This is a genomic window from uncultured Microbacterium sp. (genome assembly GCF_947489255.1).
Classification (GTDB): Bacteria; Actinomycetota; Actinomycetes; order Actinomycetales; family Microbacteriaceae; genus Microbacterium; species Microbacterium phycohabitans.
Genome location: NZ_CANLCY010000003.1, coordinates 1 through 113,413, shown reverse-complemented (window position 1 = coordinate 113,413; position 113,413 = coordinate 1). Strand labels below are relative to the sequence as shown.

At 70.6% G+C, this 113,413-nt stretch carries 103 protein-coding genes, 1 tRNA gene and 1 pseudogene (1 of these 105 cut by a window edge); 57 read left to right on the top strand and 48 right to left on the bottom strand.

The window, feature by feature from the left end; translation table 11 throughout:
• The 7 genes from paaA to Q0818_RS07810 all read left to right on the top strand — a co-directional run.
• Positions 1-826: the 3' portion of a 1,2-phenylacetyl-CoA epoxidase subunit PaaA gene (paaA, locus tag Q0818_RS07840; protein WP_298873354.1), read on the top strand. Its footprint begins 149 nt before the window's first position; the window shows 826 of its 975 coding nt (coding positions 150-975); its start codon lies off the left edge, out of view; it ends in the stop codon at positions 824-826.
• Complete coding sequence (paaB, locus tag Q0818_RS07835) at positions 826-1,131, top strand: 1,2-phenylacetyl-CoA epoxidase subunit PaaB (RefSeq protein ID WP_055838158.1); 306 nt, start codon at positions 826-828, stop codon at positions 1,129-1,131. The genes paaA and paaB overlap by 1 nt, the downstream gene beginning before the upstream one ends.
• A 68-nt stretch (positions 1,132-1,199) precedes the next feature.
• Positions 1,200-2,072, top strand: coding sequence for a 1,2-phenylacetyl-CoA epoxidase subunit PaaC (gene paaC, locus Q0818_RS07830; protein ID WP_298873351.1), 873 nt, complete (start codon positions 1,200-1,202; stop codon positions 2,070-2,072).
• Positions 2,066-2,551, top strand: a complete 486-nt coding sequence (gene paaD, locus Q0818_RS07825; RefSeq protein ID WP_298873349.1) for a 1,2-phenylacetyl-CoA epoxidase subunit PaaD — start codon at positions 2,066-2,068, stop codon at positions 2,549-2,551. Before paaC ends, paaD begins: the two co-directional genes overlap by 7 nt.
• Positions 2,551-3,714: a 1,2-phenylacetyl-CoA epoxidase subunit PaaE gene (gene paaE, locus Q0818_RS07820; RefSeq protein ID WP_298873347.1), complete on the top strand. Its 1,164-nt coding sequence runs from the start codon at positions 2,551-2,553 to the stop codon at positions 3,712-3,714. Before paaD ends, paaE begins: the two co-directional genes overlap by 1 nt.
• 9 nt (positions 3,715-3,723) lie before the next feature.
• Entirely contained in the window at positions 3,724-4,494 is a 771-nt protein-coding gene (locus Q0818_RS07815) for an enoyl-CoA hydratase-related protein (RefSeq protein ID WP_298873345.1), read from the top strand.
• Between the two features lie 124 nt (positions 4,495-4,618).
• A complete protein-coding gene (locus Q0818_RS07810) occupies positions 4,619-5,476 on the top strand; it encodes a hypothetical protein (RefSeq protein ID WP_298873343.1) in 858 nt (285 codons plus the stop codon).
• Positions 5,477-5,595: 119 nt separating this feature from the next.
• Here the strand turns inward: Q0818_RS07810 and Q0818_RS07805 are convergent, their stop codons facing one another.
• Entirely contained in the window at positions 5,596-5,880 is a 285-nt protein-coding gene (locus Q0818_RS07805) for a Fe-S cluster assembly protein HesB (RefSeq protein ID WP_298873340.1), read from the bottom strand.
• 113 nt (positions 5,881-5,993) lie between these two features.
• Positions 5,994-6,806 (bottom strand): LuxR C-terminal-related transcriptional regulator, encoded by an 813-nt coding sequence (locus tag Q0818_RS07800; protein ID WP_298873338.1) that lies wholly within the window; start codon positions 6,804-6,806, stop codon positions 5,994-5,996.
• A gap of 180 nt (positions 6,807-6,986) precedes the next feature.
• Here Q0818_RS07800 and Q0818_RS07795 point away from each other — a divergent pair, with 180 nt between their 5' ends.
• Positions 6,987-7,340: a DUF485 domain-containing protein gene (locus Q0818_RS07795; RefSeq protein ID WP_298873336.1), complete on the top strand. Its 354-nt coding sequence runs from the start codon at positions 6,987-6,989 to the stop codon at positions 7,338-7,340.
• On the top strand, positions 7,337-8,953 hold the full coding sequence (locus tag Q0818_RS07790; protein WP_298873334.1) for a sodium/solute symporter: 1,617 nt from the start codon (positions 7,337-7,339) through the stop codon (positions 8,951-8,953). The genes Q0818_RS07795 and Q0818_RS07790 overlap by 4 nt, the downstream gene beginning before the upstream one ends.
• 104 nt (positions 8,954-9,057) lie before the next feature.
• Here the strand turns inward: Q0818_RS07790 and Q0818_RS07785 are convergent, their stop codons facing one another.
• Positions 9,058-9,591, bottom strand: a complete 534-nt coding sequence (locus tag Q0818_RS07785) for a methylated-DNA--[protein]-cysteine S-methyltransferase (RefSeq protein ID WP_298873332.1) — start codon at positions 9,589-9,591, stop codon at positions 9,058-9,060.
• A gap of 226 nt (positions 9,592-9,817) precedes the next feature.
• Here Q0818_RS07785 and Q0818_RS07780 point away from each other — a divergent pair, with 226 nt between their 5' ends.
• Together Q0818_RS07780 and Q0818_RS07775 are read left to right on the top strand one after the other, a co-directional pair.
• A complete protein-coding gene (locus tag Q0818_RS07780; RefSeq protein WP_298873330.1) occupies positions 9,818-13,498 on the top strand; it encodes an AAA family ATPase in 3,681 nt (1,226 codons plus the stop codon).
• 269 nt (positions 13,499-13,767) lie between these two features.
• Positions 13,768-13,980, top strand: coding sequence for a hypothetical protein (locus tag Q0818_RS07775; protein WP_298873328.1), 213 nt, complete (start codon positions 13,768-13,770; stop codon positions 13,978-13,980).
• Positions 13,981-14,050: 70 nt separating this feature from the next.
• Here Q0818_RS07775 and mscL read toward each other — a convergent pair whose 3' ends face one another.
• The 3 genes from mscL to Q0818_RS07760 are packed head-to-tail and all read right to left on the bottom strand — an operon-like array spanning position 14,051 to position 15,389.
• Positions 14,051-14,470 carry a large conductance mechanosensitive channel protein MscL gene (gene mscL, locus Q0818_RS07770; RefSeq protein ID WP_298873326.1) on the bottom strand — a complete coding sequence of 140 codons (420 nt, stop codon included), beginning with the start codon at positions 14,468-14,470 and terminating at the stop codon, positions 14,051-14,053.
• Between the two features lie 34 nt (positions 14,471-14,504).
• Positions 14,505-14,774, bottom strand: a complete 270-nt coding sequence (locus Q0818_RS07765) for an FmdB family zinc ribbon protein (RefSeq protein WP_298873324.1) — start codon at positions 14,772-14,774, stop codon at positions 14,505-14,507.
• Between the two features lie 18 nt (positions 14,775-14,792).
• Positions 14,793-15,389: a 5-formyltetrahydrofolate cyclo-ligase gene (locus Q0818_RS07760; protein ID WP_298873322.1), complete on the bottom strand. Its 597-nt coding sequence runs from the start codon at positions 15,387-15,389 to the stop codon at positions 14,793-14,795.
• A 63-nt stretch (positions 15,390-15,452) separates the two neighbouring features.
• On the opposite strand from Q0818_RS07760, the gene galU reads away from it, so the two are divergent.
• The 9 genes from galU to Q0818_RS07715 all read left to right on the top strand — a co-directional run bounded on the left by galU (position 15,453) and on the right by Q0818_RS07715 (position 23,792).
• On the top strand, positions 15,453-16,343 hold the full coding sequence (galU, locus tag Q0818_RS07755; RefSeq protein WP_298873321.1) for a UTP--glucose-1-phosphate uridylyltransferase GalU: 891 nt from the start codon (positions 15,453-15,455) through the stop codon (positions 16,341-16,343).
• A gap of 14 nt (positions 16,344-16,357) precedes the next feature.
• Positions 16,358-16,981, top strand: coding sequence for a GNAT family protein (locus Q0818_RS07750; RefSeq protein ID WP_298873320.1), 624 nt, complete (start codon positions 16,358-16,360; stop codon positions 16,979-16,981).
• A gap of 81 nt (positions 16,982-17,062) precedes the next feature.
• A complete protein-coding gene (locus Q0818_RS07745) occupies positions 17,063-18,136 on the top strand; it encodes a large exoprotein (protein ID WP_298873319.1) in 1,074 nt (357 codons plus the stop codon).
• 169 nt (positions 18,137-18,305) lie between these two features.
• Positions 18,306-18,378, top strand: a tRNA-Ala gene (locus Q0818_RS07740).
• 818 nt (positions 18,379-19,196) lie between these two features.
• Complete coding sequence (locus Q0818_RS07735; RefSeq protein ID WP_298873318.1) at positions 19,197-19,325, top strand: hypothetical protein; 129 nt, start codon at positions 19,197-19,199, stop codon at positions 19,323-19,325.
• Between the two features lie 132 nt (positions 19,326-19,457).
• Positions 19,458-19,730, top strand: a complete 273-nt coding sequence (locus tag Q0818_RS07730) for a hypothetical protein (RefSeq protein ID WP_298873317.1) — start codon at positions 19,458-19,460, stop codon at positions 19,728-19,730.
• Positions 19,730-20,353, top strand: coding sequence for a hypothetical protein (locus tag Q0818_RS07725; protein ID WP_298873316.1), 624 nt, complete (start codon positions 19,730-19,732; stop codon positions 20,351-20,353). Before Q0818_RS07730 ends, Q0818_RS07725 begins: the two co-directional genes overlap by 1 nt.
• A 207-nt stretch (positions 20,354-20,560) precedes the next feature.
• On the top strand, positions 20,561-21,823 hold the full coding sequence (locus Q0818_RS07720; RefSeq protein WP_298873315.1) for an SIR2 family protein: 1,263 nt from the start codon (positions 20,561-20,563) through the stop codon (positions 21,821-21,823).
• Positions 21,816-23,792 carry a DUF87 domain-containing protein gene (locus Q0818_RS07715; protein ID WP_298873313.1) on the top strand — a complete coding sequence of 659 codons (1,977 nt, stop codon included), beginning with the start codon at positions 21,816-21,818 and terminating at the stop codon, positions 23,790-23,792. Before Q0818_RS07720 ends, Q0818_RS07715 begins: the two co-directional genes overlap by 8 nt.
• Before the next feature lie 316 nt (positions 23,793-24,108).
• Here the strand turns inward: Q0818_RS07715 and Q0818_RS07710 are convergent, their stop codons facing one another.
• The gene (locus tag Q0818_RS07710; RefSeq protein WP_298873310.1) at positions 24,109-27,171 is read right to left on the bottom strand and encodes a hypothetical protein; all 3,063 of its coding nucleotides are present in this window, start codon (positions 27,169-27,171) and stop codon (positions 24,109-24,111) included.
• A gap of 727 nt (positions 27,172-27,898) precedes the next feature.
• Here Q0818_RS07710 and Q0818_RS07705 point away from each other — a divergent pair.
• Positions 27,899-28,654, top strand: a complete 756-nt coding sequence (locus Q0818_RS07705; protein WP_298873309.1) for an alpha/beta hydrolase — start codon at positions 27,899-27,901, stop codon at positions 28,652-28,654.
• An 85-nt stretch (positions 28,655-28,739) separates the two neighbouring features.
• On the opposite strand, the gene Q0818_RS07700 is transcribed toward Q0818_RS07705, so the two are convergent.
• From Q0818_RS07700 to Q0818_RS07670, 7 genes are all read right to left on the bottom strand, one after another.
• Entirely contained in the window at positions 28,740-29,177 is a 438-nt protein-coding gene (locus Q0818_RS07700) for a VOC family protein (protein ID WP_298873308.1), read from the bottom strand.
• Between the two features lie 73 nt (positions 29,178-29,250).
• Complete coding sequence (locus Q0818_RS07695; protein ID WP_298873307.1) at positions 29,251-30,837, bottom strand: hypothetical protein; 1,587 nt, start codon at positions 30,835-30,837, stop codon at positions 29,251-29,253.
• Positions 30,819-31,562 carry an ABC transporter ATP-binding protein gene (locus Q0818_RS07690; protein ID WP_298874214.1) on the bottom strand — a complete coding sequence of 248 codons (744 nt, stop codon included), beginning with the start codon at positions 31,560-31,562 and terminating at the stop codon, positions 30,819-30,821. Before Q0818_RS07690 ends, Q0818_RS07695 begins: the two co-directional genes overlap by 19 nt.
• A 174-nt stretch (positions 31,563-31,736) precedes the next feature.
• A complete protein-coding gene (locus Q0818_RS07685; RefSeq protein WP_298873306.1) occupies positions 31,737-33,029 on the bottom strand; it encodes an ABC transporter permease in 1,293 nt (430 codons plus the stop codon).
• Positions 33,029-33,925, bottom strand: a complete 897-nt coding sequence (locus tag Q0818_RS07680) for an ABC transporter ATP-binding protein (protein ID WP_298873304.1) — start codon at positions 33,923-33,925, stop codon at positions 33,029-33,031. Before Q0818_RS07680 ends, Q0818_RS07685 begins: the two co-directional genes overlap by 1 nt.
• Positions 33,922-34,980 carry a hypothetical protein gene (locus Q0818_RS07675; protein WP_298873302.1) on the bottom strand — a complete coding sequence of 353 codons (1,059 nt, stop codon included), beginning with the start codon at positions 34,978-34,980 and terminating at the stop codon, positions 33,922-33,924. The genes Q0818_RS07680 and Q0818_RS07675 overlap by 4 nt, the downstream gene beginning before the upstream one ends.
• A gap of 213 nt (positions 34,981-35,193) precedes the next feature.
• Positions 35,194-36,693 (bottom strand): amino acid permease, encoded by a 1,500-nt coding sequence (locus Q0818_RS07670; RefSeq protein WP_298873300.1) that lies wholly within the window; start codon positions 36,691-36,693, stop codon positions 35,194-35,196.
• Positions 36,694-36,862: 169 nt separating this feature from the next.
• Between Q0818_RS07670 and Q0818_RS07665 the strand changes: the two genes are divergently transcribed.
• The 3 genes from Q0818_RS07665 to Q0818_RS07655 all read left to right on the top strand — a co-directional run bounded on the left by Q0818_RS07665 (position 36,863) and on the right by Q0818_RS07655 (position 38,392).
• Positions 36,863-37,210, top strand: a complete 348-nt coding sequence (locus tag Q0818_RS07665) for an Lsr2 family protein (protein ID WP_298873298.1) — start codon at positions 36,863-36,865, stop codon at positions 37,208-37,210.
• A gap of 70 nt (positions 37,211-37,280) precedes the next feature.
• On the top strand, positions 37,281-37,985 hold the full coding sequence (locus Q0818_RS07660; protein ID WP_298873296.1) for an acetolactate decarboxylase: 705 nt from the start codon (positions 37,281-37,283) through the stop codon (positions 37,983-37,985).
• Positions 37,986-38,053: 68 nt separating this feature from the next.
• On the top strand, positions 38,054-38,392 hold the full coding sequence (locus tag Q0818_RS07655) for an Lsr2 family protein (RefSeq protein WP_298873294.1): 339 nt from the start codon (positions 38,054-38,056) through the stop codon (positions 38,390-38,392).
• A 62-nt stretch (positions 38,393-38,454) separates the two neighbouring features.
• Here the strand turns inward: Q0818_RS07655 and Q0818_RS07650 are convergent, their stop codons facing one another.
• Positions 38,455-39,528 (bottom strand): Glu/Leu/Phe/Val dehydrogenase family protein, encoded by a 1,074-nt coding sequence (locus tag Q0818_RS07650; protein WP_298873292.1) that lies wholly within the window; start codon positions 39,526-39,528, stop codon positions 38,455-38,457.
• Between the two features lie 250 nt (positions 39,529-39,778).
• Between Q0818_RS07650 and Q0818_RS07645 the strand changes: the two genes are divergently transcribed.
• Positions 39,779-40,255 (top strand): YbaK/EbsC family protein, encoded by a 477-nt coding sequence (locus tag Q0818_RS07645; protein ID WP_298873290.1) that lies wholly within the window; start codon positions 39,779-39,781, stop codon positions 40,253-40,255.
• A 166-nt stretch (positions 40,256-40,421) separates the two neighbouring features.
• Here Q0818_RS07645 and Q0818_RS07640 read toward each other — a convergent pair whose 3' ends face one another.
• Genes Q0818_RS07640 through Q0818_RS07625 form a run of 4 tightly spaced genes read right to left on the bottom strand, consistent with a single transcriptional unit; the run spans position 40,422 to position 45,638 of the window.
• On the bottom strand, positions 40,422-42,374 hold the full coding sequence (locus Q0818_RS07640) for a glycogen debranching N-terminal domain-containing protein (protein WP_298873288.1): 1,953 nt from the start codon (positions 42,372-42,374) through the stop codon (positions 40,422-40,424).
• Positions 42,371-43,285 carry a carbohydrate ABC transporter permease gene (locus Q0818_RS07635; protein WP_298873286.1) on the bottom strand — a complete coding sequence of 305 codons (915 nt, stop codon included), beginning with the start codon at positions 43,283-43,285 and terminating at the stop codon, positions 42,371-42,373. The genes Q0818_RS07640 and Q0818_RS07635 overlap by 4 nt, the downstream gene beginning before the upstream one ends.
• A complete protein-coding gene (locus Q0818_RS07630) occupies positions 43,282-44,397 on the bottom strand; it encodes a carbohydrate ABC transporter permease (RefSeq protein ID WP_298873284.1) in 1,116 nt (371 codons plus the stop codon). The genes Q0818_RS07635 and Q0818_RS07630 overlap by 4 nt, the downstream gene beginning before the upstream one ends.
• Positions 44,398-44,399: 2 nt before the next feature.
• Complete coding sequence (locus tag Q0818_RS07625; RefSeq protein WP_298873282.1) at positions 44,400-45,638, bottom strand: extracellular solute-binding protein; 1,239 nt, start codon at positions 45,636-45,638, stop codon at positions 44,400-44,402.
• 219 nt (positions 45,639-45,857) lie between these two features.
• On the opposite strand from Q0818_RS07625, the gene Q0818_RS07620 reads away from it, so the two are divergent.
• A complete protein-coding gene (locus Q0818_RS07620; protein ID WP_298873280.1) occupies positions 45,858-46,862 on the top strand; it encodes a LacI family DNA-binding transcriptional regulator in 1,005 nt (334 codons plus the stop codon).
• Positions 46,863-47,149: 287 nt separating this feature from the next.
• Here the strand turns inward: Q0818_RS07620 and Q0818_RS07615 are convergent, their stop codons facing one another.
• The gene (locus tag Q0818_RS07615) at positions 47,150-47,923 is read right to left on the bottom strand and encodes an IclR family transcriptional regulator (protein ID WP_298873278.1); all 774 of its coding nucleotides are present in this window, start codon (positions 47,921-47,923) and stop codon (positions 47,150-47,152) included.
• Between the two features lie 61 nt (positions 47,924-47,984).
• On the opposite strand from Q0818_RS07615, the gene hutH reads away from it, so the two are divergent.
• Genes hutH through hutI form a run of 3 tightly spaced genes read left to right on the top strand, consistent with a single transcriptional unit; the run spans position 47,985 to position 52,458 of the window.
• Positions 47,985-49,544, top strand: a complete 1,560-nt coding sequence (gene hutH / locus Q0818_RS07610) for a histidine ammonia-lyase (RefSeq protein WP_298873276.1) — start codon at positions 47,985-47,987, stop codon at positions 49,542-49,544.
• A complete protein-coding gene (locus Q0818_RS07605) occupies positions 49,541-51,274 on the top strand; it encodes a urocanate hydratase (RefSeq protein ID WP_298873275.1) in 1,734 nt (577 codons plus the stop codon). Before hutH ends, Q0818_RS07605 begins: the two co-directional genes overlap by 4 nt.
• Positions 51,271-52,458 carry an imidazolonepropionase gene (gene hutI / locus Q0818_RS07600; protein WP_298873273.1) on the top strand — a complete coding sequence of 396 codons (1,188 nt, stop codon included), beginning with the start codon at positions 51,271-51,273 and terminating at the stop codon, positions 52,456-52,458. The genes Q0818_RS07605 and hutI overlap by 4 nt, the downstream gene beginning before the upstream one ends.
• 19 nt (positions 52,459-52,477) lie before the next feature.
• Here the strand turns inward: hutI and Q0818_RS07595 are convergent, their stop codons facing one another.
• The 5 genes from Q0818_RS07595 to Q0818_RS07575 all read right to left on the bottom strand — a co-directional run bounded on the left by Q0818_RS07595 (position 52,478) and on the right by Q0818_RS07575 (position 56,868).
• Complete coding sequence (locus tag Q0818_RS07595) at positions 52,478-52,942, bottom strand: histidine phosphatase family protein (RefSeq protein ID WP_298873271.1); 465 nt, start codon at positions 52,940-52,942, stop codon at positions 52,478-52,480.
• Positions 52,939-54,006: an arginase family protein gene (locus Q0818_RS07590; RefSeq protein WP_298873269.1), complete on the bottom strand. Its 1,068-nt coding sequence runs from the start codon at positions 54,004-54,006 to the stop codon at positions 52,939-52,941. Before Q0818_RS07590 ends, Q0818_RS07595 begins: the two co-directional genes overlap by 4 nt.
• The gene (locus Q0818_RS07585; protein ID WP_298873267.1) at positions 54,003-54,356 is read right to left on the bottom strand and encodes a gamma-glutamylcyclotransferase family protein; all 354 of its coding nucleotides are present in this window, start codon (positions 54,354-54,356) and stop codon (positions 54,003-54,005) included. The genes Q0818_RS07590 and Q0818_RS07585 overlap by 4 nt, the downstream gene beginning before the upstream one ends.
• A 77-nt stretch (positions 54,357-54,433) precedes the next feature.
• Complete coding sequence (locus Q0818_RS07580) at positions 54,434-55,708, bottom strand: DUF445 domain-containing protein (protein ID WP_298873265.1); 1,275 nt, start codon at positions 55,706-55,708, stop codon at positions 54,434-54,436.
• Positions 55,708-56,868 carry an acyl-CoA dehydrogenase family protein gene (locus Q0818_RS07575; protein ID WP_298873263.1) on the bottom strand — a complete coding sequence of 387 codons (1,161 nt, stop codon included), beginning with the start codon at positions 56,866-56,868 and terminating at the stop codon, positions 55,708-55,710. The genes Q0818_RS07580 and Q0818_RS07575 overlap by 1 nt, the downstream gene beginning before the upstream one ends.
• 110 nt (positions 56,869-56,978) lie before the next feature.
• Here Q0818_RS07575 and Q0818_RS07570 point away from each other — a divergent pair, with 110 nt between their 5' ends.
• Entirely contained in the window at positions 56,979-57,383 is a 405-nt protein-coding gene (locus Q0818_RS07570; RefSeq protein ID WP_298873261.1) for a pilus assembly protein CpaE, read from the top strand.
• Between the two features lie 73 nt (positions 57,384-57,456).
• Here the strand turns inward: Q0818_RS07570 and Q0818_RS07565 are convergent, their stop codons facing one another.
• Positions 57,457-58,662, bottom strand: a complete 1,206-nt coding sequence (locus Q0818_RS07565) for an MFS transporter (protein WP_298873259.1) — start codon at positions 58,660-58,662, stop codon at positions 57,457-57,459.
• Positions 58,663-59,161: 499 nt separating this feature from the next.
• Here Q0818_RS07565 and nrdH point away from each other — a divergent pair, with 499 nt between their 5' ends.
• Genes nrdH through nrdF form a run of 4 tightly spaced genes read left to right on the top strand, consistent with a single transcriptional unit; the run spans position 59,162 to position 63,015 of the window.
• Positions 59,162-59,395 carry a glutaredoxin-like protein NrdH gene (gene nrdH / locus Q0818_RS07560; RefSeq protein WP_055838040.1) on the top strand — a complete coding sequence of 78 codons (234 nt, stop codon included), beginning with the start codon at positions 59,162-59,164 and terminating at the stop codon, positions 59,393-59,395.
• Between the two features lie 28 nt (positions 59,396-59,423).
• Positions 59,424-59,864 (top strand): class Ib ribonucleoside-diphosphate reductase assembly flavoprotein NrdI, encoded by a 441-nt coding sequence (gene nrdI, locus Q0818_RS07555; RefSeq protein WP_298873256.1) that lies wholly within the window; start codon positions 59,424-59,426, stop codon positions 59,862-59,864.
• A complete protein-coding gene (gene nrdE / locus Q0818_RS07550) occupies positions 59,846-62,002 on the top strand; it encodes a class 1b ribonucleoside-diphosphate reductase subunit alpha (RefSeq protein ID WP_298873254.1) in 2,157 nt (718 codons plus the stop codon). Before nrdI ends, nrdE begins: the two co-directional genes overlap by 19 nt.
• 38 nt (positions 62,003-62,040) lie before the next feature.
• Positions 62,041-63,015: a class 1b ribonucleoside-diphosphate reductase subunit beta gene (nrdF, locus tag Q0818_RS07545; RefSeq protein ID WP_074696716.1), complete on the top strand. Its 975-nt coding sequence runs from the start codon at positions 62,041-62,043 to the stop codon at positions 63,013-63,015.
• Between the two features lie 74 nt (positions 63,016-63,089).
• Here nrdF and Q0818_RS07540 read toward each other — a convergent pair whose 3' ends face one another.
• Positions 63,090-63,266 (bottom strand): DUF1508 domain-containing protein, encoded by a 177-nt coding sequence (locus Q0818_RS07540; protein ID WP_298873251.1) that lies wholly within the window; start codon positions 63,264-63,266, stop codon positions 63,090-63,092.
• Between the two features lie 151 nt (positions 63,267-63,417).
• Here Q0818_RS07540 and Q0818_RS07535 point away from each other — a divergent pair, with 151 nt between their 5' ends.
• Complete coding sequence (locus tag Q0818_RS07535; RefSeq protein ID WP_298873249.1) at positions 63,418-63,996, top strand: TetR/AcrR family transcriptional regulator; 579 nt, start codon at positions 63,418-63,420, stop codon at positions 63,994-63,996.
• Positions 63,993-65,141: a GDSL-type esterase/lipase family protein gene (locus Q0818_RS07530; RefSeq protein ID WP_298873247.1), complete on the top strand. Its 1,149-nt coding sequence runs from the start codon at positions 63,993-63,995 to the stop codon at positions 65,139-65,141. The genes Q0818_RS07535 and Q0818_RS07530 overlap by 4 nt, the downstream gene beginning before the upstream one ends.
• Before the next feature lie 85 nt (positions 65,142-65,226).
• On the opposite strand, the gene Q0818_RS07525 is transcribed toward Q0818_RS07530, so the two are convergent.
• The 3 genes from Q0818_RS07525 to Q0818_RS07515 all read right to left on the bottom strand — a co-directional run bounded on the left by Q0818_RS07525 (position 65,227) and on the right by Q0818_RS07515 (position 68,143).
• Entirely contained in the window at positions 65,227-66,153 is a 927-nt protein-coding gene (locus tag Q0818_RS07525) for a nucleoside hydrolase (RefSeq protein WP_298873245.1), read from the bottom strand.
• Positions 66,150-66,986 (bottom strand): PfkB family carbohydrate kinase, encoded by an 837-nt coding sequence (locus Q0818_RS07520; RefSeq protein ID WP_298873244.1) that lies wholly within the window; start codon positions 66,984-66,986, stop codon positions 66,150-66,152. Before Q0818_RS07520 ends, Q0818_RS07525 begins: the two co-directional genes overlap by 4 nt.
• 131 nt (positions 66,987-67,117) lie before the next feature.
• On the bottom strand, positions 67,118-68,143 hold the full coding sequence (locus Q0818_RS07515; protein WP_298873242.1) for an FUSC family protein: 1,026 nt from the start codon (positions 68,141-68,143) through the stop codon (positions 67,118-67,120).
• A 305-nt stretch (positions 68,144-68,448) separates the two neighbouring features.
• Here Q0818_RS07515 and Q0818_RS07510 point away from each other — a divergent pair, with 305 nt between their 5' ends.
• Positions 68,449-68,913, top strand: a complete 465-nt coding sequence (locus Q0818_RS07510) for a DUF3817 domain-containing protein (protein ID WP_298873240.1) — start codon at positions 68,449-68,451, stop codon at positions 68,911-68,913.
• 29 nt (positions 68,914-68,942) lie between these two features.
• On the opposite strand, the gene Q0818_RS07505 is transcribed toward Q0818_RS07510, so the two are convergent.
• From Q0818_RS07505 to Q0818_RS07490, 4 genes are all read right to left on the bottom strand, one after another.
• On the bottom strand, positions 68,943-69,488 hold the full coding sequence (locus Q0818_RS07505; protein WP_298873238.1) for a hypothetical protein: 546 nt from the start codon (positions 69,486-69,488) through the stop codon (positions 68,943-68,945).
• A 167-nt stretch (positions 69,489-69,655) separates the two neighbouring features.
• Positions 69,656-70,759, bottom strand: coding sequence for a methyltransferase (locus tag Q0818_RS07500; RefSeq protein ID WP_298873234.1), 1,104 nt, complete (start codon positions 70,757-70,759; stop codon positions 69,656-69,658).
• Between the two features lie 55 nt (positions 70,760-70,814).
• The gene (locus Q0818_RS07495) at positions 70,815-70,964 is read right to left on the bottom strand and encodes a hypothetical protein (RefSeq protein WP_298873232.1); all 150 of its coding nucleotides are present in this window, start codon (positions 70,962-70,964) and stop codon (positions 70,815-70,817) included.
• A gap of 24 nt (positions 70,965-70,988) precedes the next feature.
• A complete protein-coding gene (locus Q0818_RS07490; protein ID WP_298873230.1) occupies positions 70,989-71,801 on the bottom strand; it encodes an EI24 domain-containing protein in 813 nt (270 codons plus the stop codon).
• A 75-nt stretch (positions 71,802-71,876) separates the two neighbouring features.
• Between Q0818_RS07490 and Q0818_RS07485 the strand changes: the two genes are divergently transcribed.
• From Q0818_RS07485 to Q0818_RS07470, 4 genes are all read left to right on the top strand, one after another.
• Positions 71,877-72,707: a hypothetical protein gene (locus Q0818_RS07485; RefSeq protein WP_298873228.1), complete on the top strand. Its 831-nt coding sequence runs from the start codon at positions 71,877-71,879 to the stop codon at positions 72,705-72,707.
• 87 nt (positions 72,708-72,794) lie between these two features.
• A complete protein-coding gene (locus Q0818_RS07480) occupies positions 72,795-75,320 on the top strand; it encodes an ATP-dependent Clp protease ATP-binding subunit (protein ID WP_298873225.1) in 2,526 nt (841 codons plus the stop codon).
• 99 nt (positions 75,321-75,419) lie between these two features.
• Positions 75,420-76,301, top strand: a complete 882-nt coding sequence (locus Q0818_RS07475) for an LLM class flavin-dependent oxidoreductase (protein ID WP_298873224.1) — start codon at positions 75,420-75,422, stop codon at positions 76,299-76,301.
• The gene (locus Q0818_RS07470; protein ID WP_298873222.1) at positions 76,298-77,089 is read left to right on the top strand and encodes an LLM class flavin-dependent oxidoreductase; all 792 of its coding nucleotides are present in this window, start codon (positions 76,298-76,300) and stop codon (positions 77,087-77,089) included. Before Q0818_RS07475 ends, Q0818_RS07470 begins: the two co-directional genes overlap by 4 nt.
• A gap of 25 nt (positions 77,090-77,114) precedes the next feature.
• Here the strand turns inward: Q0818_RS07470 and Q0818_RS07465 are convergent, their stop codons facing one another.
• The gene (locus Q0818_RS07465; protein ID WP_298873220.1) at positions 77,115-77,606 is read right to left on the bottom strand and encodes an N-acetyltransferase; all 492 of its coding nucleotides are present in this window, start codon (positions 77,604-77,606) and stop codon (positions 77,115-77,117) included.
• Positions 77,607-77,737: 131 nt separating this feature from the next.
• Here Q0818_RS07465 and Q0818_RS07460 point away from each other — a divergent pair, with 131 nt between their 5' ends.
• Positions 77,738-78,145: a hypothetical protein gene (locus Q0818_RS07460; RefSeq protein ID WP_298873218.1), complete on the top strand. Its 408-nt coding sequence runs from the start codon at positions 77,738-77,740 to the stop codon at positions 78,143-78,145.
• 375 nt (positions 78,146-78,520) lie between these two features.
• Here Q0818_RS07460 and Q0818_RS07455 read toward each other — a convergent pair whose 3' ends face one another.
• Positions 78,521-80,185, bottom strand: coding sequence for an ATP-dependent DNA helicase RecQ (locus Q0818_RS07455; RefSeq protein WP_298873214.1), 1,665 nt, complete (start codon positions 80,183-80,185; stop codon positions 78,521-78,523).
• Positions 80,186-80,372: 187 nt separating this feature from the next.
• Between Q0818_RS07455 and Q0818_RS07450 the strand changes: the two genes are divergently transcribed.
• Positions 80,373-81,917 (top strand): ATP-dependent DNA ligase, encoded by a 1,545-nt coding sequence (locus Q0818_RS07450; protein WP_298873212.1) that lies wholly within the window; start codon positions 80,373-80,375, stop codon positions 81,915-81,917.
• A 4-nt stretch (positions 81,918-81,921) separates the two neighbouring features.
• Positions 81,922-82,548: a hypothetical protein gene (locus Q0818_RS07445; protein WP_298873209.1), complete on the top strand. Its 627-nt coding sequence runs from the start codon at positions 81,922-81,924 to the stop codon at positions 82,546-82,548.
• A gap of 336 nt (positions 82,549-82,884) precedes the next feature.
• Here Q0818_RS07445 and Q0818_RS07440 read toward each other — a convergent pair whose 3' ends face one another.
• Complete coding sequence (locus tag Q0818_RS07440) at positions 82,885-83,745, bottom strand: NYN domain-containing protein (protein WP_298873207.1); 861 nt, start codon at positions 83,743-83,745, stop codon at positions 82,885-82,887.
• Positions 83,746-84,035: 290 nt separating this feature from the next.
• On the bottom strand, positions 84,036-85,019 hold the full coding sequence (locus Q0818_RS07435; RefSeq protein ID WP_298873205.1) for a Gfo/Idh/MocA family oxidoreductase: 984 nt from the start codon (positions 85,017-85,019) through the stop codon (positions 84,036-84,038).
• Positions 85,020-85,212: 193 nt separating this feature from the next.
• On the opposite strand from Q0818_RS07435, the gene Q0818_RS07430 reads away from it, so the two are divergent.
• The 9 genes from Q0818_RS07430 (at position 85,213) to Q0818_RS07390 (ending at position 96,168) form a co-directional block, all read left to right on the top strand.
• Positions 85,213-86,535 carry a M20/M25/M40 family metallo-hydrolase gene (locus Q0818_RS07430; RefSeq protein ID WP_298873203.1) on the top strand — a complete coding sequence of 441 codons (1,323 nt, stop codon included), beginning with the start codon at positions 85,213-85,215 and terminating at the stop codon, positions 86,533-86,535.
• A 129-nt stretch (positions 86,536-86,664) separates the two neighbouring features.
• A complete protein-coding gene (locus Q0818_RS07425) occupies positions 86,665-87,690 on the top strand; it encodes a LacI family DNA-binding transcriptional regulator (RefSeq protein WP_298873201.1) in 1,026 nt (341 codons plus the stop codon).
• Between the two features lie 317 nt (positions 87,691-88,007).
• Positions 88,008-89,111 carry a multiple monosaccharide ABC transporter substrate-binding protein gene (gene chvE, locus Q0818_RS07420; protein ID WP_298874212.1) on the top strand — a complete coding sequence of 368 codons (1,104 nt, stop codon included), beginning with the start codon at positions 88,008-88,010 and terminating at the stop codon, positions 89,109-89,111.
• A 108-nt stretch (positions 89,112-89,219) separates the two neighbouring features.
• The gene (mmsA, locus tag Q0818_RS07415; RefSeq protein ID WP_298874211.1) at positions 89,220-90,746 is read left to right on the top strand and encodes a multiple monosaccharide ABC transporter ATP-binding protein; all 1,527 of its coding nucleotides are present in this window, start codon (positions 89,220-89,222) and stop codon (positions 90,744-90,746) included.
• On the top strand, positions 90,733-92,004 hold the full coding sequence (mmsB, locus tag Q0818_RS07410) for a multiple monosaccharide ABC transporter permease (RefSeq protein ID WP_298873199.1): 1,272 nt from the start codon (positions 90,733-90,735) through the stop codon (positions 92,002-92,004). The genes mmsA and mmsB overlap by 14 nt, the downstream gene beginning before the upstream one ends.
• Positions 92,005-92,080: 76 nt before the next feature.
• Positions 92,081-93,271 carry a substrate-binding domain-containing protein gene (locus Q0818_RS07405; RefSeq protein ID WP_298873197.1) on the top strand — a complete coding sequence of 397 codons (1,191 nt, stop codon included), beginning with the start codon at positions 92,081-92,083 and terminating at the stop codon, positions 93,269-93,271.
• Between the two features lie 82 nt (positions 93,272-93,353).
• Positions 93,354-94,676 (top strand): sensor histidine kinase, encoded by a 1,323-nt coding sequence (locus Q0818_RS07400; protein WP_298873195.1) that lies wholly within the window; start codon positions 93,354-93,356, stop codon positions 94,674-94,676.
• Positions 94,664-95,329 (top strand): response regulator transcription factor, encoded by a 666-nt coding sequence (locus Q0818_RS07395; protein WP_298873193.1) that lies wholly within the window; start codon positions 94,664-94,666, stop codon positions 95,327-95,329. Before Q0818_RS07400 ends, Q0818_RS07395 begins: the two co-directional genes overlap by 13 nt.
• Entirely contained in the window at positions 95,326-96,168 is an 843-nt protein-coding gene (locus Q0818_RS07390; protein ID WP_298873191.1) for a hypothetical protein, read from the top strand. The genes Q0818_RS07395 and Q0818_RS07390 overlap by 4 nt, the downstream gene beginning before the upstream one ends.
• Positions 96,169-96,238: 70 nt before the next feature.
• Here Q0818_RS07390 and Q0818_RS07385 read toward each other — a convergent pair whose 3' ends face one another.
• The 10 genes from Q0818_RS07385 to Q0818_RS07340 all read right to left on the bottom strand — a co-directional run bounded on the left by Q0818_RS07385 (position 96,239) and on the right by Q0818_RS07340 (position 110,409).
• On the bottom strand, positions 96,239-100,537 hold the full coding sequence (locus Q0818_RS07385; protein ID WP_298873189.1) for a DUF3418 domain-containing protein: 4,299 nt from the start codon (positions 100,535-100,537) through the stop codon (positions 96,239-96,241).
• 99 nt (positions 100,538-100,636) lie between these two features.
• Positions 100,637-101,797 carry a glycoside hydrolase family 3 N-terminal domain-containing protein gene (locus Q0818_RS07380; protein ID WP_298873187.1) on the bottom strand — a complete coding sequence of 387 codons (1,161 nt, stop codon included), beginning with the start codon at positions 101,795-101,797 and terminating at the stop codon, positions 100,637-100,639.
• An 84-nt stretch (positions 101,798-101,881) separates the two neighbouring features.
• The gene (locus Q0818_RS07375) at positions 101,882-103,132 is read right to left on the bottom strand and encodes an LCP family protein (RefSeq protein WP_298873185.1); all 1,251 of its coding nucleotides are present in this window, start codon (positions 103,130-103,132) and stop codon (positions 101,882-101,884) included.
• A gap of 142 nt (positions 103,133-103,274) precedes the next feature.
• Positions 103,275-104,450, bottom strand: coding sequence for an ABC transporter substrate-binding protein (locus tag Q0818_RS07370; RefSeq protein WP_298873183.1), 1,176 nt, complete (start codon positions 104,448-104,450; stop codon positions 103,275-103,277).
• 73 nt (positions 104,451-104,523) lie between these two features.
• Positions 104,524-105,306 carry an ABC transporter permease gene (locus Q0818_RS07365; protein ID WP_298873181.1) on the bottom strand — a complete coding sequence of 261 codons (783 nt, stop codon included), beginning with the start codon at positions 105,304-105,306 and terminating at the stop codon, positions 104,524-104,526.
• A complete protein-coding gene (locus tag Q0818_RS07360) occupies positions 105,303-106,106 on the bottom strand; it encodes an ABC transporter ATP-binding protein (protein WP_298873179.1) in 804 nt (267 codons plus the stop codon). Before Q0818_RS07360 ends, Q0818_RS07365 begins: the two co-directional genes overlap by 4 nt.
• Complete coding sequence (locus Q0818_RS07355) at positions 106,103-107,074, bottom strand: ABC transporter permease (RefSeq protein WP_298873177.1); 972 nt, start codon at positions 107,072-107,074, stop codon at positions 106,103-106,105. The genes Q0818_RS07360 and Q0818_RS07355 overlap by 4 nt, the downstream gene beginning before the upstream one ends.
• Before the next feature lie 7 nt (positions 107,075-107,081).
• Positions 107,082-108,110, bottom strand: a complete 1,029-nt coding sequence (locus Q0818_RS07350) for a TIGR03842 family LLM class F420-dependent oxidoreductase (RefSeq protein WP_298873175.1) — start codon at positions 108,108-108,110, stop codon at positions 107,082-107,084.
• 11 nt (positions 108,111-108,121) lie between these two features.
• The gene (gene hydA, locus Q0818_RS07345) at positions 108,122-109,558 is read right to left on the bottom strand and encodes a dihydropyrimidinase (RefSeq protein ID WP_298873173.1); all 1,437 of its coding nucleotides are present in this window, start codon (positions 109,556-109,558) and stop codon (positions 108,122-108,124) included.
• 2 nt (positions 109,559-109,560) lie between these two features.
• Positions 109,561-110,409: a nitrilase-related carbon-nitrogen hydrolase gene (locus Q0818_RS07340; RefSeq protein ID WP_298873171.1), complete on the bottom strand. Its 849-nt coding sequence runs from the start codon at positions 110,407-110,409 to the stop codon at positions 109,561-109,563.
• Positions 110,410-110,524: 115 nt separating this feature from the next.
• Between Q0818_RS07340 and Q0818_RS07335 the strand changes: the two genes are divergently transcribed.
• The 4 genes and pseudogenes from Q0818_RS07335 to Q0818_RS07320 form a co-directional block, all read left to right on the top strand.
• Positions 110,525-111,919 (top strand): aminotransferase class I/II-fold pyridoxal phosphate-dependent enzyme, encoded by a 1,395-nt coding sequence (locus Q0818_RS07335; protein WP_298873169.1) that lies wholly within the window; start codon positions 110,525-110,527, stop codon positions 111,917-111,919.
• Between the two features lie 53 nt (positions 111,920-111,972).
• A complete protein-coding gene (locus Q0818_RS07330) occupies positions 111,973-112,809 on the top strand; it encodes an aldo/keto reductase (RefSeq protein WP_298873167.1) in 837 nt (278 codons plus the stop codon).
• 19 nt (positions 112,810-112,828) lie between these two features.
• Positions 112,829-113,143, top strand: a pseudogene (locus Q0818_RS07325) (DUF255 domain-containing protein); the annotation flags it as partial.
• Positions 113,144-113,192: 49 nt separating this feature from the next.
• A partial coding sequence (locus tag Q0818_RS07320; RefSeq protein ID WP_366943127.1) for a transposase occupies positions 113,193-113,413 on the top strand: 221 nt, incomplete at its 3' end.

Sequence of the window (113,413 nt, the reverse complement as noted above, 5' to 3'; positions counted from 1 at the left end):
GCACTCCGAGATCATCGGGATGCAGCCCGAGGGGGCGTGGATCACGCGGGCACCGAGCCTGAAGCGCAAGTCGATCCTGCTCGCCAAGGTGCAGGACGAGGCGGGCCATGGCCTGTACCTCTACTCCGCGGCGCAGACGCTCGGTATCACCCGCGACGAGATGACGCAGCAGCTCGTCGATGGCAAGGCCCGCTACTCGTCGATCTTCAACTACCCCACCCCGACCTGGGCCGACATGGGCGCGATCGGCTGGCTCGTCGACGGAGCCGCGATCTGCAACCAGGTGCCGCTGTGCCGCGCGTCGTACGGACCCTACGGGCGCGCGATGGTGCGCATCTGCAAGGAGGAGTCGTTCCACCAGCGCCAGGGCTTCGAGATCCTGTTGACGCTCATGCAGGGCACCGAGGAGCAGCGGGAGATGGCTCAGGATGCCGTGAACCGCTGGTACTGGCCGAGCCTGATGATGTTCGGACCCCCCGACGACGACTCGCCCAACTCGGCGCAGTCGATGGCGTGGAACATCAAGCGCTTCAGCAACGACGACCTGCGGCAGCGGTTCGTGTCGATGCTCGTACCCCAGGCGGCGGTGCTGGGCGTGACCCTGCCCGACCCCGACCTGCGTTTCAACGACGAGACCGGTCAGTACGACATGGGCGAGATCGACTGGACGGAGTTCCACGAGGTGCTCGCCGGGCGCGGCCCCCTGAACACCCTGCGCCGGCAGCACCGCCGCGAGGCGCACGAAGAGGGCGCCTGGGTGCGCGAGGCCGCCGCCGCCTACGCCGCGAAGAAGAACGCCGCCCGCACCCAGACGGCGGCCGCCTGATGGCCACGCCCGGCGGCAGCCCCGCCGAGACCTGGCCCCTCTGGGAGGTCTTCGTGCGCGCGAACCGCGGTCTGAGCCACGTGCACGTCGGCTCGCTCCACGCTCCCGACGCCGAGCTCGCCGTGCGCAACGCGCGCGACCTCTACACCCGCCGCGGCGAAGGCGTGTCGGTGTGGGTCGTCCCCTCGGATGCCGTGACTACGAGCGACCCGGGAGCCAAGGGGGCGTTCTTCGAGTCGCCCGCGGGCAAGAACTACCGGCACGCGGTGTACTACACCGCGTCCGAGGGGGTGCCGCACCTGTGAGCTCGTCGATCGATCAGGGGTCCCGCTCCCGTCGACAGGCTCAGGGACCTGGGGATGGTGTGGCGGCGGTGGCTGAGCCTGTCGAAGCCCCCGACGCGGGCGGCCACCGCGACGACCCGCACGGCGTCGACCCCCACGGAGACGTCTCGCTCGACGCGCGCGAACTCTCCGCCGAGCTCGCCGGCGGTGAGGACCGCGCGAGCGACCCCGACGTCGCCGCGTACGCGATGCGCCTCGGCGACGACGCCCTGATCCTCGCTCAGAACCTCTGCGGCTGGGTGGCCCGGGCCCCCGAGCTCGAGGAAGACGTCGCCCTCGGCAACATCGCCCTCGACCTCCTCGGCCACGCCCGCTCGCTCCTGCGCTACGCGGGCAGTCACGACGACCGGAGCGAGGACGATCTCGCCTACTGGCGCGACGAGCGCGACTTCCGCAGCGCATGGCTGTTCGAGCTGCCGAACGGCGACTTCGCGCACACGATCGCCCGGCAGCTGCTCGCGTCGACGTACCTGCTCGAGCTGTACCGCGAGCTCGCGGCATCCACCGATCCCGTGCTCTCGGCGGTCGCCGCCAAGGCCGAGAAGGAGGTGGACTACCACCGCGATCACGCCGTGCAGTGGACGCTCCGTCTCGCCGGCGGCACCGACGAGTCGCGTCGCCGCTTCCTCGTCGGCCTCGACGACACCTGGCCGTACCTCGACGAGCTGTTCCGCGACGAGCCGCTGCACGACAGGCTCGAGGGCGTCGCCGTGCGCCCCTCCACCCTGCGGGGCCGTGTCGACGACGTGCTGGCGGCCGTGCTCGCCGAGGAAGACGTGCCGGTCCCGTCGATCCCGGCGTCGTCCGCGGGAGGACGTCAGGGACGGCACCACCCGGCGTTCGGGCCGCTCCTCGCCGAGATGCAGGTGCTGGCCCGCCGGCATCCGGGGGCGACATGGTGACCGCGACGCTCGAGCGCGCCCGCGAGGTCGTGGCGGCCGTCGTCGACCCCGAGGTGCCCGTGCTCACGATCGACGATCTCGGGGTGCTCCGCGACGTGCGCTTCGACGGCGAGACCGTGACCGTCACGATCACCCCCACGTATTCGGGATGCCCCGCCGTCGACGCCATCCGCGACGACATCGTGCTCGCCCTGACCTCCGCCGGTTTCGGCGACGCGGTCGTGAAGACGACGCTCACCCCGGCCTGGACGACCGACTGGATGAGCGAGGCGGGCAAGCGCAAGCTCACCGAGTACGGCATCGCACCGCCCACCGGCCGGGCGCCCGCGGGTCCCATCCGCGTGAAGCTCAGCGTCGCGTGCCCCCGGTGCGGCTCGCTCGACACCCGCGAGGTCTCGCGTTTCGGCTCCACCTCGTGCAAGTCGCACTGGGAGTGCCGCGCGTGCCTCGAACCCTTCGACCACTTCAAGGCCCTCTGATGACGATGACGGATGCCACCCCCTCGAGCCCCGCGGGAGCCTCGACCCCGGGGCCCGTGCGCGAGACGGGCGGTCGTGCCCGCGCCCGGTTCCACACGTTGCGGGTCGCCGACGTGCGCCCCCTCACCCCGACGGCGATCGAGGTGACCTTCACCGTGCCCGACGAGCTCGCCGACGCCTTCGACTACGCGGCGGGCCAGTACGTCGCCCTGCGCGCCCGCGTCGACGGCGACGACCTGCGCCGTTCGTACTCGCTGTGCCGCCCGCCGGCGCGCGGGACCATCAGCGTGGGCATCAAGCGCGATCCGGACGGGCGCTTCTCGACCTGGGCGCACGAGGGCCTGCGCCCGGGGGATGAGATCGACGTGATGAGCCCGCAGGGCACGTTCGTCTCGAAGGCCTCGACGTCGACCGGACACGTCGTCGCGATCGCCGCCGGATCGGGCATCACCCCGATCATGGCGCTCGCGACCGACGTGCTCGAACGCTCCGCCCACAGCCGCATGACGATCGTCTACGCCAACCGGTCATCGACCGACGTGATGTTCGTCGACGAGCTCGCCGACCTGAAGGACCGCTACCCCGCGCGCCTCACGCTGCATCACGTGCTCTCGCGGGAGCAGCGCGCGGCGCCGGTGTTCTCGGGACGCATCGACGACGAACGCCTGCGCCTCATCCTGTCGCGCCTGATCGACCCGGCATCCGTCGACGAGTGGTTCCTGTGCGGCCCGTTCGCCCTCGTCGAGCTGTGCCGCGAGGCGCTGGCCGAGGCCGGGGTTCCGCGCGAGCGCGTGCGTTTCGAGCTGTTCACCGCGGGCGACGGCGACGCCCCCGCGCAGACCGGGGGAGCGCGACCCGTGCGCGTGCGCGCCGACGAGCCGGTACGCCGCATCGACTTCACCCTCGACGGCCAGTCGGCGTCGGTCGACAGCCCGGTGGACGCGAACGAGACGATCCTGGCCGCCGCCCTGCGTGTGCGGCCCGACGTGCCCTTCGCGTGCGCGGGGGGTGTCTGCGGAACCTGCCGCGCACGCGTGGTCGAGGGGGCGGTCTCGATGACCGAGAACTACGCCCTCGAACCCGACGAGATCGAGCGCGGCTACGTCCTCACCTGCCAGTCGCACCCCACCTCCGACGCCGTGCGCGTCGATTACGACGGCTGAGGGGATGCCGTGATCGACTACCGCCTCGACGAGGGCGTCGCCGAGATCGTCCTGAACGCTCCGACCCGCCGCAACGCCCTCGGTCTCGACGACCTGCGCGAGCTCGGTTCCGCCTACGAACGGGCGGAGTCCGACGGAGCCCGAGCTGTGCTGCTGCGCGGAGAAGGACCGTCGTTCTGCGCCGGCCGCGACATCGCGGGCGTCGATCCCGCGACCGACGACGTCGGCGGCTACCTCGACGACACATTGACGCCCCTGCTCCGCCGGATGGCGGCCTTCCCGGCCCCGACGTTCGCGGTCGCCCACGGCGCGTGCCTGGGCGTCGGGCTCGGCCTGCTCATCGCGACCGACGTCGTGTACGTCGCCGACACCGCGAAGATCGGCTCGCCGTTCGCCGCCCTCGGCGCGACGCTCGACTCCGGCGGTCATGCGCTCTTCGCCGAGCGCCTCGGCATCCACGCGACCCTCGACCTCATCTACACCGGCCGCATGCTGTCGGGCGAGGAGGCGGTGCGCGCGGGCCTCTTCTCCCGCGTCTTCGCGGCCGATGAGGTGACGGATGCCACGGCGCTCGCCGCCCGTACGGCGGCGGCAGGTCCCACGGCGGCGTTCCGCGCGAGCAAGCGCATCGTCTCGGCGATCCGCGACCAGCGCCTGGGGCTGTGGGATGCCATGGCCCTGGAGAACCGCGCTCAGGCGGCGCTCGCCGCCACCGACGATTACCGCGAGGGGTTCGCGGCGTTCTCGTCCAAGCGTCGACCGGAATTCACGGGGCGCTGAGGCGGGCGCGGCTTGCCGCTTCCCGCGTCGACGGGACATCGCACGCAGTCGCCGGGGCATGGTGGGTGCGCAGGGGCGGAGCGTCGCCCCACCGCGCGCGGCACCGCCCTGCTTGAATCGGGAGATGCCGCGCATCGACGATGACGACGAACTCGCGACCCTCCGGCGCCGGGCCTTCGCCCCCGGCGCCGACATCTCGGCCGACCCCGCGGCGCTGGAGCGTCTGATCGAGCTGGAGGAGCGTGCCGCTGCCCGCGACCTCGCGTCGCGCGCCGGCGGATCGCGCGCGGATGCCGCCCCGAACCCGGCAGCGCGCGGCTCCGGTGCGGACACCGCGCCCGTCACGGGGCTCGACGGCCGCCCCCGCGACGGCGCTCCCGGCGGCGACCCCACGGCGTCGAGCGGGGATCCGTCGAGCCCGGACGCCGACGACGCCTCCGCGGACGGGCCCGGCGTCTCCCGCCCGGCACGCGTGCGGATGCCACGCCTCCGGCGCTCCACGGTGCTCCTGCTGGCGGGGGCGGGGGCGATCGCGGCCACCCTGGTCACGGCGCTCGTGCTCGTTCAGCGCGTGCAGACGGATCCCCTGCAGGTGGGCGCGACCCAGGTCGCCCGGCTGACGCCCGACCTGGCGTTCGAGATCCCGAGCTCGCTGTACCGCGGCATCACGGGCAACGTGAAGGCCTACACCGCGTTCGAGGGCTTCCGGGTGGTCTCGTACCCCTCGTTCCGAGCCGGCGAGGAGGCGGCGCGCTGCATGACCGTGTACCAGCCCGACCTTCTCGATGACAGTGACGACGGCTTCTCGTACGACGGTCAGTTCCTCCTGCCGTCATGCGGGGCGGGACTCTTCCCCGCGACCTTCACGATCCTCCTCGCCGAGGACACGCCCGAGCGTGGCCCCACGGACCTGCCCGCCGACACCGCTCTGCAGTTCGTCTACGACGAGGAACTCGACGAGGTCGTGGTCTTCGAGGGCTGACCCCGTCCCGCCCTTGCGGCGTCGCACGGCGGTCGCGACGCCCCCGTCGCCCGTGATCCCGCCGCACATGACGATGCCCCGACCCGAAGGTCGAGGCATCGTCGAAACGCGTCAGCGTGTCACGCGGCGGTGGTCACCGCGAACTGCACCGATCCCTGGGGATCGATCTGCGCGTCGAGCACGCGGTCATCGAGCACCGTTGCGGCGTCGGTGTCGAGGAAGACCCGCGCTCCGGAGTTCTCGACGACGGTGTCGGCGGGCTCGGGCGCGTCGACGACCGACAGCGCGAACTGCGACTCGGGCGAGCCCGCTCCGGCGATGCGCACCCCGCCCTGCGGGGCGTCGGGGAACTGCGCGGTGATGGTCTTGACGGCGGTCGTGGCCTCTTCGGTGAGCGTCAGCATGGGTGACTCTCCTTCTCTGATCGACGACAGGAGTCAGCCACGATGCCGAGAATCGCTTCGGCTCTCAACTCCTCGCGACCATTTCCAGGGGTTTCCCACCGGCCGTCCAGGCGTCAGGGGAGCAGGCCGGCGCGACGCGCGCGCGTCACCGCGGCGTGCCGCGTCGAGGCGTCGAGCTTCGACATGGCCGAGGCCAGGTACGACTTCACCGTGGTCTCTCGCAGACCCAGGGATGCCGCGATCTCGCCGTTCGTGGAGCCCACGGCCGCGCACGCGAGGACGTCGATCTCGCGGCGCGACAGGTGCACGTCGGTGTCGACGCCCGCGGTCGGAGCGTCTCCCGTCAGCGCCGCCAGACGCGTCTCGATGTCTTCGAGGCGGCGGCGCACCGCGTCGTCGCCGATGGTGGCGGCGAGGCTGCGCAACTGCGCGTAGCTCTCGCGGATCTCCTCACGAGCGCCCGCACTGAGCCCGCCCTCCGGTGCGGGCGCGGCCGCCATCCGGCGCTCCACCTCGGCGCGCACGCGCAGCTCCGTGCCGAGCTCGCCGGCCACATCGAACGCCGGACGCGCCTCGACCTCGCCGACCTGCGCCTGCGCCCATGAGCCGCAGTACAGGATGCCGCGGGCCGCGCCGCCGACGAGGACGGGCACGGCGAAGAGCGTGGCGATGCCTTCGCCGAGGATCGCGCGGTCGTAGTCGTGCGTGATCGAGCGCGACGTGCGGTAGTCGAGGGTCATGCGGGGACGCCGCTCGACGAGCGCCCGGCCGCCGAGGCCGCGGCTCGCGTGGACGACGAGGCCCTCGATGCTCCGCGTGCGCGCGCCGACGATCGTCGACACGTGCACCGCTCCGTCGTGTTCGAGCCCGCCGAAGGCCACGGGGAAGTGCGTGCGCCGAGCGAGCTCGCTCACGGCGTGCGACACCAGTCTCGTGTCGTCTCGAAGTGTGGACGGTGCAACCACGCACTACCTACTTCCGGGGGTGACGGCTTCGTCGCCGCGTTTCGTAGCGTCGACCCTACCACCGGGGAAGCGCCAGCCGACCCGGACTTTTCCCCCCGAACGGTGCAGTGTTGCACCGTACTCATGAGGCAAGGAGGCCACATGACGGACCGTCGCATCGACGGCGCCCACACGGGCGGCGTCGACTACATCGCGGTCGAGGAGTCCGCCCCGTTCCAGGAGCTGAAGCGGCGCCAGCGCAGCTTCGTCTTCCCGCTCGCGGTGGCGTTCCTCGTCTGGTACTTCGCTTACGTGCTGTTGTCGTCGTTCGCCCCGGATTTCATGGCTCAGCCGGTATCGGGAGCGATCACCGTCGGGCTGCTGCTCGGACTCGGCCAGTTCGTCACCACGTTCGCGATCACCATGGGCTACGTCGCCTACGCCAACCGGCGACTCGACCCCGGAGCCGAGCAGCTGCGCCACGAGCTCGAGCAGGCTGACGGGGGTCGCGCATGAACGGCCTGCTCGCCACCCTCGACGCGGCCGTCCAGACGGTCGAGAACAACCCGGTGCTGAATATCTCGATCTTCGGCGCGTTCGTCGCCGTGACGTTGTTCATCGTCATCCGGGCCAGTCGCAACAGCAAGACGGCCGCCGACTACTACGCCGCCGGTCGGTCGTTCACCGGGCCGCAGAACGGGTTCGCGATCGCCGGCGACTACCTCTCGGCGGCGTCGTTCCTCGGCATCGTCGGTGCCATTGCGATCAACGGCTACGACGGGTTCCTGTATTCGATCGGCTTCCTGGTGGCGTGGCTCGTGGCTCTGCTGCTGGTCGCCGAGCTGATGCGCAACACCGGCAAGTTCACGATGGCCGACGTGCTGTCGTTCCGCCTGAAGGAGCGTCCGGTCCGCATGGCCGCCGCCATCACGACCCTCGCCGTGTGCTTCTTCTACCTGCTCGCGCAGATGGCGGGTGCCGGGGGACTGGTCTCGCTGCTGTTGGGCATCACCGAGCGCGTCGGTCAGTCGATCGTGGTCGCGGTGGTCGGCATCCTGATGATCGTCTACGTGCTGATCGGCGGAATGAAGGGCACGACCTGGGTGCAGATCGTGAAGGCCTTCCTGCTCATCGGCGGCGCGGTGGTGATGACGGTCTGGGTGCTCGCGATCAACGGCTTCAGCCTGAACACGCTCCTCGAGAGCGCGGTGGCGGCCTCGCCCAAGGGCGATGCGGTCCTCGCGCCGGGGCTGCAGTACGGCAAGAACCCGTGGGACTTCATCTCGCTCGCCCTCGCCCTCGTGCTGGGCACCGCGGGTCTACCGCACGTGCTGATGCGCTTCTACACGGTGCCCACGGCGAAGGAGGCGCGACGCTCGGTGGTCTGGGCCATCTGGTTGATCGGGCTGTTCTACATCCTCACGCTCGTGCTCGGATACGGTGCCGGCGCCCTCGTCGGGGCGGACACGATCCTCGCGGCTCCGGGTGGGGTCAACGCCGCAGCGCCCCTCCTCGCGTTCGCCCTCGGCGGTCCTCTGCTGCTCGGCTTCATCTCGGCGGTGGCGTTCGCGACGATCCTCGCGGTCGTGGCGGGACTCACGATCACCGCGGCGGCCTCGTTCGCGCATGACATCTACGCGAACGTCGTGAAGAAGGGCGACGTCCCGCCCGACGGCGAGGTCAAGGTCGCCCGGCGGACCGTGATCGTCATCGGCGTCCTCGCGATCCTCGGCGGCATCGGCGTCCAGGGACAGAACGTGGCCTTCCTCGTCGCCCTCGCCTTCGCGGTCGCGGCCTCGGCCAACCTGCCGACGATCCTGTTCTCGCTGTTCTGGCGCAAGTTCACCACCCGCGGCGCGGTGTGGAGCATGTACGGCGGCCTCGGCTCGGCGCTCGTGCTCATCTTCCTCTCGCCGGTGTTCTGGGGCACGCCCACCAGCGTGTTCGCCGACACCGGGGTGGCCGTCTGGCCGCTGAACAACCCCGGCATCGTGTCGATCCCGCTCGGGTTCTTCCTGGGCTGGCTGGGCTCGGTCACCTCGCGCACGGCCGAGGACCGCCGCAAGGCGGCCGAGATGGACGTGCGATCCCTCACCGGTTACGGCGCCGAGAAGGCGTCGAACCACTGACGCGACCGCGCCCGGTCCCGCTCCGGCGGGGCCGGGCGTCGTCGTGCCGAGCCCTCGTGCCACCCTCCGCGCGCTCGCCGATGATCGCCCCGAGGCGTCCGGCTTCACCCCGCGGCGCGGAGCCTCTCGCCGAGCACCACCCTGCTCTCGAGGTCGAGCAGGTGCTCCTTCACCTCGGGGTGGCCGCCGTACTCGCCGATGGACCCGTCGGCGCGCACGACCCGGTGCACGGGGACGACGATCGAGAACGGGCTCGAGGCGCACGCCGTGCCCACCGCCCGAGCGGCGCGCGGGGCGTCGGCCATCAGTGCCACCTCCCCGTACGAGGCGACCTCGCCGTAGGGGATCGCACAGGTCGCCTCGAGCGCTGCGCGCGTGAATCCGCGAACGAGGCGCCAGTCGAGAGCGACGTCCAACGCGCGCCGTTCGCCGGCGAAGTACGCGTGGAGCTGCGCGACGAGGTCCGCGCCGACGGATGGGTCGGGCTCGGGCACGACGCCCAGGCGCTGCGAGATCTCCGCGCGGGCGAGGTCGATGCCGTCGTGGGCGACGTCGAGGCGCACCAGGGCGTCGTCGATGAACGTCAGCAGGATCGGCCCGACGGGGCTCTCGTATTCAGTGCTCGTGACTGTGTTCATCTCTTCATCTTCTTCACCGTCGCCGAGCCCCGCGGGGTGATCCCGCGAAAGTGGGGAGGATGCCGCCGATCCGCCGCCTGGGGAGGAAGCGCCGGTGGCGCGGCGTGTCGTCGATTGTCGCGAAACTCGCCGCCACTACAGGGCTTCCCCGATCGCCCGGCTTAGTCTGACAGGTGTGTGGCGAGCTGAGGACGGTACCGTGATCGGTGCCGACGGAGACGATTCGATGTCGTCCGTCGATCCGGGCGAGCTGCGATTGTCGGAGCCCGGCATCGTGGTCCGCCACGTCGCCGACCCCGAACGCGATCGCATCCGCGCCGAGGCGGCAGCCCTGGGCGGGCGCTCGACGCTGTTGCGGTTCGACGACGCGCTCGACGCGGGCATCGACATCACCAAGGCCCACCCCGGCTCGCTCCCGCAGTTCATCACCGGTCGCGCGACGATGCTGTCCAATCTCTTCCGCGACGAGGTCGCCCTGCGCACGGCCCGCATGGCGGCCGACCGCATCACCGCCAAAAACGTCGAGTTGCGCACCGCGCGCGGACTCGAGCCCGTGCACCTGGCCGTCGGTCTCTCGGCGTGGAAGATCGGGGGAGTGGAGTGGTCGGCGCCCGTGCTGCTGCGCCCGCTCGCGATCCGCCGTCACCACGGCGACTTCGAGCTCAAGCTGCACGGCGCCTTCGTGATGAACCCCGAGCTCGCGCGCGCGTTCCGCACGCATCTCGGCATCCAGATCGACAGCGCGGCGCTCGCGGGTCTCGCCTACGACCAGGGCGTCTTCAAGCCGCAGCCCGTCATCGACCACATCCGTCGCCTGACCTCGCACGTGCCGACCTTCGTGGTGCACCCGCGCCTGATCATCTCGTCGTTCGCCGACGTGGGCTCCGGCATGGCGCGCGACACGCACGACCTCGACGATCCCCTGCTGAACGCCCTCGCCGGGCACCCCGACGATCGCGCCCGGGTCAGCGTGCGCCGTGCCGACCCCGCCGTCGTGAGCCCCGACGAGCGCGCGCCCGCCGCCGACACGCTGCTGCTCGACGCCGACGCCGAGCAGGAGCGCGTGCTCTCGCGCATCGCGGCCGGTCACTCCCTCGCCGTGCACACGCTGCCGGGCACCGGCGGCACGCAGACGGTGATCAACGCGATCGGTCAGCTCGTGCACGACAACAAGCGCGTGCTCGTCGTCAGCGCTCGCCGCTCGACGCTCGACGGCATCCGGCACCGCCTCGCCGGCGTCGGTCTCACCGGACTCGCCGTCTCCCCGCACCACGTACGCCGCGACCTCATCCGCGCGATCGGCCGCAACGAGAAGGCCGAGCAGCCCAAGGTCGCCGAGATCGACGACGCCCTCGTGCGCCTGCGCACGGTGCTGCGCGACTACCGCTCGGCCGTGACCGAGCCGCATCTGGCGCTGGGGGTCTCGGCGCTCGATGTGCTGCGCGCGCTGACGTCCCTGGCATCCACGTCTCCCGCCCCGTCCACCGAGGCGCGGTTCGATCTCGCGACGCTCGAGCGTCTCGCCGGTCGTCGCGATGCGGCGACCCGCGCGCTCGCGATGGCCGCGCGCTTGGGCGAGTTCCGCTTCGGCCCCGATGATTCGCCGTGGTACGGAGTCAGCTTCACCCGCACCGAAGACGCGCGGGCCGCCCACGATCTGGCGGGCAAGCTGCACGCCACCGAGGTGCCGCGCCTGCTCGAGCGCGGTTACGAGCTCATCGCGCAGACGCGTATGCGTCCGTTCCAGACGGTGTCCGAGCTCGGCGCGTATCTCAAGCTCCTGCAGGGCATCCGCGAGTCGCTCGACCGCTTCAGCCCCAGCGTGTTCGAGCGCCCGCTCGGCGAGCTGATCGACGCGCACTCGCCGCGTCGCGATGCCTCGGCGATGAGCGGTCCGAACCGCCGCCGACTCAAGCGCCTCTCCAAGGAGTACGTGCGCCCGGGCGTGCACGTGCCCGACATGTACGAGGCGCTCGTGCGCATCCAGCAGCAGCGCACCGAGTGGCAGCGCGTGGTCGAGGCCGGCGTGACCCCCGAGGTGCCGCTGGGTCTGGCCGACGTGCACGTCGCGTGGCAGCGCACCGATGCGTTGCTCGGCGAGCTCGACCAGGTCCTCGGCCGTCAGGGCTCCGACCGCCTGGCGACCCTGCCCGTGCAGCGTCTGATCCGCACCCTCGCCGGGCTCGCCGCCGAGTCGACCTTCTTCGACAACCTCGTCGAGCGCGCGCAGCTGCGTTCCGAGCTCGCGCGTCTGGGCCTGGAGCAGCTCCTCGTCGAGCTGTCGGTGCGTCACGTTCCCGAGGAGCGCGTGGGTGCCGAGCTCGAGTTCGCGTGGTGGCAGTCGGCCCTCGAGCATCTGCTGCGCACCGACCGGGCGCTGCTGGGCGCCAACACGAGCGTCGTCGACCGTCTCGAGCGCGACTTCCGGCTCGTCGACGAGGCCCATGCGGCCGCCGCGGGGCCCCTGCTGGCCGCCCAGCTCGCGACGCAGTGGCGCATCGGCATCGTCGACCACCCCGACGAGGCCGCCGCGCTCAAGCGTTCGCTGAAAGACGGGCTGCACACGGCGCAGGAGATCTCGGATGCCGCCCCCACCCTGCTGCGCACCCTCGCGCCGGTGTGGCTGGCCTCGCCCTACGAGGTGCCCGATGTGCCGCACGATCTGGCGTTCGACGTCGTGATCATCGCGGATGCCGCGGCCCTGTGCCTCGCCGAGGCGACGCCGGCGCTGCGCCGCGCGCGGCAGGTCGTGCTGTTCGGTGACCCGGTCGTGCAGAAGCCGACGCCCTTCCGCGTGAGCGCCGCCATCGCCGCCGCGCCCGACGACGCCGACGAGGTGCCGTTCGATGAGACCTCGGTCTTCGAGCGCATCGCGGAGCTGCTGCCGGTCGAGACGCTCACCCGCAGCTACCGCGCCGGGGGAGAGGACCTGTCGCAGCTGGTCAACGACGCGTTCTATGGCGGGGAGATCGTCTCACTGCCCTGGGCCGGTTCGTACCTGGGCCGCGGCAGCCTGAGCGTCGACTACGTCGAGGGCGGAGTCGGAGCCCCCGATCCCGTCAGCGGTGCCGTCGAGAGCCCCGACGCCGAGGTCGCCCGCGTGGTGACCCTCGTGGTCGAGCACGCCGTGAACCGCGCGTCGGAGTCGCTCATGGTCGTCACGGCGAGCCGCAAGCACGCCGAGCGCGTGCGCGCCTCGGTCGTGGCGGCGCTGGCCGGCCGCTCCGACGTCGCGGAGTTCGTGTCGAGGGATGCCGCCGAGCCCTTCGCCGTGCTCACCCTCGAGGAGTCCGTGGCCGAGAGCCGTGATCGCGTGGTGTTCTCGCTCGGCTTCGGCCTCACCCGCCACGGGCGCGTGCTCAGCGACTTCGGCGACCTGTCCACACCCGACGGGGAGCGCCTGCTCACGGTCGGCATGACCCGCGCGCGCCGCTCGATGGTGATCGTGTCGTCGATCCGCCCCTCGGCGTTCGACGACGGCCGCCTCGAGCACGGCGCCGCGACCCTCATGGGCATCCTCGGCAACGTCGCCGCCCGCGGTCGCGAGAGCCGCCTCGAAGACCTCGCCGATCCGCTCACCCGCGCTCTGGCGCGGGAGCTGCGCCGCCTCGGCGTCGAGGTCGACGTCGACTACCGCGGACTCCTTCCCCTCGTCGCCCGCTACAAGGGCAAGGCTGTGGTGGCCGAGAGCGATCCCGAGACCATCGGGGAATCGCTGCGCGAGACGCTGCGCCTGCGCCCGCAGATCCTGCGGCGCCTCGGTTGGCACTACGTGCGCGTGCACGCGTTCGACCTCTACAGCGACCCGGCGGGTGTCGCCGCGCGCATCGCGGAGCTGTTGGGCGTCGCGCCCGACGACTCCGCCGCGCCCGACGCCACGACCGAGTCCCTCGACCTGCCCGGCTGAGTCCGCGATGACCGAGGATCCGGATGCCACCGGCTGAGCCCGTCGATGCCTCCGACGCGGCGGCCGTTCCGGTCCCTTCGACAGGCTCAGGGACCTCCGATGCGGCGAGCTCGGCTGAGCGTGCGGTGACCGCGGCGGAGCGTGCGTCGGTGGCTGAGCCTGTCGAAGCCTCCGACGCGGCGGCCGTTCCGGTCCCTCCGACAGGCTCAGGGACCTCCGATGCGGCGGGCTCGGCTCGGCGTGCGGCAACCTCGGCTGAGCGTGCGTCGGTGGCTGAGCCTGTCGAAGCCTCCGACGCCCCCGCCGATCGCCAACCGGTCGTGCGCGTGCGCGGCGCCCGCCGCGCGCGGCTGCTGGCGGCCCCGGGAACGACGGCCGAGCCGGCCCCCGCCGACGATCCCGCGCGCGGCACGGGCACGCGGCCCACGGCATCCGGGCCCAACGACGAGCGCATGATGCGCGAGGTCCCGCCGCACTACTGATGGAAACGGCGACGGCGTCCGGCCGGACCCGTGGTCCCGCGCGGACGCCGTCACATCGGCTCCGACTCGCTCAGAGCTTGTTCTGGCGCTCCAGCAGGTCGCGGATCTGCACGAGCAGCTCCTGCTCGGTGGGCAGCTTCGGCTCCTCGGATGCCGCCTCGGCCACACCGGCGCGCGCCGCGGCGCGAGCCTTCCAGTGGTTCATGGGGTACACGAACACGAAGTACACGATCGCGGCGACGGCCACGAAGTTGATGATCGCCACCAGGATGGCGCCGAATTCGAACGTCGAGGTGCCGCCCAACAGGGTCGGGACGGTGACGTTCAGATCGCTCAGGTCGCCGACCTGGAACAGGAACCCGATCAGCGGGTTGATCAGGCCCTGCACGAGGGCGTTGACGATGGCGGTGAACGCCGCTCCGATGACGACCGCGACCGCGAGGTCGATGACGTTGCCGCGGAGGATGAACTCCTTGAATCCTTTGATCATGCGCTGGCTCCCCTTCTGCCGCGCCGCCTCGGACTCAGGAGGCCGAAGAGGGAGCGGACGTCTTCGTTTCCGACTTCGATGATGCCGAAGAACCGGAGGACGCGCCACCGGACGACGACGCGCTCGACCCGCGGGAGTCGGTGCGGTAGAACCCCGAACCGTTGAAGGTGACCCCGATCGATCCGTACTGCTTGCGCACCTCGCCGCCGCACTCCGGGCACTCGGTGAGCGCGGCGTCGGAGAAGGACTGCACGGCGTCGAAGCGGTGGCCGCACTGCTTGCAGGCGTAGGAGTAGGTGGGCATGGGTCTTCCTTCGGGTGGTCAGGCGTGATGAGAGGCGAGCGCGATGGTCCGCGTGGGCGTGACCACGCCCGTGACGGGCTGGTCGTGCACGTCACGGGGCACATCGTCGACGAATTCCGAGTCGAAGATCACCGCGTACACCGGCGGGCACTTCTCCATCGAGCCCAGGGTCTTGTCGAAGTAGCCGCGTCCCCAGCCCAGGCGCATCCCGTGTCGGTCGACGGCGGCCGCGGGGATGACGAGCAGGTCGACGTCGTTGACGGCGATGGGGCCGAGCACGTCGCCGACGGGCTCGGGCAGGCCGAACAGTCCCTCGGCGATCTCGGTCTCGGGGGTGGCGACGCTCCAGTCGAGGAGCCCGTCCTCGCGCGTGATCGGAAGGAGCACCCGGATGCCGCGCGCCACCGCCGCGGTCACGAATGCGTGGGTGCCCGGTTCGGTGGGCGTCGACAGGAAGCACGAGATGCTACGCGCGCCCAGCCGGTCGACGAGGGCGTCGAGCTGCTCCTTGATGCCGGCCTCCGCCGCGTCGCGGGTCTGGGACGACACGATCTGGCGTCGTTCGCGCAGATCGGCGCGCAGTGCGCGCTTGGCCTGCTCGATGCGATCCGGCATGCGGGTAAGTCTACGTGCGCGCGTGTTGACGACGACGACACACGCTCCCGCTAGGGTATGCCCATGCCTCATAAGCCCTTCAAGGCCGTGATCCCGGCCGCAGGACTCGGTACTCGCTTCCTTCCTGCCACCAAGGCCATGCCCAAGGAGATGCTGCCGGTGGTCGACAAGCCGGCCATCCAGTACGTCGTCGAAGAGGCGACCGCCGCCGGCATCCAGGACGTCCTGATCATCATCGGACGCAACAAGAACAACATCGCCAACCACTTCGACTCGATGCCGGAGCTCGAGACGAAGCTCCGCGAGAAGGGCGACCACGACAAGCTCGCCAAGGTGGAGCACTCCTCCGACCTCGCCGACGTGCACATGGTGCGCCAGGGTGAGCCCAAGGGCCTCGGCCACGCGGTGCTGCGCGCGCGCAGCCACGTCGGCGACCACCCCTTCGCGGTCCTCCTGGGCGACGACCTGATCGACGAGCGCGACCCGCTGCTCGAGAAGATGATGGCCGAGTACGACAAGCGCGGTGCCACGATCATCGCCCTCATGGAGGTCGACCCCGCGCAGATCCACCTCTACGGTGTCGCCGCGGTCGAGCCGACCGAAGACGACGGCGTGGTCAAGGTCACGCAGCTCGTCGAGAAGCCCAAGGCGGAGGACGCCCCCTCGAACCTCGCGATCATCGGCCGCTACGTCCTCGGTCCCGACGTGTTCGACATCCTCGAGCGCACCGAGCCCGGCAAGGGCGGCGAGATCCAGCTGACCGACGCGCTCGAGGAGCTCGCGACCGGTGGCGGCGATGGCGGCGGCGTGTACGGCGTCGTGTTCCGCGGGCGCCGTTACGACACGGGTGACCGCGTCGACTACATCAAGGCCATCGTGCAGCTCGCTGCCGACCGCGACGACCTGGGCCCCGCTCTGCGTCCGTGGTTCAAGGAGTTCGCGCAGGGTCTCTGACCCGGCGGAGCGATATGGATCTATCGATCCCGAGGCGGCACGGCGAGGTGTCGATCCGTCTCATCCGCAACCGCGACGCGCGTGTGCTGCAGCAGCAGCTGATCGACAACCGCCCGTGGCTGCGTCCGTGGGAGGCGACCAGCCCCGACGGCCCCGTGTCGTTCGACATGCGGCTCGGCATCCGTCGCCTCCTCCAGCAGTACCGTGACGGCCTCGGCGTCCCCTTCGTGATGGCGTGGGACGACGAGGTCGCCGGGCAGCTGAACGTGTGGGGTGTGTCGCGCGGCTCGCTCGCGTCGGCGACGATCGGCTATTGGGTGGCGGAGGAGTTCGCCGGACGCAACATCACGACGATCAGCGTCGCGATGGCCACCGACGTGTGCTTCACCGAGCTCAACCTGCACCGGATCGAGATCTGCATCCGCCCCGAGAACCACGCGAGCCTGCGCGTGGTCGAGAAGCTCGGCTTCCGGTACGAGGGGCTGCGCCGCCGCTACATCCACATCGACGGAGACTGGCGCGACCACTACGCCTTCGCCCTGGTGCGCGAAGAGGTGCCGCACGGCGCGCTGGACCGCTGGGCGCGGGGGCAGGTGCCGCCCGACGCGGCGCGCATCCCTCCGGCCGACCGTCTGTAAGGGTCGTCGCAGCGCATATGACCTGCGTTGCGACGAACTCTCGGCACGACACGCGGGGGGATGCCGAGGTGTGATCTCTCGGTGACCTACCTTTATCCCATGGGTGGCCAGGTGCTGAGCGGCGGGGTGATCGTCTTCGTGGCGGTCGCGCTGTGGTTGGTCTATCTCCTGCCGTCGTGGCAGAGCCGGCATCGGTTCACCTCTGCCGAACGAAACGCCGTGCGTCTCAACCAGGCTCTCCGCGTGCTCGCGGAGACGGCGGAGACGCCGCGCGAGGTGCACCTCGAGCTCACCGCCCGCACCGCGCACCAGCAGCAGAAGCTGGCTCGTCAGGTGCAGGCGCAGAAAGCGCAGACCGAGCTGGCGGCGGCGAAGGCCCGCCTCGAGGTCGCGAAGCTCGAGAGCGCCCGTGATCGCGACGTCGTCAAGGAGCAGCGCGCCGCCGCGATCGAGGTGGCCCGCGCCGAGCGCGCCGCCGCCGTCGAGGTGGCCCGGGCCGAGCGCGCCGCGGCGCTCGAGAAGACGCGCGCCGAACGCGCAGAGGCCGTGGAGCGCGCACGCGCCGAGCAGGCCGCCGCGGTCGCGATTCCCGCCGCTCGCCGCTCGCGGGTGCGCCGGCGTTTCCGTCTCGTCGTCTCCGTCGCGCTGCTGGCCGGACTCATCGCTTCGGGCTTCGGCGCCGTGCAGCTCGTCGGGGGAGCCGCTCCGCTGCTCCTGCTCGCGGGCGCGTCGGTGGTCGTGGCATCCCTCGTCATCCTGCGTCGGATCTCCGTCGTGGCGACCCGCACCGCCCAGCGCCCCGTCGAGGTGTCGGTGCGCCGCTCCGTGGCCGAGGTGCAGGACGTCGCCCTCGTGCCCGAACCGCGCCCGACGTGGACGCCCCGTGAGCTGCCCCGCCCGCTCGTCGCCTCGGTCGGCTCCCGTGCCGCAGCGACAGTCGACGAGCAGCTCGCCCGCGAGGCCCTGCGGGCCGCGGCCCGCGAAGAGGCTGCTCGGCACATCGCCGCCGAGCAGGCCCCCACGCCGATCGAGACGGCCCGCCCGGCCGCTGTCGCCCCCGTCGCCTCGCCGTACGCGGCCATGGGCTACGTCGACGACAGTGAGATCGAGAGCCACGTCCAGCGCCTCCTCGCGCGTCGCGCGTCGGGGGAGTGAGCCCCGCTCGCACCGTCTGACGGATGCCGGCGAGCGGCGCCCGCGTCTCGTCATGCTCCCTCCGGCATATCCCGCGTGGACCCGGTCTCGTCGTCGTGGTGCGGCGCGCCCGGGCTGCGCCCCGCGTCGGGTGACGTGCACGTGACGTGATAGTGTTTACGAGGTTTCCGGGCCTGTGGCGCAGTTGGTAGCGCGCCTCGTTCGCATCGAGGAGGTCAGGGGTTCGAATCCCCTCAGGTCCACCGACTGGACGCCCGATCAGACACACGGAAGTTTGTCTGATCGGGCGTTCGTAATTCTCCGCCGGTGCAAGATGGATCGCTCCTATGCGTTGAGGGTGCGGGAGAACTCGCGTCGTTGACGTGCCAATCCGCCTCTCATCGGGCAAATGCGCCGCGAGATGTTTTCGATCCCGCAGGGTTTCTATCGGCGCCGGCGGCCACTGTCCTAACGTGACTGCGAGTCCGGTTCGTTCCGCCCTCGCTCTCTCGACAGCTGCTCGCGGGCCATGGCGCTGACGATTCGCGCGACCTGCCCCGGATCGACACTCGGGTTTATTTCCGAGAACACCGCGAGCCTTCGGTTTGACGTCTGCGGCCGGTGCGTCGGGCTTTGGCTGCGTTCAAGAGGAGCTCTCGTAAAAGTTGCCCCAAAATTTGACCACGTCACCGTCTTTGTCGCAGGCGCTGAGTGTCGACCTCCGCGATTCAGCGGTTCGCGAGTCGTAAAATCACACGACTGTAGTTCGCACGGGGTGATCTATCCATAGAGTTGGCCCTAAAGCGCCCTCAGAGGCCCCTTTCGGGGCCGTAATTGGCAGAGTTGTCCACATGTCCTAAATAGGGCACATTGACGCGATGTCGGAGGGTGTGCGTAGAGTCAAGGGGCAAGGAAAAGCCCCGATCGCTGAGAAGCGAGCGAAGCTCGACTTGCAGCGGATCGGGGCTGAGGTGTCTGGGCAGACTCCTTGACTCTAGAGGCCCGTATGGCCTCGATCAAACGCTCGGACCTCCGGGCGCGTGGGGATCTGCTTCCACCCACCGCGGAAAGGAAGCGAACCATGGCGAAGTCGTCACGGTCGAGTAAGCCCTCGAAGTCGGCACTCAGCAAGGCGGGAAAGACGCTCGCGTCCAACTCGTCGAGCAAGCCCGCCAAGTCGAAGGCTGGCTCGACGCTCGGTAAGGGCTAACGGTCCGAGGGAGGATCGGTCGGCTTCGTCCGGCCGGTCCTCCCTGTCAGACCTTCACGTGTTGACTCGTCAGAGCGCGCTTTCAGCTTCGCGGCTGTCGCCCCATCCAAGGGGCGAGAAAGCAGTTGCACTGTGAGCAGTTCCTTCTCCTTTAACGAAAACGCGCTCCGGCAGATGGTCGACGAAGGCATGGTCAAGTTGGCCGCGGATCAGACCCACGACATCGACCAGCTTCGTCAGCACTACGCCGGACACCCGGTCGACGAGATCAAGCCCGCGCTCCAGCGTCTCTTTCATGGCTACGGCGGCTCGATCACTGAGCCCGAACTGTCGGACTGGGCTCAGCTGATCGCGGACAACACGCGCATCGAGATGAAGCCCGAGCCGGTCGATTGGAGCAAGTGATGTCGATCGATCCGGAGTACCTGAAGCACCAACACCTCTATGTCCCGTGGATTGAGGGCCACGCCATCATCGAGGCCGGCAAGGCGATCGGTATCTACGTCGCCCAGCGGCACAAGGCGCGGCTGACGATCGTCTGCCCGCTTAAGTCCAACGCGAACTATCACAAGGAGTTCGCCAAGCTGCCGATCGTCACTGAGCGATCCGGTCAGGTGACGGACGGGGGCGTGGTGCTCGCCTGGTGCCCAACCCGGAAGCTGATGGACAAGATCCACCACCTCAAGAAGAGCATTGTGGTCTTGGTCGAGTGGCCGACAGAGAACTTCGAGGCCTGGGCGAAGCTGGTCGGCGCCTACAACGTGGTCACCCGCGAGGTGATGAGCGCGAACCTCTCGGACGATGCCGTGAAGGCACTCGAAGGCGTCGTCTGGGAGGGCTACAACGGCTGGCACGACTCGACCGCTGAGATTCTCACCACCTCGCGACTGAAGGAGCTCGACGCCCTCGGCGAATACGACCGGGCCATCGTGATCCAGTACGCCTCCCATCACCGCGGGCAGACGAGCCTCCAGCGGCTCGAGAAGATCCTGGATAAGTTCGAGCGGAGTGGAGCGAAGGCGGCCTAGACCCGCCGAACGTCAACACGTCTGGCTCAGAGTTACTCAAGACAGGCGTGTTGACGGCTCCAGAGGTGGCGCCCCAGCCTCCTTACGTCTCGTCGCCTCCTGTCATAATCAGAGCGAAAAAGCGAGGATGCCTCAGGACATGCAGCGAATCGAAATATGCAATCAAGTTATGACAGCGACGCTTAGCGAAGTGGCGGGGTTTAGCGCGTGAGCGCTGAGGTTCGCCTCTCGGCTTCCCCGCCGAAGCAGGTGGGTGGAGCAGACGGGCTGAGTGTCGAGCGATTCAGGACGATGGTCCAGGACTCGCATGTGAACTTTCTGATCGGTGCGGGCACGCCGAGCAGCTTCTTCGGGCGACTAGGTGACATCGAGACAGCGCTTACGGAACTCGAAGAGAAGGCTGTCCTCCCGGAGACGAAACAGCTGGTTCGCGCGTCGATCCAGGGATACTTCTTCCAGCACGTCGTTCGACCCAATCGACAACTTATCCCGCTTCACGCCGACGCGACCGGAGTGGTGCAGTCGTACGCCCAGTTTTTTCGCACCCTCAACAACGTGCTACTTAGACGCCGATCGTCGCTTCTCGGCAAACAAGCGAACGTGTTCACTACGAACATCGACATGGTGTTCGAGGTCTCTCTTGAGCAGATCGGTATCGAGGTTGTCGACGGATTCAGCGGGAAGATTCGCCCGCGCTTGGACCTGGGGGAGTTCGGGTCGATCCGCTACCGCCAGACGACACGCTTCGAACGTCGCTCTGAGATTCCAGTCATCGACCTTTACAAAGTTCACGGTTCTGTCGGGTGGAGAGTTGAGTCCAACGATGAAACCTCTGATCGCATCTTCTACGACCACGGACTGGAGCTGGTTGGACAAGTTGGAGACGCCTACGACGCTGCCGAGGGCGATCTCCTCCCTATCGCGTCCGCGGAGGGGCTCGATCTCTCAGCGCTCATAACAGCGGCTTCCGGGAAGCTCCTCACCGATGCGATCCAACAGTTCACCGCCGCATACGACACGCTTGCGATCGTCAACCCGGAGAAGAGCAAGTTCGCGACGACCGTCCTGAACGAGACGTACTACGAACTGTTCCGTCGCTTCGCGAATGAACTAGAGAAGGAGAACAGCCTCCTCCTCGTTCACGGATTCTCGTTCAGAGATGAGCACATCCGCGACCTCGTCCTCCGTGCGGCACGAACAAACCCCACGCTCCAGGTGATTGTCTTCTGCTACCGCCGGTCTCATCGAGCGGACTATGAGGCGCTCCTGCCAGAGTCTGAAGTGAAAAACGGAAACGTTCTTCTTGTGACACCCTTCGCGCCAGCAGAGGGCGATGACGAGCTGGTTATCGATTTTGACCGCCTGCGCGAGACGTACTTCGCGCCGCTGATATCCGACCCGTTGCCTGCACCCGACCACGTAGTCGAGCTTGACGTCAGGGTTGGACAAGAGAACACGCCTGATGCGTGACGTCGATGCAGAGCTCCAGCGCGATGCTGTGTTTCGGGTCGGACGTGTCACGGCTGTTGAGGGGCGGCGAATCTCTGTTCAGGTCGACAAGCTGAAGAACGGCGCCCACCTTCTCTATCGCGGAGGCATCGTTCGAAACGTCGCGGTCGCCAGCTACGTCAAGATAACGAAGGGCTTCGTAGAGCTCATCGCGAAGGTTGATGGCGAGCACATCGCCGAGAACCGTGCCGCCTCGGGTGCCTTCAGAACTGACGACGACAGGGTCCTTCGGACGCTGGATGTCAGTCTCATTGGTTATCTCGACAATGGGAGGTTCGAGCGGGGCGTCCGTGAGATGCCTCTGCTTGACAACGAGTGTTTCATCCTGAGTGAGAGCGAGTTCGGGCTCGTTCATACCTTCGTGGCACCAGGGGACGCCTCGATCGAGATCGGAACCCTCGCGATGGAGCCCGCGCAGCGCGTGGTAATCGGAGTGGACCAGATATTCGGGAGCCACATCGGCATCTTTGGTAACACCGGCAGTGGCAAGTCGTACACGCTCTCGAAGCTCTATCACGAACTGTTCAACGCCTTCGGGACGAGCCCCGGATTTCGTGAGCGTTCGCAGTTCGTCCTCATCGACTTCAATGGCGAGTACGTCGACAGGTCTTCTGAGGGCGGGGCGGCCCGTTCGACGTCGGTCATCACCTCCGCTGAAAACAAGCGAGAGTACGTGCTATCGACGCACGCAAAAGAGGGGGGCGCGAGGATCCCACTCCCCGCATCGGCCGTCGAGGACGTCACGTTCTGGTCGGTACTCCTTGACGCTACCGAGAAGACGCAGGCGCCGTTTCTCGCTCGTGTCCTGGCGAGCGACTTCTGGGAGCGTCGCCTAGCCGACCCGGCAGACCTGCTCGACGTCATTGGCGAGATGGTTCTCCGTGCCACGAAGAGCAACGACGTGTCGATCGACCGCCAGACCGTCATCAACCTGCTTCTCGAAGTGAGGACCTGTCTCGGAGTGCACGCTCCGCAGGAACTAGACGACCTTGTCGACGACTTCCAAACGAACCTGCACTACAACAGCACGCTCCGAAAGTTCTACTGGGGTGCATGGACTAATCGACCGCTGGATCCTGACGATGCGCGGTGGCAGGGTCTCACGAAGGACAAGATCACCGCGCTTCAGGTCGACTTCAGCCAGGTGCGCGAGGGCATAGATCTCGTCCGGTTCAAGATTGTGCTCCAGTACTACAACGACATCATCAGCGGGTTCTCGAACAGAGAGCACCTTTCCCCACTGATCAAGCGGCTTGAGACGCGTGTGCCCGATATCAAGAAGCTCGTCGAGATCTCTGATGTACCGCTCGCCGACCGTCCCCTAGCAATCGTGTCGCTTCGGGACGTCAACCTCTCGATGCGCAAGGTCATACCGATGCTTCTCTGCAAGTACCTGTACGACGCCAAGAAAGAATCGGATGCGTCGAACGAGCACTACCTGAACCTCATCATCGACGAAGCGCACAACATCCTGTCGACTGAGTCATCGCGTGAGAGTGAGGCCTGGCGAGATTACAGGCTGGAGACGTTCGAAGAGATCATCAAGGAGGGGCGCAAGTTCGGGGTCTTCCTCACCATCGCAAGTCAACGGCCCCACGACATCTCGGAGACCATCATCTCGCAGTTGCATAACTACTTCTTGCATCGTCTCATCAACAACCTGGACATACATGCGGTCGAGAAGGCTGTCGCATACCTAGATCGCGTGTCTTTCGAGTCGCTGCCCATCTTGCCCACCGGGGCATGCGTTTTGGCCGGCGTGTCCGCACAGGTTCCAGTCGTGGCCAAGATTTCCGCGATGCCTGAAGTCTTCGAGCCGAACAGCAGAACGATGTCCGTAACCACCGAGTGGTCGAAGGGGCCGATCACGCTCGCGGCTACAGGCGCAACGCCAGAGCTCGCAGACGAGACCGAACGGCCGCCGTTCTAGTTCAAGAGGGGATCCAGCCGCACTACTCGGCGCGGGTCGGTGGCAGTCGCTGCGCCCTACCGATTGGGCTTGATGACGATGACTGGGCGGGCGTGTTGCGTCCATTAGTCCTTCCAAGCGTGCAGTTGGGTCGGATCAGCCAGGCTGCCCGAGATCTGTGTGTTTCCGCCTCCGGCAGTTAGCGCGATCTGTGAAGCGCCCTGAGTCTGTTGGAGGCTCCAGACTTCGGAAACGAGGATAGGGATACGCCCGTAGAGCAGACGACAGCGCGCGCGGCGCGACGCATGCCGGACTCCCGCTTCAATGGCTCGGGATTTCAGGCAGGCGCAACCAGGGGAAGGAGGTTCCCGTCCGGGTCGAGGGCGGACAGGGGGTCGCGGTGGGTCACGTCCACGTCGTTGAATTTATAGCGGCGGGTGAGGAGGTCTCGAATTCTTCCTTCGTGCGGATGCTCTGGCACGGGCCGAAGTCCCCACCGCATGCCGACCTGCACAGTGTGCATATAGAGGAGGCTGTCAAGGTCCCGGAGATCGATGGGTCGAGGGATCGCAGGCTCGTCGGCGGCCTCCGGGCGCCGCAGGAATGCTGGCTCCTGCGAACGGTCGAGCGCGCCAACATCAAGTCCCATATTCTCAATGCGCCACTGAAGGGCAACGTTGATGAGCGCGCCGATGATGTGCCAGTCCAGCCATCCCCTCGACCGGAGTTCCGTGATGCGCTTTCGGACTCCATCGTCCGCCAGCATCGCAGCCATGGAGTACTTCCAGGTCGCTGCGTTCTCGTAGGTCGCCCGAGTGGCGGTCACAAATTGTTCGTGGTCATACCCCGGGCCGAGCGCGGTCGATGCGGCCAAAGGGGTGTCATGGGTCGGGATGAAGGCGTTCGAGGACGCCGGCGGTGAAGCGTCAGCCCACTGCGCGTACTTGTCGTGCTCAAGATAGTCGGTCGATTCTTGATAGGGCCGGACGCAGAGAAGCTTGTGGCCGAGCCCGTCGGCCATCATCAGCTCAATCATCGACTGCAGGTCTTCCTTGGGGCGAACGTGCGGGATGCTCATTAGACCGAAAGTCGTCGCCAACAGCTGCCTTGCGAATCTGTTGACGTCAGTGGCCGACTCGCTCACAGTGATGGTGGCGGCGTAGACATCCGTCTCAGATGAGGCGATCGCTGCGCGCCCTCGGCCGGTTGGTGTCACCACGATTGTCGCGTTGACTGTGCAGGGCATGAGGACCGGGTGGTGCTTGGCTATGTCGGCGAGTACGACCTGGAACGCGGCGATGAATCCTTCGGCGGCCAGCACGGCGCGGTGCTCGTTAGCGAATGTGAAGGTCCAGCGCACGCCAAGTGAGTAGAAGTCCGCGCGCCGGTTCGGTCCGAGGTCCGCGAACACCGGCCCGGTGAGGTAAGCCGACGCTTTTTGGTGGAACGTCTCTTCGTCCTCGTTGATGACGGCGTCTGGCTGGGCCGCCTGCTCTGCAAGATAGTCGTGGAGGTCCCCGGGGGTATGAGCATCTTCGAGGAGCGGCTCAAGCTCTGGCCAGAACTTTCTCACGATGACGAGTTGTTGGAGTTCGTTCTCTAGCTGGCTGGCAAGCGAGGGGTATCGGTCGAAATCGAACCCGCCCGGAGCGTGAGTTGCGTGGGCAAGCATGGCGATTCGTGTCAACGCCGACGATTCCATCCAGCAGCCGGTGAAATGTGTTGCCGCGGCGGCGCCGAACAGGGCTGCCGGGACCGCTATCTTCGTGTCTTCGTTGTTGCTGAGGTTGGCGAAGGTGGCGGCGTGGAACGCGTACATCTTTGCGGCGTGGTTGAGGTCGAGCTCGAGGTAGATGCTGGAGATGAACCGGAGGATGTTGACGGCATTGTCTGCCAGGTCTCCGCGCAGGCATCGAGCCTTCGCCTTGTGGAGCTCGCTGAGAGCGTCGAGAAGCTGGCCTCGCTTGTAGAACGCAACCGCGCGGGAGTGGCAACGCTCGGCGACCGTCGCATCGCCTTCGACCTCAGCGACAGCGTCGTCGAAGGCGTCCCGGACAGACGAGTAGCCCGGTTGCGTTGCCAGGAGCGGGGCCCAGAGGTTGACGGCATCACTGATTCGGCTCAGAGCGTACCCCCGTGCGCGAGGGAGGAGGGCGGCCAACTCGGTCAGGTGTTCCATCGCGGTCGGCAGGGAGACAAGGTCATCCGCATCGATGATGGTGTCGTCTATGACATCCATGTCGGTAACAACGCCCGCGCCGGCAGCTGCGTCGACGCGCGTCGGAGTACCAGTTGTGGTTTCGATGCGCCCCCAGTCTGGCAAAAGGTGCAACCATGCCAACGTTCCCCTCAGGGAGGCAGTCCGTACCGGGTAAATCTCTGCATCCGTTTCCGACAGTGCATTGTGGATGTGGTTGACGAGTGCCGTGTGCGCGGCTGAGACCTCTGCGACTTCGGCGCGTCCGGCGCCCGACACCCACATTCCACCCCAGTACGAGAGGAGGACCGCCGCGTCGTCGAGGATGTTCGTTTGTTCGGTCGTCGCCGCGATAGCAAGCGCGCGGCGAACCAAGTCCTCGACCCCCGCGGCGATTCCCGTCCCGCGGAAGCGTGCGATGGCCATTTCGTAACAGGCGCGGAAGACAAGCTCATCGTCGTTCTCAATCGCCAGGAAAGCGCCCATGAAATCGATCCACTCGGGCAGGTCCGAATTCGCGTCCTCATCCCAGGTGGCATGGCGCAGCCCCGCAGCAATCTCGCCCTGAGTTGCCGGAGAGAGGGAAGCGGGGCCTTCGTTGTGTCGCAGGTCACCGAGGAGCTGGGTGTACCAGCCCGGGAAGGTGTCCGTTTCGGGTAGCGGGACAAGATGCGAGGGAAGGTCGAGGTACCGTTGCGCGATCCAGATGAGCTCCGGTTCCGCGAGCAAAGTGGCGACTTTCATGCCGCTGTAGACGTTCAGCTTGACGCCATGGTCCTTCAGCGCCAGCTGCTTGAGCTTGTGTGTTGTCGCCTCAGGGATGGAGGTGGCACTGAACACGGCGATGAGGTCTACGGGGTCAGCGTCGATGGCACAGATGCCTGCCACGTCGGCGAGAATCTTCGCCTTTAGAGACTTCTTCTGTACCGTGCACGCCACTACGACGGGGGCTCGTGATGCGGCGGCGGCAAAACCGGCAGAGTGAGGGAGCTCTTCGGGAATGTAGGTCGTGTAGGACTCTGCGTCACGTTGCTGATCGCCACCCGCACTGACTGGTCCGTTCGCGATGAGAATGTTCGCGCTGATCCGGTGTCGAGCGATACGCGTGGCGATCTTCTCGAATTCATGATGCGAGTTGTTCTCCGACAGAACACTGAGCTGGGCGTTGATGAATGCTTCTGCGCTGTGGATAGTGCCGCTCATGACTCTAATCATGGTCTCCATCAGGTCATCGGCGGAGAGAACGAGAACGTCGCTTCTGGCCGGCGCCGCGATCCCGTCCTCGAACACCTAAGCGTCCCGCCTGTCAGCGCACGCACTCCTGGCTCGGTTTCCGCCACCCGAGTATTCCTCGTCTCTCGGGCTCACCGCTCAAGCGGGTTGGTGAGCCGCGCGTATCCGGGACGCGGCCGAATCGTGACCCCAACGCTACGAAGCGATGTCAGTACCGTCTGACCATCGAACCCGAGCCTCCGTCCGATGGTCGCGGCAGAACGCCCGTCGCGGTACAGGGCAGCGGCGGTCGAGATATCCGCCTCGCTCATCCGACGGACGGTTTCGATCCCGCGGATAGCGAGATGTGAGCCCACTGTCTGCCGCGTCACGCCGAAATGCCGAGCCACTTCAGCGACGTTTCCGACTTCGAGGTAGTACACGACCAGCTCATCGATCTCGGAAGGGCGGAGCTGACGAGCAGATCGGGCTCGCGGCGCTGCTCGACCCGGTCTCCGGGACTGCGCAGCCTTCAGTACGAGCTCGGCAGGAGGGTGACCGTCGCAATGTTTGGAGTAAGCGTGCAGCAGGTCCACCAGAACCGCAGCGGCGTCTCTCCTCCGGGAGGGGCGCCGCTCTCGTTCGGGAGGGGTAGCCGCGGCGCGCGTCCCGCTAGGCTCTGGCTCATCCACGATCCTCCGAGCACGGGAGCCGCGCCATGATCCTCGCCCACGACGTCTCCGGTTCCGGTCCGCTCCTCGTCCTGGTGCACGGGATCACCGAAGACCGCCGCAGCTGGGATCCCGTCGATCTCACCGGGTCGTTCACCGTCGTGCGCGTCGACGTCCGCGGCCACGGCGAGTCCGAGGCGGCGGAGCCCTACGACATCCCGACCCTCGCGGCCGACATCCACGACACCATCGTGAAGTTGCAGGAGGAGGGTGCCGTTCCCGGCGGCCCGCCGATCGTCGTCGGGCACTCGATGGGCGGCATCGTCGCCACGGCCTACGGCGCGCTCTTCCCGGCGCGGGCCGTGGTCAATGTCGATCAGCCGCTGCACCTGGCCGGGATGCAGCAGCAGATCCAGCAGGCGGAGGGGATGCTGCGCGGAGAGCAGTTCCCGCTGTTCATCCACGGCATGTTCGCGCAGATGGCGGGGGAGCTCGACCCCGGCGAAGTCGAGCGCGTGAACGCTCTGCGCGCCCTCAAGCAGGACGTGGTCCTCGGGATGTGGAGTCCGCTCCTCGACGGCTCACCCGAAGAGCTCGCCGGGCTGGTCGACCGGCTCACGCGCGTGCCCGCTGATGTGCCCTACCTCGTCATCACCGGGCTCGACGCGGGTCCCGAGTACGCGGCGTGGCTGCAGCAGACCATTCCGCACACCGTGCACGAGGTGTGGCAGCCTCCGACGCACTACCCGCACCTCGTCGATCCGGCGCGCTTCGTCGCCCGCGTCGACGCGTTCGCGGGCTGAGCCCAGCGCACCAGCGGGCGTCACGGCCCGTCGGCAGCCCCGCTCCCGTGGCCGCGCATCACCGTGGCAGACCCGCCTGGCGGGGTCATTCCGCCGCAGCGCCCTCAGCCCACCCGCCGGGTGCGGCGACGTTGAACATCCACGCCATCCCCCACGGGTCGGTGAGCTCGCCGTAGAAGTCGCCCCACACCTGCTTCTCGAGCGGCTGCTTCACTTCGGCGCCGCGCTCGACGAAGCGATCGTAGAAGCCGCGGACGCGGTCGAACTCGTCGCTCATGAACGCCGCGTGCGCGCGCGTGGCGCCCCACCCCTCGGCGGGCTCGTCGAACCCGTCGGCGCCCATCACGGTGAAGCCCTCGGCGCGCAGCTCCGAGTGCATCACCCCGTCGGCGGGGGCGTCCGGGATGCCGAAGTCGGCGAACGTGTTGATCGTCAGCTCGCCACCGAAGACCGACTGGTAGAAGGCCATCGCCTCACGGGCGGAGCCGGCGAACGAGAGGTAGACGACGAGAGAGGTCGACATGGTGGCATCCTTCATCTTCGAGAGCGGATCGGCCCTCACGTTAGTCCCGTGACGGGGGGAGAGAGAAGGACTCTCAGGCCCCCTGGAACGTGCGCAGCTGCGCGAGCAGGCGGGGTGCGCTCGCGTCGAAGGTGCGGCCCCCGACGAGGATCCCGACCACGAAGACCGCGATGCCCAGCACGGGGCCGATCCCGAGGGCGAGCCACCCCGCGGTCGCGGATCCCGTGACGGTGGAGATGATCGCGGGGACCACCGCCGGCAGCGACACGACCGCGACGAGACCCCAGCAGAGCAGGAACGCCAGGAACATCGAGAACGTCGAGCCCGGCACCCGTTTGAAGGGCGAGTCGCCCGGCGCAGGGGTGGGAACGACGAGGAGCGCGGAGCTGACGGCGCTGACGCCGAGACCGACCAGGGTGAGCGCGAGCGAGGCCCCGAGGACCGCCGGCAGGAGATCCCACCGCCCTGCGATGGCCACGGTGGCGACGTCGATGATCAGCACGAGCGGGACGCTGACGGTCGCCGCGCCCAGCATGCGCCCGAGGCGGTCGTCTCGCCCGGTGATCCCCGTCTGCAGCACCGTCGCGAACGCCGTGCCGTCGTACGAGACGTCGGTGTACGCCAGGACGCCCGCGAAGAAGCCCACCAGCAGCCCCGACAGCGCGAACAGGGGCCCCGACGTCTGGCCACCAGAATACACGAGCATCAGGATCGGCATGACCGGCAGGATGAGCAGCTGCCGCAGGTAGCGCATGTCGCGCGTCCATGACGTCAGCGATCGCGCCCACGTCGCGCCCACGGGAGTGGAGGGCATGACGCCGAACCACGCGAGCGACCCGCTGCGGCTCCGCGCCGCGGAGCGGGAGGGCGGAGCGACGACGGATGCCGACAGGCTCCGCCACCACAGGAACCACAGTAACGCCAGAGTGGCCACGGCGATGAGCAGGCGGAGGGCGCCCGTGAGCCACGCCCCGGTGGCGAGGTCGCCGGGCACGGCCCAAGCGGCGCCGATCGGCGTCCACGACAGCGCGTCGACGATGCTCTGCAGCTGCACTCCCTGGTCGGTGGCGGCGCGCAGGGCGTTCATGACGCCGATCAGGAGCGGACTCGCGAAGATCAGCGCGAGGAAGCCGACGAGTCCCACGATCTCGCGCGTGCGACGCCCGCTGCCCAGCCCTCCGGCCAGCGCGGCGACGGCGCGCGACGCGACGACGCAGATGAGCACGCCGAGCGGCACGCACGCGATCGCCGCGATCGCGGCCACCGGCTCGCGCGCCCACACCAGGAAGGTCGCGAGCGCCCCGAGGGTCGTGGCGATGCCGGGCACGCCGGTGAGGCCGCCCGCGGTGATCGCGACCATCATCTGGCGCGTCGTCATCGGGAACGGCGCGAGCTTCGCAGGGTCCAGGGTGGTGTCGATTCCCGCGGCGAAGACGGGGCCGATGACCCATCCGAGGGTCAGCACCGCCCCTGCGGCGGTGACCGCGGCGCGCGCGACATCGAAATCGAGGGTGCCGACGAAGAACAGCCCCACCCCCACCAGCAGCAGCATCCACAGTGCCCCGAGCACGCCGAGGATGAAGCCGACCAACTGCATCGGGCTCCGCGCGAGGGTGTTCCCCAGCACGCGGAACCGGATCTTCAGGACTGTCGCAACCACTGCGGCCCCTCCGAGTGGTGACGACCGCCCACGAGCTCGACGAAGCGGTCCTGGAGGGTCTGCGCACCGCGCACCTCGTCGACGGTCCCGGATGCCAGGAGCCGGCCCTGCGCGATGACCGCGACGTGGTCGCACGTGCGCTGCACGAGGTCCATCGAGTGGCTCGACACGATGACCGTGCCGCCCGAGGCCGTGTAGCCGCGCAGGATGTCCTCGATGTTCGCCGCCGAGACCGGGTCGACCGACTCGAAGGGCTCGTCGAGCACGAGCAGGCGCGGGGCGTGCACGAGGGCGCAGGCCAGGGCGACCTTCTTGGTCATGCCCGCCGAGTAATCGACCACGGGTGTTCCGGCGGCCTCGCCGAGGTCCATGATGCGCAGCAGGTCGGCGGTGCGCGAGGCGACCTCTTCGCGGGACAGGCCGAACATCATGCCGGTGTAGGTCACCAGCTGCTCACCGGTGAGCCGGTCGAACAGCCGCACGCCGTCGGCGAGGTTGCCGATGAGCCTCTTGGCCTCGACGGGCTGCGCCCAGACGTCGACGCCGTGGATGCGGGCCGTTCCGGCGTCGGGACGCAGCAGCCCGGTGGCCATCGACAGCGTCGTGGTCTTGCCGGCCCCGTTGGGACCGACCAGGCCGTAGAACGACCCCGTCGGCACGGTGAGGTCCAGTCCCGCGACGGCGACCTTCTCGGCGAACCGCTTGAGCAGTCCGCTCAGCTGCATCGCGGGCTGCTGGTCGGTCGCGGCCGGGGGGACGACGGCATCCGGAAGGACGGGCGGAGGAGCGACGGCCTGCGGGGGAACGGTCGGCGGGGTGTCGCGGGAGGCGTCGGTCACGATCTCGAACCTATCTGCGTGGTGCGGGCTCTTCCCAGGCCCTCGGACGAATGAGCGTGGTCAATATCGGATGGCGTCGATCACCTTCACGCGCACGGCGACGAGGGCCGGGAGCAGACCCGCGATCGCGCCCACGACGGTCGCGGCGATCAGGCCGGTGACGGCGGCATCCACGGGGAACGGGGGGAAGTCGCTCACCATCCCCTGTCCGATGAGGTCGCGCACGGCGGGGGACTGCACGACGAGGATCGACACGATCACTCCCGCAGCACCCGCGACGACGGTCGCCACGACGCTCTCGAGCATGACGGCGAAGAAGACGCGGCTCGCCGTCGCTCCGAAGCTGCGCCGGATGCCGATCTCGCGAACGCGCTGCTTGACCGTCACGAGCGCGATGTTGACCAGCCCGAGGGCGCCGAGCAGCAGCACGAGCACCGCGATGCCGATGACGACCATCTTGGTGACGAGGAAGGGGTCTTCACCGTACGTGGCCCAGTCGCGCCGGTCGGCGGTCACCTCGACGCCGGTGCCGAGGGCCGCGCGCAGGTCGCGCTTGACGACGTCGGTGAGCTGATCGGCGATCTCGGGCGGCACCCACATCTCATACGACGGCATGCTCGGCCCGCCGTAGGGGTCGTTCGACGAGGCCGCGGCCTCACCGCGCTCGCCCGTGGCTGCCTTCTGCATGGCCTGCAGCTGATCGGTGAGCATGAACATCGTGGGCTCGGTCTCCCAGGTCGCCACCGGAGTGACGCCGACGATGACGGCGCGCACCCCGCCGGAGGGGATCCCCGACGCGGCGTTCGGCACGCCCTGCCCGCCGAGAGCGACGACCGGATGGGTCTCGAGCGGGGGCCGACCCAAGCGGTCCCAGAAGATCTCGCTGACGATGATGCGCGGCGCCAGCTGCTGGGCGTCGAGGTCGGTGAACCACTCGCCCTCGCTCATCTGCACGCGGTGCATCTCGCCGTAGGGCTGATCGACGGCCTGGGTCGCGACCTGCACGATGCCGTCGGGGAAGGGCACGGCCTGCATGAGCGGCAGCGCGCGGCTGGCGTAGGCGATGCCGTAGCGGTCGACGACCTCGTTCCAGGCCGCATCGATCTCGGATGCCGCGAGGGTGCCGCCGTCGGTGCGATAGGCCGAGACGGACAGACTCGCCGGACGGCCCGACTGCCGCTCGCTGAGCTCTTGATTGGCCTGCTGCACGATCGCGCCGAGAGCGACGACCGTGGTGAGCGAGCAGACGGCGACGGCGACGCCCACGAGCGAGAGCAGCACGCGCGTGCGGTGCACGCGCACCTCCTGCCACGCCTCGAGCAGAGCTCCCACCACCGCGCTGAGGGCCCGCATCAGGACTCTCCTCCGTCGCCGTCGGTCGCGGCCTCGTCGTCGGGGGACGCACCGTCGCGTTCGTCGTCGCGCCCCGCCACCGCCGTTCCCACCGCCGTCGCCGTGCCGGCCAGGCCGAGCGAGGCGAGGCCGTCGTCGTCGATGGATGCCGACTCCACCGACGACGGCGCCATCTCGCGCCGGTCGCGCCGCGTCAGGGGCTCGAGCGAGGGGTCGTCGACGGGGGTGAGCACACCCCGGTCGAGGCGGAAGTGCCGACGCGCGCGCCGAGCGATCGTGGGGTCGTGCGTGATGATCACCTGCGCCGCTCCCGTGCGCTCGGCGACCTCGTCGATGAGCTCCATGACGCTCTGCCCGGTGTCGAGGTCGAGGGCGCCCGTGGGTTCGTCGGCGAGGATCAGCCGTGGTCCGCGCACGAGGGAGCGCGCGATCGCCACGCGCTGCTGCTCGCCGCCCGACAGGCGGTCGGGCATGCTGTTCAGCCGGTGCTCGAGCCCGACGAGGGCGAGCATGTCGGCGGCGATCTTCTTCCGCCGCCAGAACGTCCGCCCCGATGCGTAGAGCAGCGGCATGGTGACGTTCTCCAGCGCGGTCCGCCCCGGCAGCAGGTTGAACTGCTGGAAGACGAAGCCGATCGCCGCTCCGCGCAGGCGGTCGCGCTGCGCCGACGAGTACGACCTCACCGGCCGGTCGTCGAAGAGGATCTCGCCACTGGTGGGCAGGTCGAGCAGTCCGAGCATGTTGAGCAGGGTCGATTTCCCCGAGCCCGAACGCCCCACGATCGACACGTGGTCGCCCGGCTCGATCTCCAGATCGATCCCGTTGAGGATGGTCAGGGCGGGCTGGTCCTGCGGGATCACCGTGCGGGTGACCTCGCGCAGCGAGAGCAGACTCATCCGCCGAGGGCCGCTTCGCAGTACATCGACCCGTCGGGATAGGTCGTGCACCCGTCGTTCGCCGGAGCCATGGCGCCCGGGGCGAACTCGAGGATCTCATCGCCCTCCGCGAGGCCCTGCGTGATCTGCACCTGCGTGCCGTCGGTCAGGCCGAGAGCGACCGGCCGCTCCTCGGTCGCGCCGTCGGCGCTCATGACCCACACGGTGCCGCTCTGCGCGGCCCCGCGCACCGCGGTGGTCGGCACGACGAGGACGTTCTCGGCGCGCCCGCCGGCGATGGTCATTTCGGCCGCGAGCCCGGAGAACACCGTGACATCGCCCGGGACGGTGCACGTGGCGGTCGTCGACGACCCGCCACCGCCGCCGCCGCCGGTGCTCGTTCCGCCCGGCGTCGCCGTGTCGTCGGTCGACCCGCCCCCGGTGCTGCCGGCCAGGGGAGTGGTGATGCGCAGATTGCCGCACGCGAAGGCCGCGGGGCCGCCGGTGATCGTCACCGTCGCCTCGGTCGGACGATCCAGCAGACGGTACTGCTGGGCGGGCTCGAGGGTGCCGCTGACCGAGAACGTCGGCGGGGCCACCGCGCCCGCCGTCATCCCGATCGTGATGTCCTGTCCCGAGATCACCGAGAGCGAGCTCAGGATGCCGGCCGCCGGCGCGGTCACGTCCTCGTAGCGGAAGATGGCCGGCTTGGGCTTGCCCCCGGCATCCACGCTGTCGGCGGGATCGCGCTCGATGGGGACCTTGACGTCGAAGACGACGTCGCCCTGGTTCACGCTCGCCCCCTGGGCGATGAAGATCTTGTTCACCGTGCCGGCGGCGGTCGCCTTCATCGGCACGGCGGGATCGGCCGCCACGGTGGCCGAGACGACCACGTCGTTGGTGATCGTCCCCGACGCCGCCACCGTTGTCGGCTCCACGATCGTCCCGGTCGGGACCGCGGGAGACGCGTCGGCAGGGCGATCGGGGAAGAACGCCAGCTTGATGAGTGCCGCCGCCACGAGGGCGACGAGAAGGATACGCAGAATCGGAAAGACCCACGTGCGTGCGATCCCCATGAAACCCCCCGGAACGGAAATCGTCGTCATCGAACATCCCCACCCTAGGGGGGCTCTCGCGGCGCCCACGGCCACTTCGACACTCGCGCGCGAGAAATCATCCTCGAGGATGACCTGGGCGGGTCCGAGCCCCGGTGCCGGTCCGGCAGACGACGGATGCCGCGACCCCGGCCGTTCGAGACGGGTGGGGCCGCGGCATCCGGTGGGCGGGGCTCAGTCCTCGGGCGGTGCCACGACGTGCGGCTTCGAGGGATCGAGGGGTGCGCCGGTGGCCAGGCGCGCGTGGCTGCGGGAGTAGGCGAAGTAGATCGCGAATCCGAGGGCGAGCCAGATGAGGAAGCGCAACCAGGTCTCGACCGAGAGGTTGAGCATCAGGTACGTGCAGATGAGCGCCGACAGGATCGGCAGCACCGGGCTGAACGGCACGCGGAAGCCGCGCTCGAGGTCGGGGCGCTTGCGCCGCAGCACGATCACGCCGACGGAGACGAGCACGAAGGCCGAGAGCGTGCCGATGTTGACCATCTCCTCGAGCACCCCGATGGGCGTGAGACCGGCGACGACGGCGACGATCACCGTGACGATGATCGAGATCACCCACGGCGTGCGGAAGCGCGGGTGCACCTTGGCGAGGCCGCCGGGGAGCAGCCGATCGCGCGACATCGCGAAGATGATGCGCGTCGCCCCGATCAGCAGCGTCAGCACGACGGTGGTCAGTCCCGCCACGGCGCCGGCCGCGATGACGGTGGCCATCCACGTCTGTCCGTGGAACGCGAACGCGTTGGCGAGGGCCGCCGACGGGTTGAGGTCGGAGTAGGGCACCATGCCCGTGACCACGACCGCGACGGCGCAGTAGAGGATCGTGCAGATGACCAGAGACGCGATGATGCCGATCGGCAGGTCGCGCTGGGGACGCTTCGTCTCCTCCGCGGTGGTCGCCACGACGTCGAAGCCGATGTAGGCGAAGAAGACCAGTGCGGCTCCCGCGAGGATGCCGCCGACACCGAAGGTCGCCGGCTCGAGACCCGAGAGGAACTGCAGCAGCGGTTGCGTCAGACCGGACGCCGACTCGGTGGGCACCGACTCGGGCACGAAGGGGCTGTAGTTGGCGGGGTTGATGAACATGATGCCGGCGATGATGACGAACAGCACGATGAACAGCTTCACGGCGACGAGCACGAGGTTGACGCGCAGCGACTCCTTGATGCCCAGGGTCATCAGGCCGCCGAGCACGAGCACGAGCAGGATCGCCGGCAGGTCGACCACGCCGCCGTAGGAGATCTCCGGGGGCAGGATGATGCCGATCTGCTGGAGGAAGGTGCCGAGGTAGGCGCTCCACCCCTGGGCGACGACGCTCGCGCCGAGGAACATCTCCAGGATCAGGTCCCACCCGATGATCCATGCGAACAGCTCGCCGAGCGAGGCGTACGAGAACGTGTACGCCGACCCCGACACCGGCACGGTCGAGGCGAACTCGGCGTAGCACATGGCCGCGAGGCCGCAGGCGATCGCGGCGATGATGAAGCTGATCACCACGGCCGGTCCCGCCACGTCGTGCGCGGCGCGGCCGGTGAGGGTGAAGATGCCGGCGCCGATCACGACGCCCACGCCGAAGACGGTCAGATCGACCGCGCTCAACGACTTCTTGAGGCGGAACTCCGGCTCATCGGTGTCGGCGATGGACTGCTCCACCGACTTGGTACGGAAAAGGCTCACGCGACGCTTCCTCTGTCTCGGGTGATGTCCCAGGAGCGAACACCACCCCCGGAGAATAGTCCCTCGCAGCGCCCGCGCCTATCGGTGAGGCGTTCCTCCGGCGCACGCACTATCACGCGGATAGTCATGCAAGTAATTCATCGAATGTCGGTGTAAGGTTTTTCGTATTATGGCTATGAAGCACATCACGCACCTCGTCGACGATCTCGATGGAACTGTCCTCGAAGACGGACAGGGAAAGCAGATCACTTTTTCGGTCGAAGGCCGCGCTTATGAGATCGACCTTTCCGACCGCAACGCGGACAAGTTCTATTCGGCGATCGCGCCTTTCGTGGATGCCGCGCGTTCGGTTTCCCGCGGTGCGTCCACCTCGCGTCGATCGCGCGCTCCGCGTCGCTCGAGCGATGTCGATCTCGGAGCCGTCCGCGAATGGGCGCGGGCGAACGGCCACACGGTGAGCGACCGCGGTCGTGTTCCCGCGTCGATCCTCGACGCCTACGCCGACGCGAATTCCTGAGATCGCCTCGCATTCACCGGTCGGTCCGCCGACCGCTGATGTCGCGTCGAGCGCGGTGACGCAATTCGCCGTGCTCGACGCGCTGCTGGGCGGCGTGTATTCCGCGGGGATTCCCGTATCGGCCGTCTTGGAACTGGGCGATACCGGTATCGGCTGCTGCGAGGGCCTCGGCGGCGAGGTCGTCGTCTTCGACGGCACACCGTTCGAGTGCACACCGGACGCCCCGCCGCGACCGATGGACCCGGGCGAGATGCTGCCCTTCGTCGACGTGTGCGCGATGGGCGACACGGCCGAGACGGTGGTGCGCGACGCCGACTTCGCGGCCCTCGCTGTGCACGTCGAGGCGCGGTTGGCCAGTCGCAACCTCTTCCACGCGGTGCGTCTGGACGGCGTGATGGCGCGGATCCGCACGCGCGTCACACGGCGCCAGGAGCCGCCCTTCCGCCCGCTCGCGGAGGTCGCCGCAGAGCAGATCGAGACGGTGTCGTCCGACTGCGCGGGCTCTCTCGTGGGTTTCTGGATGCCCCGCATCTATCAGGGCATCACGGTCGCCGGGCTCCATCTGCATTTCCTCGCCGACGACCGCACCGTGGGCGGCCACGTTCTCGACGTGCGCGTGCGGGAGGGCGGTCTGCGTATGACGGCGTATTCGCGTTTCGAGCTCCGGCTGCCGGACGACGAGCAATTCCTTCGGACGGAACTCACGCACGACGAGGATCACCGGATCGTCGCGGTCGAGAGCCGGGCGCCCGTTCCGGACGACGGTGAAAGCTGACGGAGATGCGGGTGAATTCCCAATAGCGCGCCCCCGGGCGCCGGAAATACCCGTCTTACGATCGGCGCATGGCGAAAAAGCACATCACGCAGGTGATCGACGATCTCGACGGTTCGGTCATCGACGACGGGGAAACCGTTCATTTCTCGCTCGAAGGGCGCTCCTACGAGATCGACCTCTCGAGTGAGAATGTCGAGAAGATGCGCGAGGCGTTCGAGCCCTTCATCTCCGCCGGGCGCCCCGTCGGCTTTTCCTCGCCGTCCGTCCGAAAAGACTCGCGGCGTCGCCCCGCGCCCACGCGCGATCTCGTCGACGTCCGCACCTGGGCGGAGAAGAACGGTTATTCCATCAATGCGCGCGGACGTATTTCCGCGGCCGTCCTCGCGGCTTACGACGCCGCGCACTGAACACGGAGAAGAGAGCCGGATGCCGTGGGAAACGGCATCCGGCTCTCTTCGTCCCGGGCGTGTCAGACGAGGGCGCCGTCGCCCGCTCCGACCGCGAGGCGCTCGGCGGCAAGGCCCTCGGCGGCGGCCAGCGGGGTGACCCCGCGCGACTCGGCCTCGTCGAAGACACGGCGCACGGTGTCGCCGATGTCGGCCACGCGCCCCATGATCTGCTCGAGCGTGCCGCGCTGCTTGGCCACGAGGTCGAGGTAGATCACGCCGCCGGCGTTGACGACGAAGTCGGGGGCGTAGAGGATGCCGCGACGGGCGAGGCGCTCGGCGCCCGATCGCTCCGCGAGCGGGTTGTTGGCGGGACCGCAGACGGCGCGTGCGTCGAGCGCGTCGATGACCGCATCGGTGAGCACGCCGCCGATGCCGGCGGGGACGAAGACATCGGCCGGGACGAGGTGCGCCTCGCTCGGCTCGACCCACGCGGCGCCCAGCTCGGCGGCCAGCGCGCGCTTGGCGGGGTTGACGTCGGTGACCGTCAGCGTCGCACCCTCGCTCGCCAGGCGCTCGGCGAGCCGACTGCCGACCTGGCCCAGGCCGGCGATCGTGACGCGGCGCCCCGAGACGTCGCTCGTGCCGACCGCGCGCTCGAGAGTGGCGACGAGGGAGGCGTAGACGCCGAGGCTCGTCGGGCCGGCGGGCTCGCCCGACCCGCCGACGGTGTCGGGGAGGCCCACGACGTGCGCCGTGCGCTCGCTCACCACGAGCATGTCGTCGGTGGTGGAGCCCACGTCCTCTGCCGTGCGGTACAGACCGCCGAGGCTCTCGACGGCGTCGCCCAGGTCGAGGAAGGCGGCGCGGCGGCGGTCGGCGTCGAGGACGGTGCCCTCGGGCAGGCCGATCACGCTCTTGCCTCCACCCGCGTCGAGTCCGGCGGCGGCGTTCTTCAGCGTCATCGCGGCGGACAGCCGCAGGGCGTCGCCCAGGGCGTCGGTCCACGAGGGGTAGGTCCACAGTCGCGCTCCGCCGAGGGCGGAGCCGAGGACCGAGGAGTGCAGGGCGACGGCGATGAACAGGCCGCTGCGGCGCCCGGTCATCACCTCCACGCGCTCGTGGGTGAAATCGGGCAGGGGCAGGGCGTTGGTCATCGCGTTCCTTGTCGTCGGTCGCCTTGTGGGCGGCACGTTCCGGATGCCGCGGCGTTGCGGCATCCAGGATCCATTCTGACGCCCGGCAGGCCCCGGCGCGAGTGCGCCGGGCCGCGGGGAGCGGGTGAAATGCCGAGATCGCTGGTTCGGGACGAGGCGGCGTGTTCCGGCGAGATCGGAGCCGGCGATCTCGGGCGGATCGTGTCATCCGGCGGTGGATCGCGTGAGCGGCGCCCCTAGGCTGTCGGGCATGACCGACGACCTGCCCGCCCGGAGCCGTCTCGTCGCCTCGTCGCTGGAGGCGGCCGGCATCCCGGGGAAGATCATCGTGCTCCCGGATGCCGCGTCGACGGCGGCCCTGGCCGCCGCGGCCCTCGGCATCGAGGTCGGCGCGATCGCCAACAGCCTGGTGTTCTGGAGCGACGACGAGCCGCTGCTGGTGATGACCAGCGGGGCGCACCGCGTCGACACGGCGGCGCTGGCCGACCGGCTCGGGCGCGGGGCGATCCGGCGGGCGACGCCGGAACAGGTGCTCGCCGCGACCGGCCAGCCGATCGGGGGCGTCGCGCCGACCGGACACCCCGCTCCGCTGACCACCGTGGTCGATGAAGACCTCGCGGCCTTCCCCGAGATCTGGGCCGCGGGCGGGACCCCGCACACGGTGTTCCCGTTGACGTTCGACGAGCTCGTACGGCTGACGGGCGGGACGGTGACGCGGGTCGCCTGACCGCGCGCGCGTCGGCTTCTCGCCCGGGTTCGGGGCGCGATCGGGCCGTCGGGGCGGACGATTCACGCCCCGAACAGGGGGATGCGCCCCGAACCGTGCGAAGACCGTCGCGCGAGAGGAAGAAGGGCCGGGCGGCGACGCTCGGGAACGCCGCCGCCCGGCGGGCTCACGCCTGGGGGGAGGGCGTGAGGGCGGTGAGGCACACGACGGCGGCCGCGGCCGACCACGCCTGCGGACGGCACGCCGCGGGATACGGCGTGGGCACGGAGGAGTGCGTGCGCGGATCGCCGCTGTGCAGCTCGGGCACGCGGTGAGCGAAGCCCTCGGCGGCATCCAGGAGTCCCTCGACGACGGTGCGGGCCTCGGCGGTCAGGCCCGCGCGCAGCATGCCGTGGGCGGCGATGGCCGTGTCGTGCACCCAGACGCTGCCTCCGTGGTACGACAGGGGCCAGTAGCCGGCGGCACCCGTCGACATCGTGCGGATCCCGTACCCGCTCGACATGCTCTCGCCGAGCAGAAGCGACGCGATGTGCCGCTCCTCGTCGGCGGAGAGGATGCCGGTGCCGATCAGGTGCCCGATGTTGCTGGTCAGCGTGTCGACGGGACGCTTGGCGTTGTCGAGCGCGACGGCGGGGTAACGGCCCTCCGGCGTCTGCACCCAGTACGTCTCGGCGAAGCGCTCCTTGAGGTCGCGGGCCCACGCACGCCAGAACGCGACGTCGGCGGCATCCGCCGTCTCGCCGAGGGCCTCGAGCAGGTCGGCACCGGCGAGGGCGGCCTCGTAGGCGTAGGCCTGCACCTCGCACAGGGCGATCGGTCCCTCGGCCAGACGACCGTCGCGCCATTGGATCGAGTCGCCGGAGTCCTTCCAGCCCTGGTTCGACAGTCCCGTGCCGAGGCGGTCGATGTAGTCGAGGAAGCCGTCGCCGTCGCTGTCCCCGCTCTCGCGGATCCAACCGAGGGCGCCGCGCAGCGTGGGCAGGAGCTCGCGCACCTCGGCCTCGGGCATGCCCGCGCGCCACGCGTCGGCGAGCAGGCAGATCCACAGCGGGGTCGAGTCGACGCTGCCGTAGTACTTCGGCGGCAGCACGATGCCCTCGCCCGGGATCTCGAGCGACGACGCCCGCAGTTCGTGCAGGATCTTGCCCGGCTCCTGCGCCGTCTGGGCGTCGTCGTCGGTCCCCTGCAGGCGCGCGAGCACGCGGAGGGTGGATGCTGCGATCTCGCGGTCGAGGGGGAGGGCGAGGCGGGCGGCCCAGATCGAATCGCGTCCGAAGAGCGTGAAGAACCAGGGCGCACCGGCAGCGAAGAACTCGTCGTCGGGGTGCTCGGGGAGCACGAGGCGCAGGGCGTCGAGATCGTCCAAAGCCCGCGACAGCCACCGCGCCAGGCGCGGATCGGGAGACGCGGAGGCCACGGTGGCGGCATCCCAGCGGGCCGGGACGGCGGGCGAATCGACGACGAGGGTGTCGTCGCGCAGGGTCAGCCTGAAGCCCACCTCGACCTCGCCGAACGCGGGCACGTCGACCTCCCATGCGGCGTCGAGGCCGTCAGCACCGGATGCCACGTCGGCACCCGGGGCGAGGAGGGCGAGCCCCTGAGCGCCGGCGTCGACGCGGGCACCGGAACCCTCGACGACGGTCTCGGTCGCGCGAGGGTGGGCGTGGCCCGATTTCACCTCGTGCAGCTGGGCGAACTCCGTCGTCAGGCGCAGCCGGAGGGTGGCGCGGATCGGCCGGTCGACGCGGGAACGGAGCGTCCACGTCTCGCTGACGACGCCGTCGCTGACCCGGCGGTCGCGGATGAGCCGCACCTTCGGGTCGGGGGTGGTGTCTTCGACCCCGCGGACGAGCCCTCCGAAGACGACGCGCGAGGCGCCGTCGGGAGCCGTCGAGATCCACTCGATCGGCGATTCGTCGCACGAAGCCGTCAGGGCGCTGACGTGACGGACGTCGCCGTGGTAGACACCGTGCACCGCGGCGGTGCCGATGGCGCCGGTCGCGTCGGACCACACCTGGGTGGGGGCGCGCAGCACGATGAGGGCGTCGTTGAGCAGCGGTTGCAGGGGCATGGTCTCGGTGGTCGTCCCGTTCGGCGAGGTGGTGGGGGCGGTGGTCATTCTTTGACGGCTCCTTCGCTGGCGTTCATGATGCGGCGCTGGAAGATGAAGAAGACCACGGCGACCGGGATCGTCATCAAGGCCGCGGCCGCGAGTTTGAGGGGGAATTGGCTGCCCTGACTGAGCTGTCCGCTGGCCAGGGACGCCACGCCCTTGGTCAGGGTGGTCAGCTCGGGCGACTGGGTGGAGATGACGAAGTGGCTGAGCTCGTTCCACGATCCCTGGAACGACAGGATCACGATCGTGATGAGGGCGGGACGCGCCATCGGCAGCACGACCGACCAGAACACGCGGAACGTGCCGGCGCCGTCGATGCGGGCCTGCTCCTCGACGGACGGGGGGATCGACTCGAAGAAGTTCTTCATGATGAACACCCCCGCGGCATCCACGAGCAGGGGCAGGATCATGCCCGCGTACGAGTCGTACATGCCCAGCTGGTTGATGACGAGGAACTTCGGGATCAGCAAGACGACGGCTGGGACCGCCATGACCGCCACGAGTCCGGCGAACACGATGCCGCGGCCGCGGAACTGCAGCCGGGCGAGGGCGTATCCGGCGAGGGAGTTGAAGAAGACGCGACCCGCGGTGACGAACACGGTGACCACGACGGAGTTGCCGAACCAGACGGGGAAGTCGGAGTTCAGGAAGAGGCGCTCGTACGCGGCCCACGTGAAGGGCTGCGGCACCAGCGAGATCGGGTCGGCCGCGGCCCCGGCATCCGTCTTGAAGGAGGTCGCCACCTGCACGAGGAACGGATAGATGTAGACGAGGGCGAGCACGAGCAGCAGCACGTACAGGCCGATCTGCCACCGCAGGGTCTTGCCCGACATGCGGTGCTTCGCGGGTTTCACAGGGCCGTCGACGCGCTGCTCGGCGAGCACGGTCGTCTGCGGGGATGCCGTGGCGGTCATCGCTTCGCTCCCTTCGAGCCCGTGCCGGGCATCTCGTACTGCCGGATGCGTCGGCGCGAGACCGGGCGGTCGCGCAGCACGAAGCGCTGCAGGATCGTGAGGGCCACGATGATGACGAACAGCACGAAGGCGATCGCCGCACCCTGTCCCCACTGCTGCGAGAGGAAGGCGGAGGAGTAGCTGAGGTAGGCGGGGGTCAGGGTCGTCTTCCCAGGACCGCCCTGGGTGCCGGTGTAGATCTGGTCGAACACCTGCCAGGTGCCGATGAGGCCGAGGGTCAGCACGGTGAACAGCACGGGCTTGAGCTGGGGGAGGGTCACCCGCCAGAAACGCTGCCAGCCGTTCGCGCCGTCCATCATCGCGGCCTCCTGCACGTCGGCACCGATGTTCTGCAGGCCCGCGATGAACAGGAGCATGAAGGTGCCCGAGGTGGTGAAGACGGCCATGAGGATGAACGCCGACATCGCCACCGAGGGGCCGGCGAGCCAGTCCCACCACGAGACGCCGAGCATCGTGTTGCCCGTGAGGAACGCGGGGCCGCTGGTCACGCCGACGGCGCCGAGCAGGTTGTGCACGACCCCGGACGGGTCGCTGAACCAGTTCGGCCCGTTGATGCCGAGCCACGACAGCACCTCGTTGACGGCACCGGATGCCGAGAAGAGGAAGAGCCACAGCACCGTGATCGCCACGGAGCTGGTGACCGAGGGGAAGTAGAAAGCGGTGCGGAACAGGCCGCGTCCGCGCAGGACCGCCCGGTTCACCAGGACGGCGAGGAACAGCGAGAGCGCGGTCTGCAGCGGCACGACGAGCAGGACGTACCAGGCGTTGTTGCGCAGGGCCGTGCCGAAGTCGCGCTCGGCGAGGCCGCCGCCGGTGGTGACGGCGGCGTAGTTGTCGAGACCGACGAAGCCGACGTTCGAGGAGAACGGGCTTCCGCGCCCGGTCCAGTCGGAGAAGCTCACCCACAGCGCCATGAGCACGGGGACGAGGAGGAACACGCCGAGGATGATCAGCACCGGGGCGGTGAACAGCCACCCGGCGGCGGCCTCGCCGCGCCGGATCCCCGAGGAGGGGGACCCGGCGCGACGCGGCGCTGTGGTGAGAGCACTCATGATTACTTGACGATGGCCTCGAGGTTGGACTGCGCCGTCGACAGCAGCGCCTGCGGGTCGCCGGTCTTGAGCGACTCGAGCTGGGCGTTGAAGTCGGTGATGACGTCGGCGGCCCCGGCCATGTTCGGCGGGAACTGCGCGTAGTCCGCCCCGGCGAGGAAGGCGCCGAGGTCGGGGTTGGCGTTGGTCCACGCGTCGGCCGCGGACTGGATCGACGGCATGGGGCCGAAGGCCTCCGAGAACGCCAGCTGCTGGTCGGTGCCGGTCAGGTACTCGACGAGCGAGCGGGCCTGCTCCTGGTTGCCGCTGTCGGTGGCCATGCCCCAGCAGTTGGTGAACTGCAGCGTGCCCTTGCCGCCGGGGCCCGCGGGGAGCTCGGCGACCTGGTACTTCACGTCGGGGTAGTCGGCCGACATGGCGCCGGTGATCCAGTTGCCCTCGATCGTCATCGCGGCCTTCTGGGTGCCGAACGCCTCGCCGCCCCAGCCCGCGCCCACGTCGGAGGCGAAGGCGAACGTGCCGTCGTTCAGGTGCGTCTTGACGTAGGTCAGAGCCTCGACGTTCGCGGCGCTGTCGGCGGTGGCCGCGCCGTCGGTGACGAGCCCGCCACCGGCCTGCGCCATGAAGGCACCGACGCGCTGGTACTCGGCGCCGAACGCCAGGCCCACCCGGCCGTCGGCGGTGAGCTTCTGGGCGACGGATGCCAGCTGGTCCCACGTCGTGGGGATGTCGGCATCCGTGAGCCCGGCGGCCGCCCACAGGTCGGTGTTGATGATGAGCGCCAGGGTGGAGAAGTCCTTGGGGGCGCAGTAGAAGGTGCCGTCGACGGTGAAGTTGTCGACGAGCGAGGGGTAGAAGTCGTCCTTGTTGGCGAGGTCGTCTCCGTAGGCCTGGATCGAACCGTTGGAGGCGTAACCGGCCAGGGCCTCGGGGGCGAGGTAGAACAGGTCGGGCGGGGAGCCTGCCGCGAAGCCCTGGGAGAGCTGCTGCGGGAGATCATTGGCGGTCTGGACCTCGGCCTCGACGCCGGACTGCTCGCTCCACGCGGCGACGGCGTCGGTGACGGCCTTCGTCTCGGCGTCGCCCGAGGAGCCGATGAGGATGCTGAGCTTTCCGCTGCCGGAGGCCTGGCCCTCGCCGGGGGCGTCGGTGAAGCCCGAGCCGCACGCGGTGAGCGTGAGGGCTCCGGTGGCGAGCAGTGCGCCGGCGGTGAGCCAGAGGCGGACAGGGTGCCGTGTCATGTGTCTCTCTCCTTCGATGAGGCATGCGACCCCTCCGGGTGCTCGGAGGGCCGTCTATTTGAACGTTCAAATGGCGGTTCGACTACGGTAAGGAACGGCGAGGCACGATGTCAAGCCGTCGATCGTCGCCCTAGGCTGACGGGCGTCCACCGCGTGCGGTCGGGGCGACCTCGCGACCGCGGGGGCGTCGGGCGGCCCGCACCGGGGGGAGGAACACACATGACCAAGGCGCCCACGATCGACGACGTCGCGCGCATCGCGGGCGTCTCGCGCCAGACCGTGTCGAACGTCGTGAACACCCCCGACATCGTCCGCGAGGCCACGCGCCTGCGCGTCGAGGCCGCGATCGCCGAGCTCGGCTACCGCCCGCACGCCGCGGCGCGGCGCCTGCGCACGCGGCGCAGCTCGACCATCGGCATCCATCTCGATCCCTACGCGGGCGGCATCGCCGGAGTCGTGCTCGACCGCTTCGTGCACGCCCTCACCGAGAGCGCGGGCGAGCGCGACATGCGCGTGCTGCTGTACGCCGCGCGTACGGCCGAGGAGGAGATCGACCGACTCGCCGATCTGCTGGAGGGGGGAGAGGTGGATGCCGTCGTCATCACCGGCACCTTCCACGGCGACCCCCGCACGGGGTGGTTGAACGCGCGGGGGCTGCCGTTCGTGTCGTTCGGGCGGCCGTGGGGCGAGGACGACGTCGAAGCGCCCGCTCACCTGTGGGTCGACGTCGACGGTGCGGCCGGTACACGGGCGGCGACCGCCCACGCGCTCGAGCGCGCCGACGGGCGCGTCGCCTTCCTCGGCTGGCCCGCGGGTTCGGGGACCGGCGATGAACGCGAGCGCGGATGGAGCGAGAGCGTGGGAGCCGCGCGCGGACCGCGCTGGGTCGTCGAAGACAACGTCGCGCTGGCCCGCGATGCGGTCGAGGCCGGCTTGCGCGCCGCCCCCGACGTCACCGCCATCGTCTGCGCGAGCGACTCCCTCGCGATCGGCGCGCACCTCGCCACCGCCCTGGCCGGCCGCCCCGACATCCGGGTCGTCGGCTTCGACAACACCCCCGCGGCCGAGGCGCTCGGGCTCTCGAGCGTCGAGCAGCTGCCCGAGCGGGTGGCATCCGGTGCCCTCGACCTGCTCATGGGTGAGAACGGCACCGTGGTGGCACCGCGGCCCGCGACGGCGGGCGCCGCGCACGTGCTCGTGGAGCCGCGGCTGGTCGTGCGCTGACGCGCGGTGGGCGGGTGCCCGGTACTCGGGCCCGTGCGGTGGTGTGCGGTGGTTCGGGTCGTGACCTGCGTGTCGGGGCGGGGGTTGTGCGCTCCGAAGGGAGGAATGCGCCCCGAACCCGGGTCGACAGGGGAGAAGCGTCCCGGGGGCGGGGTGGTGGTGGTTCCGCGCGAACACCGTCGTGTTTTGGGGCGTGATTCGCGTGCTGGGGCCTGAATTGCGCGCCCCGAACGGCGGAATGCGCCCCAAACCACTGCGTGGCGGGGGAGTCGCACGCGAAACTCGCGTCAGGCGTGGCGGCCGATGCGACGCGCGAGCTCGGCGGCGGTGGCGGAGGCGGCGGATGCCAGGGCGGCGGCCTCGCGCTCCGCGCCGTCCGACGGCCACGTGACCGCGACGGCGGCGGCGGGCCAGCCCGCGTGATCGAGCACCGCGGCGGCGACGGAGCGGAATCCCGGGGTCACCTCGCCGTTCTCGCTCGCGTGACCGGCCGCGCGCACCGCGCGCAGGAGCTCGCGCAGCTCGCGCGGAGTCGAGGGACCCACGCCGTGGCGCTGCGTGAGGGCGGTGGCATCCGGGAAGAGGGCCCGCACCTGCTCGCGGGGGAGGGCGGCGAGCATCGCCCGACCGGTCGCGGTGAGGTGCGCGGGAAGGCGCACGCCCACGTCGGTCACCAGCGCCGGGCGCCGCGGGGCCCGCTCCTCGACGATGTAGAGCACGTCGCGACCGGCGAGCACGGCGAGATGGGCGCTCTCTCCCACGCGATCCGACAGGGCGGCGAGCAGCGGTCGGCCGAGGCGTGCGAGGGGCTGCTGCCGCGCGTAGCCGCCGCCCAGCTCGAAGGCCGCGGTGCCGAGCCCCCAGCGTCGATCGCCCGGCAGGTGCACGACATAACCGTGCTGCTCGAGGGTCGAGAGCAGGTGGTAGACGCTCGAACGGGGGATGCCGAGGCTCGTCGCGATCGTCTGCGCGGCCACCGGGCCGGGCTGGCGCGCGAGCAGAGTGAGGATCCGCAGCGTCTGATCGGCGGCGGGTACCTGCGGACGGGGAATGTCTGGCATGACAGACACAGGATGCCAGAACTCCGTCGTTCCGCGACAGGAGACGCGGTGGAATCGGCTCATGCACTCGAGCCTCACCGTCGCATCCGTCACCGTCGGATCGACCACCCTCAGCCCCCGCGACGTCGTCGAGGTCGCCCGCCACGGAGCCCGGGTGATCGTGGACGACGACGCCCTGCAGCGCGTGGCCGACACCCGCGCCCTCATCGAAGCCCTCGCCGACGACCCGCAGCCGCACTACGGCATCTCGACCGGATTCGGGGCGCTCGCCACGACCTTCATCGGCGTCGACCGCCGCGCGCAGCTGCAGGCGAGCCTGATCCGCTCGCACGCCGCCGGCACGGGGGCCGAGGTCGAACGCGAGGTCGTGCGCGCCCTCATGCTGCTGCGTCTGCAGACGCTGGCGACCGGACGCACGGGCGTGCGCCCCGTCGTGGTCGAGACGTACGCGGCGCTGCTGAACGCCGGCATCACCCCCGTCGTCCGCGAGTACGGCTCTCTCGGCTGCTCCGGCGACCTCGCCCCGCTGTCGCACGTGGCGCTCGCCGTGATGGGCGAGGGGGAGGTCCGGGATGCCGCGGGGTCGGCGCTCCCCGCCGCCGACGCCCTCGCCGCCGCCGGCATCGAGCCGGTCGTGCTGCGCGAGAAGGAGGGGCTGGCGCTGATCAACGGCACCGACGGCATGCTCGGCATGCTTCTGCTCGCCCTCCACGACCTCGAGGAGCTGCTGACCACCGCCGATGTCGCCGCGGCGATCTCGATCGAGTCGCAGCTGGGGACGGATGCCGTCTTCGCGGCCGACCTCATGGCGCTGCGCCCGCAGCTCGGGCAGGCGGAATCCGCCGCGAACCTCCGCGCGCTCCTGGCCGGCTCGCCGATCGTCGCGAGCCACCGCGGACCCGAATGCACGCGCGTGCAGGACGCCTACTCCCTGCGTTGCGCGCCCCAGGTGCACGGCGCGGCCCGCGACACGGTCGCCCACGCCGCGCAGATCGCCGAGCGCGAGCTGGCATCCGCCGTCGACAACCCCGTCGTCACCGTCGACGGGCGCGTCGAGTCGAACGGCAACTTCCACGGCGCCCCGGTGGCGTACGTGCTCGACTTCCTCGCGATCGCGGTGGCCGACGTGGCATCCATGTCGGAGCGTCGCACCGACCGCGCCCTCGACGTCGCCCGCAGCAACGGACTGCCCCCGTTCCTCGCCGACGAGGTCGGCGTCGACTCGGGCCTGATGATCGCCCAGTACGCCGCCGCGGGGATCGTGTCGGAGCTCAAGCGCCTCGCCGCTCCCGCCTCGGTCGACTCGATCCCCTCGAGCGCGATGCAGGAGGACCACGTCTCGATGGGCTGGGCCGGGGCCCGCAAGCTCCGCCGCGCGATCGACGGACTCGCGCGCGTGCTCGCGATCGAGGTGCTCACCGGATGCCGCGCCCTCGACCTGCGCGCGCCCCTGCAGCCCGCGGTGACCACCGGTGCCGTGCGCGAGCTCGTGCGCTCGCGCGTGCAGGGCCCCGGACCCGACCGCTTCGTCTCGCCCGAGATCGAGGCCGTCACCGACCTCGTCGCCTCCGGAGCGGTCGCCCGGACCGCCCTCGCCCTGATCGAAGGAGATTACGCATGACCGACATGATGAACCCCGTGCAGGGCGCCGTCGACGCCGCCGCGGCCGGGGAGACCGCCGCCACGGCATCCGCCCCGCCCGCTCCCGGGCCGCGCCCGGTCCGCGCCGCCCGCGGCGCCTCCCGCACCGCGAAGAGCTGGGGAGCCGAGGCCGCCAAGCGCATGCTCATGAACAACCTCGACCCCGAGGTGGCCGAGCGTCCCGACGACCTCGTCGTGTACGGCGGCACGGGGAAGGCCGCGCGATCGTGGGCGGCCTACGAGGCGATCGTGCGCACGCTCGACGAGCTCGAGCCCGACGAGACGCTGCTCGTGCAGTCGGGCAAGCCCGTCGGCGTCTTCCGTACGCACGAATGGGCGCCGCGCGTGCTCATCGCCAACTCCAACCTCGTGGGCGACTGGGCGACGTGGCCCGAGTTCCGCCGGCTCGAAGAGCTCGGCCTGACGATGTACGGCCAGATGACCGCGGGGTCGTGGATCTACATCGGGACGCAGGGGATCCTGCAGGGCACCTACGAGACCTTCGCCGCGGTGGCAGCCTCGCGAGGTCGCGAGTCGCTCGCCGGCACCCTCACCCTCACGGCCGGCTGCGGCGGCATGGGCGGCGCGCAGCCCCTCGCCGTGACCATGAACGGCGGAGCGGTGCTCATCGTCGACGTCGACCGTGCCCGTCTCGACCGCCGCGTCGCCCACGGCTATCTCGACGAGGTCGCCGACGATCTCGACACCGCGATCGAGCGGGTGAGCGCCGCCCGCGAGGCGGGCGAGGCCCTGTCGGTCGGCGTCGAGGGCAACGCGGCCGAGGTCTTCCCCGAACTGCTCGCCCGCGGCATCCGGATCGACATCGTCACCGACCAGACGAGCGCGCACGATCCCCTGTCGTACCTGCCCGTCGGGGTGTCGGTGCAGGACTGGGCGGCAGAGGCCGCTCGCGATCCGGAGGACTTCACCCGCCGCGCCCGCGAGAGCATGGCCGCGCACGTGCGGGCGATGGTGGGGTTCCAGGATGCCGGAGCCGCGGTGTTCGACTACGGCAACTCGATCCGTCGCGAGGCGGAGCTCGGCGGCTACGACCGCGCGTTCGCGTTCCCGGGGTTCGTGCCCGCCTACATCCGCCCGCTGTTCGCCGAGGGGAAGGGCCCGTTCCGCTGGGTGGCACTCTCGGGCGACCCCGACGACATCGCGAAGACCGATCGCGCGGTCGCGGAGCTGTTCCCGCACGACACCGCCCTGCACCGCTGGCTCGAGAAGGCCGGAGAGCAGGTGCACTTCGAGGGGCTTCCGGCGCGCATCTGCTGGCTCGGCTACCAGGAGCGCCACCTCGCCGGGCTGAAGTTCAACGAGATGGTCGCGTCGGGCGAGCTGTCGGGGCCGATCGTCATCGGCCGTGACCACCTCGACGCAGGCTCGGTGGCCTCGCCCTACCGCGAGACCGAGGCGATGGCCGACGGATCCGACGCGATCGCGGACTGGCCGCTGCTGAACGCGCTGCTGAACACCGCGAGCGGAGCGTCGTGGGTGTCGATCCACCACGGCGGCGGCGTCGGCATCGGTCGCAGCATCCACGCCGGGCAGGTGTGCGTCGCCGACGGCACGGAGCTGGCCGCCGAGAAGCTCGCTCGCGTACTCGTCAACGACCCCGGCACCGGGGTGATGCGCCACGTGGATGCCGGTTACGACCGCGCTCGCGAGGTCGCCGCCGAGCGGGGCCTGACGGTGCCGATGTGGTGAGCGCACCCGCACAGGCGCACTTCTGGCTGACGGGCATCGGCGAACTGACGACGAACGTGGCCGTCGACGGCGATCCGTGCGGCACGATCAGCGATGCGGCGGTGCTCGTCCGCGACGGGAGCATCGCGTGGACGGGACGGGCGGATGCTGCGCGCGTCGGCGCCGAGGGGGTGCCGGTCGTGGACGCCGCGGGGCGCGCCGTGATCCCGGGTTTCGTCGACAGTCACACCCACCTCGTCTTCGCCGGCGACCGTGCGGCCGAGTTCGCGGCGCGCATGGCGGGGGAGACGTATGCCGCGGGCGGCATCCGCACGACGGTCGCCGCCACCCGGGCGGCCTCCGACCTCGAGCTGCGCTCGCGCCTGCGGGCCCTCGTCGACGAGTGCCGCGCGCAGGGCACGACGACCCTCGAGATCAAGACCGGCTACGGCCTCGACGTCGAGTCCGAGACGCGGCTCGCGCGGCTCGCCGCCGAGGTGACGGAGGAGGTCACGTTCCTCGGCGCCCACGTGGTGCCCGCGGAGTTCGCGGGGCGCGCCGACGCGTACGTCGACCTCGTCGTCGGGGAGATGCTCGCCGCGGTATCGCCGCACGCGCGATGGATCGACGTGTTCTGCGAGGTCGGCGCCTTCACGGCCGAGCAGGCGCGGCGCGTGCTCGATGCGGGTCGCGCGGCGGGTCTCGGCATCCGTGTGCACGGCAACCAGCTCGGTCACGGCGACGGTGTCGCGCTCGCCGTCGATCGCGAGGCGGCGGCCGTGGACCACTGCACGTTCCTGACCGACGCCGACGTGGCCGCGCTCGCCGGTTCGGACACGGTCGCCACCCTGCTGCCCGGGGTGGAGTTCTCGACGCGCCAGCCCTATCCCGACGCGCGACGGCTGCTCGACGCCGGTGCGACCGTCGCCCTGGCCAGCGACTGCAATCCCGGGTCGAGCTTCACCAGCTCGATGCCGCTCATGATCGCCCTCGCGGTCCGGGAGATGGGGATGACGCCGGCCGAGGCCGTGTGGGCGGCGACGGCCGGGGGAGCGCGGGCACTTCGGCGTACCGATATCGGCCGGATCGCGCCGGGGGCCCGAGCCGACCTCGTGATGCTCGATGCGCCCAGTCGCGTGCACCTCGCCTACCGGCCGGGCGTTCCGCTCGTACGCCGCGTGTGGAAGGACGGCGTCGCTGTCTGACGCGCACGGCGTCGCCGTGTCACGGCGTGAACAACTCGTATTCGTCGGGGGCGACGGCATCCACGTCGTCCCAGGTGCCGTCGTGCCAGGTGAAGACGGCGACGGCGCACGTGACCATGCGCACGTCGCGGTCGGCGAGGCGCGAGACGAGCGCGCTCATACCCGGGTCGTGGGCGACGACCATGACCTCGTCACTGCCCGCGGCACGGGCCGCCGCGAGCAGCCGATCCGGCTCGGCGAGGTAGAGCTCGGACTGCTCGGTCACCTCGGCGTCGAACGTGCGGGCGAACACCGCGGCCGTCTCCCGCGCCCGCAGGGCCGTGCTCGACAGCAGCACCTCGGGTCGCACCCCCGCCCGCAGCACGGCGCGCGCGACCGCCGGGGCGTCGCGACGGCCGCGGTCGTTGAGGGGCCGGTCGTGGTCGTCGAGGCCTTCGTCGGCCCAGTCCGACTTCGCGTGACGCGCGAGCACGAGTTGGATCATCGTCTTTCCGCCATTCCTGCCAGAAGCTCCAGAACGCACAGTGCGGCGAGTCGCACCGTGCGGGCGTCGTCGGTGTCTGCCGTGGCATCCACCTCGACGATGTCGGCGCTGGTCACGCCGGGGTCTCGGGCGAGCCCCCGCACGAGCGCGCGCAGCTCCCAGGCGGCGAGTCCGCCGGGCACGCTCGCGGGGCATCCGGGGGCCACGGCGCGGTCGCACACGTCGACGTCGATGTCGAGGTGGATGCCGCCGGCGGGGGCCGGAGGGGCGGCGGCGTCGGCGGCGCGGGGATCGACCTCGACCTCGACCTCTACCTCGGCCTCGGCCGCGGTCTCGGCCTCGGCGACGCGCGTCGGGGGGTCGGCGGCCGCGGCGGCGGGGTCGACCACGGTCTCGTGCGCTGCGGCGGAGGCGGCCTCGGCCGCGGTGGGCGCTTCGGCCGCACCGGCCACGCGCAGAGCGTGCGACACGACCTCGTCGATCCCGAGGCGGCGCACCTCGTCGAGGGTGATGACGGTGATGCCGGCGTCGGCGGCGCGACGCGCGTACGCGGCGGAGTTGGCGAAGTCGGCGATCCCGATCTGCACGATGCGACGCGGGTCGAGACCGTCGGCGATGAGGCGGCGGACGGGCGATCCGTTGGATTCGCCGTCGCGCAGGTCGAAGTGCGCATCGAGGGTGATGAGCCCCCGTGAGCCGCGCCCCTGTGCGACCGCATAGGTCGCGGAATTGTCGCCGCCCAGCGCGATCACGACACGCGCAGACGCCAGAGCGGCGACGGCCGCGCGAACCCGCGCCTCTCCGTCAGGGCCGTCGGGATCGTCGACGTCGCCCGCGTCGGCGATGGACAGCGCCTCGGTCAGGTCGACCGCGGGCGGGCCGATCAGCGTCGGGGAGTAACGGCGCAGAGCGGCGCGGATCGCCGCCGGGGTCTCGCCGGCTCCGGTGGGCGACAGCGACGTGCGCCAAGCGGGAACGCCGAGGAGGACGGCATCCGCCTCTTCCGTCGGCGCGGGCCAGTCACCGGCTCGGGGCCACAGGGGATCGACCGACAGCGCGCTCATGCGGCCACGTAGACCCAGGCGCGCAGACCGCTCGCCAGCGAGACCGATGCGCGGCGGTAGAGCGAGACCTCGTACTCGTCGGCCGCGTCGAGCTCGTCGGCCGTGAGGCGCAGGACGCGTCCGAACACGCGGTCGCGGGGATCATCGGTGCGGCGCAGGATCGGGTGCTTGTCGAGCCCCGACAGCTGGGCCACGCGCTCGTCTCCCACGTCGATCCACTCGAGACGGTAGCCCGGCAGTGCGTCGTCCTCTCCGTCGAGCAGACGGCCGAACGTGTCGAGCTGCACGTCGGGCAGCTGCAGCGTCCCATAGGTGAAGAGGCACTCCGCCGGCCCCGAACCGTCGCTCACGAGGCTCAGGCTACCCAGCGCGGCGCGTCGGCGGGCGGTGCGACGCGACACCAATGTGCCGACGCGGGCGCGGATCATCACGATCCCCAGATGAAGTGGGCCACCGTGAAGATGACGACCCCGGCCAGGGCCCCGACGATCGTGCCGTTGAGGCGGATGTACTGCAGGTCGCGGCCGACCATGAGCTCGATCTTCTCGGTCGTCTCCTCGGCATCCCACCGTTCGACGGTGTCGGTGATGATCGAGGCGATGTCGTGACGGTAGCGCCCCACGACGAAGACCGCCGCGTCGGTGACCCAGCCGTCGACGCGCTTCTGGAGCGTCTCGTCGTGCTGCAGCCGCTCGCCCACCTCGGCCAACGCCGCGGACGCCCGTCGGCGCAGGGCGCTGTCGGGGTCGGCGAGGGAGCGCAGGAGTCCGGCCTTGGCGGTGTTCCAGGCGTCGGCGGCGAGCTGGCGCACCCGGGGGCTGTCGAACACCGCGGCCTTGGCCTCTTCGAGTCGCACCATGGTGGCGGGATCGTGCTGCAGGTTGTCGGCGAGGCGCGCGAGGTAGCCGTCGATCGCGCCGCGGGCCTGGTGGCGGGGGTCGGCGCGCACGGCGTCGACGAACTGCACGGCCTCGCGGTAGACGGTGTCGTCGACGAGCCGCGCCGCCAGGCTCGGGACCCACGACGGCAGGCGCCGCGAGACGAGGCCCTGGAACGTGTCGCGGTTGTTCGCGAGCCACACGGCGATGTTGTCGAGGGCCAGGTCGACGGCGCCGTGGTGCGCGCCGGATCCGACCACGCGCTGCAGCCATCCGCCGATCGACGGGCCCCAGTCGGGCGAGAGCAGGTGCTCGCGCGCGAGGTCTTCGATGAGCCCCTGCACGTCGTCGTCATCGAGGGCGGTCAGCACGCTGGTGGCGAGCGTGGCCCCCTCCGCGGCCACACGGTCGGCATGCGCCGGGTCGGCCAGCCATGCTCCGGCCCGCGCCGAGAGCGGGGTCGACTCGAGCTTCGTGCGCACCACGTCGCCCTCGAGGAAGTTCGTCTCGACGAACTCGCCGAGCTGCCGCCCGATCTCGTCTTTGCGGCGGGGGATGATCGCGGTGTGGGGGATGGGTAGGCCCAGCGGATGCCGGAACAGCGCCGTCACCGCGAACCAGTCGGCGAGAGCACCGACCATGCCGCCCTCGGCGGCGGCCCGTACGTACTGCAGCCACTCGACCTCGCGCTGCAGCGAGAACGACACGGCGAAGACGAGCGCCATCGCCAGAAGTGCGCCGAGGGCGACGCCCTTCATGACGCGGAGCGCGCGGCGGCGCTCCTGATCGGCCGGGCTGAGCGCGGCCGTGGGCGTGCGGGCCATCAGGCGGTCACCGGCCCGAGCCACGCGGCCGCAGCGGTCGAGTGCGCGGACTCCGGGTCGGAGGGGTGGAACATGCCGGCGAGCACGTCGCGGTATAGCCGGCTCAGCTCGGTGCGGGAGAAGTAGGCCGAGCCGCCGCCGACGAGGATCGCGTCGTCGACGACGGACTTCGCCATCGTCACCGCGCGATGCTTCACGCCCGCGAGCAGCGAGAACCACCGTCCGCCGTGGTCGGCGAGGGAGTCGATATCGCGGGCGAGGGCGGCGAGCTGCGGGGGGAGCGCCTCGTAGGCGAGGGCCATGTCGGCCACGCGCCAGCGGATGTCGGGGTCGTTGGCGTAGGTGGTGCCGGTCTTCTTCGAGCGGCGCGACGTCGCCGCCTCGACCGCGAGATCGAGGGCGCGACGCGCGATACCGGTGTAGACGGAGGCGAGCAGGATCTCGAACACCGCGAAGATCCCGAACACCAGCGGGTCGGGCTGCGGGCCCGGGTCGAGTCGGCGCACCACGCGATGCGCGGGGGCGTGCGCGCCGTGCAGCTCGGTGGTGCGGCTCTGCGTTCCGCGCATGCCGAGGGTGTCCCAGTCGTCGCGGGTGACGACGGCGTCGTCGCGGTCGAGGAAGGCGAACACCATCTTCGGCCCGTCGGGCGACGCGCTGTCGAGCCCGTGGACGCCCAGGTGATCCCACGCGGGGGAGAGGGAGGTGAAGATCTTCGTGCCGGTGAAGCGGTAGCCGCCCTCGCCGTCGGGCTCGGCGGTCGTGTCGCTGCCGAACAGCACGAGGTCGTTGCCGGCCTCGCTGATGCCGAACGCGAAGACCTCGCCCGCCGCTGCGCCCTCGTCGACGAATGCGAGGTCGTCGATTCCGCGATCGCGCAGCACCTTGGCCACGCCGGTCCACACGAGGTGCATGTTCACCGCGAGCGCCGTCGCGGGCGCCGCACCGGCGAGACGCTGCTGCAGCAGCGAGGCCTCGACGAGGCCGAGGCCCGCGCCGCCCCGCTCCTCGGGCACCAGGATGCCGAGGTACCCCGCCGCGCGCAGCTCGTCGAGGTCGTCGTGCGGGAAGGTGTTCTCGCGGTCGTGCACGACGGCGCGCTCGCGCAGGCGCGCCAGCAGGTCGTCGGGCAGGTACCGAGCCGGATCGAACGAGGTCATGGCATCCATTCTGCGCGTACCCGCCGACATCGCGGCCGGGGGTGGCGCGAGGCTCCCCGGCTCGTGCCCGTTCGGCCGCCCCCGGTCGATCGCCCCCCAGAATGGATGCCATGATCTCGACCGAGATGGCCCTGGCCCTTCGTGAGGCAGGTCTCGTGTGGCATCCGCGATCCGGCGACCGTTTCCAGCTCGACGAGCCCGAGTTCGAGGCCGACGTGTTCACCGTCAGCGAGATGACGGTCGAGCCGCGCGAGTACCCCACGGGGCGCATCCTGGCCTTCAACGGAACGACCGAGTGGGCACTGGACTCGGTGGCGACCGAGGAGGCGCTGTGGCTGCCGTCTGAGTTGCAGCTGCGCGAGCTGCTGCGCTCGACCTTCCGCTCGCTGCGCCGGCTCTCCGACACCTACGAGGTCGAGATCTCGGTCGGCGGATCCACCCTGGTGTTCGACCACCCCGCCCCCGAGGACGCCTACGCGCTCGCCGTGCTGGAGCTGCTGCGCCGCACGCACTGACCGGCGCGACTGTTCCGTCGGCCCCGCGGCGCCGTTCGGGACGAACGCGGATGCCGGCGGGCCCGGCATCCGGTCAGGTGATCGTCTCGACCGGCTCGGTGTCGGGGATGGGGCTCGCGTCGCGGTGGCGGAGGTCGGGGAAGCCGCGCACGAAGACCGCGGCGACGACGAAACCGGCGACCGCGAAGGCCGCCGCCGCGACGTAGGCCCCGGTGGGACCGATGCCGTCGATGAGCAGCCCCGCGACCGCCGAACCCGCGGCGGCGCCGATGAGCTGGCCGGTGCTGATCCAGCCGTAGGCCTCGGCGGTCTCGCTGAAACGGACGCTCGCGGAGGTCATCGCGAACATCACGGCGAGGGCGGGGGCGATGCCGGCGCCGGCGACGAGCAGGGTCGCACCCAGCCACCACGCGTTGAGCGAGACGACGGTCAGCGACAGACCCAGGGCGACGATCGCGAAGCGACGCGCCATGGCCCAGGGGCCGATCGGGATGTGACCGAACGAGAGTCCGCCCGCGAGGCTGCCGACGGCGAACACGGCGAGGATGAGCCCGGCTTCGAGGCCCCCGTGGTCGAAGGTCGCGACCACGCCGGCCTCGACCGCGGCGCACGCCCCGATGAGGAGGAACCCGGTCGCGGTGGCGAGGATCACGGGCGGCTTGGTCAGCACGCGCCCCAGACCCCGACGGCTGCGCGGGATGCGGACGCGTCCCACCTCGGGGCTGAGGATGAACCAGGCGCCGCCGCCGAGCAGGATGACGACCACGAGCAGCAGCCCGGGGACGGTGCCGACCTGCGTCGCGACCAGGGTGATGAGCACCGGGGCGAGCACCCAGATGATCTCCTGCAGCGAGGCGTCGAGGGAGTACAGCGGGGTGAGCTGCTTCGAATTGACCATCTTGGGGTAGATGGTGCGCACGGCCGATTGGATCGGCGGCGTCGAGAGACCGGCGACGAGGCCGAGCGTCATGTAGAGCGGCAGCGGCATCTCGATGAGCGCGAGAGTGGCGATGGCGGCCGCGCACGCGAGGAGCGTGACGGTGAGGACGCGGCGCATGCCCCAGCGCCCCATCCAGCGGCTCGTGACCGGGCCCGCGACGGCCTGCCCGATGCTCGTGGCGGCCAGCACCAGTCCCGCCGCGCCGTAGGAGCCCGTGACGTGCTCGATGTGCAGCAGGACGGCGAGGCTCGTCATGCCGTTGGGGAAGCGCGCGGTCAGCTGCGCGGCGATGATGCGCCCCACGCCAGGGGTTCGGAGCAGTTCGCGGTAGCCGGCCACCGCTCAACGCTACCGCCGAGCTCCGACATCCGTGTCGACGGCCGGTGCCGCGGGACGGGGTGGTGCGGACACCTCGCACTCTCGTGTCGCGATCACGCCGTGGGCGGGCGGCGGATGCCGTGATGCCGCGCCGGTCGTGCGATCTCGACGGGCGGTCGGTGCGGCCCCTCGGCGACACGCCGCGACACGCCGGGAGACGAATTCCCCCGCCTGTGCGATGTCGGAACCCCCGTCTAGCGTCCGATCTGTGGAGAGACGGACTCCGTCGCCGCGACAACCGCGGAATCGCGCCTGTTAACAGCACTCGAGAGGAGGCCCGATCTGTGGATGGATTCGTGGACAACCTGTGTTGTATCTGGGGAGAGACGGTGGAAAATCACACGGATGTAACTACTACCCCTTGTGGTGCCTTCCGATGTCCGTCCCCATATGTAGTATTGAGGTCCCGGCGAGCCCTGCCCGCCCGGACGACGATTTTCCAGGGGAGAGAGAGAACGACATGGCGATCACGGTCTACACCAAGCCGTCCTGCGTCCAGTGCACCGCGACCTACCGCGCACTCGACTCGAAGGGCATCGAGTACAACGTGCTCGACCTGTCCGAAGACCCGTCGGCGCTCGAGCAGGTCAAGTCGCTCGGGTACCTGCAGGCACCCGTCGTCATCACCGACGAGGACCACTGGTCGGGCTTCCGCCCCGACAAGATCGACGAGCTCGCGTCGCGCTTGGCCTGACCCGGCGACACGCTCTCAGACCCCCGTCATGAGCGCTGTCGTGTCGGCGACCGAGGCCCCTCTGCTCGTCTACTTCTCGAGCGTGTCCGGTAACACCGCACGTTTCATCGAGAAGCTCGGCAAGCGGGCCGTGCGCATCCCGCTCCGGCCGACCGACCCGCCCCTCCACATCGACGAACCCTTCGTGCTGGTCACCCCCACCTATGGCGGGGGTGCCGGCCGGGGTGTCGAGAAGGGCGCGGTCCCCAAGCAGGTCATCCGGTTCCTCAACGAGGAGCGGAACCGACGCAACATCCGCGGGGTCATCTCCGCGGGCAATACGAATTTCGGCGAGGCGTTCTGCCTTGCAGGCGACATCGTCGCGCGCAAGTGCGCGGTGCCGCACCTTTACCGGCTGGAAGTTTTCGGCACCCCCGACGATGTCGAGCGGGTCACCGAGGGATTGGAACGATGGTGGAAGTTGAGCTGACCGACGTGGACTTCAAGACCGAAACGCGTTTCGAGGGACTGGATTACCACGCCCTCAACGCGATGCTGAACCTGTACGACTCCGACGGCAAGATCCAGTTCGACGCCGACAAGCGCGCGGCGCGGGAGTATTTCCTGCAGCACGTCAACCAGAACACGGTGTTCTTCCACTCCCTCAAGGAGCGTCTCGACTACCTCGTCGAGAAGGAGTACTACGAGCCCACCGTGCTCGCGAAGTACTCGATGGAGTTCATCCAGGAGCTCAACGACCGCGCCTACGGCGCGAAGTTCCGCTTCGAGACCTTCCTCGGCGCGTTCAAGTACTACACGAGCTACACGCTCAAGACCTTCGACGGCAAGCGCTACCTCGAGCGCTTCGAGGACCGCGTCGTCATGACCGCCCTCGCCCTCGCCGACGGCGACCAGCGTCTCGCGGTCCAGCTCGTCGACGAGATCATCTCGGGTCGCTTCCAGCCGGCCACCCCCACATTCCTCAACGCGGGCAAGGCGCAGCGCGGCGAGCTCGTGTCGTGCTTCCTGCTGCGCATCGAAGACAACATGGAGTCGATCGCCCGCGGCATCAACTCCGCCCTGCAGCTGTCGAAGCGCGGCGGCGGCGTGGCCCTGCTGCTGTCGAACATCCGCGAGTCGGGTGCGCCCATCAAGCAGATCGAGAACCAGTCGTCGGGCATCATCCCCGTCATGAAGCTGCTCGAAGACAGCTTCAGCTACGCCAACCAGCTCGGCGCACGCCAGGGCGCGGGCGCGGTGTACCTCAACGCGCACCACCCCGACATCCTTCGCTTCCTCGACACCAAGCGCGAGAACGCCGACGAGAAGATCCGCATCAAGACGCTGTCGCTGGGTGTCGTCATCCCCGACATCACGTTCGAGCTCGCCAAGAACGGCGAGGACATGTACCTCTTCTCGCCGTACGACGTCGAGCGCGTCTACAAGAAGCCGTTCGGCGACATCTCGGTGACCGAGAAGTACCGCGAGATGGTCGACGACCCGCGCATCAAGAAGACGAAGATCAACGCGCGCGAGTTCTTCCAGACCCTCGCCGAGATCCAGTTCGAGTCGGGCTACCCGTACATCATGTTCGAGGACACGGTGAACAAGGCGAACCCCATCGCCGGACGCATCAACATGTCGAACCTGTGCTCGGAGATCCTCCAGGTCAACACGCCGACCACGTACAACGAGGACCTCTCGTACGACAACATCGGCAAGGACATCAGCTGCAACCTGGGCTCGATGAACATCGCCCTGGCGATGGACGGTCGCGACCTCGGCCTCACGGTCGAAACGGCGATCCGTGCCCTCACCGCGGTGAGCGACCAGAGCCACATCGCGTCGGTCCGCTCGATCGAAGACGGCAACGACCGCTCGCACGCGATCGGCCTCGGGCAGATGAACCTGCACGGCTACCTCGCTCGCGAGCACGTCCACTACGGCTCCGAAGAGGGCATCGACTTCACGAACATCTACTTCTACACGGTGCTCTTCCACGCGCTGCGGGCCTCGAACCGCCTCGCGATCGAGCGCGGGACCTCGTTCGACGGCTTCGAGAACTCCACCTACGCCTCGGGCGAGTTCTTCGACAAGTACACCGATCAGGTGTGGGCTCCCGAGACCGAGAAGACGAAGGAGCTGTTCGCCGGCATCCAGATCCCGACGCAGGACGACTGGCGCGAGCTGAAGGCCTCCGTGCAGGCCCACGGCATCTACAACCAGAACCTGCAGGCGGTGCCCCCGACCGGTTCGATCTCGTACATCAACAACTCCACGAGCTCGATCCACCCGATCGCCTCGAAGATCGAGATCCGCAAGGAAGGCAAGCTCGGTCGCGTCTACTACCCGGCGCCGTTCATGACGAACGAGAACCTGGAGTACTACCAGGACGCGTACGAGATCGGCTACGAGAAGGTCATCGACACGTACGCCGCCGCCACCCAGCACGTCGACCAGGGCCTGTCGCTGACGCTGTTCTTCAAGGACACCGTCACCACGCGCGACATCAACAAGGCCCAGATCTACGCCTGGCGCAAGGGCATCAAGACCATCTACTACATCCGCCTCCGTCAGCTGGCGCTCGAGGGCACCGACATGACCGAGTGCGTCTCGTGCATGCTCTGAGCTGCTGACCACCCATCGATCAAGGACACAGGAACGACATGGCTGAGAAGCTGCAGTTGCTGAACCACGTGCAGGCCATCAACTGGAACCGCATCCAAGACGACAAGGACCTCGAGGTCTGGAACCGTCTCGTGAACAACTTCTGGCTCCCCGAGAAGGTGCCGCTGTCGAACGACATCCAGTCGTGGAACACGCTCACCCCCGAGGAGCAGACGCTCACGATGCGCGTGTTCACCGGGCTCACGCTGCTCGACACGATCCAGGGCACGGTCGGCGCGGTCTCGCTCATCCCCGATGCGATCACCCCGCACGAGGAGGCCGTCTACACGAACATCGCGTTCATGGAGTCGGTGCACGCCAAGAGCTACTCGTCGATCTTCTCGACGCTGTGCTCCACGAAGGAGATCGACGAGGCCTTCCGCTGGTCGACCGAGAACGAGTTCCTTCAGAAGAAGGCGCGCATCGTCATGGATTACTACCGTGGCGATGACCCGCTCAAGCGCAAGGTCGCCTCGACCCTGCTCGAGTCGTTCCTGTTCTACTCGGGCTTCTACCTGCCGATGCACTGGTCGAGCCGCGCCAAGCTCACCAACACGGCCGACCTCATCCGCCTCATCATCCGCGACGAGGCCGTGCACGGGTACTACATCGGCTACAAGTTCCAGCGCGGACTCGAGACCGTCGACCAGGCCCGTCGCGACGACATCAAGGACTACACGTTCTCTCTGATGTACGAGCTCTACGACAACGAGGTGGGCTATACCCAGAGCCTCTACGACTCGGTCGGCCTGAGCGAGGACGTCAAGAAGTTCCTGCACTACAACGCCAACAAGGCGCTGATGAACCTCGGCTACGAGGCGATGTTCCCCGCCTCGGTGACCAACGTGAACCCGGCGATCCTGTCGGCGCTCTCTCCCAATGCCGACGAGAACCACGACTTCTTCTCGGGGTCGGGTTCGTCGTACGTCATCGGCAAGGCCGAGGCGACCGAGGACGACGACTGGGACTTCTGACCTCGGCGAACGCAACTCGATGAATGCGAAGGGCCCCACGCGACAAATCGCGTGGGGCCCTTCGCATGCGTCGGTCAGGTCAGATCGACGGTCTCCGAGTCGGCATTCGCCTTCACCGAGGCGATCCCGTTCTGCGCGGATGCTTTGGTCTCGTAGGCCTCGCTGACCGCGACGACCTGACCGTTCCCGGCTTTCAGGCGGAAGCGGTACTTGCCTGCCTTGTCGCTGTAGAGCTCGTATTTTCCGGCCATTCTTCCTCCCCCGTTGGAGTTCCTGCGAACGAGGCCATCATCGTCCTCCGTGGCGACGGCGTGCAACGAGAATGTCCTCTCGGTGTCGAAATCACCGGTCGAAGGAGCCTACGACTATTAGCTGATTACCTAATAGACATAGGATGCAGGTGTGCAACGCCCCCCACTCACCTCGTCATCCGTCATCCGCGCCGCGGCCGACCTCGCCGACGCCCACGGTCTCACCGAGGTGACGCTCTCCGCCGTCGCGCGCGACCTCGACGTGCGCACGCCGAGCCTCTACGGTCATGTGCGCGATCTCGCGGCGCTCCGCGACGGGATCACCATCCTCGCGCTCGGCGAGCTGGGCGATCGCGCGAGCGATGCCGTGGCGGGTCGCGCCGGCAAAGACGCCCTGCGCGCGCTGTGCGATGCGCACCGCGATTACGCGCGCGCCCACCCGGGTCGCTGGGAGAGCCTGCAGCGCCGGGCCGGCGACGCCGCCGTCCGCAGCGACGAGGCGTCCCGGTCCAGTCGGGCTCCGGCGGCGGTGCTGCGCGGTTACGGCATCCCCGAGAGCGACCGCGTTCACGCGATCCGTCTGATCGGGTCGTTCCTCAACGGCTTCCTGCACCTCGAGCACATCGGGAGCTTCGCGCACAGTGCCCCGCCGGCGGACGACTCCTGGGCGCTGCTCATCAACCGCCTCGACGGTCTCCTGGCCCACTGGAACGCGAAGGACGAGACATGATCACCACGCCCCTGACTCTGGACCTTGTGCGCGGCGGTGCCGAGCTCGAAACGGCCGAGCGCGGCCTGCGCCTGCACCGCCTGCCGCTTCCGTACCGCGGGCGGGAGGCGGACGGGCAGCTGACGATGGTGGAGCGGCAGCCGTCCGGCATCCATCTGCGTTTCCGTACGGCGGCGACCGTCGTCGCTCTGCGACTGCACGCCACGCGGGTGTCGTACCGCGGTCTCGATCGCGCGCGTGGTCAGGTCGACGTCCTGGTCGACGGCGTCCTCGTGCGGCGTCAGCCCCTCGGCGACGGCGACGCGCTCGAGCTCGATCTCGCGACCGGCGGGGCGAGGCCTCGGCCCGGAAGCGCCGACGTCGTGACCGTCGGCGATCTCGCTCCCGCCGAGAAGACCGTGGAGATCTGGCTGCCGCACAACGAGCAGATCGATCTCGTCTCGCTGGAGTCCGACGCGCCGCTCGCCCCGATCGACGATGCGCGACCCGTGTGGGTGCATCACGGCAGCTCGATCAGCCACGGCTCGAACGCCGCGGCGCCGACCGAGATCTGGCCCGTCGTCGCGGCCCGCGCGGCCGGGGTGCAGCTGCACAACCTCGGCTTCGGCGGCAGCGCCATGGTCGACCCCTTCCTGGCCCGCGTGATCCGGGATCGGGATGCCGACCTCATCAGCGTCAAGCTCGGCATCAACGTCGTGAACGCCGACGCGATGCGGGTGCGCGCCTTCGTCCCGGCGGTGCACGGGTTCCTCGACACGATCCGCGAGGGGCACCCCGATACGCCGCTGCTGGTGGTGTCGCCGATCTTCAGCGGCATCCACGAGAAGACGCCGGGTCCGGGGGCATTCGACCCGGAGAGCCTGCGCGCGGGCGCCGCGCGGTTCGTTGCGACAGGGTCTCCCGACGACGTCGCGCGGGGCGCGCTGACGCTGGAGGTCGTGCGCGATCTGCTCGCCGCCGTCGTGGCCGCCCGCTCCGACGACGCCGCGCTGCACTACCTCGACGGTCTTTCGCTGTACGGCGCCGACGATGCGCGGGCGCTGCCCCTGCCCGACGGCCTGCACCCCGACACGGCGACGCACCGGCTGATCGGGGAGCGGTTCGCCGCGGCGGCGTTCGGCGCCGACGGCCCTCTGTCGACCTGACCCCGGCGGCGTCGGGCGCCGACGGACCGCTGCCGGCCTGAATCCCCGCGTCAGTCGGCGAGCAGGTCTGTCGCGGGCCAGCGGGTCACGCGGGCCACTCCCGCGACTCGAGCCGTTCGAGCAGCACCTCGACGGCGGACCCCTCCATGCCGCGCACCCAGCGCTGCGTGTCCGACCCGCGCGACGAGATCGTGCGCCCGCGTTCGCCGCGCTCGAGGCGCACCTCGACCTGTCCGGAGGTTACGCTGACGCCGCGCAGCGCTCCCGCGGCGACCATCGCGGCGAGCGGGTCGTGCAGGGCGCACCGACGGTCGGGGAAGACGCGGCCGGCGTAGAAGTCGAGGTACAACGGCAGCATCGCGGCCAGAGCCTGCGGCAGGGCGCCGGGGATCGCTTCGAGGCGCACGAGGTCCGTCTCGTCGAGCGTCTGCGTCATCGTGACATCCAGCGGCACGAGAGTGGTGTCCCAGTCCTGCGCGAACACCACGGCCGCCGCCTCGGGGTCGTTGTGGATGTTGGCCTCGGCCCACGCCGTCACGTTGCCCGAGTGCGCGAAGGCGCCGCCCATCACGACGAGGTGGTCGAAGGGCGCGACCCCGGGCGCCTCGGCGTAGGCGGCGAGGTTGGTGAGCGGGCCGAGGGCGAGCACGGTGAGATCCGGATGCCGCCTCGCCAGGTGGTCGATGAGCTCGACCGCGGGTCGCGCGTCGTGGGCCCGGGCGGCGACGGTCAGCGAGATGCCGCCCACGCCGTCGTCCCCGTGCACGTGCGGGGCCCCTCCGGCGTAGGCCCGACCGCGGAAGTCGTGCGCACCGACGGCGACCGGGATGTCGTGCACCCCGGCGAGCTCGAACAGCGAGAGCGTGTTCGCGGCGGCGCGAGCGGCATCCGTGTTCCCCGACACCGTCGTGACGCCGACGACCTCGACGGCCGGTTCGGCGAGCAGGTAGGCCAGGGCCAGTGCGTCGTCGATGCCGGTGTCGCAGTCGACGAGGATCGGGCGGCGGCTCACGCGTCGACCCCGTAGGTGTCGAGGTGCGAGAGGCGGGGCTGCGAGGCGGGGTCGGCGACCGCGGCGGCCCCCACGGCGCACGCGCGAACGAGGGCGGTCTCATCGGAGTCGCCCCGCAGCAGACCGCACACGAGAGCCGCGCAGAACGCGTCGCCGGCACCGACGGTGTTGACGACGGTCGTGGCGACTCCGGGGGTGGATGCCGCGAGCTCGCCGTAGCGGTACAGGCGCGCTCCCGCGGCGCCGAGCGTCACGCACAGCAGTGCCACCTCGTGCACCTCGGGGAGCTGGGCGTATTCGGTCTCGTTGACGATCACCACGTCGCACTTCTCGAGCACGCCGGGCGGAAGCGACCGGGCGGGCGCGGCGTTGACGGCCAGGAAGCTCGCGGCACGCGCGGCGGCGGTCACGACGGCATCGGACACCTCGAGCTGCAGCAGCACGGCGCTGTCGGGCTCGATGCCCAGGTGCGTGGCGTCGATCTCGGCGTTCGCCCCCGGGCACACGACGATCGAGTTCTCGCCGGTCGCATCGACGACGATCAGCGCCGTTCCCGTGGCGGCAGACGCGGTCTGCACCGCGGAGGCGTCGATGCCGTCCGCCGCGAGCTGCGCGCGGATCCCGCGGCCGTCGAGATCGTCGCCGACCGCACCGATCAGGCGTACGGCGGCGCCGAGGCGAGCGGCGGCGACCGCCTGATTGGCGCCCTTGCCGCCCGGGCCGCGCTGGAGCACGCCGTCGGCGACGGTCTCGCCCGCGGCGGGTGCGCGACTCACGCGTGCGGTGAGGTCGACGTTGATCGCGCCGACGACGGTGAGGGAGGGGGAGGGCATTCGCGGGTCCTTTCGGAGTCAGTGCGGCAACGCGAACACGGATGCCGGAATGATCCCACCGTCTCGGCCCGCGCTGATGCGACCGGCCGCGTCATGTCCGAGTCGGCGGGGGGAGGAAACACTCATCGTCGTCATCCTCGCGCTCCGCGGCGGCGGATTCCGGCCGACACGATCGCCACCACCGTGCCGACAGCGACGCCGATGACCGTTTCGATCACGCGATCGCGCAGCAGCATCTCGGGCGAGGCGGGGGAGGCCAGCGAGATCATGAGCAGCGCGAGCGGGGTGATGAAGAGCATCGCGATGCCGTAGTTGCGTCCGACGAACAGCTCGGCCCCGGCCTGCAGCACGACCGCGACCACGATCACGAGCCACGGCGGCAAGTGGAGGGCGAGCAGGCCCGCCGCGATCAGCACGCCGAGCAGTGTGCCGACGAGGCGCTGGACGCCCCGGATCAGGCGCGCGGTGACGTGCGCACCGCCGACCGCGGCGACCGCACCGACCATCGCCCAGTACCAGTGCGTACCCACGAGCAGCGCCCCCGCGAGGCCCGCAAGCAGTGCTGCGGCGCCCACGGTCGCCGTCATCTCCCACGCCACCGCGCCGATCGGCGGCCGGGGACGGGTCGGACGCGCCCACGATCCGCGGCGCGCCAGCACGAAGACGGTCGTGACCAGCAGGCTCCAGGCCACGCTCGCCCCGCCGACGACGACCACGGTCGCGAACGTCGACGCGGTCGCCGGGAAGCTCGCGGTGGCTCCCGCGGCGAACACCGCGAAGAGGGCCCCGGGCGGATGCCACTGGGCGCGGTAGGCGAAGAGCGTGACGATCGCGGCGAGCACGGCGACGGCCGCGACGCTGACCAGGGCGGGGGTCGACAGGGCCGACAGGGCCGTGCCGACGAGCATCGAACCCACGAGGATCACCCCCGCCGTCGCCTGCATCCGCACACGGGCGCGCGGGGCATCGGTGCGGCCGTAGAGGGCGGCGAACGCGCCGAAGCTGGCGTAGACGGCGAGGTCGAGGCGGTTCAGCAGCAGGAGGACGACGAGCGGGACGCCGACGCTGAGCACGGCGCGTATCGCGACCCGGTGGTCGCCCCGGTGGGGCCCGACCCGGATGACGCCGGTCCACACGCGTCCCCGGGATTCCGCCACCCCTCCAGCCTACGCGCCGGGCCGGTGGCATCCGTCCCGGGATCGTCGCGTCGCGGCCGAGGCATCCGCGCGTCGATCCGGTGGGGTGGAGGGACGGATGCCGACCGCGAGGGATCCCCGATCGAACCGAGCCCCGAGCCCGACCCGACGACGGCTGCCGAGGGGGAGCGTTCCGACCCGAGCCGGGACGGCGACGATCGGCCGATCGAGTCAGGCCCGCCGGGACGTCTCGACGTCGAAGGGTGGCCGGGTGAGTCGCTCGGCCCTTCCGTAGGGTGGGAAGCCCCGACCGACCGAGGAGAGACGTGTTCCGCACGCCCCTGACCCTGTTCCGCACCCTCGCGATCGCCGAGGCGATCTCGTGGACGCTGCTCATCGCAGGCCTGATCCTGCGGGCCACGGCCGACCTGCCGATCGCGGTGTCGATCGGCGGCGGCATCCACGGGTTCGTCTTCCTCGCCTACGGCGCGACCGCCGTGCTGGTGGCGCTGAACCAGCGCTGGGGCGTCGGACCGGCCGCGATCGCGATCGTCAGCGCCGTCATCCCCTACGCCACGGTCCCGACGGAGATCTGGCTGCACCGCACGGGACGCCTGCGCGGCGCCTGGCGGCTCGACGAGACGTCGGATCCGCGCGACCGTCGCCCGATCGACCGCCTGCTGCGGTTCTTCCTCCGCCGACCCGCGATGCTCGCCGTAGCGCTCGTCCTCGTCGTCGCGATCGTGTTCGCGGTGCTGTTGATCGTGGGTCCTCCCGGCGGCAAGGGCTGACGGCACGTCGCGCCCCGTCGTGGGGCGTGTCAGCGGACGTGGATGCGCACGCTCGCCGGAGCGATGCGGCACGTCGCCAGGAACGTCGTGACGGTGCCCGAGACGGTCGCCGCGGCGCGTCCGACGCCGAGGAGCGCCACGAGGCTGCGGCGCGCGCGCTGGGTCGCGGCGTGATCGACGAAGCGGTGCACCGAGTCGCCCGTCCGACCGGCGGTCGTCACGTCGAGCTCGACGCCGAGCACCGGTCCGGTGATCGACTCGACGCGCCACTCGACCGTGACGACCCCGCCGCCGCGACTGGTCATGACCAGCGTCGTCGTGCCGCATTCCTCGCCGCCGACCTGCTCCGTGCGCAGGGGCTGGGATGCCGGGGTGGTGTCGGCTCCGCAGAGGGCGATGCCGTGCAGGCGGGCGTACTCGCGACCCGTCGCCGTGATGCTCGAGCAGTCGGCGAGGGCCGGTGTCGACACGGTCTCGTCGAGCGGGTCGGCGCGGATGTCCGCCCTGGCGGGCGCGGGGCCGATGAGCAGGGCAGCGACGACGGCGAGAGAGGTCGTGACGGCGCGCACCCGCATGGTCGTCCACCTCCTCGTCGAGCGTCCTCGAATCTACGCCGCGGCGTGCACGTCCGCCACGGCCGGCGTGCGGGCGACGACCGCGGTGGTTCTCGCGCGTCCGACGCGTGCACGCGCTGCTGCCCCGACGCGCGCGAGACGCTCCCGCTGCGCCGATGCGACGCGGGTCACCGCCTCGTCGACACCGTCACGGTGAACTTGCGGTCGCGGGCGACCTGGCGGGTGGGGCCGACGATGCGCTCGAGGGCGGGGCGGTACTGCAGGGCGGAGTTCCACACGGTCCACAGCTCGCCGCCCGAGCGCAGCACGCGCGCGGCGTCGGCGAACATGCGCGGGGCCAGACCGTCGGCGAGGGCCGCACCGGCGTGGAACGGGGGGTTGAGCGCGATGAAGGAGCTGCTGGCATCCGGTCTCGCCCCCAGCACGTCGTCGCGTTCGACGCGCACGCGATCGGCGACGCCGTTGGCCGCGGCGGTCGCGCGGGCCGAGGCCACGGCGACCGCCGACTGGTCGCACGCGAGGACGTGCAGAGCGGGATGCCGCGAGGCCAGGGCCGCCGCCACGACCCCCGTTCCGCACGCGAGGTCGATCGCCTCATCGCCGCGAGGGGCGGGCAGATGGGCGAGCAGCAGGCGGGTGCCGATGTCGATCGAGGCCCCCGCGAACGCGCCGCCGAAGGCGCGGATGCGGATGCCGTCGATCTGCGCCTCCTCGGGAACCGGGACGGCGCCGTCGTGGGGCCCTCGGGCGAGGAGCACGCGCGACTTCTGCCGGGCGTGCGAGACGTCGACCCGGTCGAAGTGCCGGCGGAGCACGTCGTTCATGGCGACCGTCATGTGCTTGATGCGCCCACCCGCGAACACCTGCACCCCGGGGTCGGCGTGCAGGGCGATGAGTCCGGCCGCATCGGCCAGCGCCCGCAGCGAGCGAGGCAGTCGCATCAGCACGACGCGCGCACCGCGCAGCAGGTCGGCGTCGAGCGGGAGGGAGGTGAAGGCGTCATCGAGCCCGGCGTCCGCGGCGTTCGCGGCGAGTGCCCGCTCGCCGAGCAGCTCGTCCTGGTGCACGCGGATGCCGCGGGCACCCGCGTCGGCCGAGGCCAGGGTGAGCGCACCGTGCGTGTCGCCGATGACGACGAGGGCGCCGTCGGGGAGGTCGGCGCGGGCGGCGGCCGATTCGTCGAGGATCAGGCGGTCGGCGGCGTCGACGGCCACGAGGTCGGGCCCCTCGAGATCGGGGCGGCGACGGAGGGCGTCGAACGAGAAGGGCACCGTGCAACGGTACCCGGCGACTCGGCGCTACTCACGCGGACGCCGAGCGGAAGGCTTACCGCGTGCCGAAGTGGAAGGGCAGGGCCAGCGACGCCGTCACCAGCAGGATGCCGAGGGCGAAGAACAGCGCGGGGGCCGCGAGCGAGAACGACAGTCCCGTCAGCAGCATGCCGCCGACGAACAGGATGAGCGAGACGATGAACATGAAGATCCCTTCGGTCGCTCCAGGCTATCGTGCCGCGTCGCGCGAACGGTTCGCGCCCGTGGCGGGTTGCGCGCCGGGCGCATCGGCATCCGCTGCCGGAGGGGACGACGCGGCGGAGCCGAGGGCGGCTTGCACCCACAGCGTGCTGCCGGCGACGGCGGCGGGCATGACCGCCACCGCACCGAACGGCACCAGGAAGCAGAGCTGGGTGGCGGCGCCGAAACCCAGCGCGCGGGCGCGGTGCGCGCGGATGACCGCGCGACGCGCCCGACGGTCGAGGCCGCGCGCCGAGAGGGCCCGCGAGGTCAGCTCATCGGCCAGCAGCCAGCCCGTGAGCGTGACCCCGGCGATGAAGCCCAGTGCTCCGCCGACGAAGGGGATGAGCCCGAGCAGCCACGCGACGAGGGCGGCGGGGATGCCGCGGAGGATGAGCAGGGCGCTGTCGCCGACCGCTCGCCAGAAGCCGTAATCGGCCTCGGGGACCTCGCCCGTGGCGCTGCGCTCGGTGGCGCGCCAGATGCGGTCGTAGAACGGCTCGCCGACGGCCAACGTGACGGCGGTGAACGAGACCACGGCCAGCAGCAGAGCTGCACCGAACGACGCGATGCCGATCGCGGTGCGCAACGCCCCCGCCCAGAACGGCGCCCACCCGTCGGCGAAGGGCGTCCAGTCGTCGACGAGGCCGGGCAGGACGAGACCCCACGCCACGAGGGCGCCGCCGAAGACGAGCCCCACCAGCGTGCCGGGGATGAGACCGAGGGCCATGGCGCCTGGAGTGCGGCGCCACTGGCCCAGCCCGCGCACGAGCAGGCCGGCTCCGGCGAGAAATTCGCGCATGCGGGCAGTCTTCCAGACACCGCCGACACCGGCCGGGCGCCCGACCGTGTCGGCGGCTCCTGCCAGGATGCGGGTATGCGCATCCGCACGACCTCGACCCAGCGCACGTACCGGTACGTGCGGCTCGCGATCATCGGGGCGACGGCGTTCCTCGCGGTGGGTGTGGGGATCGAGGTGGTCGGGGGAGGGGCGCTGCCGTCGGTGAGCGCGGCGTACTACACGCCCGCCGGCCCCGTCTTCGTCGGGGCTCTGAGCGCCATCGCCCTCGCCCTGCTCGCCCTGTCGGGGCGCAGCCTCGAGCAGGGACTGCTCGACGTCGCGGCGGTGCTCGCGCTCGTGATCGCCTACGTCCCGACCTCCGTCTCGTGCGGAGCCGCCGCGCCGTGCGTGCCGATCGCCGTGCGCGAGACGGTGGCGAACAACGCCGGGGCGGTGGCATCCGTGGTCCTTCTGGGGGTGGCGGTCGCGCTCGTGCTCGCGCGCGTGCAGGGCACGCTCACTCGCGGGGTGGTGGCCACGGCCGCGGTGGTCGTGGCGATCGTGCTCGGGGGCATCGCCTGGGCGTCGGCGGCACCCGAGGCCTTCTTCGCGCGCGCGCACGAGGTCGCGGCCGTCGCGTTCTTCGTGCTCATCGCCGTGGTGGCGGGGCTGGCGGCGTGGCGGCCCCGGGCGGGGCGGGTGGCGCGGAGCCGCCTGCGGGTGGCCTACGCGACGGTGGCGGCGACCATCGTGCTGACCCTGGTGCTGCTGGTCGTCGGTGTGCTCGCGGGCGCGGAGCAGCGCGGCATCCCGGTGGTGCTGGTGGGGGAGTCGGTCGCACTGGCGCTGTTCGCCGTGTTCTGGATCGTGCAGACGGTGGAGCTCTGGGACGAGGTCGACCCGTCGCTCGGAGCGGCTCGGGAATAGCCGATCGGGTGACGCGTTGAACTTGATACGACGGTGCTCAAGTTGCAGACTTGAGTCAACCGCACTCACGTATCACAGGAGACGGAATTGCCCGAAGACTTCACCCCCGGCGCCGGAGAAGACGGCGCCCAGTCGTTCGACGAGTTCCTCGCGCGCTACCTCGCGGGCGAGCAGGCACGCGCCGAGCGGTCCATCGACCTGAGCCGCTTCCTCAGCGCCCGCACCCAGGACGCGCTGCAGGCGGCGGGACGGTTCGCCCTCGGCCGCGGCCAGCGTGAGCTCGACGCCCTGCACGTGCTTCACGTGCTCGTCGGCCGCTCCCCGGCCAAGGATGCGGTCGCGCGCCTCGGCGCCGACCCCGCGGCCATCGCCCGGGCCGCCGAGAGCCGTCTGCCCGCGGCCGGTACCCCCGCCCAGGTCGACGGCGCGGTCGTCGCCGGTTCGGTGCAGCGCGCGCTGTTCCACGCCTTCCAGGTCGCACGTGCCGCGGGCTCGACCTACGTCGACCCCGACCACCTCTTCTTCGCCCTCGTCCTCGCGCAGGACGCCCCCGCCGGGCAGATCCTCGCCCAGGCCGGAGTCACCGCGGAGGCCCTGACCCAGGGCGTGCGCGAGACGGTCGTCGGCGGTGACGAGACCGAGGCCCAGGCCGAGTCGGCATCCACGACTCCGAACCTCGACCGCTTCGGCACCGATCTCACCGCCCGCGCCGCGGCGGGCGAGCTCGACCCCGTGATCGGGCGCGCCGACGAGATCGAGCAGACCATCGAGATCCTCAGCCGTCGCACGAAGAACAATCCCGTGCTGATCGGCGAGGCCGGCGTGGGCAAGACCGCCGTCGTCGAGGGGCTCGCGCGCGCGATCGTCGCGGGCGAGGTCCCGGAGCAGCTGCGCGAGACGCGCGTGGTCTCGATCGACCTCGCGGCGATGCTCGCCGGCGCCCGCTACCGCGGCGACTTCGAGGAGCGTCTCACCCAGACGATGGACGAGATCTCGGTATCCGACAAGCTCGTCGTCTTCATCGACGAGGTGCACACGCTCGTCGGTGCCGGGGGCAGCGGCGACGGGTCGATGGACGCCGGCAACATCCTCAAGCCGCGCCTGGCGCGCGGCGACGTGCACCTGATCGGTGCGACCACGCTCCGCGAGTACCGCACGATCGAGAAGGACCCCGCTCTCGAGCGGCGCCTGCAGCCCGTGCGCGTGGGCGAGCCCTCGATCACGGATGCCGTGGAGATCCTGCGCGGGCTCCGCCCGGCCTACGAGCAGCACCACGCCGTCACCTATACCGACGACGCGCTCCGCGCGGCCGTCGAGCTCAGCGACCGCTATCTCTCGGAGCGCGTGCTGCCCGACAAGGCGATCGACCTGATCGACCAGGCCGGCGCGCGCCTGCGGCTGAAGCTCGGCGTGACGGTCGACACCTCGGCGCTGCTCGAGCGTCTCGCGAGCCTCGAGGCCGAGAAGAACGCCGCGGTCTCGGCCGAGCACTACGAGGAGGCCTCGCGGTTGCGCGACGAGATCGCGGCGGTGCAGGCGCGCCTCGACGAGGCGACCAGCCGCCCGAGCGCGGCGGCCGTGGTCGACGAGCCGGAGATCGCCGCGGTGATCAGCCGCGCGACCGGCATCCCCGTCGCGCGCCTCACCGCGACCGAGCGCGGCCGCCTCGCCGAGCTCGAGACCGAGCTGCACGCGCGCGTCGTCGGACAGGACGACGCGGTCGCGGCCGTCGCCAAGGCCGTGCGCCGCAACCGCACCGGCATGGGCGACGAGAACCGTCCGGTCGGCTCGTTCCTCTTCCTCGGGCCCACGGGCGTCGGAAAGACCGAACTGGCCAAGGCCCTGGCCGGATCCCTCTTCGACGACGACGGCGCCGTGATCCGCTTCGACATGAGCGAGTTCGGCGAGCGCCACACGGTGTCGCGCCTGATCGGCGCCCCTCCCGGATACGTCGGCTACGACGAAGCCGGTCAGCTAACCGAGCGCGTGCGCCGCAACCCCTACGCCGTGGTGCTGTTCGACGAGATCGAGAAGGCCCACCCCGACGTGTTCACCCTGCTGCTGCAGGTGCTCGACGACGGTCGCCTCACCGACGGCCAGGGGCGTACGGTCGACTTCCGCAACACCGTGATCGTGATGACCTCCAACCTGGGCGCCGAGGTGCTGGCATCCCGCTCCGGGGCCATCGGCTTCACGACGACGGGGCGCGAGTTCGCCGACGACGACCTGCGCGACCGCGTGATGGGCAAGCTGCGCGAGGCCATGCGGCCGGAGTTCCTGAACCGCATCGACGACATCGTGCTGTTCCGCAAGCTCGAGAAGACGCAGCTGCGCGAGATCGTCCGGCTGCTGCTGGGCGCGACCACCCGTCGGCTCGCCGCGCGCGAGGTCGCGCTGGAGGTCACGGATGCCGCCGTCGACCGCCTGGCCGAGGTGGGCTACGAGCCCGAGTACGGCGCCCGGCCCCTGCGCCGCGTCATCCAGCGCGAGGTCGACGACCGCATCGCCGACCTGTTCGTCTCCGGCGCCCTGAGCGACGGTGCGACGGTGACGGTGGATGCCACACCCTCGGGCTTCGTGGTGATGCCCGTCGTGCCGGCGCTCGCCGCCTGACCCGCGTTTCGACGCCCCCGGTGCTGCGGCGCCGGGGGCGTCGTCGTGCGCGGACGCCACCCCTGCCCGGATGTCCGAGGTTCGGGGCAGAGTAGACCCATGAGTCGTATCGGCACGATCTTCAGCCCGTACCCGCATCCGCCCGAGGAGCTGCGCGACGCCGCTCGTGCTGCCGAAGACGCCGGTGTCGAGGAGCTGTGGCTCTGGGAGGACTGCTTCCGTTCCTCCGCGTGGGCGGCTGCGGCCGCGGCCCTCGCCGTCACCGACCACCTCCGTATCGGCGTCGGCATCGCGCCGCTCCCGCTGCGCAACGTCGCCGCCTCCGCGATGGAGGTCGCGACGATCGAGCGCATGTTCCCGCAGCGGCTCCTGCCGGGCTTCGGGCACGGCGTGCAGGACTGGATGCGACAGGTCGGGGCGAAGGCCGCGTCGCCCTTGACGCTGATGCAGGAGCAGCTCCCGGCCCTTCGCGCACTGCTGGCGGGTGAGACGGTGAGCGCCGAGGGGCGGTACGTGAAGCTCCGCGACGTCGCCCTCGACTGGCCGCCGGCGACCGCTCCCGTCGTCTACGCCGCCGCGGAGGGGCCCAAGACGCTCGCTCTTGCGGGCGAGGTGGCTGACGGCGTGGTTCTCGACAGTCGTCACACCGTGGCCGAGATCGCCGCCGCGGTCGAGACCGTGCAGACCGCGCGCCGCGCCGCTGGCCGCGAGGGCCGGGCCGACGTCGTGGCCTACGTGCTCACCGCCTTCGGCCCCGACGCGCACGAGCGCGCGACCGCCGTGCTGCCCGACCGGCCCGACGCCGCCGACCGCGTGCTCGCAGGCTCCGTGTCCGAGGTCGCCGAGGGCGTCGCGCGATTCCAGGCGGCGGGCGTCGACGACGTGGTGCTCCTGCCCACCGACGACGTCGACCTCCGCGCCTTCTTCTCGGCGGTGGGCCAGGTCGCGGTCGCCCTGCCCGGCGCCGGAGGCGTGTCGTGACCCGCGGCGCCGTCTCGCTCGGCGTCGCCGGGTCGCTCGGCCCCGACGCGATCGCGCGGATCGCCCCCGAGGTCGAGAGGGCCGGCTTTCACACGCTGTGGGTCAACGACACCCCCGACGGCGACGCCCTCGCGGCGCTCGCCGCGGCCGCGGGCGTGACCGAACGTCTGCACCTGGCGACGGGGGTCGTGCCCGTGGACCGCCGGCCCGCGTCCGCGATCGCCGCCGATGCGGCATCCCTGTTGCTCCCGCTCGATCGCGTGACGATCGGCATCGGTTCGGGCATGGCGCGCCAGGGGGCGCTCGCTCGCGTGCACGACGCGACCGAGGAGCTCCACGCGGCGGGTCTCCCGCGCGTGCTGGTCGGAGCGCTGGGCCCGAAGATGCGCCGCCTCGCCGCCGAGCGCGCCGACGGCGTGCTGCTGAACTGGGTACCGCCCACCGAAGCGGCCGAGCAGGCGGCCGCCCTGCACGCGATCACGCCCACGACGCACGTCGCGGTCTACGTGCGCACCGCCATCGACGCCGCGGCGCGCGAACGCCTCGAGGCCGAGACGGCGCGCTACGCGTCGTTCCCGAACTACGCCGCGAACTTCGCACGGATGGGGGTGGATGCCATAGACACGACCATCCGCGATGTCACCGAGCTCGGCGATGCCCTCGACGCCTACACCGCCGCCGCCGACGAGGTCGTGCTGCGCGCGATCGTGCCCGACGACACGGTCGAGGCCTACGTGGACTTCGCGCGGCGGACGGCACCGAACCCGGGGGGAGGGGGCGGGGCGTGATCTGACGGGGGAGACGCCCTCCGGATCAGCGCACGAGGCGGACCGTCTCCTTCATCGGTCCGAACGACGACTGCGCCCCATCCGCGACGAAGCCGTTGCGGCGGTAGAACGCACGAGCGCGGGGGTTGTCGGCGGCCACCCACAGTGAGGCCGGCCGTTCGCCCAGGACCGCGTCGAGAAGTCCCTGCCCCGCCCCGGTCCCGTGGGCCGCCGCGAGGACGTAGATCATGGTCAGTTCCTCCGGTCGCACAGCGTCGTCATCCGGGGTCTCCTGAACGGCGGCGAATCCGACGATCCGCTCTCCGGCGACGGCCACCACGGTCGAGAAGAGGGCATCGGCGAGATTGGTGCGCCACATGCCGATCCGCGGCTCGACGGCGAACCACGGGTTCGTCTCCGGATCCTCGACGAACCGCCCGTACGTCTCGCGCCACGACGTGGCGTGCACGATCGCGATGCCCTCGGCATCCTCGGGCCTGGCCGGACGAATGGTGATGTTCGACTCTGCGGGCGTCATGGCGCGAGCCTAGAAGAACCGGGTGCGAGTCGCCCACGGGCGCGCCCCTCTTCGCCTAGACGGGCGGGCGTTCCGAGCCTCGATCCCTCGCGATCGACCCCGCCCCGCGACCACGGTGGCAGACTGACCGGATGCCACGACGTCGACGTCTCACCCTCCGCTCGGTCTCGCGCGGGGTGCTGGCCCTGCTGCTGGTGGCGGCCGGTGCCGGTCATCTCACGTGGGGGCGTCGCGGTTATCGCATCGTCGTCCCGGGGTGGGCGACGCGTCTGCTGCACACCGACAAGGACGCCATCGTCGTTGCATCCGGAGCCGTGGAGGTGGTGCTCGGTGTCGCGCTGGTCGCCCTGCCGGCCGAGCGTCGGCGCATCGGGGCGGCGATCGCTGCCTTCTTCGTCGCGGTGTTCCCGGGCAACGTGCACCAGTGGCGCACCGGCCGCCCGGCGCCGGGACTCAACACCGACCGCTCGCGCTTCCTGCGCCTGTTCCTGCAGCCCCCGCTGGTGGCGTGGGCGTGGTGGGCGACGCGCGATCGCTGAGATCCGGCGGCTCCGTCGCGAGACGATCAGAGTTTTGCCGGACGCTCTAGCCGTCGCACACGGACCATGTCCCAGTCGTAGTCGGTTGGAGGCGCGCTGACCCGCGATATGTGGGACACACACCGCTGAAAATGGGACATGGTCGGCGTTCCCCCGCCTTGCGCCGCTCCGCACAGCACAGCACAGCACACCCGCCGCCACTGTGCCGCCTCCGCTTCCGCCACGGCCCCGCTGTCCCGCGCCGCCGCGCCGCCTCGCCACCCGCATCGCGCCGAGCACCCGGCCGCCACTGTGACGCCTCAGCCACGGCCCCACTGCTCCGCGCCGTCCCGCAGCCCACTCTGCAGCGCTGACGCGCGCCCGCTGCCCCGCGCCTTACGCCGCCTCGCCCAGCCCCAGCACGCCGGTCTCGAACGCCGCGCGCGCCAGCACCTTGTAGCCGTGCTCGGGGAAGAACACCGTGAGGCGGTCCTCCTCGACGCCCATGATCGTGCCGGTACCGAACTCGCCGTGGTGCACGGCGGAGTCGATGCGGATGCCGTCGGCGTCGGCCGCAGCGGCATCCGGGGTCTCCGTCTCGACGGGTGCCGGGGCGGTGGCGCTCGCGTCGCAGCGGTCGCACGATCCGCACTGGGCGGGGGTCTCGACGCCGAAGTACTCCAGCAGCGCGCGACGGCGGCAGTGCGAGGTCTCGGCGTAGCCGCGCATGATCTCGATGCGCGAAGCGCGGATGCGCTCCTCGGCCTCGTCGCGGTCGCGCACCGCCTTCACCGCGTCGCCGGCCGACGCCTTCGTGCGCGCCGACACCCCGTCGGGGCCCGACTCGGCGAGCTCGCACGCCACGAGCTGGTTGAGCACGCGGCCGATGGCGCGGGTCGAGCGGCCCGATGACTCGGCGATGTCCTTCGCGCGCAGCGGCTTCTTCGACCGCCGCAGTTCGTCCCAGACGCCGGCCACGTCGGCGCGCTTGCTGTGCCCGCCGGCGAAGAACGAGCGCAGCGTGAAGTCCTCGGCGCGGTAGTGCAGGATCGCGCGAGCGGGGCGGCCGTCGCGCGCCGCGCGGCCGATCTCCTGCGCGTACGAGTCGAGCGACTCGGTCACGTCGGCGTGCACGACCAAGCGCACATCGGACTTGTCGACGCCCATGCCGAACGCCGAGGTGGCCACGACGACGTCGAGGTCGCCGGCGCTCCACGCGGCGTGCACCTCGTCGCGACGCTTCTGCGCCATGGCGCCGTGGTACGGCGCCGCCCGCAGGCCGAGCTCGGCGAGTTCGTCGGCGTACGCGTCGGTCTCCTTGCGGGTCGCCACGTACAGCAGGGTCGGGCCGTCGGCATCCTGCACGTCCGAGATCACGGCGCGGCGCTTGTCGTCGTCGTGCTCGTGGCGGCGGACGGCCATGTGGATCTCGGGGCGGTCCATTCCGCGCACCTCGAGGTGCGGGTCGCGCATGCCCAGGCTCGAGACGATGTCGTCTCGGACGGGGGCGGATGCCGTGGCGGTCAGCGCCAGCACCGGGGGGTGGCCCAGGGCCTCGATCGCGTCGCCGATGCGCGCGTAGTCGGGGCGGAAGTCGTGGCCCCAGGCCGAGACGCAGTGCGCCTCGTCGATCACCACGAGGCGCACGTCGGCCTTCGCGAGCCGGTCGAACACCTCGCTGTTGGCCAGCTGTTCGGGGGCGAGGAAGGCGTACACCGCGTCGTCGCCCTCGATGGCCGTCCACGCGGCGCGCTTCGCACGAGCGCTCGTGCGGGAGTTCAGCGCCACGGCGGCGGGAGCATCGGGAGCCCGGTCGATCGAGTCGATCTGGTCGCGCTGCAGCGCGAGGAGGGGCGAGATGACCACCGTCACGCCGCCGAGCTCGCACCCGGCGATCTGGTACACCGCCGACTTGCCGGCGCCCGTGGGGAAGACGACCAGGGTGTCGCGCCCGCCGACCACCGCGTCGATCGCCTCGGCCTGGCCCGGGAGCAGTTCGTCCCACCCGAAGACCTCACGGGCGGTGCGGGCGGACTGTTCGAGGGTGGCGGGAGCGTTCACGGGGGCCTCATTCCTAGGGGGAAGGTCATCCAGCACACCCCAGGGAGCGCGCGACCATCCGGGGGTTGCGGGCGGGGCCGACGTATGGTCCGCGACGCGAGCGCCGCGCGGCCCTCGGCGGGTGGCATGCGCGGGGCGCGCGCGCAAGCGCCGCGGCGATGTCGGAGGGGGATGCCAGGATGCCGACATGCTCTTCGGCGACATCGAGACGGCGCTCGCGGCGGTGACCGGCACCCGCTCGCGCTTGGCCAAGGTCGACGCCCTCGCGGGGCTGCTGCGCGGACTCGCGCCCGACGAGATCGTCCCCGCGGTGGGAATCCTCACCGCTTCGCCGCGCCAGGGTCGGCTCGGCGTGGGGTGGAAGACCCTGTCGAATCGCGGGGGAGCGCACGCCGATGCCCCGTCGTTGACCGTCTCCGATGTCGACGGCGCGTTCGACCGGCTCGCGGCCCTCGGCGGCAGCGGGTCGGCGGCGCAGCGCACCGCCCTGCTCGACGAGCTGGCCGGCCGCGCGACGGCGTCGGAATGGCATCTGCTCGTGCGGGTGATGACGGGCGAGCTGCGCACGGGCGCCCTCGAGGGCGTGCTCGTGGATGCCATCGCCCGGGCCTCCGCTCGCGACGGCGTCGCGGTGCGGCGCGCCGCCATGCTCTCGGGTGACCTGGGCGAGACCGCTCTCGTCGCCCTCACGGGTTCGGACGCCGATCTCGACGCCGTGGGGCTCGTCGTGGGCCGCGGTGTGCAGCCCATGCTCGCGTCGACCGCGACCTCCGTCGCCGAGGCGCTGGCCGTGGCGGGACGCGCCTCGGTGGAGTACAAGCTCGATGGGGCGCGCGTACAGGTGCACCGTCACGGCGACGAGGTGCACGTCTACACCCGCACCCTCGCCGACGTCACCCATCGCGTGCCCGAGATCGTGGAGGTCGTGCGGGCACTGCCCGTCGAGGCGGTGATCCTCGACGGCGAGACGCTGTCGCTCGACGACGACGGTGCTCCGCGCCCCTTCCAAGACACCATGGCGCGATTCGGCGCCGAGGCGGCGCGCGAGATCGCCCTGCGACCGTGGTTCTTCGACATCCTGCACCTCGACGGGCGCGACCTGGTCGATGAGCCCCTCGCGGCGCGCCTCGATGAGCTTGAGCGGGTGGCGGCGGCATGGCGCATCCCGGCCGTGGTGACCGACGACCCCGATGCCGCCGACACTTTCGCGCGCGACGCGCTGGGGGCGGGTCACGAGGGCGTGATGATCAAGGGACTCGACGCGGCCTACACCGCGGGCCGGCGCGGCAAGAGCTGGCTCAAGGTCAAGCCGGTGCACACGTTCGACCTCGTCGTGCTCGGCGTCGAGCGCGGGTCGGGCCGCCGATCGGGCTGGTACTCGAATCTTCACCTCGGCGCCCGCGACCCCGACGGGGTCTTCGGCGAACCGGGCGGGTTCGTCATGGTCGGCAAGACCTTCAAGGGCCTCACCGACGAGCTGCTGACCTGGCAGACGGCGCACTTCGCCGAGCGCGAGACCGGTGAGATACCGGGTGGTATCCGCGTCGTGCCCGACACCGTCGTCGAGATCGCCATCGACGGCGTGCAGCGGTCGGTCCGCTACCCCGGTGGAGTGGCTCTGCGCTTCGCCCGGGTGAAGGGCTACCGCTCCGACAAGCCCGCGGCCGAGGCCGACACGATCGACACCCTGCGTGCGCTGCTCCCCGGCGGCGGCGCGACGACGGAAGGATGACGGCATGAGTCTGGCCCCTTGGCTCGACGGCGAGCTCGGATACCGCAGCTTCGGTACCCCCGGCGCTCCGCGCGTCGTCGTCGTGCTGCGCACCGGAGACGTCGCGACGACCGATCCCGACGCCCGCGTGACCTCGTCGTTCGATGTGCGCGTCGTCGCGGTCGGCCTCGACGCCCCGGAGCTCGAGGACCCTCCCGTCTTCGGCGGCCAGACGCCCGCCGGACTCACCGTCGAGGCGCTCCGCGCGCTGCTCGACCGCGAGGCTCCCGGCACGCGGGTGGGGCTGGTCGGCGAACGGTCGGCGGGGCCGATCGCGGTCTACCTGGCCGCGGCGATGGGCCCGATCGTGGATCGCCTCGCGATCGTCGGCGTCGAGAGCCCGGTCGACCCGCTCAGTCGCGACCTGCGCACCCCCCTCCTCGACCAGCTGGATGCCGAGGTGCTCGTCGTCGTGGGCGGCGAGGGGCCCGCGGACGCCGACGACGCGCGGTGGTACGTCGACCGCATGCGCGTGGCCGAGATGGCGGTCGTCCCCAGCGACGAGATCGGCTCCGTCAACGGCCACGTCACCCTGACCGCGGTCTGGGAGCGGGTGCTCGCTCACGTCGCCCCCGGCGCCGAGCGTCGCTGACCCTCCGCGCCCTTATGTCGCACTGCTGCGCGCGGGCCAAGCCACGACCGCGCCGCGCCGCTGCGCCCTCACGTCGCACCGCTGCGCGCGGGCCAGGCCACGACCGAGCCGCGCCGCCGCGCCCTCACGTCGCACCGCTGCGCGCGGGCCAGGCCACGACCGAGCCGCGCCGCTGCGCCCTCACGCCGCACCGCTGCGCGGGCGCCGCGCCCCCGCACCGTCCTCGAGCGTCCAGGACACCCGGTCGTTCTCCGCGGGCATCCGGGTGTTCCGGAGGCCCGATCACGAAACGACCGCCGGGCCCGGCCGCGTCGAGGCGACCCGGCGCCGTCTGCCTCAGCCCCGCGAGAGGGCGCGGACCTGCACGACGTTCGACTCCTCGTCGACCTCGACCTGGTCGGTCTGCGCCTTCAAGAAGTCCGAGAAGCTCCGGAAACCGAGAGCCTTCTCGCTGAACGACGGGTCGAGGCGCTTCATGAGGTCCTTCACCGCCGAGGCGTGCAGCCACTCCCCGTCCGCGCGCTCGGCCTCCAACTGCATCGCGCGGTCGAGTAGGTCGACCGCCGGGTCCTTCGAACGCTTGCGCGCGCGGGGGCGTGAGGGCGCGGCATCCTTCTTCGTCTCGGCGAGCTTCGGGATGCCGGGCAGCGAGTCGTACGCGTCGAACCGGTCGCACGCCGCGGCGAGCGACTTCGCCGTCGAGCCCGCCACGCCGACGCCCACGACGTACCGACCCAAGCGCTTCACGCGCTGGGCGAGCGGGACGTAGTCGCTGTCGCCCGCGACGATCACGACGTGCGTCAGGTCGGGGAGGCGGAACATGTCCTCGACGGCATCCACCGCGAGACGGATGTCGGCGCCGTTCTTCGCGTATGCCGCCGCGGGGAAGAGCTGCACGAGGTCGACGGCACGGGCCACGAGTTGCGAGCGGTACTCGGCGTTCACCGGGGCCGACCAGTCCGCGTAGGCGCGGGTGAGCACGAGGGTGCCGAACGACGCCGCGTAGTCGATCACGGCGCCCACGTCGATCGTCGCCTTGGTGAGGCGCTCCGCGATCTCGGGCTCCATGGGGTTCTCGGCGATCTTCTGCCGGTCGCGCGAGTACGCGTTGCGCCCGTGAACGCGGTCGTACCACGACATCACGATGTTGTCGAAGTCGAGGTACACGGCGACGCGGGCGGTCTGGGTATCGGGCATGCCCCCAGTCTGACCGCTCGCGGCCCTCCCGGGTAGCCGCGCCACGATCCGGCATCCGCCGCGGAGGCCCCGTTGCGCGGGACGACATGACCACCGGAGCGAAGAAGACCCCCGGATGCCGCCGAACCGGGGCCGACGCGGACCGGCGAGGCTCCGCACCGACGCTCACGCCGCCCGGGCTCCACACTGCGTCGCACGCGAACGCGCACGCCCCCGGCGACGCCCCGCGAGAAGACGACGCCCCGCCCGACCACGGGGGCCGGACGGGGCGGAGGACGGTCGGTGCGGGCTCAGCGCTCGCCGGGGTACACCACGCCGATCTGGCGACGCACCTCGTCGAGTACGCCCATGATCGCGACGGTCTCGTCGATCCCCAGCACGTCGCTCGAGATCGCGCCGTCGGCGACGAGGCGCTCCGCCGCGAGGGCCTGGAACTGCATGCCGCGCCCCTCGATCTCGCTGGCGAACTCCTCCACGACCGTGCCGTCGGAGGCGATCACCCGGAACGAGGTGGGGGTGTACCAGACGCGGTCGATCTCGATGCGGGCCTCGGTGCCCACGACCTGCGCGGTGTCGGCCCCGGCCGCGCGCGACGACGACACCGTGGTCGAGATGGCGCCGCCCTCGTGCACGAACATGGTCGCCACTTCGGCGTCGCTGCCGGCATCCGAGAGCCGGGCGAGCGCCGAGACGCGCTCGGGCAGTCCCAGCACGTCGACGGCGAACGAGATCGGGTAGATGCCGAGATCGAGCAGGGCACCGCCGCCGAGGGCGAGGTCGTTGAGGCGGTGCGCGGGGTCGGTCGAGATCCTCTGCGTGTGGTCGGCGGCGACGACGCGGATCTCGCCGAGCGTGCCGGCGGCGACGATCTCGCGGATGCGCACCATGTGCGGCAGGTACCGCGTCCACATCGCCTCCATCGCGAGAAGGCCCTTCTCGGCCGCCTTCTCGCGGATGGCCGCCGCTTCGGCCTCGTTCAGCGTGAACGGCTTCTCGACCAGCACGTGCTTGCCGTGGTCGAGGGCGAGCAGCGCGTTCTCCACGTGCGAGGGGTGCGGGGTGGCGATGTAGACGATGTCGACGTCGGGATCGGCCACGAGGTCCTCGTACGAGCCGTGAGCGTGCGGGATGTCGTATCGCGCGGCGAACTCGCGCGCGCTGTCGATGCGGCGCGAGCCGACGGCGGTGACGTCGAGGCCCGCGGTGCGCAGGTCGGAGGTGAAGGCGTGCGCGATGCCGCCCGTTGCGAGGATGCCCCAGTGCAGTCCGGTCATGCGCTCCACCGTATCCGTGCGCGAGCCGCCCGGGCGCGGGCGGGACGTTCCGCGCACTCCGCGTCGACCGCTGCGGGGGAGGACTGCCGGCGGCCGGGGCGCGGGCGGGACGCGCGGATGAGGAATCGACGGAGACCGGACGCCCCGCCGAGCGCGCGCGGGGTCGCCCCCGCGGCCGCTCTAGGCTCGTCGCATGACGCCCGTCGAGCGCTTCCGCGAGCTGCTGTCCGTCCCCACCGTCTCCCGAGCCGATCCGGCCGAGGTGGACGACGACGCGTTCGGGCTCTTCCGCGCCACGCTCGAGCGTCTCTACCCCCTCACGCACGCGCATCTCGAGCGCGAGGTCGTCGCCGGCCACTCGCTGCTCTACCGCTGGCGGGGCGCCTCGACCGAGGCGCCGCTGCTGCTCCTCGCCCACCAGGACGTCGTCCCCGTCGACGGGCAGTCCTGGCGTCACGACCCCTTCGCCGCCGACGTCGAGGGGGAGGGGGCGGATGCCACGATCCACGCCCGCGGGGCAATCGACGACAAGGGAGCGCTCGTCGCCGTCTTCGAGGCGGTCGAAGAGGCGCTCGCCGAGGGCGTCGTGCCGCGCACCGACGTCTGGCTCGCCTTCGGTCACGACGAGGAGACACGGGGGACCGGGGCCCGCGCGATGGCGCGGATCCTCGCGGAGCGGGGAGTGCGCCCGGCCCTGGTGCTCGACGAGGGCGGGGCGGTCGTCGACGGCGCGGTTCCCGGGGTCGCGGCGCCGACGGCGATGATCGGGGTCGCCGAGCGCGGGGTCGCCACCTTCGACCTCGTCACGCGCGAGGCGGGCGGGCACGCATCGACGCCTCCGCCGATGCCGGCCACCGCGCGGCTCGCGCGCGCCGTCGACCGCCTTCGGCGCCGCCCGTTCCCGCGTCGTCTCGCTCCTCCCGTGCACGCGATGCTCGCGACCGCCGCCGCCCACGTCGCCGAGCCGCTGGCCTCGGCGTTCCGCCGCCCGCGGCTCTCGGCGCCCCTGCTCACCGCCGTGCTGTCGGCCCTCGGCCCCGAGACCAACGCCCTCGTGCGCACGACCGCCGTGGTCACGCGGCTGGAGGGCTCGCCGGGTGACAACGTACTCGCCACCACCGCGCGGGCGAGCGTCAACGTGCGACTGCTCACCGGTGACACCCTCGCCGACGCGGCGATCCATCTGCGCCGAGCGGTGCGCGACCCCCTCGTCGACATCGAGCTGCGTCACGGCGACGATCCCTCTCCGGTGTCGCCGTGGCGCGGGGCGTCGTGGCGGCGACTGTCGCGGGCCGTCGCCGACACGCTCGGCGACGACGTCGTGCCCCTGCCGTACCTGCAGTTGGGGGCGAGCGACAGCCGTTTCTACACCGGGCTGACGGATGCCGTGTACCGCTTCGCCCCGTTCCACCTCACGCGCTCCGAGCGCGACGCCCTGCACGCCCCCGACGAGCGCATCCGCGTGGACGTGTGGCTGCGCGGCATCCGGTTCTACGGCGCCCTGCTGCGTTCCTGAGCGGCGTCGGACGGGTCGTCAGGACGGCCGCACCCACGGCGGGACACGATGGGAGGGCGATCGCCGCCGCGTCGGTTATCCTCGTGTGACCGGTCACGCAACCGCGCGCGACCCGCAATGAGGCGGCTGATGAGCGACACCGACATCCCGGAGACCACGGGGCGCGCCCCGAGCATCCGCGACGTCGCGCGGCTCGCGGGGGTGTCGTACCAGACCGTCTCGCGGGTCATCAACAACAGCTCGGCGCTGCGCCCCGAGACCGCCGCGAAGGTGCGCTCCGCCATCGCGGAGTTGAAGTTCGTGCCGAATCAGGCGGCGCGCGCCCTCGCGACCAGCCGGTCGAAGCTCATCGGCGTGCTGGGCCCCCGCACCCCCACGCACGGCGTCGCCTCGATGGTGCAGGCGATCGAGTCGGCCGCGCGCGCTGCCGGGTACCGGCTGACGATCACCAATCTCGCCACGAGCGCCCCCGACGACGTGCGATCCTCGATCGACCACCTCATGCAGCAGTCGATCGAGGGGTTGATCGCCGTCGCGCCGCAGACGCGGGTGGTCCCGATCCTCGACGAGCTGAAGCTCCCCGTGCCCGTGCAGATCGTCGCCTCCACCGGGACCGCGACCTCGCACAATGACCAGACCGCGGGGGCCCGTGCGGCCGTCCGCCACCTCATCGAGCTGGGGCACACCCGCATCCTGCACATCGCCGGCCCCCGCGACTGGGTCGAGGCCGATCACCGCATGCGGGGCTATCTCGCCGAGATGGATGCCAACGACCTTTCGCCCCGTCCGCCGGTGCTGGGCGACTGGACCGCGCAGTTCGGTTTCGAGGCCGGTCTCGAACTGCTGCGCACCGAGGATGCCACCGCGGTCTTCGCGGGCAACGACCATATGGCGCTCGGGTTCATGCATGCCGTTCGGGCCATAGGCCGCTCCGTCCCCGAGGACATCTCGGTGGTGGGCTTCGACGACGTTCCCGAATCCGCGCACCTCTGGCCCCCGTTGACGACCGTCCGCCAGGACTTCGTCGGCATCGGGACCCGAGCGATGACCGACCTCCTCGCCGCCCTGGGCGAGTCGACGGGCGACGAGGCGACGTCGGAGCCGGCTCAGCTGCGCCTCATCGTGCGCTCGTCCACCGCCCCGCCCTCGCGCTGACTACGTCACGTTTCGGCAACGGCTGGTCGGTGATCGCGTCGGGACTTGACAGCTTCCGCCAGCGGAGGGGTAGCATCACACACACAATGTGAACGGTCACATGACCGGTCGCACAGGCCGACGGGACTCGCTGCGGAGCGGATCCGTCGAGACGAAGAAGTCTCGAACGACGCGGGAGAGCCGCCTCGCCGAACGGCTTCGTTTCGCCCCGCCGGTCTCTGCGCCCGGCCGGTGCGTCGCTCGCTGAAGCGGTGGGCTCCATGGGGAGAGACCGCGCCACATACCCAACGGAGGGAACCAGAGTGAAGAAGCACAGCATGCTCAAGGCGGTCGCGGGAGCGGGCGTCCTCGCGCTCGGCATCGGCCTCGCCGGTTGCGCGGGAGACCGCACCGGCGCCGGCAGCGGAGACTCGCAGGAGGCCGGCGGCACCATCGGCGTCGCCATGCCCACGCAGCAGTCCGAGCGGTGGATCGCCGACGGCAACAACGTCAAGTCGCAGCTCGAGGAGCTCGGCTACCAGGTCGATCTGCAGTACGCGAACGACGACATCCCCACCCAGGTCTCGCAGATCGAGAACATGATCACCACGGGCGCCAAGGCCCTGATCATCGCCTCGATCGACGGCACCACGCTCACCGACGTGCTGCAGCAGGCCAAGGACGCGAACATCCCCGTCATCGCGTACGACCGCCTCATCAACGGCACCGAGAACGTCGACTACTACACGACGTTCGACAACTACAAGGTCGGCGTGCAGCAGGCCACCTCGCTCCTCACCGGCCTGGGCGTCCTCGACGCCTCGGGCAAGGAGACCGGCGCTGCCGGCCCCTTCAACGTCGAGCTGTTCGCCGGTAGCCCCGACGACAACAACGCGACGTTCTTCTGGAAGGGTGCGATGGACACCCTGCAGCCGTACATGGACAAGGGCACGCTGGTCGTCCCCTCCGGCCAGACCGAGTTCGGCCAGGCGGCCATCCTCCGCTGGCTGCCCGAGACGGCGCAGAAGCGCATGGAGAACATCCTCACCGTCATCGGCGGCACCAAGCTCAACGGTGTGCTCTCGCCCTACGACGGCCTGTCGATCGGCATCATCTCGGCCCTCACCTCGGGTGGCTACTCGGCCACCGACCTGCCCGTCATCACCGGTCAGGACGCCGAGGTCGGCTCGATCAAGTCGATCATCGCGGGTGAGCAGTACTCGACGATCTTCAAGGACACGCGCGAGCTCGCCAAGCAGGCCGTGACCATGGTCGACGACATCCGCAAGGGCACCGAGCCCGAGGTCAACGACACCGAGACCTACGACAACGGCGAGAAGGTCGTCCCGTCGTACCTGCTCGAGTCGACGATCGTGACGAAGGACAACTACAAGGAGATCCTGGTCGACAGCGGCTACTACTCCGAGTCCGACCTGGGCTGATCGCCCGGGAGGCCCCCGGTCTCCCACCCGCCTCCGGCGCCCGCCCCACCATTCCGACCGGCCACGAGCCGGTTCTGCAAGGAGGACCTCGTGAGCACCATCCTCGAGATGCGCTCGATCACCAAGGAGTTCCCCGGCGTCATCGCGCTCGCCGACGTGTCGCTGACCGTCGAGCGCGGGACGGTTCACGCCATCTGCGGCGAGAACGGCGCCGGCAAGTCGACCCTCATGAAGGTGCTCAGCGGTGTGTATCCCGCGGGCGACTACCGCGGTGAGATCGTCTTCGACGGCCAGACCGTCGAGTTCAAGGACATCCGCGACAGCGAAGCGGCCGGCATCGTCATCATCCACCAGGAGCTCGCCCTGAGCCCTTACCTCTCGATCGCCGAGAACATCTTCCTCGGCAACGAGATCACCCACCGCGGTCTCATCGACTGGGATGCCACGAACCGCGAGGCCTCGAAGCTGCTCGCGCGCGTGGGACTCGGCGACAGCCCCGACGTGCCGGTGAACGAGATCGGCGTCGGCAAGCAGCAGCTCGTCGAGATCGCCAAGGCGCTGTCGAAGGACGTCAAGCTCCTCATCCTCGACGAGCCGACCGCGGCTCTCAACGACGACGATTCCGAGCACCTGCTCGATCTGATCCGCCACCTCCGCGGCCAGGGCATCACCTGCATCATCATCAGCCACAAGCTCAACGAGATCCGCGCGATCGCGGACGAGGTCACGATCATCCGTGACGGTCGCACCATCGAGACGCTCGACGTCGCGACCGGCGGCACGAGCGAAGACCGCATCATCCGCGGCATGGTCGGCCGTGAGCTCGAGAACCGCTACCCCGACCGCGATGTGGAGATCGGCGAAGAGGTCCTGCGCATCGAGGACTGGAACGTCAGCCACCCCACGGATGCCACCCGCACCGTCATCCATCAGGCCAACCTGAACGTGCGCGCCGGCGAGGTCGTCGGCATCGCGGGCCTCATGGGCGCCGGACGCACGGAGCTGGCGATGAGCGTCTTCGGCAAGAGCTTCGGCTCGCGGATCTCCGGCAACGTCTACATCCGCGGGCAGAAGGCCGACACCTCGACCGTCCCCGCGGCGATCCGCAGCGGCCTGGCGTACGTGACCGAGGACCGCAAGGGTGCCGGTCTCAACCTCATCGACACGATCAAGCGCAACATCTCGCTGGCCGGGATGCGCAAGCTCGTCAAGGGCGGCTGGGTCGACGGCGACGAGGAGTACCTGGTCGCCAATCGCTACCGCAAGTCGATGAACATCAAGGCGCCCAGCGTCGATGTGGTCGTGGGCAAGCTCTCGGGCGGCAACCAGCAGAAGGTCGTGCTGTCGCAGTGGCTGTTCTCCGACCCCGAGGTGCTCATCCTCGACGAGCCCACCCGCGGCATCGACGTCGGTGCCAAGTACGAGATCTACACGATCATCAACTCCCTCGCGGCGCAGGGGAAGGGGGTGCTCGTCATCTCCTCGGAGCTGCCCGAGCTCCTCGGCATCTGCGACCGCATCTACACCCTCAGCGAAGGCCACATCACCGGCCAGCTGCCCATCGAAGAGGCCACCCCGGAGGCCCTCATGGTGCTCATGACGAAGGAAAAGGAAGCCGACCATGTCAGCGCTTGACAACACCGTGACCCCGCAGGGTCCCGCAACGCCGAAGGGCCCCGTCGGCGGTGGCGCCGGTAGTGGCAGTGGTGCCGGCGGCATCGTGCAGTTCTTCACGTCGCGCCTGCGCGAGATCGGCATCTTCATCGCGCTGATCGTCATCGTGCTGCTGTTCCAGGCCCTCACCGGCGGGCGCCTGCTCACCGCGGGCAACGTGTCGAACATCATCGTCCAGAACAGCTACATCCTGATCCTCGCGATCGGCATGGTGATGATCATCATCGCCGGCCACATCGACCTCTCGGTGGGATCGGTCGCGGCCTTCGTCGGCGCCGTCTCCGGCGTGCTGATCGTGCAGTGGGGCCTGCCCTGGTGGCTCGGCATCCTGCTCTCGCTCGTGCTCGGCGCGGTGGTCGGCATGTGGCAGGGCTTCTGGGTGGCGTACATCGGCATCCCGGCGTTCATCGTGACCCTGGCGGGCATGCTCCTGTTCCGAGGCCTCACGCAGATGACCCTCGGCAACACGCAGATCACGCCCTTCCCGACCGAGTACCGCCAGCTCGGCGGCGGGTACCTGTTCCCCGACCTCTTCCCGGCGTCCAGCTCGCCGGCGGAGTGGATCACGGTCGCCCTCGGCGTGCTCACCCTCGTGCTCTTCGTCGCGTCGCAGGTGCGTCAGCGCGCCAAGCGCGCGGCCCTGGAGCTGCAGAACGAGCCGACCGCGGCGTTCCTGGTGAAGGTCATCGGCGGCGGCGCCCTCATCGCGTACCTGACCTACCTGCTGGGTGTCGCGCCCGGATCGCGTGGCACGCCCATCGTGCTCGTCGTGCTGGCGCTGCTCATCATCGGGTACTCGACCGTCATGAGCCGCAGCGTCTTCGGTCGCCACATCTACGCCATCGGCGGCAACCGTACCGCCGCGAAGCTCTCGGGCATCAACACCCGTCGCGTCGACTTCCTGCTCTTCGTGAACATGGGCGTTCTCGCAGCCCTCGCCGGCATCGTCTTCACGGGCCGCCTGAACTCCGCCGGTCCCGGCGCCGGAAACCTCTTCGAGCTGGACGCCATCGCGGCCTCCTTCATCGGTGGTGCCGCCGTTCAGGGTGGTGTCGGTCGCGTGGTCGGCGCGATCGCCGGTGGTCTGGTCATGGGTGTGCTCAACAACGGCATGTCGCTCATGGGCATCTCGACCGACGTGCAGCAGTTCATCAAGGGTCTCGTGCTGCTGCTGGCCGTGGCCTTCGACGTGTGGAACAAGAACCGCACCCGCGGTTGAGCCTCGCTCCGTCCGCAACGCCCCGTCGCCTCGTGCGGCGGGGCGTTGCCGCGTTCCGTGGGGGAGGATGGATCGGATGACACCTTCCCGAGCCCTTCGTGCGGCCGCCGTTCTCCTCGCCGTGACGGTCGGTCTCACCGCCTGCGCCCCGGCGCGCGCGACCGCCCCCGGCTCGAGCGACGGCGCGGGTGTCATCGGGGTGGCGTTGCCGACGACGGCCGACGCGGTGTGGAGCCGCGGAGCGGACGCACTGAGCCGCGAGCTCACGGCGCGCGGGTATCGCGTCGACCTGCAGTTCGCCGCCTCCGACGCGCGCACCCAGGCCGCCCAGGTGCGCAACATGCTCACGAAGAGCGTGGATGCCGTGATCGTCGCGCCGTTGGCATCCGGTGACCTGTCGACGTCGGTCGCCGCCGCCGACGAGACGGGGGTACCGGTCATCGCGTTCGGGCGGTCGCTCGAGGGCCTCGGCGTCGCCGGGGCGATCGCGTTCGACCCGACCGCGCTCGGGCGCGCGCAGGCGCAGGCTCTGCTCGCCGACCTCGCCGATGCGCCCACCGTCGAGGAGGTGTCGCCGAGCCCGACCCCGTCGCCGACGACGTCCGACGCGACGGGCCTCGTCCCGACCGAGGAGCCGGGTACGGCGCGGGTCGCCGTGCTGAGCGCCTCGGAGTCCGACGCCTGGGAGAGCGCGCGGTACGACGCCGCGATGGCCGCTCTGCAGTCGGCGATCGAGGCGGGTCGCATCGAGATCGTGTCGGGGGCGACGCGCGATGCCGCCCTCGTCGACGGCGACACCGCCGAGGGACAGGCCGGCGCGGCCGAGAAGCGCGTCCGAGCGCTCCGGGAGGGTGCGCTGGACGAGGTGCCCACGGCGGTGCTCGCTCTCGGCGACGCGGTGACGCGCGGCGTCGTGACCGCGCTCACGACCGACCCGCCCGAGGCCGACGGCGAGACCGCCTCGCCGACCCCCTCGCCCGCCGCGACCGACGGCGGTGCCGACGCCGGGCCCGCCCGCGCCCCGCTCGTCGTCGGATCCGGCGCCGACCCGCTGACCGTGCGAGCGCTGCGCGACGGCGACCTCGACGCCGCTGTCTTCGCCGATCCGCGGGCGCTCGTGTCCGCGACCGCCGACGCCGTCGAGGCGGTGCTCGACGATCGCGACGTTCCCGTCGAGGCCGCGGACGAGGTGTCGCCGAGCATCTTGCGCGCCGACGACGTCGAAGAGCTGATCGCCTCCGGCTGGATCTCGGGCGACGAGCTCTGACCGCGCCTTTTCGGGTTATCCCGAAGCGGCGCGGGGGCTGACCGGGCGGTGCTCGCGCCGGCCGCGCCCTAGCGTGGACCGCATGACCACGGCATCCGTTCTCCCGCCTCCTCCGCCGGTTCCCGGCGCGCCCGTTGACACCGCCCCGCCGACGGGCGGCGTGCCGGAGAAGGTGCGCGTCGCCTCGCCGGGCCGCGTCGCCGCGGCGGTCGCCCACCTGGCCGCGTTGGGTGTGATCGGGCCGGCCGTGTTCACGGGACTCTTCAGCCTGCTGGGCTCGGGCTTCGGCCTGCTCGCCGCGCTGCTGGTGGGCGTGATCGTGCTCGTCGTCTTCGTCTACGCGCTCTTCGCCGTCGCCTGGTTCGAGCGGGCGCGCGTCGACGGGCTCTACGGCCTGGGACTCGCGCCGCTGCGGCCGCGCCGGAGTGCGAAGCCGGGCTTCGTCGGGGTGCTGCACTCGATCTGGCTTCAGGCCATCGATCCGCTGCAGTGGCGGGCGGTGGCGTCGTTCTCGATCGCGACCGTGATGGGGCTCGTGACGGTGACCGCCCTCGCCGGACTCGCGTGGGGCCTCGCCCTGGTCGTCAGTCCGATTTTCGGGTGGTCGAACACCCGGTTCCTCGACCTGATCCCGCTGCAGGGTGCCGCGGTTCCGCTCGGGGGTGCCGTCGCGATCCTCGTCGCGATCGCCGCCGTCATCGGCCTCGCGATCCTCGACGGCGTCATCGTGCGGGCGATCTTCGTCCCCTCGCGTGAGGCGCAGCTCGTCGAACAGGCCCGCACCTCCGATACCCGCCGGGCGGGAGCGGTGCGCGCGGCCGAGGTCGAGCGCACGCGCATCGAACGCGATCTGCACGACGGCGTTCAGCCGCGCCTGGTCTCGATCGGCATGACGCTGGGTCTCGCGCAGACCAAGATCGACGACGACCCCGAGGCCGCCAAGGCGCTCGTGGCCGAGGCGCACGCCTCGACCAAGTCGGCCATCACCGAACTGCGGCAGCTCGCCCGCGGCATCCACGCCTCGGTGCTCGAGGATCGGGGCCTGGATGCCGCCCTCTCGGCGCTCGCGTCGCGCTCGCACATCCCCGTGACCCTCGACGTGCGGCTGCCCCGCCGCTGCGGACGCGCCGCCGAGGAAGCGGTCTACTTCGCGATTGCGGAGACCCTCACCAACGCCGCCAAGCACTCCCGTGCCGCCGCGTGCCGCGTCGACGTACGGGTGCGCGACGACGGCTCGTTGTGGGCCCGCGTCGAGGACGACGGACTCGGCGGAGCGCGGGTCGTGCCCGGCGGCGGGCTCGACGGCATCGTCAACCGCGTGACGGCCGCGGGTGGCACCGCCCGCATCGACAGCCCCCAGGGCGGACCGACCACCGTGGAGGTGAACGTCCCGTGCGCATCCTGATCTGCGAGGACTCCGTGCTGCTGCGCGAGGGACTCGTGCGCCTGCTCGCCGACGACGGCCACGAGGTGGTCGCGGCCCTGCCCGACGCGAACGGCCTGGAGGCCGCGGTCGCCGAAACGGCGCCCGAGCTGTGCATCCTCGACGTGCGGCTGCCGCCGACGTGGACCGACGAGGGCATCCGCGCCGCGATCGCGCTGCGGTCCCGGCATCCGGGGCTCGCCGTGCTCGTCCTGTCGCAGTACGTCGAGGAGCGCTACGCGAGCGACCTGATCGCCGACGGCCAGGGGGCCTTGGGCTACCTGCTCAAGGACCGGGTGGCCGATGTCGCCGACTTCCTCGCCGCCGTGGCATCCATCGCCGCCGGCGCCACCGTGCTCGACCCGGAGGTCGTGGCGCAGCTGCTCACCCGGCGGCGACGCGACGAACGCCTGCAGAGCCTGACCGAGCGCGAGCGGGCCGTGCTGGCCCTGATCGCGGAGGGGCGCTCGAACCAGGCCATCGCCGGAGCCCTGTTCGTCAGCGAGGCGAGCGTCGAGAAGTACATCACCGCCATCTTCACCAAGCTCGGCCTGGAACAGGACGAGACCGGCAACCGCCGCGTCATCGCCGCCCTCGTGCACCTGGGCCACGATCACACCGGAGCGACCTCATGACCACGCAGGCCCCCTTCTCCGCCCCCGCCGCCCCCTTCTCCGCCCCCGAGCCGCCCCGCCGTCGCGGCGCCGCTCTCGCGGTGTCGGTCGTCACGATCGTGGTCGGCGCGTGCGTCGCGCTCGGCACGATCGCCGGCACCGGGGCATCGGCCGTCGTGGTGTTGCGCGACGCCGATCGCGGCTCCGTCCGCGTGGATGACACGGCACGGGCGGTGGGGTCGCTCGACGTCGACGTCACCGGGGGAGCGCTGACGATCGCGTACGGCGACGTCGAGAACGCGCGGCTCGACGCGACGACCGGGCGGGCGGGATGGACGTTCGAGCGCCGCGGAGACGCCCTGCGCGTCGCCTCGCCGAACGGGACGTTCGTCGGCTGGGGATCGGGATCATCCGCCACGATCACGCTCCCGCGGGACTGGGCGACCACCGGTCCCGGCGTCGACGCGCAGATCAGCGGCGGCACGCTCGACCTCCAGGGCGAGTACGGCACCGTGTCGATCAGAGTGGCCGGGGGGACCGCGACGCTCGACGGCGCCGCGGCCGACCTCGACCTGTCGGTCTCGGGAGGATCGGCGTCGGTGCAGCTGCGCGACGTCGGCACTGCCGCGTTCGACGTGGCCGGCGGCGAGATCACCGGTCAGCTGCGCGGATCCACCCCCGTGCGCACCGACATCGAGCTGGCGGCCGGCTCGCTCGATCTGCGCCTGCCCGACGACGAGTACCGCGTGAGCGTCGACGACGGCCTGGGCTCCGTTGACAACGCCCTGCGCACCAGCGCCACGGCCACCGCCGAGGTCGACGTCACCGCGACGATGGGCGAGGTGCGCCTGCGCTCCTGAGCGTCCGGGATCGCGTGAGTCGCCAAAATCTGTCGCTTCGGGAGCCCCCGAAGCGACAGATTTCGGCGACTCACGCCCCCTTCAGCGCCTTCGTGATGCGCTGCGGCGAGACCGGCTCGGCGGTGCCGAGACGCTGGGCGAACAGGCTCACGCGCAGCTCCTCGAGCAGCCAGCGCGTCTGCACGAGGGTCGCGGGGGCGTCGGCGGGGAGGGGGATCGTGCCCCCGGCCTCGGTGAACGCGGTCGCGGAACGCTCGTACTCGGTCTGCCGCTGGCGGTCGCGGCCGGGGTTGTCCGACAGGGTCTTCACGCGCTCCAGCGCTCCCGCCAGATAGCGGGGGTAGTGCTGCAGGCGGTGAAGCCCCGTGCGCGAGAGGAAGCCGGGGAAGATCAGGCCCTTCACCTGCCCCCGCACGTCGTTGAGCGCTCCCAGCAGCGTGATCGATGCGGCATCCTTCATGGCCCTCTCGACCTCGCGCTGCGCGAGCAGGATCCTGGCCGCGAGCGACACCGTCTGGAAGGTGCGCTCGACCGAGACGGCGGAGAACGCATCCCGCACGCGCTCGAAGTCGGCCTTCGTGCGCACGACACCGCTCGGCGCCTCACGCAGGAGCACGTCGTCGGCGAGGGCCACGCGCGCGTCCTCGATCAGCGCCTTCGCGTTCTGGTACGGGGATGCCGCGAGCGCCAGCTTTTCGTTCGCGGTGAGGTGGTCGAGCACGTACGTCGCGGGCGAGGGCACGGCGAGCAGCATCAGACGACGGATGCCGGCGCGGGTGTGCCGCGCGGCATCCTCCGGGGTGGCCTCCACCCGCAGGGCGACGCTGTCTGCCTCGTCGACGAGAGCCGGATAGCCGCGCACGACGCCTCCCGCGACGGGGGTGTCGACGACCTCGGTGAGCTCGTCGAGGTCCCACGTGGTGAGTTTCGTCCGGGACGCGAAGGCGGGGGAGGCCTCGGCGACCTTCGCGGCCGACCGTGCGGCGGGTCGCTCGCGCGTGACGGCGGACTCGACGCTGGAGCGGGCGCGATCGGCCAGACGACGCTGCAGCGCCCCGAGGTCGCGGTCGCTGCCGATCGCCCGGCCGCGGGCGTCGACCGCGCGGAACGAGGGGAGCAAGTGCGCGGGGACGCGCTCGATCTCGAAGTCGGCGGCGCTCACCCGCTGGTTCGCCACGCGCTGCACGAGGGCGGCGAGGGAATCGACGAGCGTCGTCTTCGGCAGACCGTTCGCGTGCTCGGGGCCCTTCTCGGCCAGTTCGGCGCTGAATTTCTCGGCCCAGTCGGCGGCCGGCACGACGTTGCGCCGAATCGTCTTGGGCAGAGCTCGCAGGAGCGCGGTCACCAGCTCGTCGCGCATGCCCGGCACCTGCCAGTCGAAGCCGTCGGGGCGCAGCTGCGCGAGCAGCGGCAGCGGCACGACGACCGTGACGCCGTCGTCGGGCGCGCCGGGCTCGAAGCGGTAGGCGAGGTTCAGCGTCTGGTCGCCCTGGCGCCAGCGCGCGGGGAAGGCGCGGTCGTCGCCCTGCGCGCGGTCGCCGGTGAGGTCGGACTCGCGCAGGTCGAGCAGATGGGGCGTGCGGGCGCTGGCGTCCTTCCACCACGTCTCGAACGAGCGCACGTCGGTGACGTCGGCCGGGATGCGGGCGTTGTAGAACGCGAACACCGCCTCGTCGCCGACGAGGATGTCGCGACGGCGCTCGCGCTCCTCGATCTTCTCGAGCAGCCGGCGCTGCTCCTGATTGCGGCGCAGGAACGCGGTGAGGCGCTTGTCGAGCACCGAGGGGTCCCACTCGCCCTCGACCAGCGCGTGTCGCACGAACATCTCGCGCGCGAGCGGGCGGTCGAAGCGCGCGAGCTGCACCCGGCGGCGGCCGACGAGCTCGACCCCGAAGAGGGTGACCTTCTCGTAGGCGGCCGCGGAGCCGGCATCCTTCGACCAGTGCGGCTCGCTCAGCGAGCGCTTCACGAGGTCGGGGGCGAGCTCCTCCGCCCACGCCGGGTCGACGGCGGCGACCGTGCGCGCGAACAGGCGCGAGGTCTCGACGAGCTCGGCGGCCATGACCGCGGAGGGACGCTTCTTCTTCAGCCCCGACCCGGGGAAGATCGCGAAGCGGGCACCGCGCGCGCCGATGTACTCGCCCTTGACGGGGCGGGTCTCGCCGGGAGCCTTGCGGTCCTTGGTCTGCGCCATCGTGCGGGGATCCAGGATGCCGAGGTGCGACAGCAGTCCGGACAGGATCGCGCGGTGGATGGCGTCGCCCGCGGCGTGGCCCTCTGGTGCGGCGTGCCCCTCTGAGGCCGTCCCTGCGGACCCTCGTCCCCTTTCTGACGGTGCATGTCCCGAAGAGTGCGACTTCGAGCGCCCTGCACCGGCCATAAGTGGGACATGGCTCTTCGCGCCGCGCGCGGCAGCGCGACCCTCGCCGGGCCCGCCGTTGCCGGAGCCGCCGCGCCCGCCGGATCCCTCGCCCGAGGCGCCCAGCGACCGCAGCTGCCGGTGCACGTCGATCCACTCGCGCACCCGCACGTAGTTGAGGTGCTCGCTGCGGCACAGGCGCCGAAACGCGCTCGAGCCGAGCTCGGCCTGCTTCTCCTGCAGGTAGTCCCACAGGTTCAACAGCGAGAGGAAGTCGCTGGTGGGGTCGGTGAATCGTGCGTGGAAGCGATCGGCCTCCTCGCGGCGATCCTCGGGGCGCTCGCGCACGTCCTGGATCGACATGCCCGACACGATCGCGAGCACCTCGCTCGACACGTCGCCCCGGCGCGCCTCGATCAGCATGCGGGCGAAGCGCGGGTCGATCGGCAGCCGGGCGATCTCGCGGCCGATCTCGGTGAGTCGGGGCCCGGTGTCGTCACGGCGCCCGCGGCGCTGTCGCGACGGGTCGCCGTCGTCGCGCACGTCGCGCTCGCGCGAGGCGTCGGTGCGCGAGGTGTCCGCGCGCGACCCGGGCGCGGGCAGCTTCACGGCGCCCAGCTCGACCAGCAGGTCGAACGCCGCCTTCACGCCCCGCGAGTCGGGCGGGGTGAGGAACGGGAACGCCTGAATGTCACCGAAACCGAGGGAGAGCATCTGCAGGATGACGGATGCCAGCGAGGTACGCAGGATCTCGGGCTCGGTGTACTCGGGGCGACGGGTGAAGTCGTCTTCGGAGTAGAGGCGGATCGCGATACCCGGCGACGTGCGGCCCGCGCGGCCGGAGCGCTGCTGCGCCGAGGCCTGCGACACGGCCTCGATCGGCAGGCGCTGGATCTTCGACCGGTTGCTGTAGCGCGAGATGCGTGCGGTGCCGGTGTCGACGACGTACCGGATGCCGGGGACCGTGAGGCTCGTCTCGGCGACGTTCGTGGCGAGGATGACGCGGCGGCGCACGCCCGCGACGCTCGAGCGCTCGAAGACGCGGTGCTGCTCCGCCGCGGAGAGGCGGCCGTATAGCGGCAGCACCTCGGTGGGGGCCGCGTCCTTCTGATACGCCCCGCGGATGGCATCCGCCGCGTCGCGGATCTCGGCCTCGCCGGGGAAGAAGACGAGTACGTCGCCCGCCGGCTCCCGGTCGAGTTCGCGCAGGGCCGCGACGACGGCCCCGACCTCGTCGACGTCGTCGGCCTCGCGCGCGGTCTTGCCGGCCGGCCGTGCAGAACCCCGGAGACTCGACGGCGAAGAAGCCGCGCGACCGCGAGATGACGGGGCCCCGCCGTCGTCGGCATCCGGAATCTCAGGAGTTTCGGCCGCGCCGTCGGCGCCGTCGAGCGGCCGGTACCGGATCTCGACCGGGTACGTGCGCCCCGACACCTCGATGACCGGCGCCGGCACCGGGTCGCCGCCGGGCTCGGCGGGGGGAGCGGCGAAGTGACGCGCGAAGCTCTCGGGGTCGATGGTCGCCGAGGTGACGATGACCTTGAGGTCGGGGCGCTTCGGCAGGATGCGGCGGAGGTACCCGAGCAGGAAGTCGATGTTGAGCGAGCGCTCGTGCGCCTCGTCGACGATGATCGTGTCGTAGCGGCGCAGCAGCCGGTCGCGGTGGATCTCGTTGAGCAGGATGCCGTCGGTCACCAGCGCGACGCGCGTGTCGGCCGAGACCTTGTCGGTGAAGCGCACCTTGTAGCCGACGGTGGAGCCGAGCGGCACCTGCATCTCCTCGGCGATGCGCTCGGCGATGGTGCGCGCGGCGATGCGGCGGGGCTGCGTGTGGGCGATCGAGGTGCGCCCGAGCTCGAGGCAGATCTTGGGCAGCTGGGTGGTCTTCCCCGACCCCGTTGCGCCCGCGACGATCACGACCTGGTTGTCGCGGATCGCGCGCGCGATCTCGTCCCGCGCGGCGCTGACGGGCAGCTCGGGCGGGTAGACGATGACGGGTTCGACAGACACAGCCTTCCAGCGTATCGCTCGCGGGCCGCGTGAGTCGCCAGATTCCGTCGCTTCACAGGCCCTGACGGCGACATATCGTGGCGACTCACGCGAGGGGGTCTACGGCATCTGCGCCTTCTGCGCGAGGATGCGGCGGGCGGCGGCGTCCACCTTCGCGGCGAAGGCGGGGTCGGACTCGGCGCGCGAGAGCACGGCCTGGTGCATCTCGGGGTACACCGAGGGGTCGGCCGAGACGAGGAGCAGGTCGACGCCGGCGTCGACCGCGAGCGTCGCGCGATCCGCGGGAGACCACGGCTGCACCTGGCGGGCGGCCGAGAGGTCGTCGACCGTGACCACCCCGTCGAACCCGACGGCGTCGCGCAGCACGTCCACGACCGCGGGCGAGAAGGCGGCGGGAGCGGAGGGGTCGATCCGCGCGTAGATCGCGGTCGAGAGCATGACCACGGCGGGTCCCTGGGGCAGCACCGAGGAGTACACCCCGACGTCGGGGCCGTCGGAGGTGACCGTCTCGTCGGTCACGCCGGTGGAGTAGTCGGTGTTGTCGTCGACGTGCCCGAGGCCCGGGAAGTGCTTGAACGTCGGCAGCACCCCTCCGTCGCGCATCCCCGCGGCGAACGCGCCCGACTTGGCGGCGACGGTCGTCCCGTCGTAGCCGTACTCGCGCGCGAGTTCGCCGATCGGGGGGTTGGATGCCGCGAACTCCGCGCTCGTGACGATGTCGGCGACCGGGGCGAGGTTCATGTTCACCCCGGCCGCAGCCAGTTGCGCGCCCCAGGTCGCCGCGCTCGCGCGGAGGGCGGCGTCGTCGGATGACGCCTGATCGAGGGCCGAGGGGATGTCGTCGAACCCCGGGCCCGAGAGCACCTGCACCGTGCCGCCCTCCTGGTCGGTGGCGACCCACAGCGGGGGCCGGCCCGCGGGCACGGTCGAGGTGAAACCGCTCACGAGCTGCGCGGTCGCCGGGGTGCCGGCATCCGACCGCCCGTGCAGGAAGATGCCGCCGATGTGGTCGTCCTGCACCGCCGCCATCGTCGTCGGGTCGGCGCCGTCGACCGAGGTGCCGACCATGAACATCTGCCCGACCTTGTCGGCCAGGCTCATGCCCTCGAGCGGATCGGGCGTGCGCGTGGGGGTGGGCGTCGTCGTGGGGAGGGCAGTGGCGGATGCCGATGGGGTCGGCGGGGCGGCCGCGGGAGCGCAGCCCGCGAGGGCGAGCGCCGCGGTCGCGACGAGCAGCGAGAAGCGGGCGGGGGTCTTCACCCCTCGATGCTGTCCCATCGACCTGAACGTCCGGTCCCCGCGCGGGGGGCTTGCGTCCGGCCGAGCGAATCGTTCGACGCGGGATCAGCCGTTCCCCGCGGAGCAGGTCGCCTGATCCGCCTTCGTGCCGTTGATGTTCTCGGGCAGGTCGACGACGCCCGGTGCACCACTCGCATCGGGGGAGGCGCTGGCATCCGGAGCGGGGGTCTCCTCGGACGGAGCGGCGGGTTCCTCGGTGGGAGCCGACGGATCGGCGACCACGCCGCGGCCCGCCTCGCCGGTGATGGTGAGGGGAGCGTTGGCGGCGAGCGCCTCGAACAGCACCTGCGCCGAGGCCTCGTCGGGGGCGACGCGGTTGCTGTCGAACGGGTCGTCGACCACGGGGTACTGCACGAAGGTGATGTCGGAGAACGGCACGTCCTTGAGCGTGTACGCCAGCTGCGCGATGCGGACGGGGTCGGCGAGGCTCTCGCTCGGCTGGATGTTGTTGACGGCCGTGTTCGCGAGGCCGATGAGCGTGCCCGGGTTGGACAGCACCTCGTCGCTGCGCAGCTTGTTGACCAGCCGCGACATGTACTGCTGCTGGTTGCCGATACGGGCGAGGTCGCTGCCGTCGCCGATGCCCTTGCGCGTGCGCAGGAAGGCGAGGGCGTCGAACCCCTTGACCACGCGAGGACCGGCCTCCCACTGGATGCCGGCATCCGGGTCGTCGATCCCGTCGCCGCCGATGCACACCTCGATGCCGCCGATCGCGTCGGTGATGTTGACGACGTTGCCGAAGCTCACCTTCGCCGCGAAGGGGATGCTCTGCCCGGTCAGGTTGGAGACCGTGTCGGCGACGCAGGACAGACCGCCGTCTTCGAACGCGGTGTTGATCGAGGCCCGATCGGTGCCGCCGAACACGGAGCCGTCGTCGTTCGTGCACTCCGGGATGGCGACCTGCAGGTCGCGCGGGAACGACACCACGGTGGCGCGCCGCGGGTTCGCCGAGACGTAGAGCAGCATGTTGACGTCGTTGCGCGCGCCGTCGTTCTCGGGGTCGGTGCAGCGCGGTCCGAACGCCGCCGCCACGACGTCGTCGCACTCGTCGGTGCCGACCACCAGCACCGCGAAGGGCTCGGTGTACTCGCTCAGCGCGGGCGGCTCTGCCGGAGCGTCCTTCAGCGGCACCGAGGCCTCCTGCAGGCGACTCGTCAGCGACCAGGCGTAGAAGCCCCCCACCGCCACGCCGGCGACGACGATCACGGCGGCCGCGATCGCGATCAGCTTGAGGCCGCGGCGGACGCCGGACTCGGGGCGCCGTCGCGCGTGTCTCGGGGTGGGGCTGGCGTGCATGGGGGTAGTCAATCACGCGAGGACGGACACGTCCTGATGCCGGGCCGCGGCGGCATCCGTCGGTGGGTCGGAGACCGCCCCGCAGCGACGACGGGGCGGCCGGATGATCCGACCGCCCCGCCGCCTCTCAGGCCCGCGCGGATTACTGTCCGCCCTCCGTGAGCGTCACCTCGATCGGGGTGTACTCGCCGTCGACGGTGACCCCCTCGTCCTTCAACGCGCTGAGGGCCGCCTCGATGTACTCGTTGGAGTACGCGGATGCCGCGGGCTCGGTCGTGATGAGGTTCAGCCCGTCCTGGTTGACCGCCTTGAGAGCGCCGTCGACGGTCTGCTGCCACGCGTCGGCGTCGATCATGCCGAAGTCGCCCCCGGTCCAGATGAGCTTGTTCACCTCGTTCATCTGCCACAGCTGGTGGGTGGGACCGACCGGGAAGGCGTCGACTCCCGGGGCGGTCGCGGCGGTGTACGTGATGTCGGCGGCCTCGGTGGGGTTGTCGCGGGCGAACACCCAGCCCTTGATGACGGCCTTGAGGAACCGCGTAGCGGCGTCGGCGTAGGCGGGGTCGTCGGCGAGGCGCGTCGTGTCGGCCCAGATGGCGTCCTGGAGCATGGCGCCGGCGGTGTCCTCGTACGAGATCACGTCGATGTCGTCCATCGTGTATAGCTTCCCGGTGGCGGGGTTCACCGTCTCCAGCAGCTGCGCGAGCTCGTTGTAGGTCATGGCCTGCGCGGCATCCACGTCCTTGTCGAGGAGGGCGTTCATCGAGAAGTCCTGCGTCGTGATCTGCACGGTCGAGGCGTCGAGCCCCTTGTCGGCCATGGCCGCGAAGATCTCCCACTCGTTGCCGAAGCCCCACGAACCGATGCGCTTGCCCTCGAAGTCGTCGACGCTCGTGATGCCCGAGCCCTTCCACGACACCTGGGTGGTCCCCGACTTCTGGAACACCTGCGCGATGTCGGTGAGCTCGACGCCCTGGTTCTCGAGGGTGCCGAGGACCTTGGGCACCCAGGCGACGGCGAAATCGACGTCTCCGGCGACGAGGGCGTCCTGGGGGACGATGTCGCCACCCGAGGGCAGCACCTCGACGTCGTCGAAGCCCTCCTCCTGGAAGTAGCCCTTGTCGAGGGCGACGTAATAGCCGGCGAACTGCGCCTGCGGGAGCCACTGCAGCTGGAGCTTGAGGGAGGTGAGCGGAGTGAAGTCGCCGTCGGCGGCGGCCTGCTCGGAGCTTCCGCCGCCGGAGCAGGCGGAGAGCGCGAGGGCCGCGACGCCGACCCCGGCGATCGCGCCGAGGGCGCGTCGGGTGCTGTATCTCATGGTGGGTCCTTCCGGATCGGGTGGAGCGCGTGTGTCGGGTGGTGCAGGCTCTTTCGTGAGGGGTGGATGCCGGTCAGCTCCGCGGGCGGCCGGCGCCGAGACGGCGCGCGACGACGCGTTCGAGCAGCGCGGTGACGAGGAAGAAGACGAGACCGATCGCGATGCCCCCGGCCACGAACGCCCAGGCGAGGGCGGCGCGCCCCGATTTGGCGTAGGTGGCGATGGCGGTGCCGATCCCGTCGGCGGGGCCGCCGAAGTATTCGGCCACGAGGGCGGAGATGACGGCGAGGGATGCCGCGACCCGCACGCCCGTGACGAGGTAGGGCAGGGCGGTGGGCAGGGTCAGGCGGAGGAACGTCTGGCCTCCGCTCGCGGCGGTGGCGCGGAACAGGTCGCGCTGGACGGGGCGTGTCTGGCGCAGCCCCCGGAGGGTGTTCACGAACACCGGGACGAAGGCGGCGATGCCGGCGACGGCCTGTCGACCGAACTGGCTCGACGCGCCGAACATCGTGTTCAGGATGGGGGTGAGCGCCACGATCGGCACGACCGCGAGGGCGGCGACCAGGGGAGCGGTCATGCCGTCGACGGGCCGCCAGGTCGCAGCCAGCGCGGCGAGCAGCACGGCGATCACGGTGCCGGCGAGGAGCCCCACGAGCGCGTTCGTCCCCGTGATGCCCGCGGCCTCGGCGATGAGTCCGACGCGTCCGACGAACTCCGCGCCCACGGCGAAGGGATCGGGGAGCATGCGCGGGGCGTTCCCGGAGGCGACGAAGGCGTACCAGGAGAGCAGGCCCGCGAGACCGACCACCAGGGGTGCGGTCCATCGCGCCCACGCGGGCAGCGGTGCGGCGGTCATCGCTCGTTCGCCCGGTGCATCGGCGAGCCGTGCAGTGCCTCGCGCACCGCCGTGACCCGGGCGAAGTACTCGGGCGACTCGCGCAGAGATTCGTCGCGCGCGCGCCCGGGGCGGGTGTCGATCACGTCGGTGATGCGGCCGGGGCGCGGGCTCATCACCACCACGCGGTCCGACAGGAACACCGCCTCCGGGATCGAGTGGGTGACGAAGACGACGGTCGCCCCCGTCTCGGCCGCGATGCGGGCGAGTTCGGACTGCAGGCGCTCGCGCGTCATCTCGTCGAGGGCGCCGAAGGGCTCGTCCATCAGCAGCAACCGCGGCGAGGCCGCGAGCGCGCGGGCGATGGCGACGCGTTGCTGCATCCCGCCGGAGAGCTGGTCGGGGTAGCGGTCGACGAAGTCGGAGAGGCCGACGAGTTCGGCGAGTTCGGCGACGCGCGCGTCGCGACGGGCGCGCGTCCAGCGGTGCAGCTCGAGGGGGAGGGCGATGTTCGCCGCGACCGTGCGCCACGGGAGGAGCCCGGCCTGCTGGAAGGCGATGCCGTAATCCTGGTCGAGGCGGGCCTGCCGCGCGGTCTTGCCGGCCAGGGCGAGCTCTCCGCCGCTGGCGGTGTCGAGGTCGGCGATGAGGCGCAGCAGCGTGGATTTGCCGCAGCCGGAGGGACCGATGAGCGAGATGAACTCGCCAGGCGCGATGTCGAGGTCGACGTCGGTCAGGGCGACGACCTCGCCGCCCGCGCTCAGGAAGACCTTGCTCAGGCCCCGGGCCCGGACCGCGCTCGTGAGGGTGTCGGTGCTCATGCGGTGTCCTCTCCGCGACGGAAACGATGAAGTGCGACGCCCACCAGGGCGACGCCGCCCGCGGCGACCAGGCCCATCGCGACGGTGCCGAAAGTGGGTGCCCAGGGAGCCGCCGGATCGGACGAGGCTTGCCCTACGAGCTGGATGAGCATGCGGCCGATGCCTCCGCGCAGACCGATCGACACCTCGGCGACGACCGCGCCGACCACAGCCGAGGCCGCGGCCAGGCGCAGGGCCGGGAGCAGGTGCGGAACCGCCGCGGGAAGACGCAGGTGCACGAGCGTCTGCCCCCAACCCGCCGAGCTCGCGCGCATGAGGTCGAGGTGCAGGGCGTCGGGCGCCTCGAGACCGCGGAGCATGCCGACGGCGATGGGGAAGAAGGCCAGATAGGAGGCGATCAGCGCCACCGAGAACCACTGCGGCCAGGGGAATCCGGAGCGGTCGATCTGCGTCCCCAGCGCATTGACCACCGGTGCGAACGCGATCAGCGGCACGATCTGGCTGACGACGATCCAGGGGAGCAGACCCGCCTCCACCACCCGCCAGCGTTGCATCGCGATGCCGAGCAGCGAGCCCACGACGACGCCGATGAGCCAGCCGAGGGCGGCCAGGGCGAGCGTGGTCCCGGCCGCCTGCACCACCGAGACGATCAGCGGCGGGGTGTCGCCCCCGCTCGTCGGCGCGAACAGGCGCGCGATCATCTCCCCGACGTGCGGCATGGCGCGATCGTGCGTGCGAGGGAGCAGGATGACGCCCGACCCGGCCGACCCGTCGCCTCCGACGGTCACGCCGTCGGCGGGTCCGAGCAGCTTGTAGAGCTCCCAGGCCGCGATGACCGCGGCGACGCCGGCGACTCCCCAGCCCACCCTCACCGCCGCGGCGCGCCCACGCGCGGAACGGGGAGCCCGCGGCATCCGTTCCTCCCCGGCGATCCCGGCGACCCCGGGGGCGACGACCTGATCCGTCACGGCCGGCTCACCGCTTCGCCGTCACCGGGGGAGTGAGCGCGGGGATCACGGTCTCGCCGTAGACCCGCATCGTCTCCTCCTTGTTGTCGTGCTGGAGGTAGCCCGCGAACTGGGTGACGCCGAGCGCACGCAGCTTCTCGAGCTTGGCGATGTGCTCCTCGGCGGTGCCGAGCACGCAGAAGCGCTCCACGATCTCGTCGGGCACGAAGTCGACGTGGTCGTTGTGACTCTTGCCGTGCGAGTTGTAGTCGTAGCCCGTGCGGCCGGCGATGTAGTCGGTGAGCGCCGCGGGCACGTCGGAGCCCTCGCCGTATTTCGCGACGATGTCGGCGACGTGGTTGCCCACCATCCCGCCGAACCACCGGCATTGCTCGATCATGTGCGCGCGGCTCTCCGGTGTGTCCTCGCCGATGTACATCGGCGCGGCGACGCAGAACGCGATCTCGTCGGGGTCGCGCCCAGCGTCCTCGGCGGCTTTGCGGACGGTCGCGATCATCCACTCGGCGATGTCGAGGTCGGCCAGCTGCAGGATGAAGCCGTCGGCCACCTCGCCGGTGAGTTTGAGGGCGAGAGGGCCGTAGGCGGCGACCCACACGTCGAGCTCCGACCCGCGGCTCCACGGGAACTGCAGCGTGGCGCCGTTGTACTCCACGGCGCGGGAGTTGCCGAGCTCGCGGATGACGTGCACCGACTCCCGCAGGGCCTTCAGCGTCGTGGGGCGCCCGTTGGTCACGCGCACCGCGGAGTCGCCGCGGCCGATGCCGCAGATCGTGCGGTTGCCGTACATCTCGTTGAGCGTGGCGAACGTGGATGCCGTGACCGTCCAGTCGCGGGTCGCGGGGTTGGTCACGAACGGTCCCACGATCACGCGGCGCGTGGCCGCGAGGATCGCGGAGTGGATGACGTAGGGCTCCTGCCACAGCAGGTGCGAGTCGAAGGTCCACACGTGGCTGAAGCCGTGGGCCTCGGCCAGCTGCGAGAGCTGCACCGTGCGGGCGGCCGGGGGGTTCGTCTGCAGGACGACGCCGAAATCCATGGGTGCTCCGCTCAGATCAGGTACTGGCTGAGGCCGCGCTTGACGAAGCGGCCGTCGCCCTTGGTGCCGAGGTAGGCGCCGTCGTCGACGACGACCTTCCCGCGCGAGATGACCGTGTCGACGTGCCCGTCGATCTCGTAGCCCTCCCACGCGGAGTGGTCCATGTTCATGTGGTGGGTCTTGCCCACGCCGATGGACGTGTGCCCGGCCGGGTCGTACACGACGACGTCGGCATCCGCTCCCGGGGCGATGACGCCCTTCTTGCCGTACATGCCGAACATGCGCGCCGGCGTCGTGCTGGTCAGTTCCACCCAGCGCTCGAGGGTGATCTGTCCCGTCACGACGCCCTGGTACATGAGGTCCATGCGGTGCTCGACCGAGCCGATGCCGTTGGGGATGGCCCGGAAGTCCCCCTGGCCGAGGGTCTTCTGGTCCTTCATGCAGAACGGGCAGTGGTCGGTTGAGACCATCTGGATGTCGTTGGTGCGAAGCGCCTGCCACATGTGGTGCTGATGGCCCTCGTGCTTCGAGCGCAGCGGGGTCGAGCACACCCACTTGGCTCCCTCGAAGTCGCCCCACTCCTCGCTCGAGGCGCCGAGCTGGTCTTCGAGCGAGAGGTAGAGGTACTGCGGGCACGTCTCGCCGAAGACGTTCTGGCCGTTGTCGCGGGCCCACGCGAGCTGCTCGACGGCCTGCTTGGCGCTGACATGCACGACGTACAGCGGCGCCCCGGTCAGGTGCGACAGCATGATCGCGCGGTGCGTGGCCTCCTCTTCCATCTGCCACGCGCGGGCGACGCCGTGGAAGTACGGCGAGGTCTTGCCCTTCTCGATGAGCTGCTCGGCCAGCACGTCGATGACGGGGCCGTTCTCCGCGTGCATCATCGTCAAGAGCCCGGTGTCGGCCGCGACCTGCATCGCGCGCAGGATCTGGGCGTCGTCGGCGTAGAAGACGCCGGGGTAGGCCATGAACATCTTGAAGCTCGAGATGCCCTCGTCGATGAGTCCGGGCAGGGCCGCGAGGGAGTCGGCATCCACCCCTCCGACGATCTGGTGGAAGCCGTAGTCGATCGCGCAGTTGCCCGCGGCGAGCTCGTGCCAGTGGGCCAGGCCGTCCTGCACGCGCTCGCCGGCGCGCTGCACGGCGAAGTCGACGATCGTGGTCGTCCCGCCCCAGGCCGCAGCCCGGGTGCCCGTCTCGAACGTGTCGGACGCGCTCGTCCCGCCGAAGGGCAGCTGCATGTGCGTGTGCGCGTCGATCCCGCCGGGAATGACGTACTTGCCCGTGGCGTCGATGACGGTGTCGACGGATGCCGCGAGGTCGTGGCCCAGCAGGGTCGACCCCGGCGCGAGGACCGCGGCGATCATCTCGCCGTCCAGCAGCACGTCGGCGGCGGTGCGGCCCGTCGCCGAGACGACGGTGCCTCCCGTGAGCAGGGTGGTGGCCATCGTCAGGCCTCCACGATCTCGCCGTAGGTGTCGGGACGGCGGTCGCGGTAGAACTGCCAGTCGTCGCGCATCTGCTGCACGAGGTCCATGTCGAGGTCGCGGATGAGGATCTCCTCGTGCTCGGCCGAGCCCACGGTGCCGACGTGGTTCCCCCGCGGGTCGATGACCTGGCTCGTGCCGTAGAAGGTGACGGCATCCTCGCCGTACTCGTTGTCCTCGCGGCCCACCCGGTTCGGCTGCAGCACGAAGTAGCCGTTGGCTACCGCCGCGCACGGCCCCTCGACCTCCCACAGGCGGTTCGACAGGCCCGGCTTGGTGGCGTTGGGGTTGAAGACCATGTGGGCGCCGTTCAGTCCCAGCTCGCGCCAGCCCTCGGGGAAGTGCCGGTCGTAGCAGATGTACATGCCGACCTTGCCGACGGCGGTGTCGAAGACGGGGTAGCCGAGGTTGCCCGGGCGGAAGTAGAACTTCTCCCAGAACTTGTCGAGGTGCGGGATGTGGTTCTTGCGGTAGCTGCCGAGCACGGTGCCGTCGGCGTCGACGAGCACCGAGGTGTTGTAGTAGACCCCGGTCTGGGCCTCCTCGTAGATGGGGAGAACGCTCACCAGGCCCAGCTCCTTCGCGAGGGCGGCGAAGCGCTGCACGATCGGGCCGTCGACGGGCTCGGCGTAGCGGTAGTACTTCTGGTCCTGCGTGATGCCGAAGTAGGGACCGTAGAACAGCTCCTGGAAGCACACCACCTCCGCCCCGCGGGCCGCGGCGTCGCGGGCGAACTGCTCGTGCTTGTCGAGCATCGATTCCTTGTCACCGGTCCACGTGGTCTGCGTGATCGCCGCTCGCACCGTCGTCATGGGTTCTCCTCGTCCGTGCCGGGCCCGCGCCGGGCGGGGGCCGTGTTCTGTTACTGTCGCGCCTGAACATTTCCCGACGATTTCTTCGGGTGACTTCGCCGTTAATTGGAGGACGATGCTCGCGCCCACGGCTCTCTCCTCGCGTTCCGCGGCGGGATTGGCGGCCGAGATCGCCCGCCTCGTCACCGACGGCACGCTCGAACCGGGCGAGCGCCTGCCCACCGTGCGCGAGGTGGCCGCCGAGCTGGGCCTGTCCACCGGCACGGTCGCCGCGGCCTGGCGCGCGCTCGCCGAGGCCGGCGTCGTGACCTCCCGCGGACGCGCCGGGACGTTCGTCCGCGCGGAGCGGCGGGAGTGGCTGAGCCCGCGCGTGCGGGGGATGGCCGCCCCCGAGACGCCCGGGGCGACCCCTCCCACCCCGCGGGGACTCGGGGGACGGGTGGGAGCCGGCATCCGGCTCGACCTGTCGCTCGGCACCCCCGACCCGGCAATGCTGCCCTCGATCGAGCGCGCCCTCTCGCTCGCGCGCCCGCGCGCCGACACCGGTCGCTACCACGACCTTCCCGTGCTGCCCGAGCTGCACGAGGTGCTCGCGGCCGACTGGCCGGTGCCCACGGTCGAGGCGCTCACCGTCGTCGACGGCGCCTTCGACGGCATCTCCCGCGCGGTCGACCAGGTGGTGCGCTTCGGCGACCGGGTCGCGGTCGAGTCGCCCGGATTCCCGTACATCTTCGACCTCGTCGACGCCACCGGCAGCGTCGTGCTCCCGCTGCAGAGCGACGCCGACGGCATCCTCCCGGCAGCCCTGGCCCGGTCCCTCGCGCAGCGCCCGTCGACGCTGCTCGTGCAGACCCGCGCGCAGAACCCCACCGGGGTCTCGATGTCGGTCGAGCGGGCGCGGCGCCTGGCCGACGTTCTGCTGACGGTGCCGGGCGGCCGCGGGGTCACCGTCATCGAAGACGACCACTCCGCGCTCATCGCCACGGCCCCGGCCGTCACCCTGGCGCGATGGATCCCCGCCCAGGTCGTGCACGTGCGCGGCTTCAGCAAGTCGCACGGTCCCGATCTGCGCATCGCCGCTCTCGGTGGACCCGCCGACATCGTCGAGCGGATCGTGCGTCGCCGCATGCTCGGCCCGGGCTGGACCTCGCGCCTGCTGCAGTCGGTGCTCCTGGAGCTGCTCACCGATCCGCGCTCGATCGCCCCCGTGCGCACCGCCCGGCTGATCTATCGCGACCGCCTCGACCGGCTCACGGCGGCCCTGCGCCGCCTCGGCATCGACGTCGGGGCGCCCGACGGGATCAACCTGTGGCTCCCGGTGCGCGACGAGCGCGCGGCCCTGGTCTACCTGGCCGCCGAGGGCATCGCGGTGGCGGGCGGGCGTCCGTTCCTCGCCGACCCCGCGCCCGAGGTGCAGAGGGTGCGGGTGACCGCGGGCTCGGTCACCGAGAACGTGCGTCTCGTGGCCGAGGCGCTCGCCCGCGCCGCCGCGGCTCCGCCCCTGTCGTAGGCGGTCGTCAACCCCCGGGTCCGGTGTCGGAGGGGGCTTCTAGGGTGGATGCCATGACCGTTCCTTCTGTTCAGCTCAACGACGGAAACTCCATCCCCCAGCTCGGCTACGGGGTGTTCCTCGTGCCCGCCGACGACGCCGAGCGCGCCGTTTCCGAGGCCCTCGAGGTCGGCTACCGCCACATCGATACCGCCGCGATCTACAAGAACGAAGAGGGCGTGGGCCGCGCGATCGCCTCCAGCGGCATCGCGCGCGACGAGCTCTTCATCACCACCAAGCTCTGGAACGACCGCCACGAGGGCGACGAGCCGCTCGCCGCGATCGACGAGAGCCTGCAGAAGCTCCAGCTCGACGCCGTCGACCTGTACCTCATCCACTGGCCCACGCCGAAGAACGACAACTACGTCCACGCGTGGCAGAAGATGATCGAGATCCGCGAGGCCGGAAAGACCCGCTCGATCGGCGTCTCGAACTTCCTCGTGCCGCACCTCGATCGCATCGTCGCCGAGACGGGCGTCACCCCCGCCGTCGATCAGATCGAGCTGCACCCCGCCCTCAGCCAGCGCGAGATCGCGGCCTGGGGCCAGGAGCACGACATGCACATCGAGTCGTGGGGCCCGCTCGGCCAGGGCAAGTACGACCTGTTCGAGCTGCCCGCGGTGAAGGATGCCGCAGAGGCGCACGGCAAGAGCCCCGCCCAGGCCGTGCTGCGCTGGCACATCCAGCACGGCTTCATCGTGTTCCCCAAGTCGGTGCGCCGCGAGCGTCTGGAAGAGAACTTCGACCTGTTCGACTTCGAGCTCTCCGCCGACGAGATGGCCGCGATCGACGCCGTCGACCCGGGCGACGGCTCGGGCCGCGTGGGCACCCACCCCGACGACCTCAACTGAGGTCGGCGCACCCGCGCAGATGAACCGCCTCGCGAACGCCTCGAGCCCCTACCTGCGGGCCCACGCCGACAATCCCGTCGCGTGGTTCCCGTGGGGGGCCGAGGCGTTCGCGCTCGCGGCCGAGAGAGACGTCCCCGTGATGGTCTCGATCGGCTACAGCACCTGTCACTGGTGCCACGTGATGGCGCGGGAGTCGTTCCAAGACGCCGAGACCGCCGCGGCCCTGAACGCCGGCTTCGTGTCGATCAAGGTCGACCGCGAAGAGCACCCCGACGTCGACGCCGCCTACCTCGATGCCGCCAGTGCGTTCACTCCCCACCTCGGTTGGCCCCTAGGGCGCGTTGCTAAATCCTGTTCCGCAGGGGCGGGGCGATCCTTGAAGCGTGTCGCGAGATGTCATCACAGATGAGGCGTGGGAGCTGATCAAGGACGTGTTTCCGCCGGCGAGGACGCGTGGTCGCCCTCCCGTCGCTCGGCGCATGGTTGTCGAGGCGACCGCGTGGCGGTTCCGGACGGGGACGGCGTGGCGTGATCTGCCCGAGCGGTTCGGGAACTGGAACACGATGTACAAGAACTTCCGTCGCTGGGCGGCCGACGGTGTCTG

Excerpts from the sequence above, each read along its gene's own strand:
- Q0818_RS07435 (WP_298873205.1), bottom strand. The coding sequence starts at position 85,019 with ATGACCGGACTGCACTGGGGCATCCTCGCAACGGGCGGCATCGCGCAC.
- Q0818_RS07575 (WP_298873263.1), bottom strand. The coding sequence starts at position 56,868 with ATGACCTCGTTCGATCCGGCTCGGTACCTGCCCGACGACCTGCTGGCG.
- Q0818_RS07635 (WP_298873286.1), bottom strand. The coding sequence starts at position 43,285 with ATGACCGCCACGGCATCCCCGCAGACGACCGTGCTCGCCGAGCAGCGC.
- Q0818_RS07700 (WP_298873308.1), bottom strand. The coding sequence starts at position 29,177 with ATGTCGACCTCTCTCGTCGTCTACCTCTCGTTCGCCGGCTCCGCCCGT.
- paaD (WP_298873349.1), top strand. The coding sequence starts at position 2,066 with ATGGTGACCGCGACGCTCGAGCGCGCCCGCGAGGTCGTGGCGGCCGTC.
- Q0818_RS07465 (WP_298873220.1), bottom strand. The coding sequence starts at position 77,606 with ATGACGCCCGCAGAGTCGAACATCACCATTCGTCCGGCCAGGCCCGAG.
- Q0818_RS07735 (WP_298873318.1), top strand. The coding sequence starts at position 19,197 with ATGGCGAAGTCGTCACGGTCGAGTAAGCCCTCGAAGTCGGCACTCAGC.
- Q0818_RS07590 (WP_298873269.1), bottom strand. The coding sequence starts at position 54,006 with ATGAGCGCGCTGTCGGTCGATCCCCTGTGGCCCCGAGCCGGTGACTGG.
- Q0818_RS07450 (WP_298873212.1), top strand. The coding sequence starts at position 80,373 with ATGCTCTTCGGCGACATCGAGACGGCGCTCGCGGCGGTGACCGGCACC.
- hutH (WP_298873276.1), top strand. The coding sequence starts at position 47,985 with ATGCACTCGAGCCTCACCGTCGCATCCGTCACCGTCGGATCGACCACC.
- Q0818_RS07485 (WP_298873228.1), top strand. The coding sequence starts at position 71,877 with ATGCGCATCCGCACGACCTCGACCCAGCGCACGTACCGGTACGTGCGG.
- Q0818_RS07680 (WP_298873304.1), bottom strand. The coding sequence starts at position 33,925 with ATGAGTCTGCTCTCGCTGCGCGAGGTCACCCGCACGGTGATCCCGCAG.
- Q0818_RS07330 (WP_298873167.1), top strand. The coding sequence starts at position 111,973 with ATGACCGTTCCTTCTGTTCAGCTCAACGACGGAAACTCCATCCCCCAG.
- Q0818_RS07495 (WP_298873232.1), bottom strand. The coding sequence starts at position 70,964 with ATGTTCATCGTCTCGCTCATCCTGTTCGTCGGCGGCATGCTGCTGACG.
- Q0818_RS07795 (WP_298873336.1), top strand. The coding sequence starts at position 6,987 with ATGACGGACCGTCGCATCGACGGCGCCCACACGGGCGGCGTCGACTAC.
- Q0818_RS07425 (WP_298873201.1), top strand. The coding sequence starts at position 86,665 with ATGAGCGACACCGACATCCCGGAGACCACGGGGCGCGCCCCGAGCATC.
- Q0818_RS07645 (WP_298873290.1), top strand. The coding sequence starts at position 39,779 with ATGACCGACGACCTGCCCGCCCGGAGCCGTCTCGTCGCCTCGTCGCTG.
- Q0818_RS07530 (WP_298873247.1), top strand. The coding sequence starts at position 63,993 with ATGATCACCACGCCCCTGACTCTGGACCTTGTGCGCGGCGGTGCCGAG.
- Q0818_RS07340 (WP_298873171.1), bottom strand. The coding sequence starts at position 110,409 with ATGACGACGGTGCGAGCGGCGATCACGCAGACCACGTGGACCGGTGAC.
- Q0818_RS07810 (WP_298873343.1), top strand. The coding sequence starts at position 4,619 with ATGCCGCGCATCGACGATGACGACGAACTCGCGACCCTCCGGCGCCGG.
- nrdF (WP_074696716.1), top strand. The coding sequence starts at position 62,041 with ATGGCTGAGAAGCTGCAGTTGCTGAACCACGTGCAGGCCATCAACTGG.
- Q0818_RS07765 (WP_298873324.1), bottom strand. The coding sequence starts at position 14,774 with ATGCCCACCTACTCCTACGCCTGCAAGCAGTGCGGCCACCGCTTCGAC.
- chvE (WP_298874212.1), top strand. The coding sequence starts at position 88,008 with ATGCTCAAGGCGGTCGCGGGAGCGGGCGTCCTCGCGCTCGGCATCGGC.
- Q0818_RS07335 (WP_298873169.1), top strand. The coding sequence starts at position 110,525 with ATGCTCGCGCCCACGGCTCTCTCCTCGCGTTCCGCGGCGGGATTGGCG.
- Q0818_RS07540 (WP_298873251.1), bottom strand. The coding sequence starts at position 63,266 with ATGGCCGGAAAATACGAGCTCTACAGCGACAAGGCAGGCAAGTACCGC.
- nrdH (WP_055838040.1), top strand. The coding sequence starts at position 59,162 with ATGGCGATCACGGTCTACACCAAGCCGTCCTGCGTCCAGTGCACCGCG.
- galU (WP_298873321.1), top strand. The coding sequence starts at position 15,453 with ATGCCTCATAAGCCCTTCAAGGCCGTGATCCCGGCCGCAGGACTCGGT.
- Q0818_RS07475 (WP_298873224.1), top strand. The coding sequence starts at position 75,420 with ATGAGTCGTATCGGCACGATCTTCAGCCCGTACCCGCATCCGCCCGAG.
- Q0818_RS07570 (WP_298873261.1), top strand. The coding sequence starts at position 56,979 with ATGATCTCGACCGAGATGGCCCTGGCCCTTCGTGAGGCAGGTCTCGTG.
- Q0818_RS07390 (WP_298873191.1), top strand. The coding sequence starts at position 95,326 with ATGACCACGCAGGCCCCCTTCTCCGCCCCCGCCGCCCCCTTCTCCGCC.
- Q0818_RS07630 (WP_298873284.1), bottom strand. The coding sequence starts at position 44,397 with ATGAGTGCTCTCACCACAGCGCCGCGTCGCGCCGGGTCCCCCTCCTCG.
- Q0818_RS07460 (WP_298873218.1), top strand. The coding sequence starts at position 77,738 with ATGCCACGACGTCGACGTCTCACCCTCCGCTCGGTCTCGCGCGGGGTG.
- hydA (WP_298873173.1), bottom strand. The coding sequence starts at position 109,558 with ATGGCCACCACCCTGCTCACGGGAGGCACCGTCGTCTCGGCGACGGGC.
- Q0818_RS07370 (WP_298873183.1), bottom strand. The coding sequence starts at position 104,450 with ATGAGATACAGCACCCGACGCGCCCTCGGCGCGATCGCCGGGGTCGGC.
- Q0818_RS07440 (WP_298873207.1), bottom strand. The coding sequence starts at position 83,745 with ATGCCCGATACCCAGACCGCCCGCGTCGCCGTGTACCTCGACTTCGAC.
- Q0818_RS07665 (WP_298873298.1), top strand. The coding sequence starts at position 36,863 with ATGGCTATGAAGCACATCACGCACCTCGTCGACGATCTCGATGGAACT.
- Q0818_RS07675 (WP_298873302.1), bottom strand. The coding sequence starts at position 34,980 with ATGGGGATCGCACGCACGTGGGTCTTTCCGATTCTGCGTATCCTTCTC.
- Q0818_RS07605 (WP_298873275.1), top strand. The coding sequence starts at position 49,541 with ATGACCGACATGATGAACCCCGTGCAGGGCGCCGTCGACGCCGCCGCG.
- Q0818_RS07595 (WP_298873271.1), bottom strand. The coding sequence starts at position 52,942 with ATGATCCAACTCGTGCTCGCGCGTCACGCGAAGTCGGACTGGGCCGAC.
- Q0818_RS07580 (WP_298873265.1), bottom strand. The coding sequence starts at position 55,708 with ATGGCCCGCACGCCCACGGCCGCGCTCAGCCCGGCCGATCAGGAGCGC.
- mmsA (WP_298874211.1), top strand. The coding sequence starts at position 89,220 with ATGCGCTCGATCACCAAGGAGTTCCCCGGCGTCATCGCGCTCGCCGAC.
- Q0818_RS07405 (WP_298873197.1), top strand. The coding sequence starts at position 92,081 with ATGACACCTTCCCGAGCCCTTCGTGCGGCCGCCGTTCTCCTCGCCGTG.
- nrdE (WP_298873254.1), top strand. The coding sequence starts at position 59,846 with ATGGTGGAAGTTGAGCTGACCGACGTGGACTTCAAGACCGAAACGCGT.
- Q0818_RS07640 (WP_298873288.1), bottom strand. The coding sequence starts at position 42,374 with ATGACCACCGCCCCCACCACCTCGCCGAACGGGACGACCACCGAGACC.
- Q0818_RS07705 (WP_298873309.1), top strand. The coding sequence starts at position 27,899 with ATGATCCTCGCCCACGACGTCTCCGGTTCCGGTCCGCTCCTCGTCCTG.
- nrdI (WP_298873256.1), top strand. The coding sequence starts at position 59,424 with ATGAGCGCTGTCGTGTCGGCGACCGAGGCCCCTCTGCTCGTCTACTTC.
- Q0818_RS07650 (WP_298873292.1), bottom strand. The coding sequence starts at position 39,528 with ATGACCAACGCCCTGCCCCTGCCCGATTTCACCCACGAGCGCGTGGAG.
- Q0818_RS07505 (WP_298873238.1), bottom strand. The coding sequence starts at position 69,488 with ATGCGGGTGCGCGCCGTCACGACCTCTCTCGCCGTCGTCGCTGCCCTG.
- Q0818_RS07710 (WP_298873310.1), bottom strand. The coding sequence starts at position 27,171 with ATGAGCGGCACTATCCACAGCGCAGAAGCATTCATCAACGCCCAGCTC.
- Q0818_RS07615 (WP_298873278.1), bottom strand. The coding sequence starts at position 47,923 with ATGCCAGACATTCCCCGTCCGCAGGTACCCGCCGCCGATCAGACGCTG.
- Q0818_RS07655 (WP_298873294.1), top strand. The coding sequence starts at position 38,054 with ATGGCGAAAAAGCACATCACGCAGGTGATCGACGATCTCGACGGTTCG.
- Q0818_RS07760 (WP_298873322.1), bottom strand. The coding sequence starts at position 15,389 with ATGCCGGATCGCATCGAGCAGGCCAAGCGCGCACTGCGCGCCGATCTG.
- Q0818_RS07785 (WP_298873332.1), bottom strand. The coding sequence starts at position 9,591 with ATGAACACAGTCACGAGCACTGAATACGAGAGCCCCGTCGGGCCGATC.
- mmsB (WP_298873199.1), top strand. The coding sequence starts at position 90,733 with ATGTCAGCGCTTGACAACACCGTGACCCCGCAGGGTCCCGCAACGCCG.
- Q0818_RS07685 (WP_298873306.1), bottom strand. The coding sequence starts at position 33,029 with ATGCGGGCCCTCAGCGCGGTGGTGGGAGCTCTGCTCGAGGCGTGGCAG.
- Q0818_RS07805 (WP_298873340.1), bottom strand. The coding sequence starts at position 5,880 with ATGCTGACGCTCACCGAAGAGGCCACGACCGCCGTCAAGACCATCACC.
- Q0818_RS07400 (WP_298873195.1), top strand. The coding sequence starts at position 93,354 with ATGACCACGGCATCCGTTCTCCCGCCTCCTCCGCCGGTTCCCGGCGCG.
- Q0818_RS07750 (WP_298873320.1), top strand. The coding sequence starts at position 16,358 with ATGGATCTATCGATCCCGAGGCGGCACGGCGAGGTGTCGATCCGTCTC.
- Q0818_RS07350 (WP_298873175.1), bottom strand. The coding sequence starts at position 108,110 with ATGGATTTCGGCGTCGTCCTGCAGACGAACCCCCCGGCCGCCCGCACG.
- Q0818_RS07360 (WP_298873179.1), bottom strand. The coding sequence starts at position 106,106 with ATGAGCACCGACACCCTCACGAGCGCGGTCCGGGCCCGGGGCCTGAGC.
- Q0818_RS07375 (WP_298873185.1), bottom strand. The coding sequence starts at position 103,132 with ATGCACGCCAGCCCCACCCCGAGACACGCGCGACGGCGCCCCGAGTCC.
- Q0818_RS07715 (WP_298873313.1), top strand. The coding sequence starts at position 21,816 with ATGCGTGACGTCGATGCAGAGCTCCAGCGCGATGCTGTGTTTCGGGTC.
- mscL (WP_298873326.1), bottom strand. The coding sequence starts at position 14,470 with ATGATCAAAGGATTCAAGGAGTTCATCCTCCGCGGCAACGTCATCGAC.
- Q0818_RS07520 (WP_298873244.1), bottom strand. The coding sequence starts at position 66,986 with ATGCCCTCCCCCTCCCTCACCGTCGTCGGCGCGATCAACGTCGACCTC.
- Q0818_RS07490 (WP_298873230.1), bottom strand. The coding sequence starts at position 71,801 with ATGCGCGAATTTCTCGCCGGAGCCGGCCTGCTCGTGCGCGGGCTGGGC.
- paaB (WP_055838158.1), top strand. The coding sequence starts at position 826 with ATGGCCACGCCCGGCGGCAGCCCCGCCGAGACCTGGCCCCTCTGGGAG.
- Q0818_RS07625 (WP_298873282.1), bottom strand. The coding sequence starts at position 45,638 with ATGACACGGCACCCTGTCCGCCTCTGGCTCACCGCCGGCGCACTGCTC.
- Q0818_RS07620 (WP_298873280.1), top strand. The coding sequence starts at position 45,858 with ATGACCAAGGCGCCCACGATCGACGACGTCGCGCGCATCGCGGGCGTC.
- Q0818_RS07690 (WP_298874214.1), bottom strand. The coding sequence starts at position 31,562 with ATGCAGCTGAGCGGACTGCTCAAGCGGTTCGCCGAGAAGGTCGCCGTC.
- Q0818_RS07445 (WP_298873209.1), top strand. The coding sequence starts at position 81,922 with ATGAGTCTGGCCCCTTGGCTCGACGGCGAGCTCGGATACCGCAGCTTC.
- Q0818_RS07790 (WP_298873334.1), top strand. The coding sequence starts at position 7,337 with ATGAACGGCCTGCTCGCCACCCTCGACGCGGCCGTCCAGACGGTCGAG.
- Q0818_RS07365 (WP_298873181.1), bottom strand. The coding sequence starts at position 105,306 with ATGACCGCCGCACCGCTGCCCGCGTGGGCGCGATGGACCGCACCCCTG.
- paaE (WP_298873347.1), top strand. The coding sequence starts at position 2,551 with ATGACGATGACGGATGCCACCCCCTCGAGCCCCGCGGGAGCCTCGACC.
- Q0818_RS07725 (WP_298873316.1), top strand. The coding sequence starts at position 19,730 with ATGTCGATCGATCCGGAGTACCTGAAGCACCAACACCTCTATGTCCCG.
- Q0818_RS07780 (WP_298873330.1), top strand. The coding sequence starts at position 9,818 with ATGTCGTCCGTCGATCCGGGCGAGCTGCGATTGTCGGAGCCCGGCATC.
- Q0818_RS07430 (WP_298873203.1), top strand. The coding sequence starts at position 85,213 with ATGACGCCCGTCGAGCGCTTCCGCGAGCTGCTGTCCGTCCCCACCGTC.